The sequence below is a fragment of the Pseudomonas sp. OST1909 genome, assembly GCF_015277575.1.
Taxonomy (GTDB): domain Bacteria; phylum Pseudomonadota; class Gammaproteobacteria; order Pseudomonadales; family Pseudomonadaceae; genus Aquipseudomonas; species Aquipseudomonas synxantha_A.
Genome location: NZ_CP063780.1, coordinates 3,797,644 through 3,912,986 on the forward strand (window position 1 = coordinate 3,797,644; position 115,343 = coordinate 3,912,986).

General features: G+C 60.7%; 100 protein-coding genes (2 of these 100 only partly in view). 49 read left to right on the plus strand and 51 right to left on the minus strand.

Annotated elements, in window-relative coordinates:
* The 13 genes in view from tssM to tssA are tightly spaced (at most 35 nt apart) and all read right to left on the minus strand, a layout consistent with a single transcriptional unit that may run on beyond the window.
* Positions 1–1,036 carry the beginning of a type VI secretion system membrane subunit TssM gene (gene tssM, locus IH404_RS16440; protein ID WP_194438458.1) on the minus strand. It extends 2,333 nt beyond the left edge of the window, so 1,036 of the gene's 3,369 nt are visible here — the first part of the coding sequence; the start codon lies at positions 1,034–1,036; its stop codon lies beyond the left edge, outside the window.
* Between the two features lie 16 nt (positions 1,037–1,052).
* Complete coding sequence (gene icmH, locus IH404_RS16445; protein WP_005788772.1) at positions 1,053–1,913, minus strand: type IVB secretion system protein IcmH/DotU; 861 nt, start codon at positions 1,911–1,913, stop codon at positions 1,053–1,055.
* Positions 1,914–1,918: 5 nt separating this feature from the next.
* Positions 1,919–3,247 (minus strand): type VI secretion system baseplate subunit TssK, encoded by a 1,329-nt coding sequence (tssK, locus tag IH404_RS16450; RefSeq protein WP_005788773.1) that lies wholly within the window; start codon positions 3,245–3,247, stop codon positions 1,919–1,921.
* A gap of 1 nt (position 3,248) precedes the next feature.
* Positions 3,249–3,734 (minus strand): type VI secretion system lipoprotein TssJ, encoded by a 486-nt coding sequence (tssJ, locus tag IH404_RS16455; protein ID WP_005788774.1) that lies wholly within the window; start codon positions 3,732–3,734, stop codon positions 3,249–3,251.
* Between the two features lie 5 nt (positions 3,735–3,739).
* Entirely contained in the window at positions 3,740–4,936 is a 1,197-nt protein-coding gene (gene tagH / locus IH404_RS16460) for a type VI secretion system-associated FHA domain protein TagH (RefSeq protein ID WP_194438459.1), read from the minus strand.
* 11 nt (positions 4,937–4,947) lie between these two features.
* Entirely contained in the window at positions 4,948–5,079 is a 132-nt protein-coding gene (locus IH404_RS16465; protein WP_005788777.1) for a hypothetical protein, read from the minus strand.
* Between the two features lie 35 nt (positions 5,080–5,114).
* Complete coding sequence (locus tag IH404_RS16470) at positions 5,115–6,635, minus strand: sigma-54-dependent Fis family transcriptional regulator (RefSeq protein WP_005788779.1); 1,521 nt, start codon at positions 6,633–6,635, stop codon at positions 5,115–5,117.
* A gap of 8 nt (positions 6,636–6,643) precedes the next feature.
* Positions 6,644–7,657 (minus strand): type VI secretion system baseplate subunit TssG, encoded by a 1,014-nt coding sequence (gene tssG / locus IH404_RS16475; protein WP_194438460.1) that lies wholly within the window; start codon positions 7,655–7,657, stop codon positions 6,644–6,646.
* The gene (tssF, locus tag IH404_RS16480; RefSeq protein WP_194438461.1) at positions 7,621–9,408 is read right to left on the minus strand and encodes a type VI secretion system baseplate subunit TssF; all 1,788 of its coding nucleotides are present in this window, start codon (positions 9,406–9,408) and stop codon (positions 7,621–7,623) included. The genes tssG and tssF overlap by 37 nt, the downstream gene beginning before the upstream one ends.
* The gene (tssE, locus tag IH404_RS16485) at positions 9,398–9,799 is read right to left on the minus strand and encodes a type VI secretion system baseplate subunit TssE (RefSeq protein ID WP_005788783.1); all 402 of its coding nucleotides are present in this window, start codon (positions 9,797–9,799) and stop codon (positions 9,398–9,400) included. Before tssE ends, tssF begins: the two co-directional genes overlap by 11 nt.
* Positions 9,800–9,813: 14 nt before the next feature.
* On the minus strand, positions 9,814–11,292 hold the full coding sequence (gene tssC, locus IH404_RS16490) for a type VI secretion system contractile sheath large subunit (protein WP_005788785.1): 1,479 nt from the start codon (positions 11,290–11,292) through the stop codon (positions 9,814–9,816).
* 27 nt (positions 11,293–11,319) lie between these two features.
* A complete protein-coding gene (tssB, locus tag IH404_RS16495; RefSeq protein ID WP_005788788.1) occupies positions 11,320–11,817 on the minus strand; it encodes a type VI secretion system contractile sheath small subunit in 498 nt (165 codons plus the stop codon).
* Between the two features lie 28 nt (positions 11,818–11,845).
* Positions 11,846–13,399, minus strand: coding sequence for a type VI secretion system protein TssA (gene tssA, locus IH404_RS16500; protein WP_194438462.1), 1,554 nt, complete (start codon positions 13,397–13,399; stop codon positions 11,846–11,848).
* A 482-nt stretch (positions 13,400–13,881) separates the two neighbouring features.
* On the opposite strand from tssA, the gene IH404_RS16505 reads away from it, so the two are divergent.
* Positions 13,882–14,397 carry an Hcp family type VI secretion system effector gene (locus tag IH404_RS16505; protein ID WP_005788794.1) on the plus strand — a complete coding sequence of 172 codons (516 nt, stop codon included), beginning with the start codon at positions 13,882–13,884 and terminating at the stop codon, positions 14,395–14,397.
* Between the two features lie 54 nt (positions 14,398–14,451).
* Here the strand turns inward: IH404_RS16505 and IH404_RS16510 are convergent, their stop codons facing one another.
* On the minus strand, positions 14,452–15,273 hold the full coding sequence (locus IH404_RS16510; RefSeq protein ID WP_005788796.1) for an aldo/keto reductase: 822 nt from the start codon (positions 15,271–15,273) through the stop codon (positions 14,452–14,454).
* Between the two features lie 106 nt (positions 15,274–15,379).
* Here IH404_RS16510 and IH404_RS16515 point away from each other — a divergent pair, with 106 nt between their 5' ends.
* From IH404_RS16515 to IH404_RS16570, 12 genes are all read left to right on the plus strand, one after another.
* Positions 15,380–15,874 (plus strand): DUF1543 domain-containing protein, encoded by a 495-nt coding sequence (locus tag IH404_RS16515; RefSeq protein WP_005788798.1) that lies wholly within the window; start codon positions 15,380–15,382, stop codon positions 15,872–15,874.
* A gap of 107 nt (positions 15,875–15,981) precedes the next feature.
* On the plus strand, positions 15,982–16,263 hold the full coding sequence (locus tag IH404_RS16520) for a peptidylprolyl isomerase (protein WP_005788801.1): 282 nt from the start codon (positions 15,982–15,984) through the stop codon (positions 16,261–16,263).
* A 130-nt stretch (positions 16,264–16,393) separates the two neighbouring features.
* Positions 16,394–18,253, plus strand: a complete 1,860-nt coding sequence (locus tag IH404_RS16525; RefSeq protein ID WP_194438464.1) for an extracellular solute-binding protein — start codon at positions 16,394–16,396, stop codon at positions 18,251–18,253.
* Complete coding sequence (gene yejB, locus IH404_RS16530; RefSeq protein WP_005788805.1) at positions 18,253–19,311, plus strand: microcin C ABC transporter permease YejB; 1,059 nt, start codon at positions 18,253–18,255, stop codon at positions 19,309–19,311. Before IH404_RS16525 ends, yejB begins: the two co-directional genes overlap by 1 nt.
* Positions 19,311–20,333: an ABC transporter permease gene (locus tag IH404_RS16535; protein ID WP_005788807.1), complete on the plus strand. Its 1,023-nt coding sequence runs from the start codon at positions 19,311–19,313 to the stop codon at positions 20,331–20,333. Before yejB ends, IH404_RS16535 begins: the two co-directional genes overlap by 1 nt.
* 10 nt (positions 20,334–20,343) lie before the next feature.
* Positions 20,344–21,915 carry an ABC transporter ATP-binding protein gene (locus IH404_RS16540; protein WP_194438465.1) on the plus strand — a complete coding sequence of 524 codons (1,572 nt, stop codon included), beginning with the start codon at positions 20,344–20,346 and terminating at the stop codon, positions 21,913–21,915.
* Between the two features lie 22 nt (positions 21,916–21,937).
* Positions 21,938–23,329, plus strand: coding sequence for a sigma 54-interacting transcriptional regulator (locus tag IH404_RS16545; RefSeq protein ID WP_194438467.1), 1,392 nt, complete (start codon positions 21,938–21,940; stop codon positions 23,327–23,329).
* 292 nt (positions 23,330–23,621) lie between these two features.
* Positions 23,622–25,013, plus strand: coding sequence for a GntP family permease (locus IH404_RS16550; RefSeq protein WP_005788811.1), 1,392 nt, complete (start codon positions 23,622–23,624; stop codon positions 25,011–25,013).
* Positions 25,014–25,020: 7 nt separating this feature from the next.
* Positions 25,021–25,794, plus strand: coding sequence for a 3-hydroxybutyrate dehydrogenase (locus IH404_RS16555; protein WP_032876062.1), 774 nt, complete (start codon positions 25,021–25,023; stop codon positions 25,792–25,794).
* 60 nt (positions 25,795–25,854) lie between these two features.
* A complete protein-coding gene (locus IH404_RS16560; RefSeq protein WP_194438470.1) occupies positions 25,855–27,810 on the plus strand; it encodes an acetoacetate--CoA ligase in 1,956 nt (651 codons plus the stop codon).
* 141 nt (positions 27,811–27,951) lie between these two features.
* Positions 27,952–30,489 carry a PAS domain-containing protein gene (locus IH404_RS16565; RefSeq protein ID WP_005788817.1) on the plus strand — a complete coding sequence of 846 codons (2,538 nt, stop codon included), beginning with the start codon at positions 27,952–27,954 and terminating at the stop codon, positions 30,487–30,489.
* 43 nt (positions 30,490–30,532) lie between these two features.
* Entirely contained in the window at positions 30,533–30,808 is a 276-nt protein-coding gene (locus IH404_RS16570) for a peptidylprolyl isomerase (protein WP_003174397.1), read from the plus strand.
* A 110-nt stretch (positions 30,809–30,918) separates the two neighbouring features.
* On the opposite strand, the gene IH404_RS16575 is transcribed toward IH404_RS16570, so the two are convergent.
* From IH404_RS16575 to IH404_RS16610, 8 genes are all read right to left on the minus strand, one after another.
* The gene (locus IH404_RS16575; RefSeq protein ID WP_005788821.1) at positions 30,919–31,824 is read right to left on the minus strand and encodes a sugar kinase; all 906 of its coding nucleotides are present in this window, start codon (positions 31,822–31,824) and stop codon (positions 30,919–30,921) included.
* Positions 31,825–31,933: 109 nt separating this feature from the next.
* Positions 31,934–33,142 carry an amino acid deaminase gene (locus IH404_RS16580; protein ID WP_005788824.1) on the minus strand — a complete coding sequence of 403 codons (1,209 nt, stop codon included), beginning with the start codon at positions 33,140–33,142 and terminating at the stop codon, positions 31,934–31,936.
* Positions 33,143–33,151: 9 nt separating this feature from the next.
* Entirely contained in the window at positions 33,152–33,916 is a 765-nt protein-coding gene (locus tag IH404_RS16585) for an IclR family transcriptional regulator (RefSeq protein WP_194438471.1), read from the minus strand.
* Between the two features lie 106 nt (positions 33,917–34,022).
* Positions 34,023–34,412, minus strand: a complete 390-nt coding sequence (locus tag IH404_RS16590; protein ID WP_005788829.1) for a RidA family protein — start codon at positions 34,410–34,412, stop codon at positions 34,023–34,025.
* Positions 34,413–34,427: 15 nt separating this feature from the next.
* On the minus strand, positions 34,428–35,210 hold the full coding sequence (locus IH404_RS16595; protein WP_005788831.1) for an amino acid ABC transporter ATP-binding protein: 783 nt from the start codon (positions 35,208–35,210) through the stop codon (positions 34,428–34,430).
* Complete coding sequence (locus IH404_RS16600; RefSeq protein ID WP_005788834.1) at positions 35,207–35,869, minus strand: amino acid ABC transporter permease; 663 nt, start codon at positions 35,867–35,869, stop codon at positions 35,207–35,209. Before IH404_RS16600 ends, IH404_RS16595 begins: the two co-directional genes overlap by 4 nt.
* A gap of 12 nt (positions 35,870–35,881) precedes the next feature.
* A complete protein-coding gene (locus tag IH404_RS16605; protein ID WP_005788836.1) occupies positions 35,882–36,544 on the minus strand; it encodes an amino acid ABC transporter permease in 663 nt (220 codons plus the stop codon).
* A gap of 52 nt (positions 36,545–36,596) precedes the next feature.
* Positions 36,597–37,445 carry a transporter substrate-binding domain-containing protein gene (locus IH404_RS16610; RefSeq protein ID WP_005788838.1) on the minus strand — a complete coding sequence of 283 codons (849 nt, stop codon included), beginning with the start codon at positions 37,443–37,445 and terminating at the stop codon, positions 36,597–36,599.
* Positions 37,446–37,782: 337 nt separating this feature from the next.
* Here IH404_RS16610 and IH404_RS16615 point away from each other — a divergent pair, with 337 nt between their 5' ends.
* Entirely contained in the window at positions 37,783–38,118 is a 336-nt protein-coding gene (locus IH404_RS16615; protein ID WP_194438473.1) for a protein disulfide isomerase family protein, read from the plus strand.
* On the opposite strand, the gene IH404_RS16620 is transcribed toward IH404_RS16615, so the two are convergent.
* From IH404_RS16620 to rpiB, 3 genes are all read right to left on the minus strand, one after another.
* Positions 38,105–39,667: a TerC family protein gene (locus IH404_RS16620; RefSeq protein ID WP_005788842.1), complete on the minus strand. Its 1,563-nt coding sequence runs from the start codon at positions 39,665–39,667 to the stop codon at positions 38,105–38,107. The genes IH404_RS16615 and IH404_RS16620 overlap by 14 nt on opposite strands.
* A gap of 314 nt (positions 39,668–39,981) precedes the next feature.
* The gene (locus tag IH404_RS16625; protein ID WP_005788844.1) at positions 39,982–40,962 is read right to left on the minus strand and encodes a sugar-binding transcriptional regulator; all 981 of its coding nucleotides are present in this window, start codon (positions 40,960–40,962) and stop codon (positions 39,982–39,984) included.
* Between the two features lie 63 nt (positions 40,963–41,025).
* Positions 41,026–41,487 carry a ribose 5-phosphate isomerase B gene (rpiB, locus tag IH404_RS16630; protein WP_005788845.1) on the minus strand — a complete coding sequence of 154 codons (462 nt, stop codon included), beginning with the start codon at positions 41,485–41,487 and terminating at the stop codon, positions 41,026–41,028.
* Between the two features lie 283 nt (positions 41,488–41,770).
* Between rpiB and IH404_RS16635 the strand changes: the two genes are divergently transcribed.
* The 7 genes from IH404_RS16635 to dhaL all read left to right on the plus strand — a co-directional run bounded on the left by IH404_RS16635 (position 41,771) and on the right by dhaL (position 49,073).
* Complete coding sequence (locus tag IH404_RS16635) at positions 41,771–43,258, plus strand: sugar ABC transporter ATP-binding protein (RefSeq protein ID WP_005788847.1); 1,488 nt, start codon at positions 41,771–41,773, stop codon at positions 43,256–43,258.
* Positions 43,255–44,232 (plus strand): ABC transporter permease, encoded by a 978-nt coding sequence (locus IH404_RS16640; protein ID WP_194438475.1) that lies wholly within the window; start codon positions 43,255–43,257, stop codon positions 44,230–44,232. Before IH404_RS16635 ends, IH404_RS16640 begins: the two co-directional genes overlap by 4 nt.
* 34 nt (positions 44,233–44,266) lie before the next feature.
* Positions 44,267–45,274: a substrate-binding domain-containing protein gene (locus IH404_RS16645; protein ID WP_005788851.1), complete on the plus strand. Its 1,008-nt coding sequence runs from the start codon at positions 44,267–44,269 to the stop codon at positions 45,272–45,274.
* A gap of 153 nt (positions 45,275–45,427) precedes the next feature.
* Positions 45,428–46,183 (plus strand): SDR family oxidoreductase, encoded by a 756-nt coding sequence (locus tag IH404_RS16650; protein ID WP_194438477.1) that lies wholly within the window; start codon positions 45,428–45,430, stop codon positions 46,181–46,183.
* 27 nt (positions 46,184–46,210) lie between these two features.
* Positions 46,211–47,326, plus strand: coding sequence for an alcohol dehydrogenase catalytic domain-containing protein (locus IH404_RS16655; RefSeq protein WP_032803582.1), 1,116 nt, complete (start codon positions 46,211–46,213; stop codon positions 47,324–47,326).
* Positions 47,327–47,421: 95 nt separating this feature from the next.
* Positions 47,422–48,423, plus strand: a complete 1,002-nt coding sequence (locus tag IH404_RS16660) for a dihydroxyacetone kinase subunit DhaK (protein ID WP_194438479.1) — start codon at positions 47,422–47,424, stop codon at positions 48,421–48,423.
* Between the two features lie 2 nt (positions 48,424–48,425).
* A complete protein-coding gene (dhaL, locus tag IH404_RS16665; protein WP_056846223.1) occupies positions 48,426–49,073 on the plus strand; it encodes a dihydroxyacetone kinase subunit DhaL in 648 nt (215 codons plus the stop codon).
* Here the strand turns inward: dhaL and IH404_RS16670 are convergent.
* Positions 49,030–49,926 carry a LysR family transcriptional regulator gene (locus IH404_RS16670; protein WP_194438481.1) on the minus strand — a complete coding sequence of 299 codons (897 nt, stop codon included), beginning with the start codon at positions 49,924–49,926 and terminating at the stop codon, positions 49,030–49,032. The genes dhaL and IH404_RS16670 overlap by 44 nt on opposite strands.
* Positions 49,927–50,076: 150 nt before the next feature.
* On the opposite strand from IH404_RS16670, the gene IH404_RS16675 reads away from it, so the two are divergent.
* Positions 50,077–51,585 (plus strand): MFS transporter, encoded by a 1,509-nt coding sequence (locus IH404_RS16675; RefSeq protein ID WP_194438483.1) that lies wholly within the window; start codon positions 50,077–50,079, stop codon positions 51,583–51,585.
* 462 nt (positions 51,586–52,047) lie between these two features.
* On the opposite strand, the gene sohB is transcribed toward IH404_RS16675, so the two are convergent.
* Positions 52,048–53,073, minus strand: a complete 1,026-nt coding sequence (gene sohB / locus IH404_RS16680; RefSeq protein ID WP_005788864.1) for a protease SohB — start codon at positions 53,071–53,073, stop codon at positions 52,048–52,050.
* Between the two features lie 193 nt (positions 53,074–53,266).
* Between sohB and IH404_RS16685 the strand changes: the two genes are divergently transcribed.
* Together IH404_RS16685 and IH404_RS16690 are read left to right on the plus strand one after the other, a co-directional pair.
* Complete coding sequence (locus IH404_RS16685) at positions 53,267–53,977, plus strand: histidine phosphatase family protein (protein ID WP_194438485.1); 711 nt, start codon at positions 53,267–53,269, stop codon at positions 53,975–53,977.
* A 56-nt stretch (positions 53,978–54,033) separates the two neighbouring features.
* Positions 54,034–54,348, plus strand: a complete 315-nt coding sequence (locus IH404_RS16690) for an SCP2 sterol-binding domain-containing protein (RefSeq protein WP_005788868.1) — start codon at positions 54,034–54,036, stop codon at positions 54,346–54,348.
* 68 nt (positions 54,349–54,416) lie between these two features.
* On the opposite strand, the gene IH404_RS16695 is transcribed toward IH404_RS16690, so the two are convergent.
* Both IH404_RS16695 and IH404_RS16700 read right to left on the minus strand, forming a co-directional pair.
* Complete coding sequence (locus tag IH404_RS16695) at positions 54,417–55,004, minus strand: NUDIX domain-containing protein (protein ID WP_005788870.1); 588 nt, start codon at positions 55,002–55,004, stop codon at positions 54,417–54,419.
* Positions 55,005–55,032: 28 nt separating this feature from the next.
* Entirely contained in the window at positions 55,033–55,896 is an 864-nt protein-coding gene (locus tag IH404_RS16700) for an SDR family oxidoreductase (protein ID WP_194438487.1), read from the minus strand.
* Between the two features lie 152 nt (positions 55,897–56,048).
* Here IH404_RS16700 and IH404_RS16705 point away from each other — a divergent pair, with 152 nt between their 5' ends.
* A complete protein-coding gene (locus IH404_RS16705; RefSeq protein WP_005788874.1) occupies positions 56,049–56,975 on the plus strand; it encodes an alpha/beta hydrolase in 927 nt (308 codons plus the stop codon).
* A gap of 191 nt (positions 56,976–57,166) precedes the next feature.
* On the opposite strand, the gene IH404_RS16710 is transcribed toward IH404_RS16705, so the two are convergent.
* Positions 57,167–58,327, minus strand: coding sequence for an alpha-hydroxy acid oxidase (locus IH404_RS16710; protein WP_005788875.1), 1,161 nt, complete (start codon positions 58,325–58,327; stop codon positions 57,167–57,169).
* A gap of 120 nt (positions 58,328–58,447) precedes the next feature.
* Here IH404_RS16710 and IH404_RS16715 point away from each other — a divergent pair, with 120 nt between their 5' ends.
* Positions 58,448–59,233, plus strand: coding sequence for a DeoR/GlpR family DNA-binding transcription regulator (locus IH404_RS16715; protein WP_194438489.1), 786 nt, complete (start codon positions 58,448–58,450; stop codon positions 59,231–59,233).
* A 54-nt stretch (positions 59,234–59,287) separates the two neighbouring features.
* On the opposite strand, the gene IH404_RS16720 is transcribed toward IH404_RS16715, so the two are convergent.
* Positions 59,288–59,497 carry a hypothetical protein gene (locus IH404_RS16720; RefSeq protein ID WP_005788881.1) on the minus strand — a complete coding sequence of 70 codons (210 nt, stop codon included), beginning with the start codon at positions 59,495–59,497 and terminating at the stop codon, positions 59,288–59,290.
* 196 nt (positions 59,498–59,693) lie between these two features.
* On the opposite strand from IH404_RS16720, the gene IH404_RS16725 reads away from it, so the two are divergent.
* Together IH404_RS16725 and IH404_RS16730 are read left to right on the plus strand one after the other, a co-directional pair.
* Positions 59,694–60,197, plus strand: a complete 504-nt coding sequence (locus tag IH404_RS16725; RefSeq protein ID WP_005788883.1) for a DUF4142 domain-containing protein — start codon at positions 59,694–59,696, stop codon at positions 60,195–60,197.
* Positions 60,198–60,224: 27 nt separating this feature from the next.
* Entirely contained in the window at positions 60,225–60,785 is a 561-nt protein-coding gene (locus IH404_RS16730; RefSeq protein ID WP_005788885.1) for a type 1 glutamine amidotransferase domain-containing protein, read from the plus strand.
* 61 nt (positions 60,786–60,846) lie between these two features.
* Here the strand turns inward: IH404_RS16730 and IH404_RS16735 are convergent, their stop codons facing one another.
* A complete protein-coding gene (locus IH404_RS16735; RefSeq protein WP_005788888.1) occupies positions 60,847–61,053 on the minus strand; it encodes a hypothetical protein in 207 nt (68 codons plus the stop codon).
* Between the two features lie 287 nt (positions 61,054–61,340).
* On the opposite strand from IH404_RS16735, the gene IH404_RS16740 reads away from it, so the two are divergent.
* The 4 genes from IH404_RS16740 (at position 61,341) to IH404_RS16755 (ending at position 73,846) form a co-directional block, all read left to right on the plus strand.
* Positions 61,341–61,817, plus strand: a complete 477-nt coding sequence (locus tag IH404_RS16740; RefSeq protein WP_194438491.1) for a hemerythrin domain-containing protein — start codon at positions 61,341–61,343, stop codon at positions 61,815–61,817.
* A gap of 176 nt (positions 61,818–61,993) precedes the next feature.
* Positions 61,994–64,603, plus strand: a complete 2,610-nt coding sequence (locus IH404_RS16745) for a Tc toxin subunit A (RefSeq protein WP_194438492.1) — start codon at positions 61,994–61,996, stop codon at positions 64,601–64,603.
* Between the two features lie 34 nt (positions 64,604–64,637).
* A complete protein-coding gene (locus tag IH404_RS16750) occupies positions 64,638–69,416 on the plus strand; it encodes a neuraminidase-like domain-containing protein (RefSeq protein WP_194438493.1) in 4,779 nt (1,592 codons plus the stop codon).
* Positions 69,413–73,846 carry a SpvB/TcaC N-terminal domain-containing protein gene (locus tag IH404_RS16755; protein ID WP_194438494.1) on the plus strand — a complete coding sequence of 1,478 codons (4,434 nt, stop codon included), beginning with the start codon at positions 69,413–69,415 and terminating at the stop codon, positions 73,844–73,846. Before IH404_RS16750 ends, IH404_RS16755 begins: the two co-directional genes overlap by 4 nt.
* Positions 73,847–73,911: 65 nt before the next feature.
* Here IH404_RS16755 and IH404_RS16760 read toward each other — a convergent pair whose 3' ends face one another.
* From IH404_RS16760 to IH404_RS16775, 4 genes are all read right to left on the minus strand, one after another.
* Positions 73,912–76,812 (minus strand): RHS repeat-associated core domain-containing protein, encoded by a 2,901-nt coding sequence (locus tag IH404_RS16760; RefSeq protein ID WP_194438495.1) that lies wholly within the window; start codon positions 76,810–76,812, stop codon positions 73,912–73,914.
* Between the two features lie 115 nt (positions 76,813–76,927).
* Positions 76,928–77,479 (minus strand): cytochrome b, encoded by a 552-nt coding sequence (locus tag IH404_RS16765; protein ID WP_005788899.1) that lies wholly within the window; start codon positions 77,477–77,479, stop codon positions 76,928–76,930.
* A gap of 151 nt (positions 77,480–77,630) precedes the next feature.
* Positions 77,631–78,176, minus strand: a complete 546-nt coding sequence (locus IH404_RS16770) for a putative natural product biosynthesis protein (RefSeq protein ID WP_005788901.1) — start codon at positions 78,174–78,176, stop codon at positions 77,631–77,633.
* Positions 78,177–78,238: 62 nt separating this feature from the next.
* Positions 78,239–78,622: a DUF2946 domain-containing protein gene (locus IH404_RS16775; protein ID WP_122732823.1), complete on the minus strand. Its 384-nt coding sequence runs from the start codon at positions 78,620–78,622 to the stop codon at positions 78,239–78,241.
* Between the two features lie 181 nt (positions 78,623–78,803).
* On the opposite strand from IH404_RS16775, the gene IH404_RS16780 reads away from it, so the two are divergent.
* From IH404_RS16780 to IH404_RS16790, 3 genes are all read left to right on the plus strand, one after another.
* A complete protein-coding gene (locus IH404_RS16780) occupies positions 78,804–79,412 on the plus strand; it encodes an SCO family protein (RefSeq protein WP_005788906.1) in 609 nt (202 codons plus the stop codon).
* Entirely contained in the window at positions 79,412–79,909 is a 498-nt protein-coding gene (locus IH404_RS16785) for a copper chaperone PCu(A)C (protein ID WP_194438496.1), read from the plus strand. Before IH404_RS16780 ends, IH404_RS16785 begins: the two co-directional genes overlap by 1 nt.
* 515 nt (positions 79,910–80,424) lie before the next feature.
* Complete coding sequence (locus tag IH404_RS16790; protein WP_005788910.1) at positions 80,425–80,916, plus strand: HIT family protein; 492 nt, start codon at positions 80,425–80,427, stop codon at positions 80,914–80,916.
* Here the strand turns inward: IH404_RS16790 and IH404_RS16795 are convergent.
* The gene (locus IH404_RS16795; protein WP_194438497.1) at positions 80,900–81,382 is read right to left on the minus strand and encodes a GNAT family N-acetyltransferase; all 483 of its coding nucleotides are present in this window, start codon (positions 81,380–81,382) and stop codon (positions 80,900–80,902) included. The two genes, IH404_RS16790 and IH404_RS16795, sit on opposite strands and share 17 nt — an antisense overlap.
* 175 nt (positions 81,383–81,557) lie before the next feature.
* Between IH404_RS16795 and IH404_RS16800 the strand changes: the two genes are divergently transcribed.
* Positions 81,558–81,893, plus strand: a complete 336-nt coding sequence (locus tag IH404_RS16800; RefSeq protein ID WP_032880773.1) for a hypothetical protein — start codon at positions 81,558–81,560, stop codon at positions 81,891–81,893.
* On the opposite strand, the gene IH404_RS16805 is transcribed toward IH404_RS16800, so the two are convergent.
* Positions 81,883–83,496 (minus strand): hybrid sensor histidine kinase/response regulator, encoded by a 1,614-nt coding sequence (locus IH404_RS16805; protein ID WP_005788915.1) that lies wholly within the window; start codon positions 83,494–83,496, stop codon positions 81,883–81,885. The two genes, IH404_RS16800 and IH404_RS16805, sit on opposite strands and share 11 nt — an antisense overlap.
* A gap of 97 nt (positions 83,497–83,593) precedes the next feature.
* Here IH404_RS16805 and IH404_RS16810 point away from each other — a divergent pair, with 97 nt between their 5' ends.
* The 3 genes from IH404_RS16810 (at position 83,594) to IH404_RS16820 (ending at position 85,650) form a co-directional block, all read left to right on the plus strand.
* Positions 83,594–84,202 (plus strand): response regulator transcription factor, encoded by a 609-nt coding sequence (locus IH404_RS16810; protein ID WP_194438499.1) that lies wholly within the window; start codon positions 83,594–83,596, stop codon positions 84,200–84,202.
* Positions 84,203–84,452: 250 nt separating this feature from the next.
* Positions 84,453–84,944, plus strand: coding sequence for a GNAT family N-acetyltransferase (locus IH404_RS16815; RefSeq protein WP_122733775.1), 492 nt, complete (start codon positions 84,453–84,455; stop codon positions 84,942–84,944).
* A 316-nt stretch (positions 84,945–85,260) separates the two neighbouring features.
* Positions 85,261–85,650 carry a hypothetical protein gene (locus IH404_RS16820; protein ID WP_005788920.1) on the plus strand — a complete coding sequence of 130 codons (390 nt, stop codon included), beginning with the start codon at positions 85,261–85,263 and terminating at the stop codon, positions 85,648–85,650.
* Positions 85,651–85,756: 106 nt separating this feature from the next.
* Here IH404_RS16820 and IH404_RS16825 read toward each other — a convergent pair whose 3' ends face one another.
* Positions 85,757–86,950 carry a YgcG family protein gene (locus IH404_RS16825; protein ID WP_194438501.1) on the minus strand — a complete coding sequence of 398 codons (1,194 nt, stop codon included), beginning with the start codon at positions 86,948–86,950 and terminating at the stop codon, positions 85,757–85,759.
* Between the two features lie 132 nt (positions 86,951–87,082).
* Between IH404_RS16825 and IH404_RS16830 the strand changes: the two genes are divergently transcribed.
* Positions 87,083–87,898 carry an alpha/beta hydrolase gene (locus tag IH404_RS16830; protein ID WP_005788924.1) on the plus strand — a complete coding sequence of 272 codons (816 nt, stop codon included), beginning with the start codon at positions 87,083–87,085 and terminating at the stop codon, positions 87,896–87,898.
* Positions 87,888–89,024: a PAS domain-containing sensor histidine kinase gene (locus IH404_RS16835; RefSeq protein ID WP_194438503.1), complete on the plus strand. Its 1,137-nt coding sequence runs from the start codon at positions 87,888–87,890 to the stop codon at positions 89,022–89,024. Before IH404_RS16830 ends, IH404_RS16835 begins: the two co-directional genes overlap by 11 nt.
* Here IH404_RS16835 and dapF read toward each other — a convergent pair.
* Entirely contained in the window at positions 89,021–89,824 is an 804-nt protein-coding gene (gene dapF, locus IH404_RS16840; protein WP_005788928.1) for a diaminopimelate epimerase, read from the minus strand. The two genes, IH404_RS16835 and dapF, sit on opposite strands and share 4 nt — an antisense overlap.
* Before the next feature lie 158 nt (positions 89,825–89,982).
* Between dapF and IH404_RS16845 the strand changes: the two genes are divergently transcribed.
* On the plus strand, positions 89,983–90,489 hold the full coding sequence (locus IH404_RS16845) for an AAA family ATPase (protein ID WP_005788930.1): 507 nt from the start codon (positions 89,983–89,985) through the stop codon (positions 90,487–90,489).
* Between the two features lie 48 nt (positions 90,490–90,537).
* On the opposite strand, the gene IH404_RS16850 is transcribed toward IH404_RS16845, so the two are convergent.
* From IH404_RS16850 to IH404_RS16860, 3 genes are read right to left on the minus strand one after another with little or no spacing between them, the layout of a single operon-like run.
* A complete protein-coding gene (locus tag IH404_RS16850; RefSeq protein WP_032880764.1) occupies positions 90,538–90,954 on the minus strand; it encodes an SRPBCC family protein in 417 nt (138 codons plus the stop codon).
* A gap of 26 nt (positions 90,955–90,980) precedes the next feature.
* Positions 90,981–91,778, minus strand: coding sequence for an SDR family oxidoreductase (locus IH404_RS16855; RefSeq protein WP_194438505.1), 798 nt, complete (start codon positions 91,776–91,778; stop codon positions 90,981–90,983).
* Positions 91,779–91,795: 17 nt separating this feature from the next.
* Positions 91,796–92,800 (minus strand): aldo/keto reductase, encoded by a 1,005-nt coding sequence (locus tag IH404_RS16860; protein ID WP_194438508.1) that lies wholly within the window; start codon positions 92,798–92,800, stop codon positions 91,796–91,798.
* A gap of 107 nt (positions 92,801–92,907) precedes the next feature.
* Here IH404_RS16860 and IH404_RS16865 point away from each other — a divergent pair, with 107 nt between their 5' ends.
* Positions 92,908–93,804, plus strand: coding sequence for a LysR substrate-binding domain-containing protein (locus IH404_RS16865; protein ID WP_005788938.1), 897 nt, complete (start codon positions 92,908–92,910; stop codon positions 93,802–93,804).
* Positions 93,805–93,846: 42 nt separating this feature from the next.
* Here the strand turns inward: IH404_RS16865 and IH404_RS16870 are convergent, their stop codons facing one another.
* The 3 genes from IH404_RS16870 to IH404_RS16880 are packed head-to-tail and all read right to left on the minus strand — an operon-like array spanning position 93,847 to position 97,613.
* Entirely contained in the window at positions 93,847–95,139 is a 1,293-nt protein-coding gene (locus tag IH404_RS16870) for an FAD-binding oxidoreductase (protein WP_194438511.1), read from the minus strand.
* On the minus strand, positions 95,136–96,230 hold the full coding sequence (locus IH404_RS16875) for a polyamine ABC transporter substrate-binding protein (protein ID WP_194438513.1): 1,095 nt from the start codon (positions 96,228–96,230) through the stop codon (positions 95,136–95,138). The genes IH404_RS16870 and IH404_RS16875 overlap by 4 nt, the downstream gene beginning before the upstream one ends.
* A gap of 24 nt (positions 96,231–96,254) precedes the next feature.
* Positions 96,255–97,613 (minus strand): glutamine synthetase family protein, encoded by a 1,359-nt coding sequence (locus IH404_RS16880; RefSeq protein ID WP_194438515.1) that lies wholly within the window; start codon positions 97,611–97,613, stop codon positions 96,255–96,257.
* 138 nt (positions 97,614–97,751) lie between these two features.
* On the opposite strand from IH404_RS16880, the gene IH404_RS16885 reads away from it, so the two are divergent.
* Positions 97,752–98,648, plus strand: coding sequence for a helix-turn-helix domain-containing protein (locus tag IH404_RS16885; protein ID WP_122733767.1), 897 nt, complete (start codon positions 97,752–97,754; stop codon positions 98,646–98,648).
* A gap of 653 nt (positions 98,649–99,301) precedes the next feature.
* A complete protein-coding gene (locus IH404_RS16890; protein WP_194438517.1) occupies positions 99,302–101,464 on the plus strand; it encodes a TonB-dependent siderophore receptor in 2,163 nt (720 codons plus the stop codon).
* On the opposite strand, the gene IH404_RS16895 is transcribed toward IH404_RS16890, so the two are convergent.
* Positions 101,454–102,584, minus strand: coding sequence for an MFS transporter (locus IH404_RS16895; protein ID WP_194438519.1), 1,131 nt, complete (start codon positions 102,582–102,584; stop codon positions 101,454–101,456). The two genes, IH404_RS16890 and IH404_RS16895, sit on opposite strands and share 11 nt — an antisense overlap.
* Positions 102,585–102,682: 98 nt before the next feature.
* On the opposite strand from IH404_RS16895, the gene IH404_RS16900 reads away from it, so the two are divergent.
* Positions 102,683–103,453: a helix-turn-helix transcriptional regulator gene (locus tag IH404_RS16900; protein ID WP_078821164.1), complete on the plus strand. Its 771-nt coding sequence runs from the start codon at positions 102,683–102,685 to the stop codon at positions 103,451–103,453.
* Positions 103,454–103,457: 4 nt separating this feature from the next.
* Here the strand turns inward: IH404_RS16900 and IH404_RS16905 are convergent, their stop codons facing one another.
* The 4 genes from IH404_RS16905 to IH404_RS16920 form a co-directional block, all read right to left on the minus strand.
* Positions 103,458–103,895 carry a carboxymuconolactone decarboxylase family protein gene (locus IH404_RS16905; RefSeq protein WP_005788953.1) on the minus strand — a complete coding sequence of 146 codons (438 nt, stop codon included), beginning with the start codon at positions 103,893–103,895 and terminating at the stop codon, positions 103,458–103,460.
* Between the two features lie 93 nt (positions 103,896–103,988).
* Positions 103,989–105,434 (minus strand): mechanosensitive ion channel family protein, encoded by a 1,446-nt coding sequence (locus IH404_RS16910; protein ID WP_005788956.1) that lies wholly within the window; start codon positions 105,432–105,434, stop codon positions 103,989–103,991.
* 180 nt (positions 105,435–105,614) lie between these two features.
* Entirely contained in the window at positions 105,615–106,481 is an 867-nt protein-coding gene (locus tag IH404_RS16915) for a pirin family protein (protein WP_005788958.1), read from the minus strand.
* Between the two features lie 76 nt (positions 106,482–106,557).
* Positions 106,558–107,763 carry a multidrug effflux MFS transporter gene (locus IH404_RS16920; protein WP_194438521.1) on the minus strand — a complete coding sequence of 402 codons (1,206 nt, stop codon included), beginning with the start codon at positions 107,761–107,763 and terminating at the stop codon, positions 106,558–106,560.
* Between the two features lie 100 nt (positions 107,764–107,863).
* On the opposite strand from IH404_RS16920, the gene IH404_RS16925 reads away from it, so the two are divergent.
* The 3 genes from IH404_RS16925 to IH404_RS16935 all read left to right on the plus strand — a co-directional run.
* Positions 107,864–108,967: an efflux RND transporter periplasmic adaptor subunit gene (locus IH404_RS16925; RefSeq protein ID WP_194438523.1), complete on the plus strand. Its 1,104-nt coding sequence runs from the start codon at positions 107,864–107,866 to the stop codon at positions 108,965–108,967.
* 2 nt (positions 108,968–108,969) lie between these two features.
* Positions 108,970–112,044, plus strand: coding sequence for an efflux RND transporter permease subunit (locus IH404_RS16930; protein ID WP_194438524.1), 3,075 nt, complete (start codon positions 108,970–108,972; stop codon positions 112,042–112,044).
* A 110-nt stretch (positions 112,045–112,154) separates the two neighbouring features.
* On the plus strand, positions 112,155–115,343 hold the 5' portion of the coding sequence (locus IH404_RS16935; protein ID WP_194438526.1) for an RHS repeat-associated core domain-containing protein. Its footprint extends 1,524 nt past the window's final position; 3,189 of the gene's 4,713 nt are visible here — the first part of the coding sequence; its start codon is at positions 112,155–112,157; its stop codon lies beyond the right edge, outside the window.

A 115,343-nucleotide genomic window follows, 5' to 3' on the forward strand; every position in this document is an offset into this window, starting at 1 on the left:
GCTCACCGACGCGTGCCGCCTGCTGGGGAAACTCCAGGATCTGACCACGACGTTCAACGTTGCCCTCCTGGTGCAGTCGCGCAATCAGCTCACCGTTCAAACGCTGCAATAATCCCTCGACGGCCTCGTGAACCTGGGTATTTTCAGGCATGCGGCTGCCGACATCCAGTGGCTGCCCCAGCAGGCTGTCGGCACCTTCCCCATGGGGTGAATCAAAGAACTCAGCGAATCCGGGCAATCGATCCGCCTGGGTCAAGACCAGATAGATCGGCACATCCACATGTAGTGTTTGCTGGATCTCCTGCAAGCGCGCGTGCACACGACGGGCATGGTGATCCAGGTCGTACTCGCTGGTGTTGAGCAACGTGTCTACCGACAGAGCCACTACCACGCCGTTGAGCGGGCGCACCCGGCGGCGCCACCTGAGGAGATTCAGCAGAGTGGCCCAGCCTGCGGCATCCACTGCACTGTCAGGCTGGGTCAGATAGCGCCCCGGGGTGTCGACGAGTACGCCTTCGTCGGCGAAATACCACTCGCAATGAGCACTGCTGCTCGTCGGTCGCCTGTCAGCGTGTTCAGGCGATAACTGCAAGCCGGCTGCCGCCAGCAGCTGCGTCTTGCCACTGCCCGGCTCACCCATCAACAGGTACCAGGGCAACTCATGGCGCCAACGCGCGCTGCGCTCTCCATAACGGCTGGAGGTTTTCAGCAGGTGAACCGCATCCTTTAACCGAGTGCGTACGCAGCGGTATTCGTTCTCCACCCGTGTCGACGGCTGCTGGCGGGGCTGGCGCTCAGACCGTGGACGCCGGGCGGCACGACCACCGCGGGCAAGGGCCATCACCAACCCCCAAAGCAGGAACACGACGCTGATGGTGACCAGGCGAGACGTCGCGCCCTGCCAAACAGGCTGATCATTCACCGCCAACAGCGGCCCCCAAAACCACACCACTGCCGCACACGAAAGCGCCAGCAACATGCTCCAAACCCAAAACCGGCCCAGCACGGCGCCCACACCCTTGAAGAATGCGCTCATTCTTTGCTCCCTGCGTTTACAAGGACGTGCGGATCAAATCCGACGCCGAAAATTGAAGCGGTTGCAGCGCGTTCGCGCGCTCCGTGCTCAGCACCCAGGCAAATCCTGTGTACATTGCCAGCAAGCAAACCAGGGTGAAGATGACCAACCAGGTAACGGGAACAACGCACAACCCCGTACGCCGGCTCGCCCCGTGCATCGCGGGCACGGGTGGCGCCGGCGACGGCTCCCCGCGTACGTGCCGGATCTGGCGATACAAGGCATCGCGAACACCTTCCAGTTGCGACATGCCGCGCTCCATCACTCGGTATTTGCCCTCGAACCCCAGGGATAGGCACAGGTAAAGCAGCTCCAGCATCGGCAGGTGCTTCACCGGGTCGCGTGATAGACGCTCCAGCAGTTGGAAAACTTTTTCGCCGCCGAAAGTTTCGTTATGAAAGCGGCTCAACAGGCTCACCTTCGACCATTCACTCTGTGCCCCCCACGCCGTAGTAACAACCGCCTCATCGATCACACTGCACAACACATAACGCGCCGACATGACTTGGCTGCTTTCAACACCGCCCTGCAAGGCGCGGGTTTCGAATTGAGTCACCGCCAATGACAATCGGTCGTTGAGCGTGCCCAGGTCTTCGCGACCAGAGCAGACCCTGAGCGCCACGATCTCGGACAACACCGCCCAAGCCGCAGCCACCAGCGGGTTGAGCCCGGCCTTGAAGCTCGACGCATCGAGCATACGGCCGGCATAGATCATGCGATCTTCCAGCTGCTCATAGCGTGGCGGCGATGGGAAATCCGTCAATGGCCCCTGTGCAGGCCCATGACCCTCACGGTCGAGCAGGACGGTTCTTTCATCCTGTGTGTACTCACTGTCCATGGCATTCAATTCCTGATGGCCCAAAAGTTGAGTTCAAGCCCGGCGAAGTCACCGCCTACGTGGAACGCGAAACCGCCCGACTGCTGCAATTGCGCGATCTCGGGGGCACTCATATCGAGGATGAAATAGGTCTTGCCGGCATGAAACGGAATCTGCCGCGGCGCCACTGGCAGCGGCTTGACCTTGATACCGGCCAGGTGCAGGTTGACCAACTCACGTATGCGCTCTACCGGCCCGACTTTCAGGTGGGCCGGCAGGCGCTGGCGCAGTTCCTCTGCCTCACACTGCGCGGTGGCTGCCAGGATGAACGTGGCCGTGCCGAGCAATTTCAACTCGCTGACCGGGCAGACCAGAACGCCGTACTGGCGTGGTTGCAATGTCAATTCGATCGCATGTTGCTCAAGCACCACCGACAGGACGGCGCGTACGCGCTCCATCAGCCCACGAAAACTGGCGCCCTGGTCGCTGTGTCGATAATGCACGTCCAGCTGCGCGCGTTTACTGTCACAGGCGAACGTTGATAGCTCGCCGAGCATCGACACCAACAGGCGGAACAGCGCTTCAGGCCGAACCTGGGCCTGGCTCAGGCAGTGCCGCAGCGCGAGTTCGGTACGATTGATCACCTGCAGCATCAGGAAATCACCGAGTTGTGTGCTTGCAGCCGTGCTCTCGCCACGAATGCGCGCCGCGATGGCATCGCCACGGCTGGCAAGCAGACCGACGACTTCGTTAAGGCACGACGCCAAGTAGCCATGCTCCTGCACGAAAATGAAGGTCGGAATGAACGCGTTATCCAGGCTCACGCCCCCTTCACCGCTGACATCCAGTACCTGGGCAACCTTGAGTTTGACGAAGCTCTGATCACCCGTTTGCTCGCCCAATACAAGGCGTAAGTCGGGCCGTGCGCAGCTGATTCGGCAACGCGCATCTACACCCAGGTTGGAGTCTCCCACTTCCACTTCGCATCGCAGGTAACGCGCCAGAACATCGCTCTGTTCAGGCTGGCGAACCTCAAGGTGATTGCCGCTGGCCAGGGGCAGTGCCAGGTAAATGCCCTGCCTTCCCGCATCAGTTGGCACCTGCAACACCAGCGGTTCCATAGCGGTACTCAAATCAAACAAGCTCCCGTCCGGCAAGACGCCACTTGCCTGGTTGACCACCAGCTTGCCCAGCTTTAGGTATTGCTCATTCAACTCCAGGGTAAGGAAGCCCCAGGCATCACTGCCCAACAAGCGCGTCTGGTTGAGTTGCTGTTGGTAATAGCGGTCGTTGTGCTGCAAGTGCTGTGGCCGCAGCAACATGCCTTCTTGCCAGATCACTTTATGAACAGGCATCTCAGCGCACCTCCATCACGGCGAGCGAGTCGACAACGCGTATGCCGTCCTGGTCCAGCACCAGATCGGCACGGTTGCGCTGGTGCAGAGTCACGGGGATCAACTGCCGCCATTGAACGTGCGGCAAGTCTCGGTAAGCCGCCAACACCCCCACAAAACGACTGTCGGGACCGATACGGAGTTTGAGCGCCAAGCGGTCACCTGGACGCAGCTCGACTTCTTCACTGCTTACCCAGTCCTTTGCCAGCAATTGCTGCGCCTTGTCATACAGGCTGAAGAAGTCGGCATGTTCGAAGGCGACGCCATGGCGCAGTTCGATCAACTGCACCACCACGGGAGAGGGGCGACCGTGCAGGTCGGGGTTGACGTGCTCGTTGGCGGTCAACACCACGTCCAGCTTGGTCAGCGTGGAAAAAGGCGATACGGCGCTGCAACCCGCCAGGAAACCAGACAAAAGCAACACCAAAGCGCGGGTGGCTCGATACATGAATATCATCCTGAAAAATCAATGTGCAGGGAGGAGATCAGGCGCACCTGTTCTTCATAGGCCGTGGCAAAATCGCCGTTCAACGGGTGATCGTTCAACGGCCCTTGCGCCACCAAACGCTGGTAGTGACGCTGGTAAGCACGCCAACGCGCCCCATCGGTAAAAAATCTTGGCGGCTTGCCCTGAGACTCAAAGCACCAGGCCAAATGGTTCGGCTCGAAGGCCGTGTACACCTTATTCACGGTGCTGCGACAGGCAGCCTGCAGCGCGACCTGATGTACCTGCAGCTCCCGATGAGCCTGACCAATGGCCCGCAAGGCGGGCATTTGGCCCAAAGCCTCTGTATCCAGCAGTGCGGATAACGCCGCGTTGGTATCACTGAACATTTTCAAGGGGTTCCGGGCTGCGCCCTGACTGTCGAACGACGACCTCCCCCATTCGTGATGCAACTCTTCACGCGTGCGCAGAGCTTGTTGCAGCCCCTGGATCGTCAAGCGAAACAAGCCCGCCACCTTGATCGCCAGCACCTCCCTGGCCGCTGGGTCGAGTGCGTCGAGCCCCACGCCCAAGGCCGCCGCGAACTGTGACCAGAACACTTCATCAGTCGAGGGTGCCATTGCACTAACGTGCACTGCAGCAGCGTCTACCCCGGGTTCTGCCCGGCGCGGGAATGTCACATGCTCCCTATCGGTCCCGTGGCGTTCGGCCCACACCCCTTGCTCATCAACGGCCTCGCTCAATGCTGCCAGGTCATCCGAGATGGCCTGCTGCTGGTGCTCCAGGTCCAGCGCGTGCAGAGGGTCCAGGGACAGGAAGGCATCATCGGGAATCGGTACTGCCGCACTGGCACGCAGCTCGCCGCAAGGTCGTGCGGGTTGCAACAAACGCGCACGTAGCGCCAACGCCCCAAGTTCGAATACATCGCCATCATTGATCAATCGCGCCTGCCCCTTGCGCAGGCGTTCAGCACTGCCTGCCACGCCAATACCGTTGCGGCTGATATCAGTCAGGAAATAGCGGCCCTCACGGTAACCGACTAATCCATGGTGACTGGAGAGCACGCGGCTGGGGTCGGGTATCACCCAGTCACATCCGGGGCCGCGGCCAATCACGCCGCCCACCGCGTCAAATACTTTGTGGGCCGAGGGTTCGGCGCTGGCGCTGTCGACCGCACAGACCTCAAACACAAGCTGCATCGTCATGATCCCTCTATTCATCGGCCACGAGTAATTGCCTGTGGGTCACCCAGAGGACGGTACTCGGTATCATCGAACACGTAGTTGGCGTTACAGCCACCCAGCAAACACAACACAAGCAACACGGCGTGCCATGGACGGTCAGGCATCAGGTTTCTCCCACAGTAAAAATCAAGTGCGCCATTCAGCATTTCTCCCTGGCATCGCCGACGGGGATATTCAAGCGTGCAAGGCGGTAAAGCAGCGTGCGTCGGGCAACCCCTAGCTCCCGCGCGGTACGGGTGCGATTGCCATGGTTCTTGTGCAAGCAATCGAGCAGGAACACTCGCTCTACTCGTTCCATGCGCTGGCGCAGCGTCACATCGTCGCTCGCGGCCGGCGCCGCAGTCGGTGGCAGCGCCAGGTGTTCCGGCAAGATCACGTCGGCGTCACACAACAACACGGCACGCTCAACCATGCATTTAAGCTCGCGTACGTTGCCGGGAAAGGCGTGGCCGGAGAGTTGATCAAGGGCCAGGGTGGACCAACCCACGGGTGACCTCTCCAGCGCCGCGCACGCCTCGTCAGTGAAGTAGCGCGCCAGTTGCAGCAGGTCGCCGTCTCGCTCGCGCAGGGCCGGTAACGTGATCGGGAACTGCACGAGCCGGTAATAGAGGTCTTCGCGAAAGCGCCCCTCGGCGACCATCGCAGCGAGGTCGCGATGAGTCGCCGCAATGATCCGCACGTCGACCTTATGCGCCGCGCTGGCACCCAGCGGCCGGACCTCGCCCTCCTGCAAAACCCGCAGCAATTTGGCTTGCAGTGCCAGCGGCATGTCGCCGATTTCATCCAGCAGCAACGTACCGCCGTGCGCGGTATCAAACAGGCCCGCATGATTGCGCTCGGCCCCCGTGAACGCACCTTTGCGATAACCGAAGAGCTCGCTCTCAAGCAGCCCTTCAGGGAACGCTGCGCAGTTCTGTACCACGAAGGCTTTCTCCCGGCGCGGGCCGGCCGCATGAATGGCCCGAGCTACCACTTCCTTGCCGGTACCGGTCTCGCCGCACAGCAGTACGGTGTACGGGGTATGCAGGACTTTACTGATCAAATGGCACGTCTGCTTCATCGCCGCACTGGAGCCAATCAATCCGTACTCCCTGGCCAACGGCTTGTTGCACCTGAGCCTTGAATCAACGTTGGGCTGCATACTGCGCAGTACCAGCAGCTGGTTCACGGCGAAGCTGCCCAACTGCGCCAGGGAGGTGGCGTAGCCTTGCAACTGGGCCGGCTGTTGCCGAGCGCACAGCAGCACACCGGCGACCCGCTCACCACGATTGAGCAATGGCACGCTCAACAGCGCCCGCCAGGGCTTCACCGGTACGGGCAGGAAATGAACGTCATGGCAACTGCTCTGCACATCTTCCAGGCTCAGGACAGCGCCTTGGCTCAAGGCATGGTTCAACAGGGGTGGAGGGTGCAGATCAGAATCTGCGACCATCGATGCCCCCTCGGACAAATGCTGGGCAATCAGTTCAAGGCGACCGGTCACTTCATTGAACAGGTAAAACTGGCTGAGTTCGCACTGGCTCAGTTGTGCCACACCGGCGACGAGCGCGTCAGGCAGCGCCTGTTCATCACGGTACAACGCCAGGCGTGTAAAGCAGGCGGCCAGCGCATTGGCGTATACCAGTGGGTCGGACAATTCGCCTGGCAGGTCCACATTCATCATGATCATCAACCCCTGTGAAAATTGCCGGCAAGCGTGACCACGCCGTCGGCCTGTTCATGCGCCAGCCAGGTGGTCCAGCCCAGGCGGCAAAGCGTGTTTTCGCCAATGTGCAACGGCCTGACCTCGCCCGGTGCCAACGTCAGGCGCAGGTCGTATTCCAGAGGGTCGCGCAGGGTCAGTCGCACCAGCGCGCACAGCCGCTGGTACGCCTCTGCGATAGGCAGAAAATCATGCAAACGCTGCCAACCCAGCGCCGGAAGATGCACCCTGAACTTACCGCTGCGGTCAGCGATGCGATGCCCCAGGACAAGGTCCTGACCAAGGGCACTATTGGCCCGCCCCAGATGATTGCATTGCAACTGGCTGACCTCGACCGTGCGCTCCACCCATTGCTCGATAAACAACGCGTCGTGCTTGAAGTAGTAACGCAGGACAACCTCGATCAGCGCAGCCGAGTGCACTCGCAAACTCAGCAGGCCCAGATAAGGCAGCAGGCGCTTGCAATCAAGCTGCGAAGCACTGCGAATTGCGCTGTCGCCCAGCCCCATCAAGGCAAACATCTGCTCGGAGAACCTGTCGTCAGCACCTGCCCGGAAACACGCCCGATAACGGTATTTGCGCCAGATCGGCAACATCAAGCGCTGCAGGCGGTGATGGAACAGATCAAGGAAATCTCGAGTCGGGTTGCCGCCCGAACGCTCGGCAAACGCTTGCTCGGCGTAAAACGCAGGTAGCGGCGAGCCAGCACCGAATAACCCCAATACGTTGAGACGCAAGCGAGCGCGCAAGGCCCCGTGCTCGCTGAAAAACTCCACGCGGTCGATATCGTGCGCAGCAAACCCAAAACCGGGGTTGGCCTGGAACTCCAATTGGTCATACAGCGCCTCGTCATCCAGCAGCGGATGGGCCTCGCGCAGTCGTTCGATGACCTGCACAATCGCCTGAAATAGCGTGTACTCACGAATCACACGGCAAAGTTGAGTCAAAACAGCGGTTGCTGCCCCATCCGGGATGGCCATAGGTACACGTCTCCTTGTGTGCTGATGACCCGCAACTCGTGATACGAATTGAGGCTGGCATAGAGTGCAAAGAACTGATTGAGAACAGAGGCGAATACAAACAGATCGCCCTGACCGACAAAGCCCTGGGAATCAACCGTCAGCTCGACCTGCAAGCCTCGAACAGGCAGCCCGCGGTGCAGACGGTCCACCGCCTCATGGCGAATGGAGCGCAAAGCGCTCAACCTTTTCTGACTGACCTTCAACGCCTGTCGATCGTGATAGCCTGGCAAGTCGTAGGTTTGGAGTATCACTTTCAAGGCATTGATATCGGTCAACGACAGATAGTTGACCGACATATTGCTGATGAGCTTCCACAAAAAACCCTGGTCCAGTGGCGGCGCAAAGCTCGCGGTGGGTGTGGTGATGTTGCAAAACCCCAATGACTCCGGGGTCTGTTCCCCGGGCAGGCTGATTTCGCCTGCACGAAGTTGGCGCGGCAGGTTGCAATTGGTACAGGTCAGTTCGACCGACAGGGTTTCCTGGCCCTGTTCGCGGCGGCTGGGGAATCCCATCCAGGTATCAAGCCCGCCATGCTGTACCGATGAACGCTGGCGAATGCTGTAACTGGAGGGTGCCGCCGAAGCCTCGTGAACGCAGTCATGTTCAAACGACTCGAACGGCACATAGGTCTGATAGCCCAACCCGCCGGGGCGCCACCCGGTGACCTGGTCCACGGAAAACACACTGGCATTGCCCGGCGTATATTCCCCAGGTACCAACAGGTACTCATCCTGTTTACCGTCCAGGCGAATGGGGATCGCATCCTGTTTGAACAGGTTGACGATGGGCGTGCAATACAGCTTCACGTTGTCCAGGGTTGGACGCAGGGGATCACGGCCCTGGGTGTGAAGTTCGAAGCGCATCACCATGCCATGCGCCTCCCGGAGCAGCTCGTCAGGCAGCGTGTGCACCACGTTCAGCCCTTCGACGTCGACAAACAGGTATTTCTCGGGAAAAGCGAAGTACTCCTGCAGATGCCGATAACCATCAAAGGTGTTCTGCGGATAAGGAATCAGCGCCTGCTCCGGGGAAAACCCCACTGGCTGGACCTGGCCGGCACTGAGGCGCAGCGTCACAGGTTGCTCGTCGCGGGTCCTCACCGGCATACCCTCATGATCCAGCAGCGACAGGCAGATACTGTCGACATGGCGCAACAGGCTGAGGTACAGGCCCTGACTGATGTAGTGGTCGCCAGCCAAGTGCAGCCTCAGCGAATCAAATGCCAACTCACTGAAGTTACCTTGGGTACTCATGGTCAGTTGCAACTCCAGCCAGGCCCCTTCGCCCTGGCAGCGGTATTCCAGGCCACTGAGTTGCAAGGGCATGATGTCGGTGGCATAGCATGTGCGGAACCGGCAACGCTCACCTTTGATGGGAGCGCTTTCCACGGCGGTGTCCCGGGCCACTCGAACACTGGGGCCGGCACGTTTCAAGGGGTCGAATTGCAGGATGCTGAAGGCCGGTGTTGGCCGCATGTAATGGGGCCATAACAAGTGCATCAACGAATGCGTCAGCTCGGGCAGTTCGTCATCCAGCTTTTGGCGCAGGCGAGCGGTCAGAAATGCAAACCCCTCCAGTAGACGCTCGACATCCGGGTCCTGGCCGGCCTCAGCAAGAAACGGCGCCAGAGCTGGATTACGCTCGGAAAAACGCCGCCCTTGTTGGCGCAGCGCGCTGAGTTCACTTTGAAAGTAGCGGTTAAACGTCATGGACGAAAACCTCTACCCGCCCGGCTTGCGCAAGACGGGCCTGAAACACGACCGGTTGCAGGACGCCGTCGATAACTCGCTCAGCTTCAATTGCAAATGCCAGGACCAGGGACCCACGCACATCGGGCAACAGCCTGACATGCACATTCGCCAGTCGCGGTTCGTAGGCCTGGATAAAACGCTCGATATGCAGCCGCGACTGAGTCAATGATTCATGCAGGCTCAGGCGCATGTCGTTGAGATCAGGCAAACCGTAATCAACCAGTGTCTGGACACTGCCCGCACGTGTGCTGAGCATTTTTCCCAGATGTGCGGCGATGGACGCCACAGGACACCCTCGCGTTGACTCACCGCATTCAAGGCGTTCGAAAAGGCTGTTGTGCTGAACCATGCCCTGGCCTCTGCTCATTCTTTATCGAGCTTGCCAACCAGGGACAAGGTGAAGTCTGCCCCCATGTACTTGAAATGCGGGCGCACCGTCACGTTGACGCGGTACCAGCCGGGCTCGCCCTCGACATCACTGACGACGATGCGCGCGGCACGTAGTGGGCGCCGTCCACGCACTTCGGCGCTGGGGTTTTCCTGGTCCGCCACATATTGGCGAACCCACTTGTTGAGTTCCTGCTCAAGGTCCGTGCGCTCTTTCCAAGCGCCCAACTGTTCGCGTTGCAGAACCTTGAGGTAATGGGCCAGGCGGTTGACCACCATCATGTAGGGCAATTGGGTGCCCAAGCGGTAATTCAGTTCTGCCGCCCTGCCTTCTTCACTGATGCCAAAGGATTTGGGCTTTTGCACGGAGCTGGCGGAAAAGAACGCTGCATTGTCGCTGCCCTTGCGCATGGTCAAGGCGATGAACCCTTCTTGCGCCAGCTCGTATTCGCGCCGATCCGATACCAGCACTTCGGTAGGGATCTTGGTTTCAATCTCGCCCATGCTCTGGAAGTGATGCAGTGGGAGGTCCTCGACGGCCCCGCCGCTTTGCGGCCCGATGATATTCGGGCACCAGCGAAAGCGAGCGAAACTGTCTGTCAGCCGCGTGGCAAAGGCATAGGCGGTATTGCCCCACAGGTAATGCTCGTGGCTGTTAACCACGTTTTCCTGATACGCAAAGGTCTTGACTGGGCACTCAAGGGGATCATACGGGGTGCGCAACAGAAAGCGCGGGACGGTAAGGCCAATGTAACGGGCGTCTTCGCTCTGGCGAAAGCTTTGCCATTTGGCAAACTGCGGCCCTTCGAAGTGATCCCGCAGGTCTTTCAGGTCGGGCAGCCCGGTGAAGCTTTCCAAGCCAAAGAAACTCGGCCCCGCCGCAGCAATAAAGGGGGCGTGAGCCATGCTGGCGACGCTGGAGGCGTATTGCATCAGCTTTACATCGGGCGCACTGGGCGAGAGAAAATAATTGGCAATGATCGCACCCACCGGCTGCCCACCGAACTGACCGTATTCAGCGCTGTAAACATGCTTGTAAAGCCCGGACTGAGTGATTTCCGAGGAATCCTCGAAATCATCCAGCAGGTCTTCGCGCGAGACATTCAACAGCTCGATCTTGATGTTCTCGCGAAAATTGGTGCGGTCGACCAGCAACTGCAACCCCCGCCAGGAAGCTTCCAGTGCCTGGAAGTCGGGATGGTGCAGGATCTCATCCATTTGCTGGCTGAGCTTGGTATCGATTTCGGCGATCATCCGGTCGACCAGGCGTTTCTTTACCGGTTCGTCACGGTTGTGTGGCTTGAGCAGCTCCGCGATAAACGCCGATACGCCGCGCTTGGCGATGCCGTAAGCCTCGTCGTCAGCGCTCAGCAATGTCTGGGCGGTGATGTTGTCGAGGATGCTGCAGGTGTGGATAGTTTGTACCGATTGCAGTTCGTGTTGAATCGTGGTCATGGGGTCAGTGTCCTTTTACTGAAAATGTCAGGCGTCTGGGCTGGGCAGCCCCAGCTCGGCCATGACTTGTGCTCGGGAATCACCATGGGTCAGTGCCTGCTCGATAGCCTTGCGAAAGCTTGGGGTGTTACCCAATGGCCCCTTGAGCGCCACCAGCGCTTCACGCAGTGCCATCAGCTTTTGCAACTCCGGGATCTGCTCGACAAGATTCGCGGGATTGAAGTCTTTCATCGCGTTGATGCGAACCTGGATCGCCAGTTCTTCCACGTCGGCTTGATCCTGGAGGCGATTGGGTACGTTCAGCGTCAGGCTCACTGCCTGCTTGGCCAACACCTCGTCGAGGGTGTGTTTGTCGATACCGATGGGCTTGCGATCTTCCAGCTTGCGCAGGTCCGCACGTTGGGAAAAGTCTCCCAGCACCAGCAGCTTCAACGGCAGTTCGACTTCTTCCTGCGCACCGCCGACGGCGGGTTTGAAGGTGATATTGATACGTTCCTTGGGGGCTACCGAACCGTCTTTGGCCATGGTGCTTTTCCTTTTATTTGATGAGGCACTATTGAAGTACTGCTTCCAGGTCGAAATGACACAACCGGCGATGCAGGGCATCCTTGCCGTCGCGTATGGCTTGGCTTTGAGGTAACAGGTCGTAGCAGCGATACAGGAGCTGAGCGACTTGCAGGGCCAACGCCGGCTCCCAGCCTTCCAGGCCCGTGCGCTGTAATTGAAGATCGAGTTGCTCCAGCTGGATCCTGGCCAGCTCGTGTTTGCCGGCCGCCATGCACAACCTGGCCAGCGCCAGGCGCCAATGAAAACGGCAGCGATCACTGCGCGCACCGTGCAAGCCTTGCTTGATCACGCCCACTGCGGCTTTGAGTCCGTCCTTGCGCAGACAAGGCATTACCGACTCCAACGCCGCCTCCCAGGGCTGGGTCGTCAGGTCGGTCACGACTTCACTGGGCGCAGGCTTGCGCACATGGCGCATCACGTGCAGCGCAATCCACTCGGCTGTCGCAGTGTCGGCAAAGGGGGTGCCGTCGTCGAAGCGGTACTCCGTCAGGTTTGGCAGGCGCTGCAGCAGCAACGCGAAATGTATCTCCAGTTCGGCCATGGCCAGGTCCGCGTGCAAGCCGTCCAGACACTCCCAGGCCATGCGCAAACCATCGAACCAGAACAACGCACCGGCCAGACTGACTTCCAGTTCGAACAACACATCGGCGTAATGGCCTTGGCTCAAGCGCTCCTGATAACGCTTGAGCTTGTCGGCGGCCAATGGGCGCAGCGCGGTTACTCGTTCACTGTTGGCGTCGGGGTAGTTGACGAGCATCAGCCACGCCAAGGTTCGGCCCAGGCGCAAAGCCCGCAGGTCGGTGGCGTTCTGACGCAACCACCAGGCGCATAAAGGCCGGGCCTGTTCCTGTAATGAGCGCAGTAATTTGTGCGCCTCTTTTTCGCTGTTGACCGGTTGCTCGGGGGTGGGCAACTGGACCGCCGCTTGCCTCACGCCGGCGATAGCACCCGCGCGCCCATCAGCTTCTGGCGCCTCTTGCGCCGCATCGGCCAAGCCCTCCGCCAATTGCCGTCGAATCGGCAGCAGCACGGGAGCATCACTCCCCAGATGTTGGGCCCATAGTTGGTCCAGATGTTCGAGGTGTTCCAGCAACGCTTGAAATAAAGGCTGTTGATCATTGAGCGAGATTTTTTTTGCAAACGCTTGCTCAAGGCGCGACACCAACCAGCCAAACGCAGCAACGCGGGTACGCAGTTTGCCAGGGTAGACGTGCACCCAATGGTGCTCGCAGAGCTCACGCAGCACACCGAGGCCGGCCAGCAATCCAGCCAATGAATCACGCTGATACAAGGCCCAGGTCAACCAGCAGGCGACACGCAGATCCTTGGAGTGCTCACGCAGCAGGCATTCGCTGATTTCGCTGACCCGCTGCCAATCCGGCAGCCCATTGCCATGAACCGACTGCGCTTTGCCAAGCTCGTCTTCCAGCGCTTCGAACTCGCTGGAAAAGCGCATATCAATGCCCACGAAATTGCCCGACGAACAGGCTGCTCGTGCAACTTCCAAATAATAGGCATAAAGTTCTTTTGAATGACTCATTTTCGGCCGCACACAACCATCCAAGGCAAAATAGGCAAACTTAACGCCATTAAAGTACGTATCAGAGAGCCGTTAAGTTCCGTTCAAACATATCGAGACACAAGAACCTTAGCCACGCATAAAGCAATGAGCAAGCGACGGACCAAAACTTAAGAAACATCCTACGCGCCGCTATAATCTTGGCCTGCGCAGCTATTTGCGCACACATTCGAGTAACAACAACTCTGTCAGCTCGGCCAGCCGTATACTTCACCGTAAAAACACGTGAGCAACTAAGTGCGCATCGATGCGCAACTTTTACAACTAAAAACAGCCCATCGCCCGGAATAAAATCCAATACGCAGCGCATCAAACAGTGCTCACCCTTATTTCATTGAACTTCACACTTTCAGGCACGCTTCTTGTTATAGGTTATAGGCACTTACCCGTTCAGCCATTTCGCTGTTCGGCAAAACCTACTCAACCCGGCAAGGAAACCAATCATGCCAACACCCGCGTACCTCTCCATCACCGGAGTCAAACAAGGCTTGATCACGGCAGGCACATTTACTCAGGACTCGGTAGGCAACATTTATCAGGAAGGTCATGAGGATCAGATACTGGTCCAGGCGTTTGCCCATCAGGTGATCATTCCTCGCGATCCGCAATCGGGCCAGCCGACAGGTCAGCGCGTGCACAAGCCGCTGATGATCAGCAAGGTTTTCGATAAATCGTCACCGTTGCTGTTCAGCGCCCTGACCAGCGGTGAAGAAGTCTCCTGCCGCCTCGAATGGCTGCGCACCTCGTCCGCCGGAACCCAGGAGCACTACTTCACCATTGAACTGGAGGGTGCGACTATCGTGGACATCCAGTCACGCATGCCCAACTGCCAGGACCCCGACAACGCCCACTTCACCCATCTGGAGGATGTGCACTTCACCTATCGCAAGATCATCTGGACTCACGAAGTGGCCGGAACTTCCGGCTCGGACGACTGGCGCAGCCCAGTGGCCGGCTAACCACGGTTTAAAGCGGGAACGGCTGCCAGGGAAGGCGCCGTTCCTGCTGGCCGGTTACACCATCGCCAATGGGTGCTTACGCTTGGGCGCTGCGAACACACGATCGATAGCGTCCAGGTCATGTTCATCCAACACCAGCTTCGCAGCTGCGGCGTTGAGTCGGATGTGTTCAGGTGTGACCGCCTTGGGGATTGCGATAACACCCTCCTGGCGCAGGACCCACGCCAGCGATACCTGGGCCGGTGTGACCTCATGGCGACGTGCGATCTGCTTGAGGGTCGGGCTCGACAGCAGCTCACCACCCTGGGCGATGGGACAATAAGCCATCAGTGGCAAATGATGCTGTTGCCACCATGGCAACAGGTCGAACTCTATCCCGCGCTCTTCAATGTTGTAGAGCACTTGATTGGTCGCACATGCAGGGGATGCGAGCTCCTGCAGGTCTGCCACATCAAAGTTGGAAACACCCCAGCGGCCGATTTTGCCGGCCTCGCGCAAACGCTCGAACGCTTCGACAGTTTCTTCAAGTGGGTACTGGCCGCGCCAGTGCAACAGATACAAATCAATGTAATCGGTGCCAAGGCGCTGAAGGCTGGCTTCGCAGGCGCGAGGCACGCCCTTTTGGCTGGCGTTATGCGGATAGATCTTGCTGACCAGAAATACCTGGTCGCGCTTGCCACGAATTGCCTCTGCGACCACCTCTTCGGCACCGCCGTCGCCATACATCTCGGCGGTATCGATGAGCGTCAGGCCCTCATCGATACCCAGTTGCAGCGCAGCAACTTCGGCGCGGCGCCGGCTTGGGTCTTCGCCCATGCGCCAGGTCCCCTGGCCGATGACAGGGACGGGAACACCGGCCAGATCAATGGTACGCATGACAACCTCCTGGTGAGTGTGCTGATTAACAATGTGGCATTGAGCGGACAAAAGGGTTCAATCGCAGTATGGTTGCCCTTTCGCCAGTCGCCAGGAATCACCGGTAATGCTGTTTGTCGTCATGCTCGGGGGCAAGCATCCACGGGCCAAAATCGAAGTACACGATGTGGTGTTCGCCGTGGCGGACACGTTGCAGGCCAGCTACCCGCAATTGCGCGACGCCTGGTTTGGCAGCCCCAAGGGTGTGCACATCGACTCATGGATGGCGGTCGACGGCGTCGACGGCTGGAAAGTTGAACTGAGCCATCTGGCGCCCCATGGCGACGTGCCCCGCCTGTACTTCATCAACCTCGGTGGCTATGAAGCCCATAGCTTCGGCGAGGCCCATCACTACCTGCTGGTAGTCGCTCGTAACAAACAGCAGGCCATGAGCCAGGGCAAGCAGCAGATGCTGCGCCACTGGTCCCAGGCCCACACCGACGGCGTGCTGGATATTGACGACTGCCTGCCGATCGACTTGGTGGACGGCCGTTATATCCACCTGGTGCAGGGGCCGCACCAACCGATCGTGCAGCGCAACGACTACATCGTGTTGCCTTGAACCGCCACACGGAAAAAGGCACGACTGAACAGCAGCGGAACTTTGCCAGGAAATAACCGCCTGAATCCGGTACGCTCACCGTTTTTTTACTCTAGGAGTTATTCCCCATGGCCAAAGCCACCGCCCGTCACATCCTCGTTTCCACTGAAGACAAGTGCAACGAGCTCAAGGCCCAAATCGAAGGCGGCGCTGATTTCGCAGAAATCGCCAAAGCCAATTCGTCCTGCCCATCCAGCCGCCAGGGCGGTGACCTGGGTTCGTTCGGCCCAGGCCAAATGGTCAAGGAATTCGACACTGTCGTATTCAGCGCCCCGGTCAATACCGTGCAGGGCCCGGTGAAAACCCAGTTCGGTTATCACCTGCTGGAAGTCACCAGCCGCCAGGATTGATTCAATCGGCGCAGATGCGATAAACAACGGCCCGCCCTTTGGCGGGCCGTTGTGCATGTGATGACTGGCGATGCCCAGGCCGTTAGCGTACAAATCCCTATTCTTCTTAACCCGGCGTTCAAGGCTGATAATGCAATTGGCTTTTTCATCTCTGCTCTGCTCCACCTTGGCCCTGCTGATGGCCAGCACTGCGGCGATCGCAGCCCCGCAAACCTACCTGACGGTTTACGGCGAGCCCGCCAAGTACCCCGCCGGCTTCAGCCACTTCGACTATGCCAACCCCAACGCGCCCAAGGGCGGCAGCCTGCGGCGCTCGGCGCTGGAGGTCGGGCGGTTTGATCATGTGCTGCCGTATATCGACAAAGGTATTGGCGTGTCTCAGGTCGACGGCTGGGTGTATGCGCCCCTGGCGCTGCGCTCGCTGGATGAGCCCTACACCGTTTATGGCCTGGTGGCAGAAAAAATGGAGCGCGCCGACGACGGCCTGTCGCTACGTTTCTACCTCAATCCCAAGGCGCGTTTCGCCGACGGTACCCCGATTACAGCCGAAGACGTGCGCTACAGCTTCGATCTGCTGATGACCCAAGGCAGCCTGCGCTTTCGCACGTTGTTTGCCGACGTCAAGCACGTCGAAGTCGAAGGCGAGCGTCAGGTGCGCTTCGACTTCTCCAGCAACGAAAACCGCACCCTGCCCCTGGATATCGCCACCTTGCCGGTGTTCCCGGAACATTGGTGGAAGACCCGTGACTTTGCCAATGGCGGCGGCTACGAAGCCCCGCTGGGCAGCGGCCCGTACAAGGTCAGCAAGATCGACGCCGGCAGCACCATCACCTTTACCCGCGATCCGGATTGGTGGGGCAGGGATTTGCCGGTCAGCCGTGGCCTGTACAACTTTGATCACCTGAGCCTGGAATACTTCGGCGACACCGAAGTGGCGCGCCAGGTGCTGCGCGGCGGCGCCTACGACTTCAACCGTGAATTCTCCGCCACCGGCTATTCCATCGGCTACAACGGCCCGGCGCTGGACGATGGTCGCCTGCAGCGCGCGCACCTGGCCAAAGAGATGCCGCAACCGGCCCAAGGCTATGTGTTCAACGTGCAGAAGCCGATTTTCAAAGATCGCCGCGTGCGCCAGGCCCTGGCGATGCTGTGGGATTTCGAATGGGCCAACCGGCAAATGATGCGCAACCTGTACATCCGCCAGCAAAGCTACTTTTCCAACAGCCCGCTGGCGGCCAGCCAATTGCCGACCCAGGAAGAACTGGCGATCCTGGAACCGTTGCGCGGGCAAATCCCGGATGAAGTGTTTACCCAGGTATTCAAGGCCCCGGTCACCGACGGCAGCGGCATGATCCGCGATAAACAACTGCAAGCCCTGGCACTGCTTGAGGACGCGGGCTGGAAACCGGTGGGTGACAAACTCGTCAACGCCCAGGGCGAGCCGTTGGAGTTCACCTTCCTCAACGTCCAGAACGGGCTTGAGCGCCTGTTGCTGCCCTACAAGCGCAACCTGGCGCAGATCGGCATCACCCTCAATATCCGCCGCATCGACTCTTCGCAGTACGTGAACCGCCTGATGGCCCGCGACTACGACATGATCGTCACCGGTTTCCCGGTCACCACCTCGCCCGGCATGGAGCTGTACAACTACTTCGGCTCCGCCGCTGCGTTCGATCCGGGCGCCAACAACTACATCGCACTCAAGGATCCGGCCGTCGATACGCTGATCAACGGTTTGGTGAAGGCCGACACCCAGGCACAGATGCTGACCTACGCCCACGCCCTGGACCGTGTGCTGCAATGGAATTACCTGTGGATCCCCAACTATTACCCCCCGGGCACCTCCGCCGCGTGGTGGAACCGTTTCGGCCGCCCGGCGATCGAGGCGAAGAATGACGAAGCCCTGGAAACCTGGTGGGAAGTCAGCCCCACGCCACTGACTAACGAGCAAATGCAGGCCGAGCTGAAAAAACGCGGAGGAGCCCGTTGATGTTTGCCTATATCGTACGGCGCCTGCTGCTGATCATCCCGACGCTGGTGATCATCCTGCTGGTGAACTTCGTGATCGTGCAAGCCGCGCCCGGCGGGCCGGTGGAACAGGCCATTGCCCATCTGCAAGGCATTGGCGGCGGCGGTGTAGCGGGCGCATCCGGCGAAGGCATCAGCGGCTCGCGGGCCAGTCGTGGCCTGGACCCGAAGCTGATCAAGGACATCGAAAAACAATACGGCTTCGATAAGTCCGCACCGGAACGCCTATGGTTGATGCTCAAGAACTACGCCCAGTTGGACTTCGGCAACAGTTTCTTTCGCGGCGCGACGGTGACCGACCTGATCCTGGAAAAGATGCCAGTTACCATTTCCCTTGGCCTGTGGGCGACGCTGATCACCTACCTGGTGTCGATACCCTTGGGGATACGCAAGGCCGTGCGCCATGGCAGCAGCTTTGATATGTGGAGCAGCACGGCCATCGTGATCGGTTACGCGATGCCGGCGTTCCTGTTTGCGATGTTTCTGATTGTGGTATTCGCCGGCGGTACGTCGCTGAACTGGTTCCCGGTGCGCGGGCTGGTGTCGGAAAACTTTGCCGAACTGAGCACCGTGGGCAAGATTGCCGACTATTTCTGGCACCTGGTTTTGCCGGTGACGGCGCTGGTGATCGGCGGGTTTGCCACCTTGACCATCCTCACCAAGAACTCGTTCCTCAATGAGATTACCCGCCAGTACGTGGTGACCGCCCGTGCCAAGGGCCTGAGCGAACGCCGGGTGCTGTACGGCCATGTGTTTCGCAATGCCATGCTGCTGGTGATCTCGGGGATTCCCCAAGCGTTTATCAGCGTATTTTTTGCCGGCTCACTGCTGATCGAAGTGATCTTCTCCCTCGATGGCCTGGGCCGCATGAGCTACGAGGCGGCAGTGTCCCGTGACTACCCGGTGGTATTCGGCTCGCTGTTTATCTTCACCCTGTTCGGCCTTTTGATAAAACTCATCGGTGACCTCTGCTACACCCTGGTGGACCCGCGTATCGACTTTGCTGCGAGGAACGCCTGATGCTTGACCTGTCTCCCGTTGCGCGTCGGCGTTTCGAACGCTTCAAGAAAAACCGGCGTGGCTGGTGGTCGCTGTGGTTGTTTATCGGCCTGTTTATCCTGACTCTGGGCGGCGAGTTGATCGCCAATGACAAACCCTTGGTGCTCAGCTTCAAGAACGAGCTGTATTTCCCGGTGTTCAAGCGCTACACCGAACAGCAGTTCGGCGGCCAGCTGCCGTTCCAGGCGGACTACCGCAGTGACTACGTGCAAAAGCTGATCAAGCAGGACGGCGGCTGGATGCTGTTCCCGCCGATTCCCTTCAGCGACGACACCCCCAATTATGAGCTGACCCGCCCTGCCCCGAGCCCACCGTCGGCGGTGAACTGGCTGGGCACCGATGACCAGTCCCGCGATGTGCTGGCGCGGGTGATCTTCGGCGCAAGAGTGTCGATCCTGTTTGCCCTGGCCTTGACCGCCATCAGCGCCGCCATCGGCATTGCCGCCGGGGCGTTGCAGGGTTACTACGGCGGCTGGGTGGATTTGCTCGGGCAGCGCATTCTGGAGGTGTGGTCCGGCCTGCCGGTGCTGTACCTGCTGATTATCCTGTCGGGGTTCGTCGAGCCGAATTTCTGGTGGTTGCTGGGGATCATGGCGCTGTTTTCCTGGCTGGCGCTGGTGGATGTGGTGCGCGCCGAGTTCCTGCGCGGGCGCAACCTGGAGTACGTCAAGGCCGCGCGCGCCCTGGGCCTGGGTGACGCCAAGATCATTCGCCGGCATATCCTGCCCAATGCCATGACCGCGACGCTCAGCTATCTGCCGTTTATCTTGACCGGGGCGATATCGACCTTGAGCGCCCTGGATTTCCTCGGCTTCGGTATGCCGGCTGGCAGCGCGTCCCTGGGTGAGCTGATTGCCCAGGGCAAACAGAACCTGCAAGCCCCCTGGCTGGGCCTGACCGCGTTTTTCACCTTGGCGCTGATCCTGTCGTTGCTGGTGTTTATCGGCGAGGCGTTGCGTGACGCCTTCGACCCTCGCTCATGAGTAATTGCCTATGAACCTGATCGAAATCCGCGACCTGTGCGTCGCGTTCAGCGGCCAGACCGTGGTACGCAATCTGAGCCTGGATGTGCGCCCCGGCGAGTGCCTGGCGCTGGTGGGTGAGTCGGGCTCGGGCAAGTCAGTGACCGCCCATTCAATCCTGCAACTGCTGCCGCAAGTCGGTACCGAAACCACGGGCTCGATCAAGTATCGTGGCCAGGAGTTGATCGGTGCAGCGCCGTCTACCCTGCAAAAACTGCGCGGTAACCGAATTGCGATGATCTTCCAGGAGCCGATGACGTCCCTGAATCCATTGCACAGCATCGAAAAGCAGATCGGCGAAACCCTGCTGCTGCACAAGGGCCTGGGCGGTAAGCAGGCGCAGGCGCGGATTCTCGAACTGCTGGAGCTGGTGGGTATCCAGAAACCCCAGGAACGGCTCAAGGCCTACCCGCACCAGCTGTCCGGCGGCCAGCGCCAGCGGGTGATGATCGCCATGGCCCTGGCCTGCGAGCCGGAGTTGCTGATTGCCGACGAGCCCACCACCGCGCTGGACGTGACCGTGCAGCGCAAGATCCTGCTGCTGCTCAAGTCTTTGCAGCAACGCCTGGGCATGTCGCTGCTGCTGATCAGCCATGACCTTAACCTGGTGCGCAGTATCGCCCAGCGGGTCTGCGTGATGCGCGCCGGGGAAATTGTCGAGCAGGCTGATTGCCAGACCTTGTTCACGGCCCCACAGCACCCTTACAGCCGCCTGCTGCTGGACGCCGAGCCCACGGGCGATGCGCTGTGCGGTGATGAGCGCGAGACGGTGTTGCAGGTGGATGACCTCAGTGTGAAATTCCCCCTCAGCGGCGGGTTGTTCCGGCGCAAGACCTACCTGCGTGCGGTCGACGGCATCAGCCTCAGCGTGCAGCGCGGCAAGACCCTGGGGATTGTCGGTGAGTCCGGCTCGGGCAAATCGACGTTGGGCCAGGCGATCCTGCGTTTGCTTGACTCCACCGGCAGCATCCGCTTCCAGGGTGAGGCCCTCGACCCGCTCAATCATCAGCAGATGCGCCCGTGGCGCAAGCAGATGCAGGTGGTGTTCCAAGACCCCTATGGCAGCCTCAGCCCGCGCATGTCGGTCGAGCAGATCATCAGCGAAGGCCTGGAAGTGCATGCACCATGCAGCCTGGCCGAGCGCGATGCCCAGGTGATCCAGGTGCTCAAGGACGTGGGCCTCGACCCCGCCAGCCGACATCGCTACCCCCATGAGTTTTCCGGTGGCCAGCGCCAACGCATCGCCATCGCCCGCGCCCTGGTGCTCAAACCGGCGCTGATGCTGCTCGACGAACCCACTTCGGCCCTGGACCGTACGGTGCAGAAACAAGTGGTGGCGTTGCTGCGTGAACTGCAGGACAAATATGGCCTGACTTACCTGTTTATCAGCCATGACCTGGCCGTGGTGCGCGCCATGGCCCATGACATGATCGTGGTCAAGGATGGCAAGGTAGTGGAGCGCGGTGCCAGTCATGATGTGTTTGATTCGCCCCAGCACCCCTATACCAAAGAACTGCTGGCTGCAGCGCACATCCCTTTGTGATGATCAACAGGATTCTGCCTCCATGAGTACCAGCCTCAAGGATTATCAACACGTTCGCGGCCTGGCCATTCAGTCGTTGTTCGAGATCATCGAGCAATCCAGCGAAGGCACGGTCATTGTCGATCGCGACGCGAACATCGTGTGGATGAACGAGCGCTACGCTAGGCGTTTCGGCCTGCACAGCGCCGATGAGGCCATCGGCCAACCCTGTGAGCAGGTGATTTCCAATAGCCTGTTGCGCCAGGTGGTGCGCGATGACCGGCCGATACTGCTGGATATCCAGGACACCCCCAAGGGCCCGCTGGTGGTGATGCGCCTGCCAATCCACGATGATGCCGGAGCGGTGATCGGCGCGATTGGCTTTGCGCTGTTCGACGAGTTGCGCAACCTGTCGCCGCTGATCGAGCGCTACCTGAGCATGCAACAAGAGCTGGCCTCGACGCGCTCGCTGCTGCGCTCGCGGCAAAGCAAATACAACTTCGCGCATTTTATCGGCACCAGCGCCGCCAGCCTGGAGGTCAAGCGCCGGGCGCGGCGCAGTGCGAGCGCCGAGTCGCCGGTGTTGCTGCTCGGCGAAACCGGCACCGGCAAGGAACTGCTCGCCCAGGCCATCCACGGCGCGTCACCGCGGGCGCACAAAGCCTTCGTAAGCATCAACAGCGCGGCCATTCCCCATGACCTGCTCGAAGCCGAGTTCTTTGGCACCGCACCCGGCGCGTTTACCGGCGCCGACCGCAAGGGCCGCCCTGGCAAGTTTCAGATCGCCCAGGGCGGCACGCTATTTCTCGATGAAATCGGCGACATGCCGCTGCCGCTGCAAAGCAAACTGCTGCGGGTGTTGCAGGAAAAAGAATTCGAACCAGTGGGTTCCAACGAGATGCTGCACAGCGATGTGCGGGTGATTGCAGCCACCTCCATGGACCTGGAAGCGGCGATCAAGCGCGGCGAGTTTCGTGCGGATTTGTATTACCGGCTGAATGTGCTGCCGATCCAGGTGCCGCCGTTGCGTGAACGCTTGGAGGACATCCCGGCGTTGAGCGAGGCGATCCTCGAGGAACTGCGCAGCCAGCACGAACTGGAGCATGGGGCGCTGGCGTTGCTCGCACAACATGCATGGCCGGGCAATATCCGTGAACTGCGCAATGTGCTGGAGCGGGCGGCGCTGTTGAGTGATGACCTGGTGTTGAATGCCGTGCAGGTTCGTGCAGCGATTGGTACGTTCAGTCCAGTAGTCCGTGGCCCGGTGGACGCGATCGAGGGTGAAACCTTTGCGGCGGCGCGGGAGCGGTTTGATCGGCAGGTGATTGCGGGGGCGCTCAAAGCCAGTGACGGAAATGTTGTAGAAGCGGCCAAGCGGTTGGGGCTTGGGCGGTCGACGTTGTATAAAAAAATGTTGGCGCTGGGACTAACCTAGTCTCAAAAAAGAGACGACATTCCCAATATCAAGACATTCTTATGTGGGAGCTGGCTTGCCTGCGATAGCGGTCTAACAGTGCCCTACAAGCCAGCTGAACCACCGCTATCGCAGGCAAGCCAGCTCCCACAAGGATCTCCACTCGTCTCAAGATTGAGACTGCCGTCTCGAAAATCACTCTCAATCCACAATAAATCCATACATATCAACAAGTTATAAATCTGGCACACATCTAGCTATAGCCCTCCCACCGCTTCACCCCACAACAATAACAATCCGATGGAGACACACCATGAGTGTGATCATTGCCCTGGCTGCGCTCGCGCTGCTGATGCTGGCTGCGTACCGTGGCTATAGCGTTATCCTGTTCGCCCCCATCGCCGCCCTCGGCGCGGTGCTGCTCACCGACCCATCAGCCGTCGCCCCCGCCTTTACCGGGGTGTTCATGGAAAAGATGGTCGGTTTTATCAAACTGTATTTCCCGGTGTTCCTGCTCGGTGCGGTGTTCGGCAAGCTGATCGAGTTGTCGGGTTTCTCGCGCTCGATCGTGGCGGCTGCGATCCGCTTGCTCGGCACGCGCCAGGCAATGCTGGTGATCGTGCTGGTCTGCGCCCTGCTCACTTACGGCGGCGTATCGCTGTTCGTGGTGGTGTTTGCCGTGTACCCGTTCGCGGCAGAGATGTTTCGCCAGAGCAATATCCCCAAGCGCCTGATCCCGGCGACCATCGCCCTCGGCGCGTTCTCGTTCACCATGGACGCCCTGCCCGGCACGCCGCAGATCCAGAACATCATCCCCAGTACCTTCTTCAACACCACTGCCTGGGCGGCGCCGTGGCTGGGGCTGATCGGCACGATCTTCGTGTTTTGCACCGGTATGCTCTACCTGGCCCGCCAGCGCAACAAGGCCCAGCGGGCCGGGGAAGGTTATGGCACCGAGTTGCGTAACGAGCCGGAAACCGCCGAGAACCTCAGCCTGCCCAATCCCTGGATCGCGCTGTCGCCGTTGATTCTGGTAGGGGTAATGAACCTGCTGTTTACCCACTGGATCCCGCAGTGGTACGGCAAGACCCACAGCCTCAGCCTGCCGGGCATGAGCGCGCCGGTGACCACCGAAATCGCCAAGCTCACCGCGATCTGGGCGGTGCAGGCGGCGTTGCTGGTAGGGATTATCGTGGTACTGGTGTTCGGCTTCTCCGCGATCAAAAGCAAGCTGGCCGAAGGCAGTAAAAGTGCGGTCAGCGGCGCGCTGCTGGCGGCAATGAACACCGCCTCGGAATACGGCTTTGGCGCAGTAATCGCCTCGCTGCCGGGCTTTCTGGTGCTGGCGGACTGGCTCAAGGGCATCCCCAACCCGCTGGTCAACGAAGCAATTACCGTGACCCTGCTGGCGGGCATCACCGGCTCGGCTTCCGGCGGCATGAGCATTGCCCTGGCGGCGATGTCCGAGAGCTTTATTTCCGCCGCTCATGCGGCCAATATCCCCCTTGAAGTGCTGCACCGGGTCGCGGCCATGGCCAGCGGCGGCATGGACACCCTGCCCCACAACGGCGCGGTGATCACGCTGCTGGCGGTCACCGGCTTGACCCACCGCGAAGCCTACAAGGACATTTTCGGCATCACGATTATCAAGACCCTCGCGGTGTTCGTGGTGATCGGTACTTTCTATGCCACCGGCATTGTGTGAGGTTTTCATGACGACTTTGAATGGCAAGACCGCCTTGGTTACCGGCTCCACCAGCGGCATCGGCTTAGGGATAGCACTGAGCCTGGCCAAGGCCGGCGCCAACCTGATTCTCAACGGCTTTGGCGACGCCAGCGCGGTGATCGCCCAGGTGCAGGCGTTTGGCGGCAAGGTCGGGCATCACCCGGCGGATGTCAGCGACCCGGCGCAGATCGCCGACATGCTCGCCTACGCCGAGCGCGAGTTCGGTGGCGTGGATATTCTGGTCAACAATGCCGGCATCCAGCATGTGGCGGCGGTGGAAGACTTCCCGGTGGAGCGCTGGGATTCGATTATCGCGATCAATCTGTCCTCGGTGTTCCACAGTACACGTTTGAGCCTGCCGGGCATGAAGGCCAAGGGCTGGGGGCGTATCGTCAATATCGCCTCGGTGCACGGCCAGGTCGGCTCAGTGGGCAAGGCTGCCTACGTGGCGGCCAAGCATGGCGTGATCGGCCTGACCAAGGTGGTAGGCCTGGAAACCGCCACCAGCAATGTGACCTGCAATGCGATCTGCCCGGGCTGGGTGCTGACGCCGCTGGTGCAGAAGCAGATTGATGATCGCGTGGCCAGTGGGATCGACCCGCAACAGGCGCAGCAGGATTTGCTGGCTGAAAAACAGCCGTCCCTGGAGTTCGTCACGCCTTCGCAACTGGGCGAGCTGGTGCTGTTTTTGTGCAGCGAGGCCGGCGCCCAGGTGCGCGGTGCGGCGTGGAATATCGACGGTGGCTGGCTGGCCCAATAACCCCAGACACATTGGAACTTCACTGTTTGGAAGACCGATACTAGAACAAGAGATTTCGCTATGTCCGACATCCTCTGGCAACCCTCGCCCGAACGCATCGCCAACACACGGATGGACCAGTTCCGCCGCTTCATCAACCAACGCCACGACCTGCACCTCCACGACTACCCCGCCCTGCACCAATGGAGCATCGACCAGCGCCCGGACTTCTGGCGGGCGATTGTCGCGTTCTTCGACGTGCAGTTTCGCAGCCCGCCCAGCGTCACGCTGATCGAAGACATCGAGATGCCCAGCGCCCAATGGTTTCCCGGCGCCACCCTGAACTTTGCCGAGCACCTGTTGCGCCGCCGCGACAATCATCCTGCGGTGGTGGCTGTCAGCGAAGACGGCCAACGTGAACAATTGAGCTATGCGCAACTGGCGGAACACGTTGCCGGCCTGCAAAAAAGCTTGCGGGCGGCCGGGGTTGGCATGGGTGACCGGGTGGCCGCGTGCATGCCTAACACCTGGCAAACCCTGGTGGGTATGCTTGCCACTACCAGCCTCGGCGCGATCTGGTCATGCTCCTCGCCGGATTTCGGCACCCAGGGCGTCATCGATCGATTCGGCCAGATCGAACCCAAGGTGCTGATTACCTGCGCCGGCTACCGCTATGCCGGCAAAAACATCGACCAGAGCGCCAAGCTCAATGAAATCCTCGCGCGCCTGCCCTCCCTGCAACAGCTGATCATCGTGCCCTACGCCCGGCCTCAGGCACAGGTCGACGATTACCTGAGCCAAGCCCGGGTCACGCTGTGGGACGACTTCTATCAGGCCGGCGGCGTGCCCGATTTTGTCGCAGTGCCGTTCGATCATCCGCTGTATATCCTCTATTCCAGCGGCACCACCGGCATCCCCAAATGCATCATCCATGGCACCGGCGGCGTGCTGCTCACGCACCTCAAGGAACACGGCCTGCACGCCGACCTGAGCCGCGAGGACTGCCTGTTCTACTACACCACATGCGGCTGGATGATGTGGAACTGGCTGGTGTCGGTGCTGGCGATTGGCGCCACGGCGGTGCTGTATGACGGCTCACCGTTCCACCCCGGCCCCGAGCGTTTGATCGACTTGATCGATGCGGAAAAAATCAGTGTATTCGGCACCAGCCCGAAATTCCTCGCTACCCTGGAGAAAGCCGGGTTGCAGCCACGCCTGAGCCACGACCTGAGCAGCCTCAGGGGCCTGATTTCCACCGGCTCGCCACTGTCACCCCAGAGCTACGACTATGTGTACCGCGAGATCAAGAACGAGCTGTGCCTGTCGTCGATGTCCGGTGGCACCGATATCGTCTCCTGCTTCGTGATCGGCAACCCGGTGCTGCCGGTGCGGCGTGGCGAGATGCAGTGCAAGAGCCTGGCCATGGCCATCGAGGTGTGGGACGACCAGGGCCGGCCGCTGATCGGGGAAAAAGGTGAACTGGTCTGCACCCGGCACTTTCCGGCCATGCCCATTGGGCTGTGGAACGACCCGCACCAGCACAAGCTGCGCGCCTCCTATTTCAGCCAGTTCCCCGGCGTATGGGCCCAGGGTGACTATGCCGAGCAGCGGGCCAATGGCAGCCTGCTGATTCATGGGCGCTCAGACGCGGTGCTCAACCCTGGCGGCGTACGCATCGGCACCGCCGAGATATACCGCCAAGTGGAAAAAGTCCCACAGGTACTGGAAAGCCTCGCCATCGGCCAACGCTGGCAGGACGATGTGCGTGTGGTGCTGTTTGTGCGCCTCGATGACGGTGTCGAGCTGGATGAGGCGCTGCAACAGCAGATCCGCCAGGTAATCCGTGCCAACACTACGCCGCGCCACGTACCGGCCAAGATCCTCGCTGTCACGGACATCCCGCGCACCATCAGCGGCAAGATCGTGGAGTTGGCGGTGCGCAACGTGGTACATGGGGAGCCGGTAAAGAACACCGATGCCCTCGCCAATCCCGAAGCACTGGAGCAGTTTCGCCGACGCCCTGAACTGGGTTTTTAGATGAAAGGTTTCAGCGCTGAACCGCTGTTTTGAAGAAAAGCCGTCAATGCGTGCTATTTTTCCGGGGTAGTCATCCATTGATGATCCTTGGGACAATGGATGTGGTCATTTTTCAAAGCGTCGTGTTCAGGGCTTTTTTTCATGAATGGAACATCCACCGGTAGCGAAGCCGCTGCATTGATCAAGCGGCTGGACTGGGCGCAAAGCCCCCTCGGTGAGGCCAGCGAGTGGCCGCAGAGCCTGCGTACCGCCGTCGATATCGTCGTGCATTCGCCGATGCCGATGGTGCTGCTGTGGGGCCCGCAACTCATACAACTGTATAACGATGGTTTTGCCCAACTGGTGGGCAACAAGCACCCCGGCGCCCTGGGCCAGCCTGCGCATCAGACCTGGCCGGAGCTGCAAAGCTTCGCTGCGCCGGTGTACGACGCGGTGCTCGGTGGCCAGGTGCGCACCTTCAGCGAGCAGCGTTTTGTCTTGCAACGCGAATGTCGCGACACCGAAATCTGGCTCGACCTGACCTACAGCCCGGTGCGCGACGAAAGCGGCCAGGTGGCAGGCATCCTGGTCACCGCCATCGAAACCAATGAACGGCGCAGCAAAACCCTGGAACTGCAGCAGCGCTCCGAAGCGAGCCTCAAGGCCCAGCACAACACCGAGCAGCGCCTGCAACTGGCACTGGCAGCGACCGATGCCGTGGGCACCTGGGACTGGGACATCGGTGAAGACCACTTTATCGCCGATGCACATTTCGCCTACCTGCACGGTGTCGACCCGAGTGACGCCGGCCTGCTGCCCATCAGCGCCTATCTGCTCGGCGTGCATCCCGAAGACCGTGGCATGGTCACGCGCAGCATCAAGCATTGCATCACGTTCGGCACTGAATACGCCGAGGAGTACCGCCTGCTGCAAGCCGACGGTCAGGTGCGCTGGGTGTTTGCCCGTGGCCGCTGCTACAAGGACCAACAAGGCCGACCCGCACGCTTCCTCGGTGCCGCGCTGGACCTTACCGAGCGCAAGCACACCGAACAGGCGCTGCGCCAGAGCCAGACCGAGCTGCAACTGATCATCAACGCCATGCCGGTGCTGATCGGCTACGTGGACCATGAACAGCGCTTTCGCCTGAACAACAGCGCCTACCTCGACTGGTACGGCAAGACGCCCCAGGAACTGTACGGCAAGACCATCCGCGAAGTGCTCGGTGATGAGGTGTATGCCGGGCGAATCGACAAGATCGAAGCGGCCCTGAACGGCAAGGCGTGCAGCTTCATGACCCTCACGCCCCATCGCGACGGCCGCCCGCGCCACGCGTTGATGAAATACCTGCCGCGCTTCAGCAATGACGGTTCGGTGAATGGCTTCTACATTTTTGTGATCGACGAGACCGAACGCAAACTCACCGAAGAAGCCCTGCGCCATCTCAACGAGAACCTCGAAGAGCGCGTGGCCCAGCGTACCCAGGCGCTGGCCGAGGCCAACCAGCGCCTGCAAAACGAGATGTTCGAGCGTGAACGGGCCGAAGACGCCCTGCGCCATGCGCAGAAGATGGAAGCGGTGGGCCAGCTCACCGGCGGTATCGCCCATGACTTCAACAATATGCTCACCGGCATCATCGGCAGCCTGGACCTGATGCAGCGCTATATTGCCGCCGGGCGCAGCGAGGAGATTGGCCGCTTTGCCGATGCCGCCGTATCCTCGGCCCATCGCGCCGCCGCCCTCACCCACCGCCTGCTGGCGTTTTCGCGGCGCCAGTCGCTGGACCGCCGCCCCACCGACCCCAACCAGCTGGTGGCATCCCTGGAAGATCTGTTCCAGCGCACCAAGGGCGCGCATATCGCGCTCAAGGTGCAACTGGGCAAAGACATCTGGCCGGTAAATACCGATGCCAGCCAACTGGAAAACGCCCTGCTCAACCTGGTGATCAACGCCCGCGACGCCATGCCCGACGGCGGCGAGTTGCTGATCGAAACCGCCAACAGCTACCTGGACGGCACCGACATCACCACCCTGGAGCCGGTCAAGGCCGGCGACTACGTGATGCTCGGCGTGAGCGACAACGGCAGCGGCATGGCGCCGAAAATCCTCGCCAAGGCATTCGACCCGTTCTTCACCACCAAGCCTATCGGCCAAGGCACCGGCCTTGGGCTGTCGATGATTTACGGCTTTGCCCAGCAGTCCGGTGGCCATGTAACGATCCAGAGCGAACCGGGCCAGGGCACCTGCGTGCGCCTGTACCTGCCGCGCCTGTACGGCACCGCACTGGAAAGCGACCTGCCCGTCAGCCTCACCGAAGCCCCGGTGGCCCTGGCCGGTGAAGCCGTGGTGGTGGTCGAGGACGACCCCGCAGTGCGCATGTTGGTGGTCAACGTCCTCGACGAACTGGGCTATACCGCGCACCAGGCGGCCGACGCCCGTGCCGCGCTGCCGCTGCTGGAGTCGGATTTGCGCGTGGATTTGCTGGTGACCGACGTTGGCCTGCCGGGCATGAACGGCCGGCAACTGGCGGAAATCGCGCGCCAGCATCGCCCCGGCCTGCGGGTGTTGTTCATGACCGGCTATGCCGAGAAAGCCGCTGAGCGCCAGGGCTTTTTGGAAGACGGCATGGACATGGTCGCCAAGCCCTTTTCGATCGACCTGCTGGCCACCAAAATCCGCAGCATGATCGGCGTCGAGGCCTGAGTTCAGGCATAATCGCGCGCCGTCGCACACCTGGTAGAAATCAATGAAAGCCCAAGCCCGTCATATCCTGGTGAAAACCAGCGAAGAAGCCGAACAACTCAAGCAGCGCATTGCCAAGGGCGAAGCCTTTGACGTGCTGGCCAAGAAGTACTCCACCTGCCCGTCGGGCAAGCGTGGCGGCGATCTGGGCGAAGTGCGGCCCGGGCAGATGGTAGGCGCGATTGATGCGGTGATCTTCAAGAAGCCGGTGAAGGTGGTGCACGGGCCGATCAAGAGCAAGTTTGGCTATCACCTGGTGCAGGTGTTTTACCGGGATTGAGCACTTGGCTCCAGACCGCTATCGCAGGCAAGCCAGCTCCCACATTTAGCGGTGTACACCCGGTAAAATGTGGGAGCCGGGCTTGCCCGCGATCCGCCGCAAGCGGCCATTCACCTCGGTATCAGCGCCCCCGGCAGCTGAATCACCCGGCTCGCCAATCGATGCCCCGCCAATGCAGCCTCTTGCGGCGAGCCACCTTTGAGCCGCCCGGCCAGATACGCCGCACTGAACGAATCTCCCGCCGCCGTAGTGTCCACCACCTTTTCCACCTTCAACGCCGGCACCGCAAAACGCTCTCCCGCACAGCGAATCAAACACGCATCCGCGCCACGCTTGAGCACCACTTCTGCAATCGATGGATAGGCCGCAAACACCTGCTCGCTGTCCTCATAGCCAAACAGCGCGTGCTCGTCATCCTCGGTCAACAAGGCAATATCCACTTCAGCCAAGACCTTGCGATAAGCCGCACGGGCCGCTTGCACATCGGCCCATAGCCGTGGCCGGTAATTGTTATCGAACACCACCTTGCCACCTCGGCGGCGGGTTTCGACCAGGGTGTCCAGCAAGCGCTCGCGCCCGACCTCGCCCAGCACCGCCAGGGTAATGCCGCTGAAATACACCACGTCATAGTCCGGCAACGCTGCCAGGATCGGCTCGGCCGCAGGCGTGGTGAAGCAGTCACGCACGGCCGCTTCGTTGCGCCAGTAGAGAAACTTGCGCTCGCCATTGGCGTCGGTCTGGATGCAATACAAGCCCGGCAGACGCCCGGGCAGGCGCTGGACCATACCCAGGCCAAGGCCCTCGGTTTGCCACTGCTGGCACATGGCGTCGCTGAAACTGTCATCGCCCAAGGCGGTGACGTAGTCGACACTGGCGCACTCGCCCAGCTCACGGCGCAGGTACACCGCCGTGTTCAGGGTGTCGCCGCCGAAGCTCTGGTGCAGGCTGCCGTCGGCGCGGTGTTGCAGTTCGATCATGCATTCGCCGATAAGGGCGATGCGGGGTTGGGTGGTCATGGCTGCTGTCTCGGTGGGGCTGATGGCCTCATCGGGGGCAAGCCCCCTCCCACAGGGGAATGCATTCCAAATGTGGGAGGGGGCTTGCCCCCGATAGGTGCGGCTCGGTCTAGAAACAGGTACGCAGCGACTCGACCACCTGCAACTGCTCATCCACCAGGCAACCCACCTGCCATTTGTCGAAAGTCAGGCAGGGATGGGACGTGCCAAACGAAATAATGTCGCCAATGCGCAACTCAACCCCCGGCGCTACGGTCATGAACGCATGTTGGTCCATCACCGCCGTGACCTTGCACGCGCTCACATCATCACCGTGCGCCGGGACGATCCCGGCCTTGTAGCGCTTGAGCGGCACCGGCAAGCCGGCGTCATAGGCCACGTCGCGCTTACCCAGGGCAACCACCGCAAACCCCGGCTCCGGCAGCGACTGCACGTGCGCCCAGACCTCCATCGCCGGGCGCAGGCCCTCGTTGAGGTCGCTGCGTCGGTCGAGCACGCAGCATTGCGCGTCTTTGTAGATGCCATGGTCGTGGGCCACGTAGCTGCCTGGGCGCAACACACTGAGGAAACGACCGGCAGCGTTCTGCGCCTCGAACGACTCGGCGATCAGGTCGTACCAGGCCGAGCCCGACGCCGTGATGATCGGTTTGGGCAGGTCGAACAGGCCGCTGTCTTGCAGGTCCACCGCCAGGCGCACCAGGCTGGCAGCGAAGTCACGGATGCCGCTGATGGCGTGCTCACCGTGGATCACCCCTTCGTAGCCTTCGATGCCGGTCAACGCCAATGCCGGTTGGGCCTTGATCGCCCGGGCCAGTTCACGCACTTCTTGTTCGCTGCGACAGCCACACCGGCCGCCGACCACGCCGTACTCGATCATCACGTTCAGACGCAGGCCGCGCGCGGCGAAGAACAGGCCCAGGTCCGCGACGTTGTCCGGGTGATCGACCATGCAATGGAAGTCGAAATCCTGATCGGCCAACAGGTCGGCGATCAGCGCCATGTTCGGCGCCCCCACCAATTGGTTGGCCATCAGCACACGACGCACGCCACCGGCGTAGGCGGCGCGGGTTTGTACGGCGTTGGCCAGGGTGATCCCCCAGGCACCGGCGGTGATCTGGCGCTCGAACAGCGCAGGCATCATGCTGGTCTTGCCGTGGGGCGCCAGCTCGGCGCCGCTGTGGCTGACAAAGTCCTGCATCCAGCGAATATTGTGCTCCAGGGCGTCACGGTGCAGCACCAGCGCCGGCAGGCTGACATCGCGGACCAAATGGGCACCGACGGCGGCGGCACCTTTTTCAACGGCATTGAGGGCAGACATGGAAAACTCCTATTCGTTGATGCGCCGGGCCAGGCTGTTGGCGCTGTCGATCAGCACCCGGCGATAGTCGTGGTAGTGCTTGCTGGCATCGGCTCGCGGGGCAACGATGCACAGGGTCGCAATGCTGATGCCCTGGGCGTCCCGCACCGGGGCGGCGAAGCAATGGGTGAAGGTGTCGGCCACACTGTCGAAGGAAAAGAACCCATCGACGGTGGCCTGGCGGATCTGCGCCAGGAAGGTATCGAGCGGCAGGCGCAGGCCGTCCGGCAGGATGAAATCGTCGGGGTCGATCAGCTCGATGATCTGCTGGTCGCTCAAATGCCCCAGCAACAAACGCCCGGAAGCGGTCCACGGGATCGGCGCGTTTTCACCGATATCCGAAGAAATACGAAAATGCCGCTGGCCTTCGCGCATCAGCGCCACCGTGTACTTGCGCCCGTTGAGCAGGCACATCTGCGCGGTTTCGTGGGTCTGGCTGACGATTTCCTGCAGGGCGTGATCGGCCTCGCGGGTCAGGTCGAAGTGCCGCAGGTGCGCCTGGCCGAGGAAATACAACTGGCGCCCCAGATACACGTGACCGTCCTTGCCCACGGTTTCCAGAATGCGCCGCTCCAGCAGCGACGCGACCAATTCGTAGACCGTGGACTTGGGGCTGCCGATGCCGCTGGCAATGTCATTCGGGCGCAGGGGTTGGCCGACTTCCTTGAGAAAATCGAGGATATCGAACGCACGGTCCAGGCCTTTGGCGCGGCGTTTGATGGTGTCTTCGGTCATGGCAGTGATGGGTCCGGTCAAAGTTCCAGGGTTTGGCAGAGATTCCCTGTGGGAGGGGGCTTGCTCCCTCCCACAGTTGATTTTCTGTGGGCTTTAGAATGTGGATTCAGCCCTTTTTCTTGTAGGCCACGCAGTCGATCTCAACCTTGCAATCAACCATCATATTGGCCTGCACACAAGCCCGCGCCGGGGCGTGCTCGGGGGTGAAGTATTCGCCGAAGACCTTGTTGAAACTCCAGAAGTCCCGTGGATCTTCCAGCCACACGCCCACGCGTACAACATCCTTGAGTTCATAGCCGGCTTCTTCGAGGATCGCCACCACGTTGCGCATGGTCTGCCGGGTTTGCTCGACGATGCCGCCACTGATGATTTCGCCATCCACCGCCGGCACCTGGCCCGACACATACAGCCAGCCATCGGCCTCCACCGCGCGTGCGAACGGGCGTGGCTGGCCGCCACCTGCGGTGCTGCCGGTACCGTAACGAGTAATGCTCATAAAAGTTGCTCCTTGTTAAAAACGAATGTTCTTTAAAAATTCCGCCAGCCGCGGCGACTGCGGCCGCTCGAAGATGTCCTTCGCAGTGCCCTGCTCTTCAATGCAGCCCTGGTTCATGAAGACGATCTGGTCGGAGACTTCATAGGCAAAGCGCATTTCGTGGGTGACCAGCAACATGGTCATGCCCTCCTCCGCCAGCCCCTTGATCACGCTGAGCACTTCGCCTACCAGCTCCGGATCGAGGGCCGATGTGACCTCGTCGAACAGCATCAGACTGGGGTTCATGGCAATGGCGCGGGCAATCGCCACGCGCTGTTGCTGACCACCAGACAATTGGCCGGGAAAGTGGTTGCGCCGCTCCAGCAGGCCGACGCGGTCCAGCCACTTTTCGGCCAGGGCCACGGCTTCATCCTTGCCCATCTTCTTGACCTTGAGCAAGCCAAGGGTGACGTTTTGCAGCGCGGTCAGATGCGGGAACAGATTGAATTGCTGGAACGCCATGCCGGTCATGGCGCGGTGCTGGGCAATCACCCGCTCCGGGTGCCGTACGCGCTTGCCGCTGACCTCGCTGTAGCCAATGGACTCGCCGTCCAGGGTGATCTGCCCGCCCTGGAACTCCTCAAGCAAGTTCACGCAACGCAGCAAGGTGGTCTTGCCCGAGCCGCTGGAGCCGATCAACGTCACCACATTGCCGCGCTGCATCGACAGATCGACACCCTTGAGCACTTCCACCTGGCCGTACTGTTTACGCAGGCCACGAATGTCCAGCAGCGCTGGTTTGGTTTGAGCTTGGTTCATGGCAAGGCCACCCGCTTTTCAATGTAGCGCCCGAATAATTCGATGGCGTAGTTGATGACAAAGAACATGAAACCGGCGAACAGGTAGAACTCCAGGGTCATGAAGGTGCGGGCGATCACCTGCTGGGTGCTGAGCAGCAATTCGGCCACGCCGATCACCGACAGCAAGGTGGAGGCCTTGACGATTTCGGTAGAGGAATTGACCCAGGTCGGCAAAATCTGTCGCAACGCCTGGGGCAACAACACATAGCCCAACGACTGGTAAAACGTCAGGCCAATGGCCTTGCCCGCTTCCAGTTGCCCACGGGGAATGGCTTGCAGTGCACCGCGCACGATTTCCGACACGTGGGAGCCACAGAACAGGGTCAACCCGACCGCACCGGCCTGGAATGCACTGATCTGCCAGCCCAGGGCCGGGAGCATGTAGAAACACGCCAACACCAGCACGAACACCGGGGTGCCTCGAATCAGATCGACGTACAGACGAAACGGCGCGCGCATCCAGAACTTGCCGTAGGTCAGGATCAACCCGGCGACGATACCGATCAGGGTGCCGAAGATAATCGCCAGTGCCGAGACCGACACACTGGCCTGGAAGCCGACCCACAGGGTCTCGCGGGCGATCCACAATTCATGCAGCCAACTGGGGGATTCGTACATGCAAACCCTTCCTTAACGACGGATCGCCAGACGCTGCTCCAGGTAACGGAGCAGCATGGCAATCAGGTAACAGGCAGCCACATAGAGCGCGGTCGTCACCAGCCAGGTTTCAATCACCCGGTAGCTTTCAACGTTGATCTTGCGGGCGTAATAGGTCAGCTCCGGCACCGCGATCGCGGCGGCCAGGGATGTGTCCTTGAACAGCGAGATAAAGTTGTTCGACAGTGCCGGCAACACGTTGCGCAGCATCACCGGCACGGTGATATAGGCACGAATCCGCCATTCGCCAAGGCCGATCGCCAACCCCGCTTCGCGCAAGCCCTTGGGAATATTCAACAACCCGGCGCGGAATACTTCGGTCAGGTAGGCACCGGCGTACAGCGACAAGGTGACGATGAACGAAGGGATTTTGTCCAGGCGAATCCCCAGGGACGGCAAGGCGAAATAGATCAACAAGATCAACACCAGGATCGGCGTATTGCGCACCACCGTCACGTACACCGAGGCCAGGATGCGCAACGCGCGGTGCCGGGACAGCATGGCAAACGCCATCAGCAGGCCGATCACGCAGCCGATGGCAATCGACAGCAAGGCCAACTGCAGGCCCAGGCCGAGCCCCGCCAGCAAGGTGTCGAAGTCACGCCAGACGGCGGCAAAATTCAACTGATAGTTCATGGTCGGCAATACCTGAGTGAGGCGTGCTCAAGCACGCCCCGGCTGTTCCGGATCATTTGAATTCCACGGGAAAACCGATGGCCGGTTCTGGCAGGTCAACGCCGAACCACTGCTTGAAAGAAGCCTTGTAGGTGGGAAACTCCACACCGGTCATGGCTTCATGCAGCGCGGTGTTGACGAAATTCAGCCAATCCTGGTCGCCACGCTTGACCGCACACGCGTAGGTTTGCGGGCTCCAGGCGTAAGTGGGGCTGCGGTAGCGACCGGGGTTCTGCACCATCAGGTATTTGACCGAGGACTGATCGGTGGCAGCCGCATCGGCGCGGCCGGAGTTCACGGCCTGGTACATCAGGTCGACACTGTCGTACTGGTCGACCTTGGCTTTGGGCAGTGCCTGGTGCACCAGTTCTTCGGCGTACACGTTTTGCAGCACGGCCACGGTCACGTCATCGCCTGCGGCTTGAAGGTCTTCGATTTCCTTGTACTTGCTGTTGTTGGGCAACAGCAGGCCGACGCCTTCGCGGTAGTACGGCAAAGTAAAAGCCACCTGCTGCGCACGGCTGGCGGTGACGGTGATGAACTGGCAGCTCATGTCGACCTTGTCCGTCAGCAGGTTGGGAATGCGCGCATCGGATGACTGCACCACAAACTCGACCTTGCTCGGGTCATTGAACAAACCCTTGGCCACCATGCGGCCGATGTCGATATCAAACCCCTGCAATTTGCCATCCGCTCCCTGGAAGTGCCACGGCGCATTGGTACTGCCTGTACCCACGATCAGATGCCCGCGCTTGAGCACATCATCCAGCTTGCTGTCTGCCGCCTGCACCATGCTTGTGAAGGAAGCCGATGCGGCAACAAGAAAAACACACGCTTTGAATACGGATGGTCGGTGATGCATGACAAGCACTCCAGGGATTGTGTATTCCGCTATACCGGAACTTGGTATGTAACAACGGAATAGACAGCAGAAAGTGTGCCACAGACGCCAGAGGAAACCTATGGCGGCAAGAAATGCTTTATGGATCAGCGTGATAGTGATTGAAGCGGCATACAGCATTGCGCCGTCACCGTATGGCTGTGCTACGCAACGCCCCACGACGGTGTTACTGCGCACCGATCTGAACACTTGAATCAAGCAGGTACCAAGCGCGCGAAGAGGGACCTGTGAAGGTTGACAGTAGACCGGAACGATTTTCCAACTTAGCTTAGGCCAAGGAGTGACAAGGAGACGCCCGATGAGCTACGTCAATGCAGTGATCGCAAATAAGGCGGAATTTGACCGCGAACTCAATACGAGGCAACCCGTATTCGTTGTATTCATCTCCCATGATTGCGCGGCATGCACTGACGCAATGCCACGCTTCATGCGGATAAGCCAGCGGTACAAGCACCAGATCAAGATCATGATCCTCGATTGCACCGAAACACCAAGCCATCCAAGCGTGGACCGAATTCCAATGCTGCTGATCTACCAGGACCAACAGCTTCAGGAAACCGTTCCCGGACTCGGCGAGCAAGCGCTTGAACACGCGTTCAAGCGATTCGCTCGCCTCCAGATCAAGGAGCCGTAAGCGGCGACAAACAAACCTGCGTCACCCTCCGCTCTTCCACCGCGGCCACAGTCAGGCGCCACCCCTCGTATTCAAGACTATCGCCCACAACCGGCAAGCGATCCAACAGACTCATCACCAGACCGGCCAGGGTCTGGTAATCCTCCGTCGCCACGGCCTTGAAGCCGGTGCGTCGGCTCACCTGATTAAGATTCAAGGCACCATTGGCACGAAAGCCCGCGCCCTCCTCGACAATGTCCGGGCCTTCGATTTCACTGGCATCGGGCAATTCACCGGCGATGGATTCCAGAATATCGGTCATGCTCAACACGCCCATGAAGTCCCCGAATTCGTTGATCACAAAGGCGATGTGGGTGGACTCCTGGCGCATCTGCTCCAGGGCATTGAGGATCGAAAAGCTCTCCAGCAGGTTGATCGCCCGGCGCGCCAGGTGCTCCAGGTTCGGCTCGTTACCGGCCAGGTACTCCTTGAGCAGTTCCTTCTTGTGCACAAAGCCCAAGGGTTCATCCACCGCACCGTTGCGGATCAGCGGCAAACGCGAGTAGGACGAATGCATCAGCTTCAGGCGGATCGTGTCGGGATCGTCCGCCAGGTCGATGCAGTCAACCTTGGCCCGTGGTGTCATCAGGGTACGAATCGGCCGTTCGGCCAGTTGCAGCACCCCGCTGATCATCACCCGCTCACGTCGATCAAACAGCGGGCCCTGCGCAGTATCCGGCTCGCCCAGCAAGTCAGCGACCTCTTCACCCACCTCTTCCACCGCCAGGCTACGACCACCCAGCAGACGCATCACCGCATGGGCGGTACGCTCACGCACCGGCAGCACACCTTGTGCTGATTTCTTGCGACGCGAGCGGGCAATCTGGTTGAACACCTCGATCAGAATCGAGAAACCAATGGCCGCGTACAGGTAGCCCTTGGGAATATGGAAGCCCAAGCCTTCGGCGGTCAGGGCGAAACCGATCATCATCAAGAAGCCCAGGCACAGCATGATGACCGTAGGGTGGGCGTTGACGAAACGGGTCAGCGGCTTGCTCGCCACGATCATCAAACCGATGGACACGATCACCGCGATCATCATCACCGCCAGCTCATCGACCATGCCCACTGCGGTAATCACCGCGTCGAGGGAGAACACTGCGTCGAGCACCACGATCTGCGCCACGATCGGCCAGAACATCGCATAAGCCACATTGCCCTTGTGCTGGGCCACGTGGCCTTCCAGGCGTTCGTGCAGCTCCATGGTGGCCTTGAACAACAGGAACACACCACCGAACAGCATGATCAGGTCACGGCCGGAAAAGCTCTTGTCGAACACCTCGAACAACGGCTGGGTGAGGGTCACCAACCAGGAAATACTCGCCAACAGGCCCAGACGCATCAGCAACGCCAGGGACAAACCGATCAAGCGTGCACGGTCGCGCTGCTCCGGCGGCAACTTGTCTGCCAGGATCGCGATAAACACCAGGTTGTCGATACCCAGCACCAGTTCCAGCACAATCAAGGTCGCCAGGCCCAGCCAGGCCGTTGGATCCGCTAACCATTCCATTTATAGAGTCTCTGTATTCAAAGTTTTCAGAATGCCGGACACGGCAATGCGCGGTCAGTGGACCGGGACAAGGTTAGCAGTCGGAATACGGGGTGCTTCAGGGGGAACAGCGACAGTAAGTGTCTTGGAGAAAGACGACTGGGAGGCTCCGAGAGGGTGTTCATGCAAGTCCTGAAATAACAAAAGGACTTGAATCCTACAGCCCAAACACACAACTCCCACAGAGCAAAACTATTACAAAACCTGTCTTCCAGCCGATGCAAAACCAATGTGGGAGGGGACTTGCTCCATCCCACACTTGGATCTCCAATAAATCAAGACTTTCGGGTGGCATCATCCAGCGCCAGAATGGTGTGGGCATTGGTGACGGTCGTCGCCAGCGTATTGATCACCCCCGACCGCAACGCCCCCAGCGTCGCCGCGGCTTTGGTGTTTTCACTGGCAATCGCCACCACATCCGGGATGCGGAACAGCTCCTGCACCGTCAACCCGATCACTCGGCCTTGAATGGCGTTGACCGCCGGCTGGCCGTGAATATCGATAAAGTCATAGCCCATCATGTCGCCCACCGTGCCGGACAACCGCGCCTGGGCGATTTCCTGGGGCGAGAACCAGCCCATGCGCACCATGTTGCTGTTTTCGCTCATATCACCAATGCCGATCAGGGCAATGTCGGCACGCCGGGCGCGGTCGAGGGTGGAGCGTACCGTGTCGTTATTGATCAACACACCACGCAGTTCCGGGTTGGCCACCAGGGCCGGGGCGTACAGGCTTTCGCTCTCGCCGCCAAAGCGCAGGGCCAGGCGCCGGCAGATATGGTCGGGGTTCATGTACTCGCCGGCCTTGAGCGAACCACCGATAGCACATACGAACGTGCAGTTGCGCGTCACCGGCAGGAACACGTTATCGGCCACCGCGCCGACGTTACGGCCCATGCCCACGGCGACGATCATGCCATCGCCCAAGGTTTTGTTCAGGTAGTTGGCGACCAGGCTGGCGACTGCCGAGCGCTGGGTGTCGGGGTCGCTGTGGTCAACGGCGATCAAGGCGCGGTCGAGCTTGAAGCGCTCCACCAACGCGCGCTCCAGTTCGTTGTTCATCGCCGGGTGCTGCAACACGCGCACCTCGACAATGCCTTCATCTCGCGCACGCTTGAGCAGGCGGCTGACTTTGGCCCGCGACAGGTCAAAGCGCTTGGCAATGGCTTCCTGAGTGACGTTCTCAAGGTAATAGAGCATCGCCACTTCGGTCATTTGATCGATATCGCTGGCCATGCGCTGGGTACTGTCACTCATGGGGACGGGCTTCCGTTTCGGCGTCAAAGGCGCATTCTCCCGACTCTTGCCCCGTGCCGTCCACTACTGATGCCCATCGCGCTCGATTGCGTTGATGCGCTCGACCTTGGCCCCGGAACGCGCCGCCTCGAACTCCGAGGCCAGGAACGCCGTGACAATGCTCTTGGCCAGTTCGGCGCCGATCACCCGCGCACCGATGGACAGAATCTGCGCATCGTTGCTCTTGCGCGCCCGCTCCGCCGAATAGGTGTCATGGGCCTGAGCCGCACGGATACCCAACACCTTGTTGGCCGAGATGGCCATGCCGATGCCGGTGCCGCACACCAGCACGCCGAGGCGCTGCTGCCCGGCGCTGATGGCGTTGGCCACGGCCAGCGCGATGTCCGGGTAGAGCACCGGCGCAGTGGAATGGGTGCCGAAGTCAGTGACCGGGTAACCCAGCGCCTCGATATGGCGCTTCAACAGCTCTTTAAGCTCAAAACCCGCTTCATCGCATCCGATAGCCACCGGAAAAGGTGTGTTCATGGCGTCTGGCTCCGCTGCCCTGACCTAGATTAAGACTGATCAGATGATCACTCAGTGAAATTTTGCTCAGTCATTTCGCGATCATTATGCCCTTCATGTCAAGCGAGATTTAACTGACCTTGCAGTCAAAGCGGGATAAACAGCCGATATAGTCTCTACAGATGAGAATCAACGCTTTTTAATGAAAGAGATTGACTGATCAGAATTTCATTTGATACACATATGATCACAGCGAAACATGACTGTGCGACCTAATAAGAATTCACAGCACGAGGACACGCCGATGGCCAAGCCATTACTGCTCCAGGCTGAACACGTCGCCAAGGCTTACGCCGGGGTACCTGCCCTGCGTGACGGGCGCCTCTCTCTGCGCGCCGGCAGCGTCCACGCCCTGTGCGGTGGCAATGGCGCCGGCAAGTCGACCTTCCTGAGCATCCTGATGGGCATCACCCAGCGTGACGCCGGCACCATTGTGCTCAACGGTGCACCGGCGCAGTTCAACCGCCCCAGTGAAGCCTTGGCGGCCGGGATCGCGATGATCACCCAAGAGCTGGAACCCATCCCCTACATGACCGTCGCCGAAAACATCTGGCTGGGCCGCGAGCCGCGCCGCGCCGGTTGCATTGTCGACAGCAAGGCCCTGAACCGCCGCACCCGCGAGCTGCTGGAAAGCCTGGAGTTCGACGTCGACGCCACCAGCCCCATGCATCGCTTGAGCGTGGCGCAGATTCAACTGGTGGAAATCGCCAAGGCGTTCAGCCATGACTGCCAGGTGATGATCATGGACGAGCCCACCTCGGCCATCGGCGAGCGCGAGGCAGAAACCCTGTTCAAGGCCATTCGCCGCCTCACTGCACGGGGTGCCGGTATCGTGTATGTGTCCCATCGCTTGAGCGAACTGGCGCAAATCGCCGACGACTACAGCATCTTCCGCGATGGCGCATTCGTGGAAAGCGGGCGCATGGCCGATATCGACCGCGACCACCTGGTACGCGGCATTGTTGGCCAGGAACTGACGCGCATCGACCACAAGGTCGGCCGTGAATGCGCCACCGACACCTGCCTGCAAGTCGACAACCTGAGCCGCAACGGCGAGTTCCACGACATCAGCCTGCAATTGCGCCGTGGCGAAATTCTTGGCATCTACGGGCTGATGGGCTCCGGGCGCAGTGAGTTTCTCAACTGCATCTACGGCCTGACCGTAGCCGATTCCGGCAGTGTCACCCTGCAAGGCAAGCCCATGCCCATCGGGCTGCCCAAGGCCACCATCAACGCCGGTATGTCGCTGGTCACCGAAGACCGCAAGGACAGTGGCCTGGTGCTGACCGGCAGCATCCTCTCCAACATCGCGCTGTCGGCCTACAAGCGCTTGTCGAGTTGGTCGCTGATCAATGCGCGCAAGGAAGCCCAACTGGCCGAAGATATGGTCAAGCGCCTGCAGATCAAGACCAGCTCTCTGGACCTACCGGTGGCGTCCATGAGCGGCGGCAACCAACAAAAAGTCGTGCTCGCCAAATGCCTGTCCACCGAGCCGGTGTGCCTGCTTTGCGACGAACCCACCCGCGGCATCGATGAAGGCGCCAAGCAGGAGATCTACCACCTGCTCGACCAGTTCGTACGGGCCGGCGGCGCCGCCATCGTGGTGTCGTCCGAAGCTCCGGAACTGCTGCACTTGAGTGATCGCATTGCCGTATTCAAGGGCGGCCGGCTGGTGACCATCAGCACCGACACCGCCCTTTCCCAGGAAGCCTTGTTGAGTCTTGCCTCATGAATGCCAAAACCCTTGCCGCCCCTGTCACCACCGCGCCACGCAACCGCTTGCGCCTGTCTCTGGACCGCTTCGGCCTGCCGCTGGTGTTTATCCTGCTGTGCGTGGTGATGGCGTTCTCCAGCGAATACTTCATGACCTGGCGCAACTGGATGGACATGCTGCGCCAGACCTCCATCAACGGCATCCTCGCCGTGGGCATGACTTACGTGATCCTGACCAAGGGCATCGACTTGTCGGTAGGTTCGATCCTGGCCTTTGCCGGATTGTGCAGCGCGATGGTCGCCACCCAGGGCTATGGCCTGTTGGCGGCGGTCAGCGCCGGGATGTTTGCCGGGGCGATGCTTGGCGTGGTCAACGGTTTTATGGTCGCCAACCTGTCGATCCCGCCGTTCGTGGCCACCCTGGGTATGCTCAGCATCGCCCGCGGCATGACCTTTATCCTCAACGACGGCAGCCCGATCACCGACCTGCCCGACGCCTACCTGGCGCTGGGTATCGGCAAGATCGGCCCGGTGGGCGTGCCGATCATTATCTTTGCCGTGGTCGCGCTGATCTTCTGGATGGTGCTGCGCTACACCACCTACGGCCGCTATGTATACGCGGTGGGCGGCAATGAAAAAAGCGCGCGCACCTCCGGCATCGGCGTGCGCAAGGTGATGTTCTCGGTGTACGTGGTTTCGGGCCTGCTCGCCGGATTGGCCGGCGTGGTGTTGTCGGCACGTACCACCTCTGCCCTGCCCCAGGCCGGGGTTTCCTATGAACTGGATGCGATTGCCGCGGTGGTGATCGGCGGCACCAGCCTGTCGGGCGGTACCGGCAGCATTGTCGGCACCTTGTTCGGGGCGCTGCTGATCGGCGTGATCAACAACGGCCTGAACCTGCTCGGCGTGTCCTCCTATTACCAGCAGGTCGCCAAGGGCCTGATCATCGTGTTCGCAGTACTGATCGACGTGTGGCGCAAGAAAAAACGCTAGAGAACGACCCACAACAATAACCGGAGTTCTACTCATGAAACTTGGTACCACTTTGGCCGCTGCGGCGACCCTCACCCTGCTTGCCAGCAGCATCGCCCTGGCGGCCGATGGCAAGACCTACAAGATCGGCGCAGCCGTCTACGGCCTCAAGGGCCAGTTCATGCAGAACTGGGTGCGTGAGCTCAAGGAACATCCGGCCGTCAAGGATGGCACCGTGCAGCTGACCGTATTCGACGGCAACTACGACGCCCTGACCCAGAACAACCAGATCGAAAATATGGTGACCCAACGCTACGACGCGATTCTGTTCGTGCCCATTGATACCAAGGCCGGTGTCGGCACGGTCAAGGCGGCCATGAGCAACGACGTGGTGGTCATCGCCTCCAATACGAAAGTAGCCGATGCCAGCGTGCCGTATGTGGGGAACGACGACGTCGAAGGCGGCCGCCTGCAGGCCCAGGCCATGGTCGACAAGCTCAACGGCAAGGGCAACGTGGTGATCATCCAGGGCCCGATTGGCCAGTCGGCGCAGATCGACCGGGAAAAAGGCGAGCTGGAGGTGTTGGGCAAACACCCTGACATCAAGATCATCGAGAAGAAAACCGCCAACTGGGACCGCGCCCAGGCCATGACCCTCACCGAAGACTGGCTCAACGCCCACCCCAAGGGCATCAACGGCGTGATCGCCCAGAACGACGACATGGCCCTCGGCGCCGTGCAGGCCCTGAAGTCTCACGGACTGACCTCCAAAGAGGTGCCCGTGACCTCCATCGACGGTATGCCGGATGCGATCCAGGCGGCGAAAAAAGACGAAGTCACCACATTCCTCCAGGACGCCCAGGCCCAATCCCAAGGCGCACTGGACGTGGCCCTGCGCGCCCTGGCCGGTGAGGACTACAAGCCGCAATCGGTGATCTGGGAGCGCTACGCCAAGGACGTGAAATGGGGTGACGGCACGGCCAGGAACTACATCCTGCCGTGGGTGCCAGTGACCAATGCCAATGCGGATGCGCTGTACCAGCAAGTCAGCGGCGGCAAGTAGTCAGTGGCTTGAAACACAGTCAACTGTGGGAGCTGGCTTGCCTGCGATGCAGGCGCCTGGGTGCATCAGGTAGACCGGGTCGATGCAATCGCAGGCAAGCCAGCTCCCACATTGGACCGCGTTCTACCTTTTGATCTGTAACAGGAGTTATTCATGTCTGGTTTCTGGAACCAAGCCTTCGACCTCAGTGGCCGTTGTGCAGTGATCACCGGCGGTGCCGCCGGGATCGGCCTGGCCTGTGCCACTCTGCTGGTGGAACGTGGTGCGCGGGTGGCGCTGCTCGACCGCGACCCGGCGGTGGTCGAAGTGGCCGCCCGCCTGGGTACCGGGCACCTGGGCATTGCCGTCGACCTCGGGAAGATCGACCAGATCCAACCGACTGTCGACAACGTCTTCGCTCACTTCCAACGCCTGGATTACCTGATCAACAGCGCAGGCGTGGTACTGCTGGACAAGGCTATCGACGTCAGCGAAAGCGCCTGGGACACCACCCTGGACATCAACCTCAAGGCCAGTTTTTTCATGGCCCAGGCTTGCGCCAAACACATGCTCGCCCAGGGCAGTGGGCGCATCGTCAACCTCGCCTCCCAGGCCGCCGTGATTGGCCTGGACCGCCACGTCGCCTACTGCGCCAGCAAGGCGGCGATTGTCGGCATGACCAAGGTATTGGCCATGGAATGGGCGCCGCAGATCAACGTCAACGCCATCTCCCCCACCATCGTCGAAACCGCCCTGGGCAAGAAAGCCTGGGCCGGCGACGTGGGTGAGCGGGCCAAATTGCAGATCCCGGCGGGGCGTTTTGCCCAGCCGGAAGAAATCGCCGGTCTGGCGCTATACCTGCTCAGCGATGCCGCGCAGATGATCACCGGCGCCAACATGGTGATCGACGGCGGCTACAGCATTCAGTAATTCATCTTTATGTCGTGAGGTCTTGTCATGTCCACCGTCACCGAACGCACACCCGAACAACTTGCCCCGAGCATCCCCAAAACCATGCAGGCCGTGGTCTGCCATGGGCCGGAAGACTACCGCCTGGAAACCGTCGACGTGCCCACCCCCGGCCCCGACGAGATCCTGACCAAGGTCGAGCTGTGCGGCATTTGCATGGGCGATATCAAGACCTATCGCGGCGCGCCGTCGTTCTGGGGCGACGCCGAGCAACCGCGCTACGTGAAGCCGCCGATGATTCCCGGGCATGAGTTCGTGTGCCGTGTGGTCGCCCTTGGCCCAGGCGCCGAAAAGCGCGGCGTGGCGGTCGGCGACCGGGTGATTTCCGAACAGATCGTGCCGTGCTGGGGTTGCCGCTTCTGCAACCACGGCCAGTACTGGATGTGCCAGAAGCATGACCTGTATGGCTTCCAGAACAATGTGCAGGGCGCCATGGCCCAGTACATGATTTTCACCAAGGAAGGCATCATCCACAAAGTGCCGGAATCCATCGCCCCCGATGAAGCGATCCTGATCGAGCCATTGGCCTGCTCGCTGCACGCCGCAGAGCGCGCCGACGTCGACCATGACGACATTGTGGTGGTCGCAGGCGCCGGCACTTTGGGCCTGGGCATCATCGGCGCGGTGCGGTTGCGCAACCCGAAAAAGCTTATCGTGCTGGACATGAAACCCGAGCGCGCCGCCCTCGCCCTGCGCATGGGCGCCGACGAAGTCTGGAACCCGGCCGAGGTCGATGTGCTGGCCAAAATCCGCGAGATCACCGACGGCTACGGCTGCGACATCTACATCGAAGCCACCGGGCACCACAAGGCCGTCAACCAGGGGCTGGCGATGCTGCGCAAGTTGGGGCGCTTCGTCGAGTTCAGCGTGTTCAATGACGAGGCCACGGTCGATTGGTCGATCATTGGCGATCGCAAGGAGCTGGACATCCTCGGCTCGCACCTGGGGCCCTATATGTACCCGAGAGCCATCGACTTTATCGGTAACCGCAAAATCGACATGCGCGATGTGGTGACCCACAAGTTTGCCCTGGCGGATTTCAAGGAGGCATTTGCGGTGATGGAGCGCGGCGATAAATCGCTCAAGGTGGTGCTCGAACCCTGATTCCAGCAGCAACACACAAACTGTGGGAGCTGGCTTGCCTGCTCCCACAATGGAGGGGTGTCACCCCTTAGAACAAGAACACAGGAACCCGCGTTATGAATCGAGTCATCAACGATCCCGACCAAGTGGTCGAAGACATGCTGCGCGGCATCCTGGTCGCGCACCCCGAACTGCGCCAGTACGAAACCAACCCGCGGGTCATCGTCAAGGCCCAGCCCTCCGGTCAGGGCCGGGTCGGCATCGTCACCGGCGGCGGCTCGGGGCATGAACCGGCGTTCCTCGGCTATGTCGGGCCGGGCCTGGTGGATGCCGTAGCCGTCGGTGAGATTTTTTCCTCGCCCACCGCCAAGAGCTTTTTCGACGCCTTCCGTGCCGCCGACCATGGCGCAGGCGTGGCGTGCCTGTATGGCAACTACGCAGGCGACAATATGAACGTCAAGCTGGCGATGAAGATGGCCGCCAGCAAAGACATGCGCATCCGCACCGTGGTGGCCAACGACGACGTGGCTTCGGCGCCCAAGGCCGATATCGCCAAGCGTCGCGGAGTGGCCGGGGAAATCTTCATGTGGAAGATCGGCGGTGCCGCCGCCGCCCAGCATTACGACCTCGACGGGGTGATTCGCGTCGCGCAGAAGACCGTCGACCAGTGCCGCTCGATCGGTATCGGCCTCACGCCCTGCACCATCGCCGCCGTGGGCAAGCCGAACTTCCAGATCCCTGACGGCCAGATGGAACTGGGCATCGGTCATCATGGCGAGCCGGGCATCGAAGTCATCCCGATTGAACCGGCCGCCGCCATGGCCGAGCGGATGCTTGCGCCGATCCTGGCCGACCGCGATTTCAGCCAGGACGACAGTGTGGTGGTGCTGGTCTCGGGCCTTGGCGCCACGCCAGTGATGGAGCTGTACATTTTCTACGCCGAGGTGGAAAAACAACTCAAGGCCAAGGGCTTGAAGATCCACCGTTGCTACGTCGGCAACTACTTCACCTCCCTGGAAATGATGGGCGTGACCCTGACCCTGCTCGGCCTCGACGCCGAGCTGAAAACCCTGATCGACCAACCCTGCCGTTCCATCGGCATGACCCAGGCGGAGTAAACATGAGCCAGCACTTTTCCACCCGTGACGGCAGCGCCATCGTCGCCGATCTGGTCAGCGTCATCGTGGCCAATCGCGAATACCTCAGCGAAGTCGACGGCGCCATTGGCGACGGCGACCACGGCATCAACATGGCCAAGGGCTTCGCCCACTGCGGTCGCACTATCGAAGGCCGCCAACTGAGCCTGGCCCAAGCCCTGGATGAACTGACCCTGAGCCTGATGGAAGGCATCGGCGGCTCCATGGGCCCGCTGTATGGCAGCCTGTTTATTGGCATGGCCGACGAAGTGCGCAATTGTGAAGACATCGACGCCGCGACCTTCGCCCAGCTGTTGCGCGGCGGCTTGACTTCACTGCAGGACATCACCGAGGCGGGCGTGGGCGACAAGTGCCTGATGGATACCCTTATTCCTGCAGTAGAGGCGTTTGAACAGGCACATGCATCCGGGGCGTCTTTCAACGATGCGCTGGAGGCGATGAAAACCGCCGCCTCCCAGGGGCGCGATTCGACCAAGGACCTGGTGGCCAAGATCGGCCGCGCCAGTCGCCTGGGCGAGCGCTCTCTCGGGGTGCTGGACGCCGGGGCGGTGTCGTGTTGCCTGATTCTTACGCGCCTGGCCGACTCGGTGCAGCCGCGACTGACTGCTTGACCTGCTGGATATACCGCGCCACCGCCGGCGCTTTTTCAAAACGCCGGTAAATCAACGACAACCACGACGACGCCTCATTGCCCTGGATACTGCGATACACCACGCCCGGCAGGCTCACATGCCCGACCATCGATGCTGGCACTACCGCAACCCCCTGCCCCAACGACACCAGGGCCACCACAGCCACCAACCCGCCCGGCTGCGCGCCGAGGCGCGGTGCGTAGCCGCCCTGGGCGGCGACATGCAAGGTGCCGCTGATTTGTTCCGGCAAGATAAACGTCTCGTTTTCCAGGTACTCGCAGGTGATTGCCTTAAGCCCCAGCAGCCAGGAATCATGGGCCAGCGCCAGCACAAAGCCTTCGCTGTCCAGGCGCACCGCCTCCACGCCGTCCGGCAGAGTCATCGGCGAACGGATATAACCGATATCGCAGCGCCCATCTGCCACCGCGCCCGGTAGCGCAGCCATAGCCCATTCGCGCAGGTTCACGTTCACATCGGCAAACGCCTGGCTGAACCCCCGTACCTGGCGCTGCAACAGCCCGCAGTACAGCGCCGAGGCCACGTAGCCCAACTCAATATGCCCGATCTCGCCACGCCCGGCGCGCTGGGCATTGCGCTGGGCGAACTCGAATTGGCGCACGGCGGCTTCGGCCTCGCTCAGCAGCGCGGCACCCGCTTCGGTGAGGCTGACTTCGCGCTGCCGGCGGATAAACAAGCGCGTGCCCAGGCTGGTTTCCATGTCCTGGATTTGCCGGCTCAGGGTCGGCGGCGCAATACCCAATTGCTCGGCGGCGCGGGTGAAATTGCGCTGCCGGGCCACGGCCAGGAAGTAACGAAAATGGCGGATTTCCACGGCAGTATTAGCTCAAAGGTAATGAAGTACTTCCTGGTGCCTAACAAAAATGTGATTCGCCAGGGATAAGCTCGCAGTACCTGAACACTAGAGAGCCATTGCGATGCAAGTCAACCGAGATTTCCGTATTGCCTACCAGGTAATTTGCTTGTGAACCGGGTCAGTCCACGCCTGACGCTGGTGACCGCCTCCGCTGTCTGCTCGTTGATCGTGCTGGACACCAACATCGTTGCCGTCACGCTGCCGAGCATCGCCCGCGACCTGGGCGCCAACTTTGCCGATATCGAGTGGGTCGTCAGCGCTTATATGCTGGCGTTCGCCGCCTTGTTGTTGCCGGCCGGGAGTATCGCCGACCGCTTTGGCCGCAAGAAAACCCTGGTCTGGGGCCTGGGTATTTTCATCCTCGCCTCCCTGGGCTGCGGCGCAGCACCCACCGCGCTGTGGCTGGACATCGCACGGGCCGTGAAGGGGGTGGGTGCGGCGCTGCTGCTGACCTCGGCACTGGCGTCTATCGGGCATACCTTCCACGATGAAATAGAACGCGCCAAGGCCTGGGCGTTCTGGGGCGCGTGCATGGGCGTGGCGATGACCGCCGCGCCGACCCTGGGCGGCTTGATTACCGAGTACCTGGGCTGGCGCTGGATTTTCTATCTCAACCTGCCGGTGGGGCTGGTACTGATGGCCTTGGTGCTGCGGGCGATTCCCGAGTCCCGCGACACCCGTTCGGCGCGCCTGGATCCCTGGGGCAGCCTGGCGTTCAGTGGCAGCTTGCTGTGCCTGATATGGGGGCTGATCGAGGCCAATCGCATCGGTTGGGATAGCCCGCTGACCTACGCTCGCCTGCTCGGCGGTGGGCTGCTGATGGGTGTGTTTGTGCTGGTCGAGCACCTGCAGCAGCGACCGATGGTAGACTTGCAGCGGTTTCGGCACCCGCGCTTTATCGGCGCCTTGCTCGGCATGTTTGCCTACGCCGGTTGCGCCCAGGTGATGATGACGTTGCTGCCGTTCTACCTGCAGAACGGCCTGGGTTTCTCCGCGATTGCCTCGGGCCTGGGCATGTTGCCGTTTGCCTTGACCATGCTGATCTGCCCGCGCGTCGGTGTACGCCTGGCGGCACGCTTCACACCGGCGACCATGATGGCGAGTGGCTTGACCCTGGTGGGCTGCGGCAATCTGTTGAGCGCGTGGGCCGTGCAGGCTGGCGGGTATCTGCCCTTTGCCCTGGCGATCGCCGTCACCGGTGCAGGCGCGGGGTTACTCAATGGCGACACGCAGAAAAACATCATGGCTTGCGTGCCGCGAGATCGCGCAGGCATGGCCTCGGGCATGAGCACCACCATGCGTTTCAGCGCAATCATGTTGGCCATCGGCGTGTATGGCGCATTGCTGAGCAGCCACAGCGAGCAGTTGCTGAGCGCGAGTATCGACCCGCAGTGGCAGGCGCAGGTGACGGGTATTGCTTCGCGGGTGGTAGCCGGTGATATGCCCGCGGCGCTGGATCTGGTGCCCGAAGCAGCGCGGGTGACGGTGCAACCGCTGGCGCGGCAGGCGTTCGTGGGTGGGTTCAGCGAAGTGTTGTGGGTGGCGGGTTTATTGGGGTTGCTGGGCGCGCTGGTGGTGGGGAGCCTGATGCGCAAGCCGATACCCACACACAGCTGAATGTTGGAAAGGCTTGCCCCCGATGAGCATCGGTATCTACACAACTTTGTAGCAGCTAAATGTAACCACGATGCGCAGCGAGCCGCCCTTGATCTTGATCTGCTTTTGATCTCAGGCGCCCCGTCAAACCACGCTGGCCGGAATTCGACAGGGATTTGGGGGGTAAACCGGCAGGGATGCCGGTTTAGCCGCCCCGCGCCATGGATGGCGCGTGGCGGCGGCCCCCCAAATCCATGGCGGATTACGGGCACACCGAGCCTAAGCGAGGTGCCGAGTGGTGGGGCAAGAGCGTTTGGTTACTTTGCGCTTTTCAAAGTGACCCGCTGTAAAAGCGGAACCAATAGTGGCCGTTGCCCAAATAACGGATATGTACCCGGTCTGATCCAACATCCTGGTCGGCTGTCAGGCCGCCATCGGGGGCAAGCCCCCTCCCACAGGAGACCGCCTACAACCTGAGGATGGTTACCAGAACCGCTGCTGGGTCAAACGGCTCCACCAGGTCAGCAATACCCGGTCTACCGAACCGCTGGCCGCCAGGCCCACGCGCTCCTGCAGGCTTTTACGCTCGGCATAGTGCAGGTGGAACACTTCGGCGGTCTTGGCCTTGGTGGCCAGGTATTCATCGCTGGTTTGCAGCTCGTCGACCAACTGTTTGTCGAGGGCGGCCACACCCAACCACACTTCACCGGTCGCTACATCATCAATCGCCAATTGCGGGCGGTACCGCGAGACAAAGTTCTTGAACAACTGGTGGGTGATGTCCAGGTCTTCCTGGAACTTCTCCCGGCCCTTCTCGGTATTTTCGCCAAACACCGTGAGGGTGCGTTTGTATTCGCCGGCAGTCAGCACTTCGAAGTCGATATCGTGCTTTTTCAGCAGGCGATTGACGTTGGGCAACTGCGCGACCACGCCGATGGAGCCGAGGATGGCGAAGGGCGCGCTGATAATCTTCTCACCGATGCACGCCATCATGTAGCCGCCGCTGGCCGCCACTTTGTCGATGCACACAGTCAACGGCACGCCGGCCTGGCGAATACGCGCCAGTTGCGACGACGCCAGGCCATAGCTGTGCACCATGCCGCCGCCGCTTTCCAGGCGCAGCACCACTTCATCCTTGGGGGTAGCCAGGCTCAGCAGCGCGGTGATTTCATGGCGCAGGCTTTCGGTGGCCGACGCCTTGATGTCGCCATTGAAATCCAGCACGAACACCCGTGCCTTGGCCTGGGGCTTCTTCTTGTCTTTCTTCTTTTCGGCTTTGCTCTCGGACTTGCGCAGCGCCTTGAGCTGGTCTTTGTCGAGCAGGCTCGACTCCAGGCGCTCGCGCAGGCCCTTGTAGAAATCATTCAGCTTGCTGACCTGCAGTTGGCCGGCGGACTTGCGACGACCCTTGCTGCGCAGCGCTGCGAAGCTGATCAATACCACCAGAATAGCGACCACCAGGGTGACGGTCTTCGCCAGAAAGCTCGCGTATTCGGCCAGAAAATCCATATGTCTCCTTAAAAAATGCACTGCGCCAGGCGCGGATGGCCCCAGCATACCGACGCCACCGCGTTGGAGCCAGTGCTCAAACCGCCAGCAGGCGGGCTCCAACGGGCTTTTAAAACAAGCGTATGTTTTTTCATTGACAGCTCGCAGGCATCCTCATAACCTCGCCAGACTTTCAACGTACCGGGAAACGGACGTGGGCAGCATCTATCTGATTCGACATGGCCAGGCCTCCTTCGGTGCAGACGACTATGACGTCCTGTCGCCCGTCGGCGTGGAACAGGCGCAAGTGCTCGGTCGCCATCTGGCAGACTTGGGCCTGGTGTTCGACCGCTGTATCGCCGGCGACCTGCGTCGCCAGCAGCACACCGCCACCGCCACATTCGATCAATACAAAGCCCTTGGCCTGCTGGTTCCGGCACTGGAAACCGACAGCGCCTTCAACGAGTTCGACGGCGAAGCGATTATCCGTGGTCTGTTGCCCGACTTGCTCAGCAGCGAACCCGACGCCGTGCACGTCCTGCGCAATGGCGCGCAGAACCGCAGTGAATTCCAGCGCATCTTCGCCCTGCTCATCGAGCGCTGGCTGGCCGGCACCTATGACCCACCGGGGCTGGAAAGCTGGCTGGGGTTTGTCGAGCGGGTCCAGGGTGGCTTGCAGCGCATCCTTGAGGCCGCCGACAACGCCGACAAAATCGCCGTGTTTACCTCCGGCGGCACCATCACCGCCCTGCTCCACCTGATTACCCGAATGCCTGCCGCCCAGGCGTTCGAACTGAACTGGCAAATTGTTAACACCTCGCTCAACCAGCTGAAATTCCGCGGTCGCGAGGTGGCACTGGCTTCCTTCAACAGTCATACCCACTTGCAACTGTTGAAGGCGCCGCAGCTCATCACTTTCCGATGAACTGCGGCCAACCGTGACCCCAAGGTCACTGGACTCACCATAAAAGGATCGAAACCATGACTGACGTAGCCAAAGCTGTAGAAGCAATGAAAGCCAAATTCAACCCAAGCGCTGCCGAAGGCTTGGACCTGGTGTTCGGTTTCCGTATCGACGACACCAAGAACTTTTCGCTGGTGGTCAAGGACAAGACCTGCGAACTCCAGGAAGGTGAAAACCCTGACGCCCAGGTCACCCTGGTGATGGACAGCGAGACCCTGGAAGGCATCGTCGACGGCTCCACCGACGGCATGCAGGCGTTCATGGGCGGCAAGCTGCGCACCGAAGGCGACATGATGCTGGCGATGAAGTTGAGCGAGCTGTTCCCTTCCTGATTCGGTAACCCGGGTCAAACAATCCCGTCTTTACAGGCGGGATTTTTTTGCCTGCACGCCTGGTCCCATCACCAGCCGTCTCTCAGTATCCGCAACTCCAAATGCTGCAATAACATAATCGTTTTTCCATCCACAATATCCCCACTCTGCACCATCGCCAGCGCCTGCTCGAAGCCCAGCTCCAACACCTCGATATCCTCGCCCTCTTCTTCCAGGCCACCGCCCGCCCCCACTCGATCACCTGGCTGATACTCGCCGATAAAAAAATGAATCCGTTCAGTCACCGATCCCGGGCTCATAAACGCTGCATAGATTTTCTCCACATGCCCCACGCGGTAGCCGGTCTCTTCTTCGGCTTCCAGGCGTATACGCTCTTCGGGGCTGGCGTTGTCGAGCAAGCCGGCCGCTGCTTCAATCAGGTAGCCGGAGTAATCGTTGACGAACGTCGGCATACGGAACTGGCGAATCAGCAGCACCGTGCGGCGCTCGCGGTTGTATAAAAGGATCGTTGCGCCGTTGCCCCGGTCGTAGACCTCACGCGTCTGGGCTTGCCAGCTACCGTCGCGACGGCGCAGGTCGAAGCTGTATTTCTTCAACAGGTACCAGTTGTCCGAAAGGGTTTCTTCGCCAGTGATGCGCACGGGGCTATTGTTCATGGTCAAGCCTTGGTAGAGGGAGACAGATTCAGGTGACGGCCTGGGTAGGCGGCTGTTTGATGCGCGACCATGCGGCAGCGACTTCTTCAGCACTGCCCGCTTTTATGCGGGCGAGATTGCGCGGGTAATCCACGCCGGGATTTTCGCTGAAACGCGTCGCGGTGAATTGGCCGTTGCTGGCGCGCAATATGTAGCCGGTGTCCGTGCACTGCGTCGAAGCAAGGAACAAGACCCCCGGCGTCACCCACTCCGGCTTGAGTTCGTCCGGCTCGTCGGTCACGCCCCACATGCGTGTCTTGGCCACCGGCGAGATCGCGTTGACGCGGATTCCGGCCTCGGCGCCTTCATGACTCAGCGCGTTCATGATGCCCAACTGTGCCATCTTGCCGGCGCTGTAAGCCACTAGCCCGGTTTGCTCGTATTGCGCATACATGGCGCGGTCGGAAGTGGTGAGGATGATGCGCGGCGCGCTGGAGCGCAGCAGGTACGGCCAGGCGTGCTTGCACAGCCACAGCGGCGCGTAGAGGTTGATGTCCATGGCGCGCTGAAGGAAGCTGGCGTCCAGTTCTGCGATGGGCTGGTAACCCACCCAACCGGCGTTGTGAATCAGGATGTCGAGTCGGCCAAACGTTTCGAGGGCAAACGCGATCAGTTGCCGGCACCCCTCGTCCGTGGACAAGTCACCGCCATGGCCCACCACCGTCAGCCCTTCGTCACCCAGGGTGTCGGCGGCCTGTTGCACCACCGACGCATCGGTGCCTGCACCCATCTTGTCGGCGCCAATATCGCTGATGACCACACGGGCGCCGGCCAGGGCCAACCCTCGTGCATAACTGAGCCCCAAGCCGCGTGCGCCGCCGGTGACGATTGCGGTTTTGCCGATGAAATCCATGTACTGACCCTCCTGTTGGCCGTCTACCCTAACAATCGGCACCCGTGTTGTTCAATGCTGTAACACTTTCATCTGTCACGACCGTCGTATTAATACCTGCGCTCGCGGAGCTTCTGGTAAAACCCGTGCTTCGCCTTTGTCCTGGAGCCTTCATGCCATCCCGTTTTATCGCCCGCCTGGGCCTGCGCTGGCTGCCCCTGCTGTGCATGGCCGTGTTGATCATAGGCCTTCCAGTCGGCTGCGCCGTGCTGCAACACAAGGAACGCGAACTGGTGTTTCGCATCGAACCGGGGACCGCCGGCTGGTACACCGGCCTGCCCAAGGCCGTGCAGGAGTTCGAACTCAAGCCCGCCAGTTTCAAGTCGGGGCAGAACATTCATGGCTGGTGGTACCCGGCCGCGAACAAAGACGCACCGGCCATCCTTTACCTGCACGGGGTGCGCTGGAATCTGACGGGCCAGCTGTTTCGCATCGAGCAATTGCACGCCCTGGGCTTCTCGGTGCTGGCCATCGACTATCGCGGCTTTGGCCAGAGCCAGGGCGACCTGCCATCGGAGACCTCGGTAAACGAAGACGCACGCATCGCCTGGGAACGCTTCCAGACCCTGCAGCCGGACCCGGGCAAGCGTCTGATCTACGGGCATTCACTGGGAGGTGCGGTCGCCGTCGATCTCGCCGCCGAGCTGGGCAAGCAGGTGCCACTGCCAGTACGCGGGCTGGTGATCGAGTCCACGTTCACCTCCCTGGCGGATGTGGCCACGGCCGTTGCCAATACCTCGTTGCCGGTACGTTGGCTGCTGTCGCAGAAGTTCGATTCCATCGACAAGATTGCCGACATCCACATGCCCTTGCTGGTGGTGCACGGCCTCGATGACCGCTACGTTCCACCGCGCTTCAGCCAGCAATTATTTGAAGCCGCCCAGCAACCCAAGCAATTGTTATTGGTGCCCGGTGCCAGCCATAACAACAGCATGAGCCTGGCCGGTCGCAACTATGGCAAGGCGCTGGAAAACCTGATGCGCACGCAGATGCCCGCCCGGGTAGTGACACACTCCACAGGTCGCGACAACGCGTCATAAATACACTTTTCGACACTGGGTTCGCGCTTGGCTGTCAAGCGCAAACCCTGCCCATACTGGCCCGAAACACAAGTTGATCAAATAATGATCTTCACGCAAATCGCCAACGCAGCCGGGCGTTCGCAAAGTTATCCACAGAGATACCCACGGTTTTCGTGGACAACTCTTTTTATATTTTTACGTTTTTTTGCTCAGGCAGCACTTTCAGGAAAGGTGCCAGGCAGCAAAATTTCGCGGTTCACATCGCGTATATCGTTATAGCCACACAGCGCCATCGACACGTCCAACTCACGGGCGATGATATCGAGCGCCTTGGTCACGCCCGCCTCACCCATCGCCCCCAGGCCATACAAGTGCGGGCGACCGATCATGGTGCCCCTGGCGCCCAGCGCCATGGCCTTGAGCACGTCCTGGCCGGAACGAATACCGCCGTCGAGCCACACTTCAATACGGTTGCCTACGGCCTCAACAATGGCCGGCAACTGGCTGATACTCGACGGCGCGCCATCGAGTTGCCGACCACCGTGGTTGCTCACCACCAACGCATCCGCGCCGGAGTCGGCCGCCAGCCGCGCGTCCTCCACATCAAGGATGCCCTTGATGATCAACTTGCCGCCCCAGCACCGCTTGATCCACTCCACATCGTCCCAGCTCAGGCGCGGGTCAAATTGCTGGGCAGTCCAGGACGACAGCGAACTCATGTCGGCCACGCCCTTCACATGCCCGACGATATTGCCGAAGCCACGCCGCTGGGTGCCGAGCATACCCATGACCCAGCGCGGTTTGGTCATCATGTTGAGGATATTGGGCAGGGTCAGTTTGGGCGGCGCCGACAAGCCGTTGATCAAGTCCTTGTGGCGTTGCCCCAGGATCTGCAAGTCCAGCGTCAGCACCAGCGCATCCACCCCGGCAGCCTTGGCGCGCTCGATCAGTTGCTCGATAAACCCACGGTCGCGCATCACATAAAGCTGGAACCAGAATGGCTGGCCGACATGCTCGGCAATGTCTTCCAGCGAGCAAATACTCATGGTCGACAAGGTGTAGCGCAGGCCGAACGCCGCAGCGGCTCGGGCGGTCAGGATCTCGCCATCGGCATGTTGCATACCTGCCAGGCCGGTAGGTGCCAGGGCCACGGGCATGGCCATGTTCTGGCCAATCATGCTGGCGCGGATCGAACGCTCATCGATATTGCGCGCCACACGCTGGCGGAACTTGATGCGCGCAAAATCGCTTTCATTGGCGCGGTAGGTGCTCTCAGTCCAGGAGCCGGAATCGGCGTAGTCGTAGAACATCCGGGGCACACGTTTTTGCGCCAGCTTGCGTAAGTCTTCGATAGTTGTGATCAACGACATCGGGTCACCTCTCCCTGAACTGAACACAGAGAGTAACCGGCCATCGCCCACGCAACCAGCCGTTGCGTTTCTCGAAGCTGATGAGTAATCTCGCATAAACCCGCAATAAAGCGCATAAACATGCACGACGCCCATCAAGCTATTGATCTGCCTTCCCTGCGTAAACAAAAGATCCTGTTGTTGCTCGAACGCGACGGCAAGGTCACGGCTTCCGAGCTGGTCGAGCATTTCGCCGTGTCCCAGGACACCATCCGCCGCGACCTCGGCGAACTCGCCGCCGCCGGTTTATTGCAGCGCGTACACGGCGGCGCCCTGCCTCGGCCCAAAGACACCGGCAAGGATTTTTTCACTCGTGTCGGCGAAACCACCGAAGCCAAACGCGACCTCGCGCGCCTGGCGGCCGAGCGAGTTGAAGACGGCCAGATCGTACTGTTCGACTCCGGCTCCACTACCCTGCAGATCGCTCAGTCACTGCCGCACGACATTCACCTGACGGTGGTCACCCCATCACCGATGATCGCCATCGCCCTGGCAGACCATCGGCATGTAACGGTGATCCTGGCCGGTGGCCAACTCAATCCCGCCACCCTCTCGACCGGCGGCCATGAAGCGCTGCGCCTGATCCAGAGCATCAAGGCCGACCTGCTGTTTACCGGCGTCTGCGCGCTGCACCCGCAGGTGGGCATTACCTCGCTGCATTTTGCCGAAGTGGCGATCAAGCAAGCCTTGATCGACAGCGCGTCCCAAGTGGTTGCAGTGACAACCTCAGACAAACTCGGTGCAGTGGAACCGTTTGTGGTGGCACCGTGCAGCCGTATTCATACGCTGATTACCGAATGGGATGCGCCGGGGGTCGAGGTGTATGAGCAATTGGGGTTGGAGGTGCAGCGGGTGATGGTTCAGTGACGCCGCAACGACTGATGAATGCGGCGCTCTGCGCGCTGATGGAGCGAGCCATGCTCAATGTCCCTTGTCGAGCTTCTCGTTGATCGCATCCGTCTGGCGTTGAATGTCCTTGATCGAGGTGGGTGTCAGCACTTTGTCGATGGTTTCGGTCTTCGGGTTCGCACGCTCCAACGTCTGCCCTTTCATACCTTCAGCCTTACCCTTCTGCGCGTCTTCAGAGCTGACGGGGTCGGGGGTTTTATCGGCGTTCTTGTGTTCGTTCACAGTGCAATCTCCTGGCAATAACGGCCGTCCAAACAGTGGCGGCCTTGTGCAGCAGAACACGCTGAATTTGAATTGGTTCAAGGAAATTTCCACGCCTGACCGTTGGGCAAACACGCGCAAAAAAAATTAAACCTTTTGCTCGCCTCCCCGCTCAACACTTGGGTACGGCATCACGCCATTTCTGAGGAGAGACACCATGACAACTCGACTGATGAAACAAATGGGCCTGACGTTCGCACTGGTTGCCGGCTCGATTTCTACCGCTATGGCGGCCACGTCCAACGACTTTGTCGACAACGCCGCCGAGGGCGGTATTACCGAGGTGGAAGCCGGCAAGCTGGCGCTGGAAAAAAGCAGTTCGGCAGACGTAAAAACCTTTGCGCAACATATGGTGACCGACCATACCAAAGCCAATGACGAGCTGATTGCATTGGCAAAAAAACTCGATATCGAGGTTCCGGATGACGCCGCCCTGACCGACAAGGCGAAGAAAGCGATTCTGGAAATGCGCGACGAATCGTTCGACAAGGCCTATGCCAACAACCAGGTGGCCGCCCATGAAAAAACCGTCGAACTGTTCAAGAAAGAAGCGGCCTCTTCGGACAATGCCGAGCTGAAGGCGTTCGCCACCAAGACGCTGCCTACCCTTGAAGCTCACTTGAAAATGGCCAAGGAACTGCAAAGCAAATACGCCAAATAATCAACCTGACACCGGAGGCATCTGAGTATGAGTTCGCAACTCACGGGTAAGAAAATCCTCGTCATCACGTCCAACACCGGGATCGAGCGCGACGAGCTGCTCAAACCCCTGGAAACCCTGCGTGGCTATGGCGCGACGGTGACGCACGCCTCCAGCAAGGGCGGCGCCACCCAGACCTTTGTCGGCGATACCGAAAAGGACGGGACAGTTGAGTCCGATGTGCAATTGTCTGATGTGGTCGGCAGCAACTTCGATGCATTGGTCATCCCGGGCGGGACGGTGAATGCCGACATTTTGCGTCAGGATGCTGCGGCGCTGCGCTTGATCAACGAGTTCGCTCAGGCCGGCAAGACCATCGCAGCGATCTGCCACGGCCCGTGGGCGCTGATCGACGCCGGCGTGGTCAAGGGCAAAACCCTGACCTCGTATAAAAGCGTGCGCATCGACCTGGAAAACGCTGGCGCTGCGGGCGTGGTGGATGCCGAGGTCAAGGAATGCAAAGCCAATGGCTGGACCTTGATCACCTCGCGCACGCCGGACGACTTGCCGGCGTTCAATGAAGCGATTGCCAGAGCTGTGGCCGGCTGATCATGGCTAACGAATGACAACAGGCGCCCATGGGGCGCCTGTTTTTATATGGCTCACCGACTCAGCTCTTGCGATGCTCGGCCATCTCGCGCTTGGGGCCGAACATCGCCCATGCGATCAACCCCAACAGCGGCACGAAAACCAGTACCACCACCCACAGTCCCTTGGTCTCCCAGCCACCGGTACTGCGCAAGACGATATTGATCGCCCACAGTTCCAAGAGCAGCAGAATCACTGCCAATATGATCCAGATATATTCTATTTGCATGATTCACCTCCTGAAGTCTAAAGGTTAGGTCAAGCAGATCGCTCAAGGGTTCCATTAGAATTTCAAGCAACGCTCACACGAGCCCGGCACGTGACCGGCAGAAGTGCGTTGTGCAATCTCGAAAGGGCCAGACCATGCAAGCTGCACGACGAACCCGCCCCTATAAATATCTATCCATTTGATTTAAATAGTTATTTAGCCCCGATGAAAGTTGGTACGGCTGATGCAATTCCCTCACTACGAGGCGTGCGTTTCGACATGCCCGACAACTACCCGTGAGGTTGCACATGAATGCCATCGACCTGCTCAAAGCCGACCATGAACGCGTCAGGACCCTGCTCACCCAACTAAGCGAGTCCACCGAGCGCGGGGTTAAAAAGCGCACCGAGTTGCTAGCCAAGCTCGAGATGGAAATCACCCTGCACACCAAGCTCGAAGAAGAAATCCTTTATCCCGCTTTTAGGAAAGCCGGTGGCAAGGAACAAGACATCATGTACCACGAGGCCAAGGAAGAGCACCGCACTGTCGACTCGCTGGTGCTGCCCGACCTGAAGCAGACCGAGCCCTCCTCCACCGAATTTTCAGGCCGTGTGAAAGTGGTCAAGGAACTGCTTGAGCACCACATCGAAGAGGAAGAATCGGAGATGTTTCCCCAGGCGAAAAAACTGCTGGGCAAGGCAATACTTGAAGAGCTGGGGGCCGAAATGGAGGCGATGAAAGCGGCCTGCAAAAAGGCCTCGACCAACAAACCCCTCGCGGCCTGATAGACCCGCAATGAAAGCTCAAGCGACGGCCCCACGGGGTCTGTCGCGCTATCGAGCTTCACCGGTGATTTCTCCTCGCCTACTCGGCGACCCGGCCGACCGAGCCGGCCTGGACGCCCATGCTAGCGTGCCATTGCCCATGGCATTGGCACTGGGCTTTCAGGAGATTCACCAAAATGGACACGCATTCACCCACCTACACCAGGCTCTTCAAGGAAGACTGGGAGCTGCTTTGCTCGGCTTCCTCCATGGCTGCCGTCGATTCACCGGCAGCCTATCTAAAGGCGCTGTATTTATTTGCCCAGGCGCTTGAGGAAAGCGGAAAAGGCCAAGCCGGCAAAGTCACCCTGGACCAGCGGCGACCTGAGCTCAAGGCATTGCCCATCAACGAACACAGCCTGACGGCTGTGATCCCCCAATTGTCGATCATTAATGAAACCCTCACTCATCAGATCGACACATACCTTAGAAAGACCACCGGTGAAAACCGTGGACGCTCGCTGGATACGGTACTTGGTCTTCAACGCTTTCCGTTCGCACTGCCGTTTGAACGAGCCCATCGGCAATGCTGGCTCAGCTTGTCCGCAGGCAAGCCGCAACTGGGTGAACTCAGCTATCGCATCAGTCTGAAGCTGCCCATTACCCAACGCGCTCAGAACGCCTACGGCGTCGTCAGGCACGCGGCCTATGAAGCACAGCGATTGCTGTGCGGCTTGAGCCCTGCACAGCAAAACTTGTTGACGGAACCGTTTCTGGAAAACTCGGAGAATGTGCACGCCACTGAATTTTTCGCGCAGCACTATGGCCTCCAGGAGGAGTCGCTCAAGAAAACGCCCCATTGGCTGCACCAAACCGCTCTGACTCACGACCAGACCCAGGCATTACTGGCATGTGGCAGGTACCTGCCGGTGCTCTCGGGCAATGTATCTGCCGCCGCACTGCCAAGGCCGACTGCCGAGCTGCAGATACATGAACGGGCAGCCTACGTGAACGGCCCAATAACCAGGAATGCCGAGACGCAGCAACCGCTGTCGATAGAGCCCGAAAAACTGCAAAACACCTCATGGAACCGCTACCAGCGCCTGCACCGAATGATTCGCCTGCAACGCTGGACGCAACTGCCGTTTGAGGATCTGGACGCGCTGTTGATCAGCGTTGTGCGACGTGAGCAGAATGCTGATCCGCATCAGCCCTGCAACGACAATACCTTGCGGGCGCTGGGTGTCTACCGCTACCTGGAGCGGCGTCATGGCCTGCCACTTGAAGAGTTTGCGGCGATGCTGGATGCGCTTCCTGTGCGGGCGTCAGGCAATCGCCTGTCGCTGTATGACCAGGTGTTCAACCACGCTTCAATGCCCGGCGAGACACTGCGGGTGGATGTGCCAAATCTGGCGCTGCATGAAGCGTTGCCGGACGACCTGCGACATCGGCTGTGTGCCGGTCTGAACCTTGGGGACACCCCCGACGCCTTGCATTGGCTGATCGGACAGGCGCGTCAATACCTACCTTCGCCTTGCCCGACGCTGACGTTCTATAGCGCCCTGTACCGCCAGGCTCGGATCGCACGGTTGTTCGGGCTGTCGGTGCTTGACAGTCATCACGTGGCGGCACTGCTCGGCGGTACGGATTACACAGCCCAACTGGTCAACCCCTCACTACGCAGTTCCGGCGTCAACGCACCGCCAGACATGCTCGATGTGCTGATGCAAATGGATTGGCTGGTCGGTTGGCTCAAGGACACGCGCCAATCGGTTGATCAGCTTCGCCGCCGTTTAGTCCTGGAGGCGGGCGCACAGCCGGCCCAGATCCAGGCGTATCTCACCCAGCTTGATGACCTGGTGCAATTGACCCGACAGGGACTGCTGGTGCAAGAAGACATCGCTGACCTTACGCTGCCCCAGCCCGAACCAGACACCAGCGCCGCGCCCATTCCCTGGCATGCCCTCATCGTCCAGGGCCTGCTGTACAGCTACCCCCAGCTCAAGCCGCCAGCCCCCAGCGAACTGCCCAAGGCACTTGTGCAACTCATTGAAGCTCGAACCCTGAGCCTGGACCCGACCCGCAACGCTACCCTGCACGCCGATGCCAAACACGCAGTGACCAAGAAGCTGGGCGAGTTCTATCGGCAGCTGCAGCCCTTGAAGGAAAAAATCGATGCGCTGTTCAGCGCCCCATCGCATTTGCCTGGCGATCCGGCACTGTACCTGCAATCGCGCAAGCTCACCGCCCGACAGATTGCCCGTGCGGCCACCGCCCAATCGCCCCTTGACCTGGTCAAACATCTGCTGCTGTTGTTGCCGGACGCAGAAGTGTTATTGGAGCTGGGGGTGAGCCGCCAGACCCTGCACACCTTTTTGCTCCACCCGCACTGGTTGAGCCAGGAGCAGACGCAAGGCTCGCTGCTCAAGCTGACACTGAACACGCTGTACCTGCTGCAGCGCTTTGCCCACTGCCTCGACACCTATGGGCTTGCCCAACACAGCGTGCTCGATTACCTGCAACGCGCCAATACACCCTCTGCGGCAGACGTCGACACCTCGGCCAGCCCACGACTGGCCGCCCTGCTCAAGTGGGACGCCGGCGAGATCGAGCATCTGGTCGACCATCTCCCGAACAAACAGGTAAAGACCCTGGCCGACCTGGACTGGATCCTGCGTTGCCACCAAACCGTCAGACTCACCGGGCTCTGTGCCAAAACCCTGCTCAAGGCGACCGATCTGCACGCCACATTGATGAATGAGGACTGGAAACACGTCGGTTCGGCATTGATCACTACCGCCCCATAACACCGCTTTGTTGCGACCGGATCAAGGAACGACCATGTCTGCCCCCATCACCCAACACCTCAACGAACAGCTGCGCGACGCGATGCTGGCGTTCTACATGAACACCGTACTGCCCGAAGATCCCACCGTGCAGACACTGCAACTGGCCGACACCTTCAAGCACGTCGACGATATCTACGCCTATTGGTTGCTCGACCCCCAGGTCAGCCACGCGGTGCCCACCACCCGCATCGCCAGTGCGATTGCCAGCCTTCAGCAGTACATCAACGCCATCTACCTGGGCCTGGAACGCGGCTACGAAGAAACAGGCATGAGCCATGCCCAGCAGACCGAATGGCGAGACACCTTGCTGACCTACTCGCTGTGGCGCGCCAACCAGCAACTTTGCCACTACCCGGCCAGTTACCTGAGCCCCACCCTGCGCCACGACAAGAGCGACAGTTTCAGGCAACTGGAAGACGAGTTGAACCAGTTCCGTACCGAGCCGGCATCGCTCTTGAAGGCTGTTCACGGTTACCTCAATCGCTTCGAAGAACTCGCCAATATCAGAACCCTCAATGGCTATATCGATGGCGACAGGGACAGCTTCGCCAGCAGCGCCTATTACTTCATTGGCAAATCCAGCTCTGAAAACACCTATTACTGGCGCACGCTGGCTATGCCTGAGCGCCCAGCCGAGGGCACCGCTCCCAAGCCAGCGGTCTGGTCGGGATGGAAAAAAATCCATCTGTCCATCGACGACAATGTTCCCGAACAGACGATCCGCCCAGTGGTCTTCAATGGCCGTCTTTTCCTGGTGTGGGCCCAATGTATCAATCCGATGTCCTCCACCAAAGACATCACCCCGTTTGGACGCGGCGACGTTGAATCCGACAAGGAATACCAGCAACGCCTGGATACCCGGATACAGAGTACCTACCTGCAGTTCCGGCTGTACTTCTCGTTCAAAAAGCTCGATGACAGCTGGAGCACGCCGCAATTGTGCATCCAGGAATACAACATCGCCAAAGAGCTCGACGAGTTGAGTTCAGAGGACTTGATGAGTGCCACCCATACGATTGCCGTTGTCGACGCGAACCCCCTCACACCGTCGCTGTTTCTGGGCCTCCTCGCCCAGCCGAACACTCCAGCACCCGCGCAGAACAACGCAACCCATCGAAATTTTTACCAAGCCATTCGTGTGGACGAACACTTCAACACCCATTGGCTTGAGAGCATCGGCAGCACCCGCAAGACGCGCCTTTGGCTCGATGAATCTCATCTGGAACTGGCGGGGCGCTACCTGGCCATGTTTACACACCACAACCATGCCAGGTTTCAATTCAGGGCCACGAAAACCGCGCAGGTAAACGTGGAAGCTTTAACCCTTGACGCGCCTCATGGCGCTGTCAACGGCTGGAATTATGAAGGCCATCAGAACAAGATCCGTGCGCTGACGAGCGCCGATATCAAGTTCAATACCACGACCTCGATACTGGAGGTGACGACCAGGCTCGCAGAAGGTTTCGAGCCGCATCACACCCTGATCTTCAACTACGACAACGACCTGGTCACGTTTACCCTGACCTTGAGTACAAACGGCGTGCCCCAGGCAAATGAAACGCTGAAGTTGAGCGCCACCTCACAGATCCATCTCAAGAGCGCCGTGCTCATTGAACTGTCCTCCGTGCAAATAGGGCTGAGCCTCAAATGCCAGAAAACCGGAGTCGAGCAGGCTGACTTTATTCGCAATGAAAGTAATCAACCGTTCAGTCTTGCCCTGCCCCCGAAAGAAAATGCCAGCCCCCCCACAGATTCCGTCACCCTGGACCTGGACGGAACATACATTTCACGCGAAGCCTTCGAGTATTTTTCCGACGCACCGGATTCTGCTTACCTGGTTTCGCTGACATTCCATGAAGATCACGGCTCGCCACCGGACCATAAGCACGACTTATTCCACGGCACTGTCACGCTCAACCAAAAACAACGTCTGTACAGACCTGTACTGATGTATATGAAACAAGCCAATGCTGCTTTGCCGGAAACCCTGAACAGGAACAATACCGTGCTGGTCGGGCAGGCCGAACACTCGCGCCGCAACCTGCGCGATGCCTTCACGGAACTGTCCATAAAGCATTTTTTTGACGTGCCGATCGAGTTCGCGCCGCAGACGATGAGGCCTTATGGCGAGGAAACCGGCAATCCTCCCCCGGCCTCATTGACCCTTATCCACGGCGTGTTGATACTGGAAAGCGATGTGCGCTATCCCTCGCCCACCATTCTGGGCTATGCGCTGAAAACTGCCACATTCAGGCTCGGCACCCATAGCAATCCTCCTGTCATCCCGCTGGCCCCGCGCATTCGTCGTCTAACATCGGCGCCTTATGGCACGGCGGAGTTCATCGATTTCGACGGCAGCGCCATCGATTTCGACAGCAGCGCCATCGATTTCGACAGCAGCGCCATCGATTTCGACGGCAGCGCCATCGAGTACGGCGTTACGCCTAAGCACAAACGCGCGCCCATTCGTACCAACACCTGCGTTGCGAGCCTGCTGACAAAAACTGCAGGAGCCGACGTACATCACCTGTTCTCCTTGCCAACGGACGCCTGGCGTGAGCCACCGCTGGCGGGCGAAAAGAATTACAGCCTGCTGGACTTCCAGGGTGCCCATGGTGCGTATTACTGGGAGCTGTTTCTTTACCTGCCCTGGTTGTTGGCGCACCGTTTGAACCTGGAACAGCAATATGCCGACGCCGAAGTCTGGATACGGTTTCTTTTCGATCCTGCTCATCAGTCTGCCCATTGGCGTCAGCCGATGCTGTTGGCCGACACTGCGCCACCACCCAGCCAGACCTTGCTCTGTGCTCATCGACTGGCCAAAAGCAGCCCCGTGCATTTTCGCCAGGCGCTGTACCTGTTGTATGTCGATATTCTGCTTAATCGCGGTGACGCGGCCTACCGGCAAATGAGCCGCGACAGCCTGGCCGAGGCCAAGCTGTGGTACATCCGCACCAAAGGATTGCTGGGGCCGCGCCCACCGCTCAACGCTGTTGATCCCTGGGTGACCACGACCCTGGACAAACTGCAAAGTCCCTCGGCACTTGGCAGGACGCCGGTGCCTGCCGGCACAGCACGGTTGTGCCGATCCCTGAGCCCGGACCTGCTGATGCGCTGGGACAAGGTCGAGGCGCGCCTGTACAACCTTCGCCATCACCTTGACCTGACCGGCAAGCCCATGAGCCTGCCGCTCTACGCCGCCACGCTGACACCCCAGGCGTTGCTGGCCGCCTACCAACAAGGCACCGACGGCGCCAGCGTGCAGACAACCCTGCGCACTGCGCACGCCGGGCACTATCGCTTCCAGGTGGTGCTGGGGCACGCTTTGCAGGCCGTGGATAACCTGATCCAGTTGGGAGCGACCTTGCTGTCACTGTGGGAGCGCAAGGAGCAGGCCCACTTTGTAGAATCCCAGCAACAACAGGCCTGGGAACTGGCCAGGTTAGCCGTCGAGCAACAAGCCCAGGCCGTGCAGGTCGACACCATAAACAGGCATGCCCTGCTGGCCGGGCGTCGCATCGTCGAGGCCCGGGTGGCCTTCATAGAGCAGCAACTCAAGGTCGGCATCAGCCCGGCAGAAGCCCAGGCCACCCAAGCGTATCAGGACAGCGCACACTGGGAAACGGCAGCCGCGGTTGCTCAAGCCGGCGCGGGCCTGGCGATGCTGATACCGAATATTTTCGGCACCTCCAATGGCGGCGTGCGTTACGAAGGTGCCTTTCACGCGCTGCAAGCCATGTCCCAAGGCATGGCCAACGAACAGCGCGCCAACGCCGCCCACCTCGACCGCTCCGACCTGTTCGCCCGCCGCGCCGCCGAATGGGGTAATGCCCTGGAGCAGGCGCGCCTGGAACTGGCCCAGGTCGATGCACAACTGCTGGCTTACACCGAACAAGAGCAACATACCCGCCTGCAATTGCGCCTGGCCCAAACCGCGTTCACCCAGGCGCGAACCTTGTATGACCTACTGGGTAAACGCTTTACCAACGCCCAGCTCTATCAATGGCTCAACGGCCAGCTTGCGACGTTCTACTACCAGGCGTATGACGCCACCCTGTCCCTGTGCCTGGCCGCCGAGGCGTGCTGGCAAGAGGAACGCGCGGAGTGGAACAAACACTTCATTCAAACCGGGCTCTGGGTTCGCCAATACCGTGGCCTCAGCGCCGGCGAAGCCCTTAAACAGAATTTGCTGAGCATGAGCAGTGCCTACACCACCCAGAACGAACGCTTGCTGGAGATCACCAAAACCGTGTCGTTGGGTCTGCTTCACGACCAAGACGCTTCGGCCACAGGCGATAAACCCTGGGCAACGCTTAAAGCCGAACTCCTGACTAACGGTACGCTGAGCTTTGAACTGACCCGCAAGCTGTTCGACGACGATTACCCTGGCCACTACCTGCGGCGGATCAAAAGCGTCAGTGTCTCCCTGCCTGCCACCCTGGGGCCCTACGAAGACATCAAGGCCATCCTGACCCAAACCGGCAATACCACGCATCTTGCGCCCACGTCTGATAAACCCGAGGTTGCAGCAAAGAAAGACTGGCGCGCCAGGCAGGAAATCGCCCTGTCCAACGGGCTCAACGACAGCGGCCTGTTCACCTTGAACTTCGACGGTGACGAACGTTATCTGCCGTTCGAATACACCGGCGCCATTTCCACCTGGCAACTGAGCTTCCCCAATCATAAGCGGCAAGAGGCCCTGCTCAAATCCTTGACCGATATCATCGTGCACCTGCGTTACACCGCCAGGAACAGCGGAGGCCTGCGATGAGCATGCAGTCATCCGATTTTTTGCAGCCGGCAATCCCTGCCCTGCCCAAGGGCGGCGGTGCCATCCAGGGCCCTGGCGTCAGTTGGGGGCCTGTCGGCTCACGGGGCGAGGCGTGCCTGGACGTGCCTTTGCCGATTTCGCCCGGACGCGGTTTCGCCCCTGCGTTGAGCCTCGGGTATCGCAGCTCGCAAGGCAATGGCCCGTTCGGACTCGGCTGGACACTGTCGGCGGGCGCGATCAGCCGTGATACACGCAAGGGTATCCCGGCCTACGGCGAAGATGACAGTTTCGTCAGCCCCCAAGGTGTCGAGCTGATCCCGGAGCGTGACGCCCATGGCGAGATTCACGCCACCGCTTGCGACCAGTACAACGGCCTGCCCCTGGGTGAAGCGCATCGGGTAGTGCGCTATATGCCAATCGTCGAGGGCAGGTTCGATCGGATCGAACATTGGTCATCCTCAAGTGATACTGCCGGGTTCTGGCTGGTGCAGGGTGCGGATGGCTGCGTACATCTGTTCGGCAAAACCCTGATCGCTCGCTGCGCAGACCCGGAGGACAGCCGCCATGTGGCCCAATGGCTGTTGCAGGAAAGCCTCAATCCCCTGGGAGAGCAGATTTATTACCACTACAAGCCAGAAGACCAGCGCGCTCCAACCACCAGGGATTACCGTGCGCAGCGTTACCTGGCCAGGGTGTGCTACGGCAACCTGCGACACCGCGAACACTTGGCGCTTTGGAATACCGATGTGCTCGCCGAGAAACAATGGCACTTCGAGCTGCTGCTCGACTATGGCGAACGCCACACCGAGCTGAGCCAGGTGCCGACCTACGCCGAGCAACAGCCGTGGCTCTCGCGCAGCGACCCGTTCTGCAATTACGCCTACGGTTTTGAACTCGGCACCCAGCGGCTTTGCCGGCAAGTCCTGATGTTTCATTACTTTCCGGATGAGCCGAGCATGGGCGCCAACCCGGTGCTGACCCGGCGACTGCTGCTGGAACACACCGACCGTCACGCCGCAGGCAGTTGCCTGAATGCCTTGCACAACCAGGCTTATGACGCTCAGGGAACGGCCAGCGCCTGGCCGCCCCTGGAGCTGGCCTACAGCGCCTTCAAGCCGGCACTGGAACCCGCCCGCTACCAGCCGTTCGACGGCATGGCGGGTGTCAACGATGGGCAACACTATCAACTGGTGGACCTGTGCAACGACGGTCTGCCGGGCATCCTGCACCGTACCGACAAAAGTTGGTATTACCGCGAACCGCTCAGGGCTGCGCGTGTGTCCGGCCTCGATGCGGTGACCTATGGGCCATGGCAGGCACTGCCACGCATTCCCGTCGCCGACACTGCCCAGGCCACTCGTCAGGCCCTGGCAGACCTCAATGGCGACGGACACCTCGAATGGGTGGTGGCCCAACCGGGCATGAGCGGTTTTTTCACCCTCGATACGCAGCGACAATGGTCAAGTTTTACGCCATTCGCGGCGATACCCCAGGAGTTTTTCCATCCCCACGGGCAATTCGCTGACCTGATGGGCAGCGGCCGCCTGGACCTTGCGTTGATCGGCAATCACAGCGTGCGTTTGTATGCCCATCACCAGGGCGAGGGGTATGGCGCCGGCCTCCAAGTGCCCTACGAGCACGCCGACGAGGGTCTGCCCACGCTCAGCCATACATCGACCGAGCTGGTCGCCTTCTGCGACCCGTTAGGCAGCGGTCAACAGCACTTGGTGCGTATTCGCCATAATGAAATCAGATGCTGGCCAAACCTGGGCGGCGGACGCTTCGGCAAGGGATTCGTGTTTGCGGCATTGCCGTTCGACTACGCCAGCTTCGACGCCGCCAATATCCGCCTGGCTGACCTCGACGGTTCAGGCGCGGTGGACCTGATTTACCTGCAGCCTGAACAACTGCTGATTCTCATGAACCGCGCCGGCAGCGGGCTGATGCCGCCTGTGACGTTGCCCTGGCCAGACGGCGTGCTCCACGACGCGACGTGTCAGGTCAGTTTCGCCGACCTTCAAGGCCTGGGCTGTTCCAGCCTGATCCTGAGCGTACCGCACATCAAACCCCGGCATTGGCGCTTCGACTTTGTCCGTCGAAAACCTTATTTGTTGACGGCCACCCTCAACAACATGGGAGCGGCCACCCTACTGAGTTATCGCAGCAGTGCCCAGGAATGGCTCGACGAAAAACACCAGCGGCCATCCTCGGGGAAAGCCTCAGTCAGCAGCCTGCCCTTCCCCGTGCCGGTGGTTCGGCTTCAGCGGCAAACAGACCAGGTCAGCGGCAATCGGCTGACCCAGTATTTTCGCTACCGTGAAGCCTGTCACGACAGCGTTGAGCGCCGGTTCATCGGCTTCGGCCTGGTGCTGGAAACCGATATGCCGCCGTCCGCCAATACCGCATCGGGAGTACTGACCAAACGCTGGTTCAATACACTTGAGCTTTCGCGAGAGGGGTTTTATGCAGGGGATCGACATGCGCCTGTGGTGGGGCCGACCCTGCTGGGCCAGTTGGAGACCGGGCGCACTCTGGACACCCTGATTGCCAACCCGCAGGCATCGACCTGGCATCAAGTGCGGCGTGCGCTGGCCGGTAGCCTGTTGCGCGAGGAGGTCTACGCCGCCGCCGATAAACCGCCGAACGGCGTGCCCTACTCGGTGCAGCAACAACGTTATCTGGTACGCCTTATAAGCCCGTCGCGAAAGGCTGGCGAACCGGCGACACTGCTGCCTTTGCTGCTGGAGTCGATCACCTGTCACTACGAGCGCCAGCAGGATGATCCGCGCTGTCGGCACCTGTTGAATCTGCGCTGGGACACCTACGCCAGCCTTGTGCACAGCGTGGTGGTCGATTATGCCCGCCGCAAGAGCGCCACTGACGCCGCGCCGTCCGGCCAACCCCATGAGCAGCAGTGGTGGCGCGCAGCGCACGACCCGGCACAACAGGCTTACTACCTCAACGAAACCCTCGCCCGCTTCATTCACCTGGACGCACCGCAACGCTGGCGCCTGCAACTGCCTTACCAGCAGCGCAGCAACGTACTGACGCTACCCAGGCAAGCATGGCCGCACGGGCAGATCGGCTATGAACAATTCGTCGCCGAGGACGCGTCCAACCCCTTGAGGCCGGGTGACCAGCGCCAACTCGGCGGGCTGTCGGTGCAGCACTATTGCCTGGCGGAGCACACCACGCCGTTACCGCCCGGAACCGCGAGTTTCCAGGCTTTGCCCGCTTACGTCGAAGTCGCCGAACTCGATGCGCCGGCATTGAGCGTCTATCAAGACCCACAGATCACCGCCACCTTGACCGAACAGCATTATCGCCCGATGTCCGCGTTTCTCTCGGCGATTGCAGGGCAGGACGATGCAATGACACTTTGGTCGGTCGGCCGCGGCTACACTCGTTACGCGCAACCTGATGGGTTCTATCGGCCTCGTCGCCACCAGGCCAGCATGAGCCACGCCGCGACGCAGACCGAATACGACGCCTACTGGCTACACGTGATCAAAGTTCAGTCAGCGGACGGCTGCTCGACCCAGGCCGACTACGACTACCGGATCGGCCTGCCGGTGACAGTCACCGACGCACAGCGCACCCGGCAGTACGCGCAATACGATGCCCGCGGACATCTGATTGCCACTGGCCTTGCGGGTGAGGAACAGGGCAAGCCTGTCGGCTATGACAACTGGCAATCCGTCACCCGCGCCCTCGACAGCGGCCCGACGCAGGCGCTGGCCGATCCTGCCACGGCCCTTCACAATGCCCAGAGCGCCTGCTTTTATGACGTGTTCAGTTGGATGGGCCGCATCCCGGCTGCCAGTGTGCAGGCGCACTGGGTGAGCAGCGGTTACCTGCTACCCAGCGGGCACATTCGAGCCTCAGCGCTGGCGCGCATCAACCACCTGCCCAGCCGGCAGCCCCATCATCAAACGCTTTTAAGCCTGATCAAGACTGCCCGTCGAGTGCCGGTGCACGCCGTGGTGCTGCATGACGACCACTGGCAGGGAACGCCAGGTGAGGCCGATCGGCAGATCCACGTCGCCCTCGCCTTCAGTGATGGTTTTGGTCGCGTGCGGCAAACCCAGGAGCAGGCACAATCAGGCCCCGCGTTTGCGGTCGACCCCGCCGGAACGTTAAGCGAGGGTGCCGATCAAGTCGAAGCCACTCGCCGCTGGCGCATCAGTGGGCGCGTCGAATACGACAACCGGGGGGGCGTGGCGCGGACCTGGCGGCCTTACTTCGCCGACCGTTCCGGGTACATCGACGATAAGGCGTTCAATGCCTCGCGCCCCAGCGAACGACACGTTCACGACGCACTTGGACGCCCGGTACTTACCCTCAACGCCAATGGCGACACGCGTCGCCAAACGTATTGTGTCTGGTACAGCATCAGCGAAGACGAAAACGACACTCACGCCCCTGACTGACGATTGCCACCCAAAGAGCCGGGCCTTCAAGGGCCCGCGCTCCAGGGCCTGATGTACTGCTTGCCTCAGCGACGATGAATATCTCTCACACCGACTGCCCGATAGTTAGGCCCGCTCACATGCGCAATCAATAACCGGTAGGCGCCGCGACCCCGATGCCCGCGATACAACGGCAAATCGAAACTGCGGGTGTTACGCACTCCACGAACGGAGTGCCCTGAAGAAAAGGCCACTCGCCCCTCGATAAGATCGTTCAGGACGCCCCTGACGATGTCACCTTGCGCTCCTCGCAACTCATTCATGATGTCTTCGACATCGATGACCGGGTTCTGTGGACCCGGCGCAGGAGCAACTGCCGCAGGTTCGGGCGCTGAAACGGCGCCCGCTTCGCCATAACCTCGTCGCCCCGCACTTGCAGCCTTTGTCAGCGGGTGGACTTCGGTAGCTGTCAGCCCGGCTGCCGGCAATGGGCCAACCCTTTCATGTTGCGGAGGGCGCACCGTCATCGCTTCAAATCCCAGTCTTTTTAACTCCCGATCCGGGTTTTTGTGTGATTTGGCAGCTTTCAAAGCCGCGTGCTTGCGATGACCGGGTCCGGTGTAGGCGTAAATGCCACCGTAATCGTCAGGTATCAATCCGTAGGCGTAGCTCCCACTGTCGGATTTGTTCACTCGGAACTGATGAAGAAAATCCGCAAACGCAGTGATCTCCTCCTCGGTGGGGTTGGCCCCTTGCAATATATCCCGGGCATTTTCCATGGCCATTTCTCGATAAACTGCACTGCGCTCGTTTTCCCAGCTCCTGTCAACTCTTGCCTGCTGGCGAGCCCACAACGTTGCGCCCACAACTGCCATCATGAATCCCGCGACAGCTATCTGCGCGGCTTGGCTTGCGTCCAAGCTCATGGATGACCCAGCCAACACCGCCATGATAATGATGATGACCACTTCAACCAGGGGATTGCGCTGCAAGCCATTGTCATCCACATAGCCGACAGGGTTGTTCCCTACCATGGCGTACAGGTTCAACCCATCCACATCCCCCGCCGGGTCTGCACTTATCCACCGCATCAACCAGGGTGCGTAATACCTGAACCCGTAGTAATACAAGCCGCTGGCGTCGCGCTCCTTGCCCGAGTAACGCCGGGTTTTATAGCTTGCTTCAAGCGCATTCTTCGCGGCCCACCAGGCGGTCGCGCCGAACGGGTAATAACTTTCCTGGCTGAGCAAGGCCGCTTTTTCGTCAAGCTCCAGAGTACTGCTGCCCAGGTGATCGCAGAGGCTGAAGCGCAGTTGCTCGTCCACCATGCCCTCGGGGCGCCCCTGCTGCCATTGCAACCCTCTGACCGCAGTGCGCCCGGCCTGAGCAAGCAGCACATTGCGCCATTCACCCGAGGTGCCCTGGCGATGCAGCTCCAGGCCCGGTAGATACAGCACTTCATGGGTATGGGTCTGTGAGCCGGTGTGTGCCACTCGGCGTTTGCTGACCCGCTGGCCGGCGCCGTCGTACACATAGACCTCATCGTCATGTTCGCCGCTGTCACGCAGCACTTGCGCAACACGAACCAATTGGTTGCGCACATTCCAGGTCAGCGCCTGCCCACGCGCCAGTTCCTTGAGATTGCCGGCCTGATCAAAGCGATTGCCCAGGCCGGGCGCCGTCGCCCCCTCCCGCTCGATCACGCTGTGGTTACTGTGTTCACCTGCGTGCATGTGCTGGGTAAAGCCGCTGCCGGAGGAAGGAACATGGCGCATCTGCGTCAGGTTGCCGGCCGGGTCGTAGGCGTAGTGTCGGGTGTAGTTGCGCCAGAGATTGTCGTCCGTGGCCCCGAACACGACCCTGCCCGGCAGCGCGGATGTGCCGGCGCTACGGGAGTTTTCCCGGCCAGTGGCCTTGATCAATCGTGACAGGCTGTCGTACTCGAACGTACTGACCGCCGCCACCTGAACGTTAGTCGCCCACCGCGTCGGCTGCGCCGCGTCGTGGATGCGCAGCACGTTGCCGACCCGGTCGTAGCGGTATGAAAGGTCTTGCAGGAGCCTGCCCGGCGTGTTTTTGAGGTGGGCGCTCAAGCGCATCAAACGGCCATCGGTATCGGCGTACTCGGCCACGCTGACGACACCATTGCCCGTGCGTTCGACCAACACCTGCGCCGAGGCGTTGAAGGTGCGCTGATCCACCAAGGTCTTGCGCGCTCCGCTCTTGAAGACTATTTCGCGGTGGGTCAACAAGCCGTCTACGCCGTAACGCGATTGCTGACGATTGCCGAGGGCATCGACCTGTTCCAGCACCTGGCCCAGCGCGCCGTACCGCCAGGTGGTCGTGAATGCCTCAGCCTGCAAGTGTGCGTCGCGTTCACTCTCCGCCAGCGGCCAGTCGGACGCAGTGTATTGTGCGCGCAAACGCCGGGTTTGCACCGTGACGCTGCCCTGTACGTTGTAATGATCGAAGAACAGCGTACCGGCTGGATCATCGTGGCGGATCAAGCGGCCACAGCGATTACGTGCCGCCTCCCGAGACGTCATGCCGGCGTAGGTCATGCGCTCCACGCAGCGCTCTGCCGCTTCGTCTGCAGCACGCTCAAACACCGCCACGGGGCGTAGCAACTGATCGTATTCAAACCGCTGCCGGGCGCCACGGCTGTCCCATTGCTGCACGACCTGACCAGCGCTGCCAGGCAGCATGACCTGGCTACCGGCATCCACGCTATCGGTACTCAGGGCTAGCCCGGTGAGGCTATGGCGATTGGACAGATTGGGCGGCACAGCGTCGTCAAGGCCGTGCAGGTCAGACAGCCTGGGGTCCCATTGTTGCTGCAGGAAGCCCCGGGCGCCGAATACCTGGCGCGTGACATACTCCAGAGGTTGCTGTTGTAGCGTGTTGCGGTGGTAAGCCACGCTACGCACGGTTAACCCTCGCGGGTCGAAAACCGTCAGTGACGGGGTGTTTTGGTGCAAGGAAGACATAAGCGGATAAACCTGAAAACCAATGGTTCACAAAGCCTAGTCATCCGCTCCAGGGTCGCATGGCAGCGCACCACGCTGTGACGCGTGCGGGTCTTCCGAATCTCTCGTCAGCGCTTCAAGCCCTACGACCAAACATGCGTCGCAATACCTGAGGCTCGCCTCGCAGCGAATGCACAAGCACCGCGCCGATATGCCCGACAATCAATACCAGCATCGTCCACCCCAGTTCGCTGTGGAAGTCGCGGCCCAGATCAATCATCCACTGCACCTTTTCGCCTTCCAGGCCCTCCATGATCGTCAGGCCAAACGCCGAAAATTCGCGACCGGAGCCGTACTGGCGCAGCAGCCCGATCACGGGGATCAGCAACATCAGCGCATAGAGCGCGCCATGCCCGATCGATGACCAGCGGTTCACGCTTGGGGGGCGATGGTGCCGGTGCAACAGATTCCAGCTGGCCCGCAGTATCAGCAGCACCAGCAATAACAACCCTGTGGGCTTGTGATAGGGCCACAGCAGTTTGTCCACCGTAGAGTCGGAAGCCAGGTAGTGGGCCACCGCCGTGCAATAGATCCAGGTGAAAACCAGGGCCATCAACCCGTGCAGTGCCCGACTGACAACATCGTAGTGATCACTGGGCAAAGGGGTTGTCTCGAACATCTTCTTCATCGCAGCCTCTTGTGTTTTTGGCGTCGAACGTGAACATCGCACTCTTGCGGGTAAAAAAATACCGCTCCCATCAGCAGTATGAAAAAACAGTTTCATCCTACAAAAAGTTCGCGTTTCTTAGGTCGCCTCCCGTCATAGTTCGACCAGCACTTCAAGGCACCGGTTGCCAACCGCTGAAGCCAGCCTGGCGGGTCAACGGGCACCAGGCAAAATCCCCTGCCGGGGCAGGCAACACCTGGCGTTCGATATCAGCCAGCGGCCTGCCCTTCCAATCAACAATCCGTGCGTCTTGCCAGGCCAGAACCACGCCCTGGGCCTGGCTTTGATCGGTCGTCACCCAGCACGCCGCCGCGGCAGCCATGAAGGTTTCTATCGGCTCGTTATCTATTTGCGCACGGTACATCGAGCCCAGCAGCCAGCGGCAGACGTTCAGATGGTAGGTCCAATCCAACGGCGGCCGATGGCGATAGGCCCAGGTCATAAAGCTGCGAAACAGGTTCAGCCCCTCCGGCGGGTCAAGCTTGAGCAATGCCGGGCAGATATCGAACAAGGTGTGCCAATGGGGCAACAGGCGTGCATCCAGGTGCACAAAGCAACGGGCATTACTCGGGTAGTCGGGCAGCGCGGGCTCCGCGCACAGGCGACGGGACGCCTTGCTGACCAGGCGGCTGGCGCCTGCAGGCAATAGTTGATTCATGGATCGCACCCATAATCGTGACGGCAGAATGCCCCCTGGTCTCAGGAGGCCCAAGGCATACGTCAGAATGCGGGGGAAGCGCGGGGGTTGGCCGAGGGCCAGGAATAACGCGGCGGCGCCTTGTTGCGCCGCTCATGGCCCGGGCGCGGGTTTTGCCCGAGGCCAAGCAGCCAGGCCAGGCCGATCAGGAATACGATAGCGACGGTAATGGCGTTGCAGACCGGGCAGGCAAAGTAGTTCGAGATGTTGCTGGAACTCGGGTCAGCCAACCCTTTGTCGGAAATTGGCAGTTGGCCACCTTCTACCGAACAGAACAGCCCACCGATGCCGTTGAGCTGCTGGCCCATCATCTGACCGTGCCCCAAACCGCAGGCGAACAGGTTCATCAGCACGCAGAAGTACAGGGCCCAGGCGATCAGCGAACGGTCAGAGTGATGCAGTTTCATGGCGGCGACTCTACCACCGAAGCCGCAAAAGGATGAAGTGCGGTGCGCCCCTGTGGCAGAACGTCGCAGATTACGCGCAGTGGCCAGGGTTGATAGACTCTGCACCCTTCTCGTTACTCCTTTTCCAAGCCTGGTGAGGCAGCTCCATTGCTTCGCAGGCGTTTCACAGGATGCATAGTTGATGAGTACGTTATTCACCCGCCGCAAAGTGCTGACCGGCATGGGCCTGTTGGGCCTGGGCAGCCTGCTGGGCGGCTGTGACTACACCCCCAAGCTGAACTTCAAGTACGGCAAGGACCTCAGTGACAAGATCATGGGCCGCACCTTCAAGCTCAAGAACACCGACGGCGAAACCGTCACCCTGAGCTCGTACCGCGGCTTGATGCCCGTAGTGTTCTTCGGCTTCACCCAATGCCCGGCCGTCTGCCCGACAGCCCTGGCACGCGCCGCCCAGGCCAAGAAGCTGATGGGCCGCGACGGCAAGATCATGCAGGTGGTGTTCATCACCCTGGACCCGGAACGAGACACCCCCGAGATTCTCGACAAGTACGTCAAGGCTTTCGACCCCAGCTTCGAAGCCCTCTACGGCACCCCGGAAGAAATCGCCGTGGCCGCCAAGGAGTTCGGGATCTTTTATGAAAAGATCCCCGCCGGCGACACCTACACCCTGTCCCACACCGCCACCAGCTTCGTGTTCGACACCCGTGGCAACCTGCGCCTTGGCTTGCAGGCATCCCTTACCGCTCAAGAGTGCGCAGAAGACCTGCTCACCGTCATGGAGGTCTGCTAATGACTACCGCTCAATACCTCAAACGCTTTGCCTTCGGCCTTACCCTGCTCGGCCTCGCCGCCCACGCCAGCGCCCAGGTGCAAGTGACCGACGCCTGGGTGCGCGCCTCCGTACCGGGCCAGCCGTCCAGCGGTGCCTTCATGACCCTCACCGCCGACAGCGACAGCGAACTGCTCAGCGTGGCCTCGCCGGTGGCCAAGGATGTGCAGATCCATGAAATGAGCATGAAGGACGACGTGATGCGCATGGGCCCGGTGAAGTCGCTGGCGCTGCCGGCGGGTAAAGCCGTCAAGCTCGACCCCGACGGCTATCACGTCATGCTGATGGGCCTGACCGGCCAGATCAAGGAAGGCGACCAGGTGCCGCTGACCCTTGTGGTGCAGGATGCCAAGGGTGAAAAACAGACCGTTGAGGTGACGGCCAATGCCCGGGGCCTGGACGGCATGGATCACAGCCAGATGGACCATAGCAAGATGGACCATAGCAAGATGCATTGATTGCCCTGTGGGAGGGGGCTTGCTCCCGATGGCGGCCTCCGGGCCGACCAGGATGCTGGATCAGACCGAGTACATATCCATTGCTGCGGTAACGGCCACTTATGGTTCCGCTCTTACAGCGGGTCACTTTTGAAAAGCGCAAAAGTAACCAAAACGCTCTTGCCCCACCACTCGGCACCTCGCTCAGGCTCGGTGTGCCCGTAATCCGACAGGGATTTGGGGGGCCGCCGCCACGCGCCATCCATGGCGCGGGGCGGCTAAACCGGCATCCCTGCCGGTTTACCCCCCAAATCCCTGTCGAATTCCGGCCAGCGTGGTTTAACGGGGCGCCTAAGATCAAAAGCAGAGCAAGATCAAGAGCGGCTCGCTTCGCATCGTGGTTACGGTCGGCTGCGACGAAGTTGTGTAGATATCGATACTTATCGGAGCAAGCTCCCTCGCCATGGATTTGGGGCCACACCCTATCCGAGCAATACTTGGTATCCTGCCGCCCCAACCCATACGGACGCGTGCGTATGCAGATCGCCCCCGCTTTCATCCTGCATCAGACCGAGCATTGGCTGCTCAACCACCACCAGGCGTCAAAACTACCGGGATATCTGATGCTCGGCGCCAAGACATCGGTTGACTCGTTGGCCGACATGCCCGACGACGCACTGGCCGAACTGGGGGGCTTGCTCGCAAAAGTCCAACGCGTCATGCAAGCGAAACTGCAACCCAAATGGTTGTACATCAGCCGCTACGGCCATATGCCGGGGTTTCCCCTGCACTTTCACTTTATCCCGGTATACGACTGGGTTGAACAAGCGTTCTGGCACGACGAACGTTATCGCAGCCTGCAGGGGTTCGGCTCACAAGCTCTCACCAAAAGCCTGACCGATGGGGCCGAGCTAACCCTGTTTGTATGGCGCGAATTCGGCGAAAGCCTCACCCCACCACCGATTCGGGGCCCCGGCGTTGCTCAGGTCATTGAGCGATTGCGCGCAGCATTCAAAACGCCGGCATGACCCGCAGCCGCTTCACCATCGGCACACACGCCAGCACCAACCCCGAGGGTGAGCGATACACCGCCTGCTCATCCCCCACATAACCACATGAGCGGTAGAAACTCACCGCATTCAAGGTGGCGTCCAGCACTACCTGTTCAATCTCCATCTGCCGTGCAATACCCTCCACATGGGCAAGCATCGCCTTGCCATAGCCGCGCCCAGTGAACGCAGATCGTACGAACAATGCACCTACTTCATGGTGATCAGGATCGAGCATACCGGTAGCCACAACTTCACCGTCCACCCAGCCCAGGTAGAACGGCTTTTCCATCAGCACGCTGTAGCCATCACTTGCGCAACCTCGGGTCCAGAGCGCCATTTGCTCCGCGCTGTAGGCGCCAATGCACTGACCGCGAATGGCGTCACGGCGAATCTCGAACGCTCTGTCGGCGTCGTCTGGCGTAGCTCGTTTTATCTCCAACACTGCCTGTTCCTTCCATGACTTCAAATTGCCATTAGCCCATTTGTGCTAATCGACCCTGCCCGCCTGCGACGCTATATTCCTCGGCACTTCCAACGCTTCCTCAACACCGCGCATTCATTGCGTGCGGGTTTGTTGCGCGCTGGAAAAACCAAAACAATCCCAAGGAAGACGCACCATGAAACTCCACTCCCCTGTTACTCGCCTTGCCCTGCTGGGCGCCTTGATCATCGGCGTCGCCGGTTGCAGCAATATCAAGCCCACTGAAGATCACCTCAAGAAGCTGTCGGAAACCAACCTGGGCGAGCCGGTAAAACGTATTTCCAATGTGCGCAGCGATTCCATGACCACTTACTATGTAGCCAACACTGCGTCCGGCGAATACAACTGCTCCGTACCAAGCGGGGCCAGCGGCGGTGCATTTGCAATCGCCAGTTTTGGCCTGATGAAACCTGCCGCCTACTGCCAGCCAAAAGGCGCGCGTGGCAACGGGTTGACACCGTTCATGCAGTAACTTTTTCCTGGCTGAGGTCACGCAACCTGCCGCGCAGTTCCGCAGGGCGCACCGGTTTGGACAAGATGGCGATCTGACGGTCGTGCAACGCGGCCTGGATTCTCTCCACGTCGTGACCGGTGAGGATCAACGCCGGCACCGCCCAACCGCGTTGCTGGCGTAGCTGGTCGATGCATTCGATGCCAGTGGCGTGATTACCCAGGTCGTAGTCGGCGACGATGATATCGCAGTCGCTGACCAGCCCCTTCCCACTCGACTCAGCCTGCACCTGGCACCCCCATCGCTCCAGCAGCGCCTGGGTGGCAAGCAGCACGTTGTGATCATCCTCCACCAGGCACACTTTCAGACCGGTGAGCAAGCCGGCCTGGCGCACATCGTCGCGCAGCGCCGGTTGACGCGGCGCGTTGGCCAGGGCCAGGCCGTGCAGGCTCACCGAGGTGCCCTGGCCCAACCGCGAACGCAGGCTCACCTGCATCCCCATCAATTGCCCCAGGCGCTTGACGATGGACAGCCCGAGGCCCACGCCTTCGACATCCTTGTCACGCAGTTGGCGCACGCGATAGAACTCTTCGAAGACCTTTGACAGATGCTCCCGTGCAATCCCTCGCCCCTGATCATGCACCTCTATGACCAAGCCGTTTTCGCGACTACGCACGCCGATCAGCACTGGCCGCTGCGCGCCGTATTTGAAGCAATTGGAGAGCAGGTTTTGCACCATGGTTGCCAACATGCCCGGATCCACCAGCGCCCAATGAGCGCAGGGGCGCAAGCGCAACTCCACGCCGGCCCAGCGTGCGGCCTCGGCGTTCTGGCGCACCAGGTCGGCAAGAAAGTCGCCCAGGTGGATCACCTGGTATTTGGGCAGCAGGCGACCATTGTCGAGGGTGTAGAGGTCGAGGATCGAACGGAACAGTTGCGACACGTTGAGCAGCGAGCGATCGATATTGTCCACCAGCCGCCGCTCGTCATCCCCCAACCGTGCTTCGCGCAGGCAGGCGGTGAACAGGCCAATAGAGTGGATCGGCTGGCGCAGGTCATGGCTGGCTTGGGCGAGAAAGCGGGATTTTTCCAGGTTGGCGGCAATGGCTTGTTCCGAAGCCTTGCGCGTGCGCTCCAGAAGGATATGGGCGTACACCGGGATCACCGTGCTGGTGATCATCAGCATCAACACCATGAACGGTTGCGCCTGCCACAGCGGCGTAAGCTGGTACACGATCAGCAGCGCCAGCAACGCCAGCCCCGTGGCAATCGCCAGGTAGCGCGACCCGTAGCGCATCCCGTTGCCCAGGTTCACCCAGACCATCACCGCGTACAGCGGCAACGCTGCTTCACCGCCGACCACCAGGCCGAACGACGTGCCGGTGTAGTCGTGGATCATGCCGAAGATGCGCCGCGCCGGGTAATGCCCGGGCCAGCGTGCGATCACCTGGCGCAACACGATGGACGCCAGCAGGAACCCGAAGATATACAGGATCACCGGCAGGTAGGTGTCCAGCGACTGCCCGGGCAAAAAACCCAGTACGCTGATATACACAATGGCGATGGTGGCCACCACGATGCGCAGGTTAGCCTGATCGAGTTCGGAGTTGGTCTCGGGACTCATAGTCATATCCTTGACATATCATCTTTGGAAAAGGGCCCTTGGCCCGCTGGTAAAGTAGCATGCCTCGACACCACCTTGCCCCAGGAAGGAGCTCGCCATGACCGGCCGGATCATCATCGCCGACGACCACCCGATGTTTCGCGAAGGCATGGCACGCACCGTGCGGCGCCTGCTGCCAGACGCCCAGGTGCAAGAGGCCGGCGACCTGGCCACAGTGAATGCGCTGCTGTGCGAGGCGAGCGAAGTCGACACCCTGATCCTCGACCTGCGCTTCCCCGGCCTGACTTGCATCAGCCAACTGGCCGAACTGCGCCAGCAACTGCGGCGCACAACGTTGATCGTGGTGTCGATGGTCGACGACCCGGCGCTGATCGAACAGGTGATGGCCCTGGGTGCCGACGGTTTTATCGGCAAGAACATCGCCCCCGACGACATTGGCCAGGCGTTGCTGGCGATCCGCAACGGCGAAGTGCTGGTCAAGTTCGCGCCTTCGGGCCTGCTGCCGCTGGACACCCACACCCACACCCTCACCACCCGCCAGCAGGAAGTGCTGCGCCTGATAGCCCAGGGCAAGACCAACAAGGAAATCGCCAAAGCCCTGGATATTTCGCCGTTTACCGTGCGCATTCATGTGTCGTCATTATTGCGCAGTTTGAATGTGCCGTCGCGGGCGGCGGCGGCAGTAAAGTATTCCGGGGAATTCTAGGTCGTCCGAATGTGGGAGGGGGCTTGCTCCCGATGGCAGTGGGTCAGTCCAAGATGCGTTTACTGACACTCCCTCATCGGGAGCAAGCCCCCTCCCACATTGGACTGAGTCGCATCAGTCAGGCCTGCGCTCTGCATCCGATATTTCAGTCGAACCTCACACCTTCCCCTCCAAGCAAATGGCCTTGCTGTGCCATAAGCTCGACGTTTCTTTATGATGTTGCCTTTCGCTCAACGCCCTGGAACCCCCCATGCCCACCCTCACCCTGCGTACCGCTCTGCCCACCGACGCCCAACGCTGCTTTGAAATCGAAACCAGCGCATACGAAGGCGACGAAGCCGCCACCCTGGAGAAAATCGCCACGCGCATCGCCCAGTATCCCCAGGGCTTTTTGATCCTGGAGGCGGATGGCGAAATCGCAGGTTTCATCAATTCCGGCTGTGCCCACAATGTGGTGATGTCGGATGAGGCATTCAAGGAGTTGGTAGGCCATGTGGCCGAGGCGCCGAATGTGGTGATCATGTCGGTGGTGGTCGACCCGGCACATCAAGGCAAAGGCTATGCGAAAAAACTGATGACCGCGTTCGTGCAGCGCATGGCAGCAATGGGCAAGCAGACAATTCACCTGATGTGCAAGCACCAGCACGTGCCGTTGTACACCCGCATGGGCTACACCTATGTGCGGCCTTCGCCGTCGGATCACGGTGGGATGGCGTGGCATGAAATGGTGAGAACTGTCTAAGAAAGGTCATTACATAACTGTTTCCAATCATGAAACAAGCGCACACCACTGAGCCGTCAAATGTATTTCTACAAATGAAAACCTGAGTACCAACGACGCTTTCTTACATTCAGCCTGACTCTGCTGCCCCTTTGGCGGATTGCACCGATAGCCACTCTCACTATTTGGAAACCCGCGACCGCAGCGGTTTCACTCGGTTACATTCACCCGAAATGGGCCGCATTGAGCGACTGCCCATGGCGCTGTAGCCTGCGAAACGCCGAGCCGGGACGCCGTCCTGGCGGGTCAATATCCCAGCTATCAGAGAGGTGCAATCGTGTCTTCAATCAATGGTTACAGCCCATCTATCCCTGCATACCAACCCGTTGACAACAGCAGGATCGACAACGACAAAGCCAGATACAACCCCAAGGAAGAAAACCAGATTGGGGACGATGCAGAAGTGTCCGATGGCAAGGGCGGCTGGAAGAACATCGGCGATGAATACAGGGCCCACGCCAACCGTAGTCGGCTGGATCAAAACTTCCTGCCTTCGGACGAAAAGGCCGTCGACAATTCTCAGGTCAACACTGCCCGCAGCCGGTTAGATCGCAACTTCCTGCCGTCGGACGAAAAAACCGTTGAGAACGCTAAAGGCAACGCCAACCGTGACCCCATTGATTTCGAAATCAAATCCGATGGCAAGGGCAGTTGGGTCAAGGCGTAACACTGCAATCGGCTGTTTGCTGTCCAAACCGTTGTGCCCCCCCATGGCATTGCCAAACACCCGCTTGCCATGGGGGGGGTCGAAAGTGTAGGTATCGGCTAACGCGTCACCAACTGCCGGAAGCCCCACCGCCACCACTGGAACCACCGCCACCGGAGGAACTGCCACTGGAGCTGGACCTGCTGGAACTCGAACTGGAGCCGCTACCCGATCCCGTCCCTTCGCCGACCTTGCCGAAGATGATCAGCGCGACAAACGATGCGATGGGAAACGCCAACAGCCAGCCGTCGCGGCCGCCGTCAATCACCCACCCTGCCACCACGTACACGACTACCGCCGCCAGCAGTCGCACACTAAAACCTGCACGGCTGGTGCGCCAGGTCTGCCTCATGATCAGCAGTAGCACCAGGTACAACCCCAGCACCACCAAAACGCCCAGTGGCCACAGCAGCCAATGGATGAAACTGACGTCCACATACTGGTTTGCCACCACCAACCCGAGGATATAAGCCAGCAGCCCGATTACGCAGTAAAACAGCGTACGCACCTGCCACAGCGCGCCGAATATCGCGCCGCCTATCAACAGCGTCAGCGGCATGACAAACAGGAACATCGGCCACTCCCGACCGCCCGCCAGCAGCGTCAGCAACAGCGTGGCCGCCACGGTGACGATCAACGCCCGGCGCCAATGCAGCTTGTCGGCAGCGATCGCCACGCCGCCCAAGCCGCCCAGGATAAACGCCACCAGCAACGCGATAAATTGAGGATTGATCCCGGCGCCCGCCAATGGCGGTAAGTCACCGCCGTCCACCAGTACGGTCAGGGCGTCCACGCCCTGTTGCACACCGCCGGCAAAATCACCCTGACGAAACGCCGGGGTGATCTGTTCTTCAATAATGCGATGAGCCAGCAGGTCGGTGACGATGCCTTCCAGGCCGTAGCCCACTTCAATGCGCACTGCGCGGTCAGCCTTGGCCACTACCAGCAGGATGCCATCGTTGACGTCCTTGCGCCCCAGCTGCCAGGCGCGAAACAGTTGGTTGGCATAGTCTTCGATAGCGGCGCCGCCCGTGGTCGGCACCAGCAACACCGCGACTTGCGCGCCTTTGCGCGCTTCAAGGTCGCCAAGCTGGCTTTTAAGGCGCTGGGTGGTGGTTGCGTCGAGGGTGTTGGTGAGGTCAATCACCCGCTGGTCGAGGGCGACCCCGATCGGTGAAGTGTCCGCCTGGGCTATGCTCACCACGCCGAGGAGCACCAGGGCCAGCAAACCCGAGACCTTTTGACACCAATTCCCTATCATGTTTTGTTACCTGAGGTTTCTTCCTTAAGCTGCCGACTTTACCTTATCGACGTATAACGCGTGACCCCAGGTGCGCGACTATCTAAACTGCGGCCTTACCCCGCATAGCAAATTGCCAGCTACGAGAACGCCATGGACCTGCGCTACCGCAACAATGTGAATGTGATGGGCGACGGTCCTTCGACGCTGGTGTTTTCCCACGGCTTTGGCTGCAATCAAGCGATGTGGAACCAGTTGGCACCGCACTTTAGCCAGCGCTTTCGCGTGGTTCTCTACGACCTGGTCGGTGCGGGCCGGTCGGACCTCAGCGCGTTCGACAAAGCCAAATACCAGGCCCTGGACGGCTATGCCCGCGACCTCAACGAGATTATCGACGCCTACGCCCAAGGCCCGGTGATCCTGGTGGGCCACTCCGTCAGCGCGATGATCGGCACCCTCGCCGACCGTTTTGTCCCCGGGCGTATTGCGGCGCACGTGATGATCGGCCCATCGCCGCGCTATATCGACACTGACGATTATGTTGGCGGCTTCAAGCGCGAGGATATCGACGACCTGCTCGACACCCTCGACAGCAACTACCTGGGCTGGTCGAGCGCGATGGCCCCGGTGATCATGGGCGCGCCGGACCAACCGGCACTGGGTGAGGCGTTGACCGAGAGCTTTTGCCGCACCGAGCCGGACATTGCCAAGCAATTTGCCCGGGTGACCTTCCTTTCGGATAACCGCCAGGATGTAGAGGGCCTGCCCACTGCGGTGTTGATCCTGCAATCGACTGACGACCTGATCGCCCCCGTAGCCGTGGGTGAATACCTGCACCGCGTGCTGCCCAACAGCACTTATTGCCTGGTGGACAATGTCGGCCATTGCCCGCATATGAGTGCACCCCAGGCGTGCGCAGCGGCAATGGACCGGTTCCTGGCCCCCTGGGCGCCTGCCGATGCCTGCTGAGTCGCTATTCGACAGCGCCGCCTGCGCCCTGGCCGTGACCCAGGAGGACGGCACGATCCTGCACGTCAACCCGCGCCTGAGTGACTGGCTCGGGTTCAGCGCGGCCGAACTGCAGGGGCGCCGCTTCCAGGACCTGTTGACCATGGGCGGGCGGATTTTCTACCAGACCCACCTGGCACCAATGCTGCGCATGCGCGGCAGCGTCACCGAAGTGAAGCTCGACATTCGCCACAGCGCCGGGCACAAAGTGACCGTATTGCTCAACGCCAACCAGCGCCGGCAGGCCGACGGCGTGGTGCATGACTTGGCGCTGTTCGGCACCACCGACCGCGACAAGTACGAGCGCGAGCTGCTCAATGCACGCAAGTTGGCCGAAGCGCTGCTCCAGGAAAAAACCGCCACCGAGGTCGCCCTGCAACAGGCCCAGGCCGAACTCAGCGCGGCCTATGCGGTTGCCCATCGCCGGGCGTTGTTTGCCGAACAGATGGTGGCGATTGTCAGTCATGACTTGAAAAACCCCCTTACCGCCATCCGCATGGCTTCGGACTTTCTGCAGCGCGGCGAGCGCACGGCCAAGGAGCGCCAACTGCTGGGGCATATCGGCCAGTCGGCCGAACGCGCCCATCGCATGATCGCCGACCTGCTGGACTTCACCCAGGCGCGGGTCGGCCAAGGCATCACCATCAAGGCGGTGCCGCTGGATCTGCACGGCGTTATTCAACAGGCGGTGGATGAATTGCGGGTGGCCTTTCCCAGAGCCACGCTGGTGCATCAGGCCGAAGGCAACGGCCAGGCGTGCCTGGATGCCGACCGAGTGCAGCAGATGATCGGCAACCTGGTTGCCAACAGCGTGGCCTATGGCGACCTGCTGCAACCGATCACCATCACCTCGCGCCTGGGCGACAACGCCTGTGCGGTCGCAGTGCACAACCATGGCCTGGCGATTCCCGAAACTCTGCTGGCCGGGTTGTTCGAGCCCATGACCCGTGGCACCGACCAGGGCAGCGATGTGCGCAGCGTCGGCCTGGGCCTGTATATCGTGCGCGAACTGGCCAAGGTGCATGGTGGCGATGTGGCGGTGACGTCCTGCGCCACGGCCGGTACTACGTTTACCGTGACGTTCTAGGCCAGGTATGCGGCGCCCTGCATGATCGGCTCGACACGGCCGGTCAAGATGACTCCGCCCTGCCCGTCCCACTGCACCGTGACCGTGCCGCCGTCGCATTCGACCTCCACGCTGTCATCGAGCAGCCCGCGCCGAATTCCATTGACCACCGCGCCGCAGCAGCACGAACCGGAGCCCAACGGCACCGCGCCGCCCCGCTCCCAGATGCGCAGGCGGATACGGCCACGGCTCAACACCTGCACAAAATGCACATTGGTCTTGGCCGGGAACAGCGGGTGGGCTTCAAGCGCCGGGCCCACCGCCGCGACATCGATGGCAGCGATGTCTTGCACAAAAAATGTGCAATGCGGATTGCCCATGCTGCAGGCCGCCGGGTTACCGTCCATCGGCAGCACGCGGGTGTCCATCGCCTCGGCCAGCGGCACCGCCGCCCAGTCCAGCGACGGCGCTCCCATGTCCACCGACACCCGCTGCCCGTCGACGCGTGTGCACGTCAGCAAACCGCGGTCGGTGCGTAATACGACGGTGTCGATGCCGGTCTCGTGCATCAGGCGGTCGGCCACCCCGCGAGTCGCGCTGCCGCAGGTTGGCAGGCGCGTGCCGTCGGGGTTCCAGAACTGGACATGTGCGGCGGCGTCTCCACAGTCGAGCATCACCGCCAACTGATTGAAACCGATACCCGAGCGGCGGTTGCCCAGGCGGGCGGCGACCTGTGCAGTGATGGGGTTGTCCTGGCCACGGCGGTCGATGATGATGAAGTCGTCGCCATGGGCGTGCATCTTCACGAATGGCAGGGTCATGGGGCGCAGGTCCTGTTGTCGAAGTGAAGCAGTTCTAATAACACTGTAGGAGCGAGCTTGCTCGCGAAAATAGTGAAGACCACACGTTTTACCTGGAAGTACGCGTTATCGTTGACGTTTTTCGCGAGCAAGCTCGCTCCTACCAAGGGTTGATGACCATGCTTTTTGTATTCAGCGGTCTGCCCGGCAGCGGCAAGACCACCGTTGCCAGGGAACTGGCGCGACAGACCGGCGCGGTTTACCTGCGTATTGATGTGATCGAACAGGCGCTGCGCGATGCCGCCGTATTGGCGGGGGATGTGGGCGCCAGCGGCTACAGCGTGGCCAATGCATTGGCGCTGAGCAATTTGCGCTTGGGGCATCGGGTCATCGCCGATTGCGTGAACCCGGTCAGGGACAGCCGCCAAGCCTGGCAAGCCGTGGCGACGGCAGCGCAGGTTGAACTGATCAATATCCAGGTGGTGTGTGCTGATCAGCACGAGCATCGGCGCCGTGTGGAAAGCCGCGTGGGCGATGTTCCCGGGCTGGCGCCGCCGACCTGGCAGTCGGTGCTGGTGCATGAGTATGAATGCTGGGATGAGCCGCCGTTCAGGCTCGATACAGCGCAGAGGACGCCCGCTGAGTCAGTTGCAGCGATCCTCGCCCATTTTCCCCACAACGCCTGATCCGTGGCGAGGGAGCTTGCTCCCTCGTCACAGGTAAAGCAGGGATTTTCAGTTGGGGAAGTTGCCGCGCAACGCCTCCAAGCCACCGCTGTAGACGCCGGCAAATAACTCCTCCACCGCCGCATCCGTGGTGCCCGCTGCCGGAGTGAACACGCCGGACCAGGTGACTTTGGCCGACGACTCGGTCAAGGCTTCAACCTGCACGGTCGCCAGATACGCACTCACCGGAAACGGCGATTCTTCAATCGTGTAGCTATAAATGCGCGCCACGTTGTCAAAGGTCTGCAAACGCTCGACGATCTGGCCGCCGTCAGCGGTGGTCAGGTGACGCACACGGCCACCTTCGCTCGGCTCGCTCTTGGCGATAAAGGGCAGCCAGTCGGGCAGGCTGTTGAAGCCGCCAATCAGTTGCCAGACCTGGTCGGCGGATGCCGGGATTTCAATTACTGAAGACGCTGTTGCCACAATAAATACTCCAATCAGGGGAAAAATCAGATCGCCATGCTGTCGACAACGCCACCGTCTACGCGCAAAGCGGCACCGGTAGTGGCAGACGACAGCGGTGAAGCAATGTACGCCACCAGGTTCGCCACTTCATCCACATTGGCTGCACGCTGGATGATCGAGGTGGGCCGCGCATTACGCACAAACACATCGGCTTCTTCCCGCGCACTACGCCCGGACTGGGCCGTGGCGTCCTTGAGCATCTGTTCCAGGCCGTCGGTAAAGGTCGGCCCCGGCAAAATCGCATTCACCGTCACCCCGGTGCCTGCCAGGCGCTTGGCCAGGCCGTGGGAGACCGCCAGGTTGGCGCTTTTGGTCACGCCGTAGTTGATCATGTCGGCCGGCGTCGCCACCCCGGATTCCGACGACACAAAGATCACCCGCCCCCAGCCCTGCTCGACCATGCCCGGCACATAGTGCCGTGCCAGGCGCACGCCGCTAATCACATTGACCTCATAGAAGCGCGTCCACTCACTGTCTGGCGCCTCAAAGAAATCCACATCGTTGAAGATGCCGAGGTTGTTGACCAGGATATCGGCGCGAGGTTCGGCGGCGAACAGTATCTCGGCGCCCTCCAGGGTGCCAAGGTCGGCCACCAGCCCACGCAGGTCAGCGCCGGGCACCCCTTGGCGAATGCTGGCCAAAGCGTCGTCGACCTTGCCCGCGTCCCGCCCGATCACTACCACCGTTGCGCCGGATTGCGCCAGGGCCTGGCTGATGCCCAGGCCGATACCGGCGGTGCTGCCGCTGACGATGGCCACTTTGCCGCTCACATCAATTTTCATGGTTAGCTTCCTTAAAATTAGAGAGGCAGAGGCGCGCGGTCCGATATCAATCGGGCCTCGCGTAGCGCTTGCCAGAAGGCTGCTGGAATCTGTTCTGACAACGCCGCAACGTCTTCAGCAATGCGACCCGGACGACTGGCACCGGGAATCACCGCCGCCACGGCCGGGTGTGCCAGGGAAAACTGCAGCGCCGCGGCTTTCACACTCACGCCAAATGCCTGGGCAATCGCCTTGATCTGCTCGACCTTGCTGATGATCGCAGGCTTGGCGGGCTGGTATTCAAAGTGTGCGCCGCCGGCGAGGATGCCAGAGCTGTACGGGCCGCCGACCACAATTTCAACCTGCTGGGCCAGGGCGGCGTCCATCAGGCGTTGCAGTGCGCGCTCGTGGTCCAGCAGCGTATAGCGGCCGGCGAGGAGGAACCCGTCGGGCTGCGCCTCAGTCAGGTCCAAGGTCAGTTCACACGGCTCGACGCGATTGACGCCCAGGCCCCAGGCCTTGATCACACCCTCCTCGCGCAAGCGGGTCAGCACTTTGAAGGCCCCGGTGCGGGCCTGGTTGAAGTAATCCAGCCACTGGTCGCCGTAAAAATCCTGGGCGATATCGTGAATCCACACGATGTCGAGGCGATCGGTTTGCAGGCGCTTGAGGCTGTCTTCAATGGAGCGCAGGGTGGCATCGGCGCTGTAGTCATTGAGGATTTTATTCGGGCGGCCGTGTTCGAACACGCCGCTTTTTTCGCCAAGGTCGCGGGCGCCGGTTTCGACTTCATCCAGAATCACCCGGCCGACCTTGGTGCTGAGCACGTAGTCATCACGGTTGTAGTTGGACAGGGCTTGGCCCAAGCGGATTTCCGACAGGCCCGAGCCGTAGAACGGCGCGGTGTCGAAGTAACGGACGCCGTGGTTCCAGGCGGCTTCGACGGTGGCCTGGGCTTCGTCTTCAGGGATGGCGCGGAACATGTTCCCCAAGGGTGCGGTGCCAAAGCCCAGTACACCGGGGAGTTTGTCTTTCAAGCTCATGGTGAGATCCTCAATCGGTTGGTTGTGACCGTTGAGCAGATGCTAGATTGCGTTAGTCAGACCGTCCAAGACATACTGCGACCAACTTGAGTCCTTACAGGTCTTACATGATCGATCTACGCCAACTGCGCTACTTCGAAGTGGTCGCCGAAGAAGAACACGTCGGCCGCGCCGCCGAGCGCTTGCACATCTCCCAATCGCCCCTGAGCCGGCAAATAGCCCAGCTCGAAGAGCGCCTGGGCCTGACCCTATTCGAACGCAGCCAGCAGCGCATCCGCCTGACCCGCGACGGCCAGACCTTCCTGGCTGAAACCAAGGCGCTGCTGACCCATGCCAACCGTCTGGAATCGCTGGGCAAGCGCTTGGGCCGGGGGGAAGAAGGCGGCCTGTGCATCGGCTATATCGAAAATGCCATGCACGCAGGCCTTCTACCCAACGCCCTGCGCATACTGCGCGACGATCGGCCCACCGTGCACATCAAGCTGTATAACCTGCCCTCCCTCGAACAGTTGGAGGGCCTGCGCCAACGCAGTCTGGACATCGCCCTGGTAAGCGAGCCCCCCGCCGACGACGATCCAGATCTGAGCGCCTTGCAGGTGCTCGACGACCCGATGCTGCTGGCCCTGCCCGAACAACATCCGCTGGCCCGGCAACGCGAACTGCTGCCCGAACACCTGGCCGACCAACAATGGATCGGCGTGCAGCGCAAAGCCGGCGCCAACCCCGCCGATGATTTCGTCGCCGCCTGCATTCGTGCCGGTTTCACCCCACAGATTCCCATGGAAGCCGGCGAACCCTTTACCGCACTGGGCCTGGTGGCGTCAGGGCTCGGGGTAGCGATGGTGCAGAAGGGCCTGAACCGCAACGCCCCGCCCGGCGTGGTGTTGCGCGAGTTGCCGTGGCTGACCTACACCACACCGCTGTGGGCGGCCTGGCACCGCGTCAATTTGCGCCCGCTGGTGGAGACGTTTCGCAAGGTGCTGACTGAACCTGAGGCCAGTTAACAAGGCGCCACAGTACAGCGATTGCCTGCGCCCTTTGTGTGATCAAAGCACCTCGCGCAACCGATACCACAACATCCCCAACGCCAGCAGCGGCGAGCGTAGCGCCTTGCCGCCCGGGAAGGTCATGTGCGGCACCTGGCTGAAAATATCCAGGCCGCGACTTGCACCCGCGTGAATCGCTTCGGCCAACAGCCGTGCGCACCAGTGGGTCACGTTGAGGCCATGGCCAGAATAGCCCTGGGCATAGAACACATTGGGGTATTGCTTGAGCCGTCCGACCTGGGGAAAGCGGTTGGCGGTGATGCCAATCTTGCCGCCCCACTGGAACTCGATGGCGGTGTCGGCCAGTTGCGGGAACACCTTGAGCATTTTCGGGCGCATGTAGGCGGCGATGTCCTGGGGATCGCGCCCCGAGTAATGGCAGGCACCGCCAAACAGCAGGCGCCGGTCGGCGGACAGCCGGTAGTAATCCAGCCCGACTTTCTGGTCGCACAGCGCCAGATTCTGCGGAATCAATTGCTCGGCCACCGTTTTCGGCAACGGCTCGGTGGCGATGATGTAGCTGCCCGCCGGCAGCACCTTGCCGCCCAGGCGAGGCTCCAGGTCTTCAAGGTGCGCATTGCACGCCAGCACCAGATGGGCGGCACGCACACTGCCGCCGGCGCAACGCACCTGCACAGTGTGGCCATGGATCAGTTCCAGCACCTGGGTCTGTTCAAAGATCCGCACCCCGAGGGCCTCGGCCACCTGCGCCTCGCCGAGCACCAGGTTGAGCGGGTGCAGATGCCCCGAGCCCATGTCGACCAGGCCACCGGCGTACACCGTCGAGCCCACCACCTGGGCCATGTCCTGCGCGCCCACCAACCGGGTTTCAGGGGCATAGCCCATGGCCGCCAACTGCGCCTGTTCATTCTTGAACGCGGCGAATTGCGCCGGGGTATTGGCCAGTTCACAAAAACCCCAGCGCAAGTCGCAATCGATACCATGCTCGCCGATGCGCTCGCCCACCAACGCCACCGAGTCGATACCGGCTCGCGCCAGATAGCGCACGCCCTCCTCGCCCACGTATTTGGCAAACCCCGAGACATCATGACCGATACCCCGAATCAACTGCCCACCGTTGCGCCCGCTGGCACCCCAGCCAATGCGGCGGGCCTCCAGCACAATCACCGTGAGCCCGCGCTGGGCCAGTTCGATGGCCGTGTTGACCCCGGTGAACCCGCCGCCGATCACACACACATCAACGCTCAGATCAGCGTCGAGTGCAGGCCGCTGCGCCATGGTGTTGGCTGTCGCGCGGTAATAGGACTGCGCATGTTCGCTGGACTGAATCATCGGTTGGACTTCACTTTGCTCCAGGCGCGGGTCATCACGCGCATGGTCGCCGGCGTAGGCGTGGTGGAAATGTAGAGTTTGTCGAGGACGTCCTGGGGCGGGTAAACCTCAGGGTTGTTGACCAGTTCCGGGGCCATGAACGGCTTGGCCGCCGGGTTGGCGTTGGCGTAGCCCACCGAGGCGCTGACCTTGGCGATCACTTCGGGTTCGAGCAGGTAGTTGATGAACGCATGGGCCTCTTTGGGGTTGGTGGCGTCGGCAGGAATTGCCAGCAGGTCGAACCACAGGTTGGAGCCTTCCTTGGGAATCGAGTACGCGATGTTCACCCCGTTTTTGGCTTCCATGGCGCGGTTGGCGGCCTGGAACACATCGCCGGAATAACCGAAGGCCACGCAGATATTGCCGTTGGCCAGGTCCGAGATGTACTTGGAGGAATGGAAATAAGTGATGTACGGCCGCAGCGTCAGCAGCTTGGCTTCGGCCTGCTTGTAGTCCTCGGCGTTCTCGCTGCGTGGGTCCCTGCCCATGTAGTTGAGCATCGCCGGAAACAGCTCATCCGGCGAATCAAGGAAGGCCACACCGCATTCATGGAGCTTCTTGAGATTGTCCGGCTCGAACAGCACCGCCCATGAATCAATGCGCTCGATACCCAGCACCTGCTTGACCTTGTCGACGTTGTAACCGATGCCATTGGTGCCCCACAGGTACGGCACCGAGTGCGCGTTATCCGGGTCGTTCTGCTCCAGCAGCTTGAGCAACCGGGGATCGAGGTTCTTGAAGTTCGGCAGTTGCGCACGGTCCAGCGTGAGGAACGCGCCGGCCTTCACTTGCCGCGCCAGGAAGTGGTTGGACGGCACCACCACGTCATAGCCGGTGCGCCCGGCGAGCAACTTGCCTTCCAGGGTTTCGTTGGAGTCGAACACGTCGTAGACCACCTTGATCCCGGTGTTGGCCTGGAAATCCGCCAAGGTGGTTTCACCGATGTAGTCGGTCCAGTTGTAGACGCTCACCGTCGACGCTGCCTGGGCGCTGAACGCCACCGGTAGTACAAGTGCAAGTGCCAACGGCAGAAGCTTGTTCACAAGACGCATATCGTCACCCTTTTTATCGTTGTTTTAGACACTCAACAGCAGGAATTCACGTTCCCAGGAACTGATCACCCGCTTGAAATTCTCATGCTCGGCGCGCTTGACCGCGACGTAGCCGCGCACGAATTTTTCGCCCAGGTATTGCTTGACCGTGTCGCAGTCTTCCATGCGTGCCAGGGCATCCTCGAGGGTGAACGGCAGGCGCAGGTTGCGGCGCTCATAGGCACGGCCTTCCACCGGCGCACTGGGCTCGATCTGCTCGATCATGCCCAGGTAGCCACACAACAAGCTGGCGGCGATCGCCAGGTAGGGATTGGCATCGGCACCCGGCAAGCGGTTTTCCACGCGCATCGCCTCGGGGCTGGAAGTCGGCACGCGCAGGCCGACGGTGCGGTTTTCTTCACCCCATTCGACGTTGACCGGCGCCGAGGTGTCCGGCAAAAAGCGCCTGAACGAGTTCACGTTGGGTGCAAACATCGGCAGCAGCTTGGGGATGTACTTCTGCAGGCCGCCGATGTGATGCAGGAATAGCGGGCTCATATTGCCGTCGGCATCGACGAACACCGGTTTGCCGGTGGCAATTTCCACCACGCTCTGGTGCAGGTGCATGGCGCTGCCGGGTTCGTCGGCCACCGGTTTGGCCATAAAGGTCGCGGCGACATTGTGCTTGAGCGCGGCCTCGCGCAGGGTGCGCTTGAACACAGTGATCTGATCGGCCAGGTCCAGGGCGTCGCCGTGACGGAAGTTGATCTCCATCTGCGCCGGGCCGTCTTCGTGGATCAGCGTGTCGAGGTCCAGGCCCTGGGCTTCGCACCAGTCGTAGACGTCTTCGAACAACGGGTCGAATTCGTTGGCGGCGTCGATGGAAAACGACTGGCGCCCGGTTTCGGCACGCCCCGAACGACCGACGGGGGTTTTCAACGGCAGGTCCGGGTCTTCGCAACGCTGGGTCAGGTAGAACTCCATTTCCGGCGCGACAATCGGCTGCCAGCCCTGGTCGGTGTACAGCTGCAGGACTTTTTTCAGCACATTGCGCGGCGACAGTTCAATCGGGTTGCCCTGTTTGTCGAAGGTGTCGTGGATCACGATGGCGGTGGGCTCGATGGCCCAGGGCACCACGTAGGTGGCGTTGGCCACCGGGCGGCAGATCATGTCGATATCGGCCGGGTCCAGCAGGTCGTAGTAGATGTCGTCGTCGACAAAGTCCCCGGTTACCGTTTGCAGCAGCACACTTTCCGGCAGGCGCATGCCTCGCTCATGCAGGAACTTGTTGGTGGGTGCAATCTTGCCGCGTGCGATGCCAGTCAAGTCACTGATCACGCATTCGACTTCGGTAATCTTGTGTTCTTTCAGCCAGGTGGAGAGCTGATCGAAGGGGGCGTTCATAAGGACCTCGTCTTGGGTGGGATGCGGCGCCGGCTTGTACAGTCGACACATTGAGGTCTATCTTGGGCCGGCCTTGAAACGGCATCTATCCACTTTGCACGCAGTACAACGCACCAATAGAGTGCGCACGGATCCCCCATGACACAGGCAACCGCTTTGCGCGTACAGGCCTTCGCTACCGGCGATGTGACCGCCCAATGCAGTGCGACACCCGGTTGGGTGCAGCATTACCAGCAAATGTCCCCCGGGCATTTTGCCGGGCGCGTGCGCTACCTCGACCTGCAAGGCGTGCAGGTGTACGAAGAATGTATGAACACCCGCGTGGAACAGCACTTCAACGCGCCGCCAGGCTCGCTGTCGTTCTGCTTCGATGGCAGCGACAACGCGCTGTACCTGCTTAACGGCGAAAGCCGCAATACCTGGATCACCCCGCAGAACTACCGCGAGGTAGCGGTGGTGTTCGGCCCGCAGTTCGTGCAGCGCCATGGGCTGGACATGGCCAGACTGGAAGGGTTGTTCATGGCGCCACTGGCCTGTCAGCAAAACGCGCTGTTCACTCGCTGGCTCAGCGGAACCCTTACGCGCCTGTCGGCACTGACCGACCCCATCAGCCGTGATGCCCTGACCCAGCAGTTGCTCGACGATTGCCTGTTTATCCTCGACAACGCCTGCGTGTGCCTGGACGGCAGCTCCTTGCAAAAACGCAATGAAGAACGCCGGTTGATGGCACGTATCGGTGAATGGGCGGCGGATGCACCGGATGAAACTGCCAACCTGTTGGAGCTGGCGCAGATTGCGGGTGTGCCGTTGCGCCAATTGCAACAAGGGTTCAAGACCTACACCGGGATGAGCCCGGCGCAGTGGTTGCGGTTGCGTCGGTTGAATGGGGCGCGGCGGGAGCTATTGAGTGGCGCGGATACCACCGTGGCCGAGGTGGCGATGAATTGGTCGTTCTGGCATCTGGGGCGGTTTTCCAATAGCTATCGACAGCTGTTCAAAGAGCTTCCCAGCGAAACCCTGAGGCGCTTTGGTTGAAACGCTATCCCCTGTGGGAGCTGGCTTGCCTGCGATAGCAACCTGTCAGTCGCTGATTGACTGCCTGAACCCCCGCTATTGCAGCTTAGGTATCTACACAACTTTGGGGCGACGCTGGACCTGTGGCGAGGGAGCTTGCTCCCGTGACGGCCTGCCAGCCGACACAGTTATACCGAGTACATATCCATTCCTGCGGTAACGGCCACTTAGGGTTCCGCCCTGACGGCGGCTCACTTTGCAAAAGCGGCAAAGTAAGCAAAACGCTCTTGCCCCACCACTCGGCACCTCGCCTAGGCTCGGTGTGCCCGTAATCCGACAGGGATTTGGGGGGCCGCCGCCACGCGCCATCCATGGCGCGGGGCGGCTAAACCGGCATCCCTGCCGGTTTACCCCCCAAATCCCTGTCGAATTCCGGCCAGCGTGGTTTAACGGGGCGCCTGAGATCAAAAGCAGATCAAGATCAAGAGCGGCTCGCTTCGCATCGTGGTTTCGATCGGCAGCTACAAAGTGGTGTAGATACCTATGGCTATCGCAGGCAAGCCAGCTCTCACATTTGATACGTGGTGTGGCAGAGCCCCTGCTGCATAACTTGTAAAATCCCGCCGTTATGCCTAGCTTATGCGCCCCCCCGCCCTGCGTTTAAGGCCCTGCCCATGGTTCTGCGTTTTCGACCCGTCGTCACTTCACGTTTTGCCCTTGGCCTGCTGCTCAGTGGCGGCATCGGCAGCAGCCTGGCCGCCGAGATCCAATTGCCGGCGGTGAAGGTCCAGGGCCTGGATGAGTCCGGTTACCGCAATGAAACCGCTTCGGTGGGCGGTTTTGACGAAGCACCATTGCTCGACACTCCGGCCTCGATCACGGTGATCAACGCAGCCTTGATCAAGAACCAGCAGGCACGCTTGCTCAGTGAAGTACTGCGCAACGATGCCTCGGTGGGCGACAGTTACGCGCCCATCGGCTATTACGAAAACTTCGTGGTGCGCGGCTTCTCGCTGAATGCGGCCAGCAGCTACAAGATCAATGGGCGCACCATCACCGGCGAGCAGAACGTCGCTCTGGAAAACAAGCAGCAGGTGGAAGTGCTCAAGGGCCTGGCCGGTTTGCAGAGCGGCATTTCCGAGCCCAGTGGCGTGATCAACTACGTGACCAAGCGGCCGGAAGATGTGCGTTCGGTAACAGTGTCTACCGATGATCGCGGCAGCGGTTATATCGCCACCGATGTCGGCGGCTGGTTTGGCAGCGAGCAGCAGTTCGGCCTGCGTGCCAACGTCGCCCATGAAGACCTCAATTCCTATGTGGAACACGCCAATGGCCAGCGTGATTTCGTATCCCTGGCCTTTGACTGGAACATCAGCCCCGACGCCGTGCTGCAACTGGATGCCGAGTACCAGAACAAGCAACAACGTTCGGTACCGGGGTATCAACTGTTGGGCGGTACGCAGGTGCCCCATGACGCCTCGCCGAAAAAGCTGCTGGGGCACCAGACCGGCGGCAAGCAGGTGGGGATTGATTCGCTGAACCTCAACGGCAAGTTCGAGTACCGTTTCAGCGACCAGTGGAAAGGTAATATCAGTGCGGCGCACAGCAAGGTGGTGATTGACGATTACAGCTCGTTTGCGTGGGGCTGCTACGGGTCGGCCAGTTGCAGTTCAACAAGCGTACCGAACTACTTCAGCCCCGAAGGCAATTACGACGTCTACGATTACCGCAGCCCTGACGACACTCGCCGCGACGATGAAATCCAGGCGGCCATGACCGGCCTGTTCGACACCGGCAGCATAGGCCACGAACTGACGTTTGGCACCAGCGCCTTTCGCCGGGTGATCGACAAACGCAAGTCGGTCAACGAATTTATCGGCACCGCCAATATCGACGAACGAGTTCCGAGTTTTCCCCCTACCGACAAACCGCTGAACGACAGCCACCGCAACCTCGACAGCCGCCAATACGGCCTGTTCGTCACTGACCGCATTCGATTCAACGAGCAATGGCAAACCATCCTCGGTGGCCGTGAAGTACGCCTGGATGAAAAAGCCTTTGACGGCGTCACCGGCAACCAGACACGCCACACCCAACAATACGTGTTCCTGCCCCAGGCCTCGCTGATCTACAAACCAGTGGACAACGTTTCGCTGTACACCAGCTACAGCAAGGGCCTGTCACTGGGCGGCACGGCGCCGTGGTTCGCAAAAAACCAGGATGAAACACTCGCCCCCACCGTCTCGCGCCAGATCGAAGCCGGGGTTAAATACGACTGGCGCCGCATCAGTTTTGCCGCCGCCGTGTTCCAGACGCGCCAGGCTTACCAATACGCCAAGCCCGAAGGTGACGGTTTCACCTACCTGCAGCAAGGCGAGCAGAAGAACACCGGCCTGGAACTGTCCGCCAACGGCTGGGCCACCGACCGCCTGCAAATCGCAACCAGCGTGGCAGCGATTCGAGCGCGGGTCAGCGGCAGCGGCACGCCGGACTATGAAGGCCACCAGGCGATCAACGTACCCAAGCTGCGCGCCAGCCTGTACGCCGACTATGCCTTGCCGTGGGTCAATGGCCTGGCGGTACTGGGCGGCGTGCAATACAGCGCCAAGAAATACGCCAATCGCACCGGTAATGTACAGGTAGGCGATTACGCGGTGGTCAATGTCGGCAGCCGTTACACCACCAAGGTCGATGGGTACGAGACGGTGTTTCGCCTGAGCGTCGACAACCTGTTCGACAAGCGCTACTGGCGCGACGCAGGCGAGTACATGGGCGATGACTACCTGTTCCAGGGCGCACCGCTGACGGCGCGCTTGAGTGCATCGGTCAACTTCTGAAGACCCGCGGCGTTGCCAGCCACAACGCCGCCAAACTGCATACCAACAGGCTCCAGCCAAGGTCCTGGGTCCATGCCACCAGGGTCAGCCCGCCACCAATCACCAGGTAATACAGCAAGCCAAACAAGGCGGCGGCAGTGCCGAGGCGATCGCGGTAGTCGACTAACGCGCCGCCGAGCACGTTGGGTATCGCCATGCCGAATGCCAGCACCACCAGCAACATCGGCCATACCAATAACCAGCTGTGTTGCAGGGCCAGTACCAGCAGGCTCCCCACCACCGCCACTGCAGCAGCGACAAACACCAACTGATCGCTGTCCATACCACGCTTGAGCAAGGCTTTGTTCAGCCACGCTCCCAGGCCGGACCCCAACGCCAGCAGCACGCCGCTGTAGCCGAACTCGGCAGTGGAGCGCCCCAGTTGCGCGAAGATAAACGGCCCCACGCTGTAATAGCTGAACAGCGCAATATTGAAGGCTGCCACCAATCCGACCGAGCGCCAGATTCCGGCATCCTTGAGCATCAATCCGAGTGTCTGGCCAAGGGCGGCCGTGGGCAACGATGCCGGGCGTGTTTCCGGCAGGGCCCACAGGCACCAGGCCCACAACCCCAGCGCGAGCACCAGCAACGTGCCAAGCACGCCGCGATAGCCAAAGCACTCCACCAGGCTTGCACCGCTGAATAACCCGATGGCGGGGCTGGCCGCCAGCGCAATGCCCATCAGCGAAAACACCTGGGCCAGTCCAGCGCCGTGGAACCGGTCACGCAACACGGTCTGGGTGACCACCGACCCCACTGCCGCACCGAAAGCAGCACACGCCTGGGCCAGCAACAAACCGCTGAATGTGGTCACATTCAAGGCCAGCGCCGAGGCGCTTGCATAAACCCCAAGCCCGATCAGCATCACGGGCCGTCGCCCCCAACGATCGCTCAAGCGCCCCCATACCACTACACCAAAAGCGAAGGCCAGGAAGTACACCGACAGTGTCTGCCCCGCCCGCTCAGGCTCGACCGCGAACACCCGGCCGATATCGCCCAGGGCCGGGCTGTACAGGGTCTGGGCCAATTGCGGGAACATCAGCAAGGCCATCGTCAGCATCAGCAAATTTCCAGACTTCATCACCAGGTCCATCCATAAAAACAATGGACGAATTCTAGGGCGCGCCAACTGGGGTATTATCCAGACTTCGACATTTTATCCATGAAATCGGACAACCCATGGCTTGGCTCGAAGCGACTGCGTCTTTCAATCCCGACGCGTTTGCCGCTCCCGTGATCGGCATCGCTGCGGTGCTGGGCAATCACGACTCCGGCATGCATCGCCACCAGCGCGGGCAGTTGCTGTTCACCCAGCAAGGTTGCACGCGCATCACGCTGGACACCCAGCTGTGCCTGCTGCCGCCCACCCGCGCTGCCTGGATACCTTGCGGCCTGCCTCATCGCGCGGTGATGCAGCACGCAGTCGATTACCGGTCTGTATACGTGAGCGCGGCCCTGGCCGGGCAGTTACCCGCGCAGGTGCGAGTGATCCAAGTGAGTACCTTGCTGCGGGCCGTACTGGAACCGATGGCTATGGCACCCTTCGAGACCGATTGGCACACCGGCCGCTATGCCCACTTGCTTGGGCTGTGCCTGGACGAAATCCGCCATGCGGTCGAGCAGCCCCTGCTCCTGCCGTTGCCGCAAGACAAGCGCCTGGCACCCTTGCTGGCCCAACTCGACCGCTTGCCACCGACATTGCAGGAACTGGAGCAGCACATTGGCGCCAGCACCAAGACCATTGGCCGGATTTTCCTCAAGGAAACCGGCCTGGGGTATCAGCAGTGGCGCCAACAGTGGCGACTGATGCGGGTGATCGAACTGCTCGCCACCGGGCGCAGCCTGGGCTACTGCGCCTTTGAACTGGGCTTTGCCAGCGACAGTGCGTTGATCGCCTTTTTCAAAGGCATGACCGGCAGCACCCCGCGTGGTTATTTCAAAGCCAACTGATGCCTTACTTGGGCATCTTGCGAAACCCCACCGCCAGGCGATTCCAGCTGTTGATGGTGGCGATGGCCACGCTCAGGTCGACTTGTTCCTGTGGGCTGAATTCGGCGGCCAGGGCGTTGAAGTCTTCATCCGGGGCGTGGGTGTGGCTGAGCAGGGTCAGGCTTTCGGCCCAGGCCAGGGCGGCGCGTTCACGTGGGGTGAAAAATGGCGTTTCGCGCCAGGCCGACAGGGTGTACAGGCGCCGCTCGGTCTCGCCGCCTTTGCGCGCATCGGCGGTGTGCATGTCGAGGCAGAACGCGCAGCCGTTGATTTGCGAGACGCGCAGGCGCACCAGTTCCAGCAGTGGCAATTCGATGGAGAGTTTGCCCACCGCCGCTTCCAGGGCGAGCATGGCTTTCATCGCGTCGGGGGAGGCGGTGTAGAAATCGGTACGGGTTTGCATGATGAGACTCCAGAACGTTGGGACAGGTGCGCAGAGTAATCAGCGCAGCGTTCTGGAGAAATAGCCAATCCGGGCGAAGAACAGGTGACCAATCTACAGGCCACGGCTCCTCAACCACTGGATGAAGCCCTTCTTGACCGGCACCACGGGTACGTCTTCGGTCAGGGCCTGGGCGGCATGGCGACGGAAATCCAGCAGCGCTTTCATGGCTTCGCCGATATCATGCCGGGCGTCCAGGCACGGCTTGAGGTATTCATTTTCGATGCGGTACAGCGTGCAGTAGGTCTTGGCCGAAAAATCCGCCAGTGCCGCCTGGTCGGAAAGGATGCCGGACTCACCGATCACCTCCCCCGGCCCCATGCGCCCGGCCTCGAACTTGTGCCCGTCCTTGATCAACAGCACCGAAACCACGCCAGACTCGATGATGAACAGGTGATCGCTGACCTCCCCTGCCGCCAGGATCATCTCACCAGCGCGGTAGGTGTGCAGGGTCATGTTCTGGCTGAAGGTGTCTTTTTCTTCCTGACGCAAGGTGGAGAAGATCGACGAGCGCTCAAGCAGAGCGCGGGCGCCGGACACGGATGGCGGGGTGCTGCCTTCGGTGGAGGACAACAGCCCCACACCTGCCGCCTGCAAATGCCGATAGGCCAGGTCGTAAAGCTGGTTGCGTGTTTCACGCTTGAGGCCCATGGCCGGCACAAACCCACTGATTTCATATTCCACGCCGCCGCTGGTGGAGGCCTTGAACGCTACGCTTGGGGCGGGCTTGGCCAGCAGCGGCCGGCAGCCCTGCATGGCACGCTCCAGGGCCTCGATCACGGTTTGCGGGCGAGCGTGGGGGCTGACCTGCAGGCTGACCGCCAGGCCGAACATGTCTGCCGGGCGCGAAAAGTTGATGATCTTGGCTTTGGCCGCCAGGGAATTGGGGATCACCGCCAGGCTGCCCTGGGACGTTTGCAGGCGCGTGGCGCGCCAGTCGATGTCGGTGACGCGGCCTTCAGTACCGTCGATGGAGATCCAGTCATCGATCTGGTAAGGCTTGGTGGTATTGAGGACGATCCCGGAAAACACATCGCTCAAGGTGCTTTGCAGCGCGAGGCCGACGATGATCGCCACGGCGCCGGAGGTGGCCAGCACGCCTTTGACCGGCAGGTCGAGCACGTAGGCCATGGCGGCGATGATCGCAATCAGGAAAATCACTGCGCCCAGCAGGTCCTGCAATAAACGCCCGGTATGGCCGACCCGCTGCATCATCACCGCGCCGAGCAACACCGTAAGGGTGCGCGCCGCGAACAGCCACCAACCGATCTGCAACGCCGTGGCGGCGAGGTGCAAGGTAGTGTCGTCGGCATAGGGCGCCGCTTGCATGGGGTTCATGCCGTCGTTGAACAACACGGCACTGAATACCGCAAAGATCACCAGCCGCGCCGCCAGTTTCCAATTGGCCAGGCTGGGGGAAATAAGGCGCCACACGGCAATGTCGATAAGGATCAACGCCAGGGCGCACAACATCGGGTGATCAGCGATAAATGAGGGCATCCAGGCGACTCCAGGGCGAATGCCGAGAAGATCGCATGAAATAAGAACCCTGGGAACAAAATGTAGGAGCGAGCTTGCTCGCGAAAAGCCACAACGATAACGCGTTCTGTCTGATTGAACGCAGTATGTTGAAGTTCTTCGCGAGCAAGCTCGCTCCTACAGGTTTTTTGCGGTGAACCGTCAGGCGTGCATCTGCCCGAACTTGCCCGACTGGAAGTCGGCGAACGCCTGGTGAATCTCCTGCTCGGTGTTCATCACGAACGGACCGTGGCCAACGATGGGCTCGTCGATGGGTTCGCCGCTGAGCAGCAACACCTTGGCGTCGTCATTGGACTCCAGGGTGATCTGATCACCGTCACGCTCGAACAACGCCAGTTGCCCTTGGCGCGCGACTTCTTTGCCGTTGACCAGCACAGTGCCGCTGAGGATCACCAAGGCCGTGTTGCGCCCGGCGTGCAGGTCCAGCGTGACCGCTTTACCGGCGTTGAGGCGCAAGTCCCACACGTCAATCGGCGTAAAGGTGCGGGCCGGGCCCTGAGTACCGGCGAATTCACCGGCGATCAGGCGCAATTGCCCCGCGTCGTCAGCCAATGGCAGCACCGGGATATCGCCATCCACGATGGTCTGGTAACCGGCATCCGCCATTTTGTCCTTGGCCGGCAGGTTGACCCACAGTTGCACCATTTCCAGCGCCCCGCCCCTACGGGCGAAAGCCTGGGAGTGAAATTCCTCGTGGAGAATGCCCTTGGCTGCAGTCATCCATTGCACATCGCCCGGGCCGATTTTGCCGCCGGCACCGGTGGAATCGCGGTGCTCGACTTCGCCGTCGTAGACGATGGTCACGGTTTCAAAACCGCGATGCGGGTGTTGGCCGACGCCGCGACGCTGTTCAGTCGGGGTGAATTCAGCCGGGCCTGCGTGATCCAGCAACAGGAATGGGCTGATGTGCTTGCCCATGGTGTCGTAGGAAAACAGCGTGCGTACCGGGAAACCATCGCCGACCCAGTGGGCGCGGGGGCTGGTGTAGATACCAATTAGCTTTTTCATGATGTACCTCCAAAGTGAGTACACCATAAATCGCCTCACCCTTGAGCACTAGCCGGCAAAACTGGCCCTGATCGTTCTATATATAGGACAGTGTTTTAATCTGACGTTGGCGCAGCAGCTGAAAGGCAACCAGCGCCGACAATGCAAACCCGGCCTGGATAATGATCATCGGCGTGGCACTACCATCGCGCAGCTGGCTCAGCAGCAACCCGCTGCATGTGGCGCCGAACATCTGCGCAAAACCCATCAACCCGGCGGCCAAACCCGCACGGTGCGCATTGGGCATCACAGCCCCGGTAACGGAACCGGGCAGCACCAGGCCGCCGCCAAGCGTAACCAGGGCGATGGGAATATCCAGTCCCACTACCGAGAGCCCGAACAACCCGTAGATCGCCAGGGCTGCAACCCCGCCAACCGCCACCATCGTCACACCCATCGCCACAATGCGCTGCGGCCCCAGGCGTTGAATGTTACGGCGGGTATAGGTGGAGCCGACGATCAGCATCGACACGATCAGCCCGAAGTTGAGACCGTACTCCAGGCTGCTGAAACCCAGCAGATTGATAAACACCGCCGATGAACCGGCGATCACCGCAAACATCGCGCCGTAGGTACACGCCAGAGCCACCGCGTAAGCACGATACTGGCGACCCTTGAGCAAATCCAGATACTGCCCGCCGAGGGTGCGCCAGTGGGCGGCCCCAGGGTCGAGGTGATGGTTGCTCTCGCGAAAGAACAGCAGCGCCAGCAGTAACACCAGGCTGCCGATCACCAGCGCGAGGGCGATGGGTGCCTGCCAGCCGAGCATTTTGATCAGCAAGCCCCCGGCTATGGGCGCAACGACGATGGCATACAACATGCCGATCATGGTCAGTGCCAGCGCCGGGCCCGCCTCGGCTTTCCACACATCGCGCACGGCGGTGCGCGCCAGTACCAACGCGGCGCACGCGCCAAGGCCTTGCAGCACACGGGCGGCGATAAATTGCTGGATGTCGGTGACCAGCAGCATCGACAGCGTCGCCACAACGTACAGTGCCAGGCCTGCGATCAAGACCGGCCGCCGGCCGATGCGGTCCGACAGCGGCCCGAACAGCAGCTGCCCCAGGCCAAACGCAGCAACGAACGCCGACAGCGCCATCAGTGCCGAGCCTTGCGGCGCCAGCAGCGCCCGCTCGATGGCACCCAGACCCGGGATGATCAGTTGTGTCGAGACTTCACCCAATGCAGTGAGGGCAACCAGCAAGAACAACAGGCTGCGTGACGGTGCCGGGGCGTTTGTCATGGGGAATATCCGGGGGCTGGATTAATTTATATTTCGACCATAATATGAGTGAAAAATTATGTCCATAATTTTTTGCCCTATGGTCACCCTGGAGTTCGTCATGCCCCCTCTCCCCCTGCGTCTTCTCACGCCCCTGGTCCTGTTGATGTTCCTCAATGGCTGCAACAGCAAGGCCGATACCGCCCAGGTGCGAGTGCCGCGCCCGGTACTCGCCGCCAAAGTCGAAGCAGCCGGCACCCAGCAAAGCGCCTATACCGGTGTGGTGGCGGCACGCACTGAAAGCAACCTGGGCTTTCGGGTCAGCGGCAAGGTGATCGAACGCAAGGTCGACCCCGGCCAGCACGTCTCCCGTGGCGACACCCTGTTGGTGCTGGACATCGGCGACTTCGAACTGGCGCTGCGCTCGGCAAAAAACCGCGTCAACGCCGCCCAGGCCCAACTGCGCCAGCGCCGCGATGACGAAAACCGTTACCAGCGCCTGGCCAGTACCGGCGCGGTGTCGCGGCAGATCTTCGATCAGTCGGCCACTAATCTGCGCGTCGCCCAGGCCGAACTGGCCGCGGCGCAATCGGATGCCAGCCAGATCGAAAACCGCCGCACTTATTCAGTACTCAAGGCCGATGGCGACGGCATCATCACCGACGTGCTGGCCGATCGCGGCCAGGTGGTAGCCGAAGGGCAAATCGTGGCGCGCCTGGCCCATGACGGCGCCCGCGAAGCCATCGTCAACCTGCCGGAGAACCAGCGTGACCTGGCTGCGCAAAAAGCCCTGGCGTTTCCCTTTGGCGCAGCGGACCAGGCGGTGACCGCCACCCTGCGCGAACTGTCCGCCAGCGCCGACCCCGTCACCCGCACCTATCGCGCACGTTATGTGCTGCATGGCCCGGTCGAACGTTTCGCCCTCGGTTCCACCATCACCGTGCGCCTGCAAGGCAACGGCCAGCCCCTGCAAACCCGCGTGCCCATTGGCGCCTTGCAGGATGCGGGGCAAGGCACGGGCGTATGGGTGATTGGCGACGATTTCAAGCTCAGCTTCGCCCCGGTGAAGGTCGCCAGCCTCGGCCAGGAGGACGCCTTGCTCGACAGCGGCGTAATACCCGGCCAAACCATCGTCGCCCTCGGCGCTCACCTGTTGCACAGCGGCGATACGGTGCGTTTGCTGCCCTCCCAGGCGCTGGCCCTCAACCGTAAGCAGGATCAATGAGTATGCGCGGGATCAACCTCTCCGAACTGGCCGTCAAACAACGCGCTGTCACCCTGTTTTTGCTGATTGCGATCCTCGTCGCCGGGGTCTTCGCGTTCGGCAAGCTGGGCCGCGCCGAAGACCCCTCGTTCACCGTCAAGGTCATGACCATCACCGCCGCCTGGCCCGGCGCCACCGCCCAGGAGATGCAGGAGCAAGTGGCCGACCGCCTGGAAAAACGCCTGCAGGAACTGGACTACTACGACCGCGTCGAGACCATCGCCCAGCCGGGTTTCGTGTCGATGCGCATGACCTTCCTCGAATCCACACGCCCGAGCGAGATCCAGGCGCTGTTCTACCAGACACGCAAAAAGCTCAGCGACGAAGCCGCGCAACTGCCCAAGGGCGTGATCGGGCCGTTTTTCAACGATGAATATTCCGATGTGTATTTCGCCTTGTATGCCCTGGAGGCAGAACACCTGCCCCACCGCCAACAAGTACAAATGGCCGAGGAACTGCGCCAGGGCTTGCTCAACCTGCCGGGGGTAAAGAAGGTCAATATCCTTGGCGAGCAGGCCCAGCGCGTGTTTGTGGAGTTTTCCTATGAGCGCCTGGCAACTCTGGGCATCAAGCCCGAACAAATCTTCGCCGCCCTCGCCGCGCAAAACGCCGTGGCGCCCTCAGGCTTCGTCGAAACCGCCGGCGCCCGTGCCTACATTCGCATCGACGGCGCCTTCGACAGCCTCGCGCTGATCGAAAACGTACCGCTGCAAGTCAATGGCCGTGTGCTGCGCATCGCCGATGTCGCCACCGTGAGCCGCGGATATGAAGACCCGCCCAGCTACCGCATCCGTCACCAGGGCGACCCCGCGCTGATGCTGGGCGTGATCATGGAAAAACACTGGAACGGCCTGGAACTGGACAAGAGCCTGCTGGCCCAGGAAGCCAGGATCCAGGCCGACCTGCCCTTGGGCGTGAACTTCGCCAAAGTCTCCGACCAGGCGAAAAACATCAGCCTGGCGGTCAACGAGTTCATGCTCAAGTTCTTCGTCGCCCTGGCCGTGGTGATGCTGATCAGCCTGCTGGCCCTGGGCTTTCGCGTGGGGCTGGTGGTGGCGGCAGCCGTGCCGCTGACGCTCTCGATCGTGTTCGTGATCATGCTGGTCACCGGCCGTGAATTCGACCGCGTGACCCTCGGCGCACTGATCATCTCCCTGGGCCTGTTGGTGGACGACGCGATCATTGCCATCGAGATGATGGTGGTCAAACTCGAAGAAGGCTTTGATCGGATCCACGCGGCCACCTACGCCTGGAGTTCCACGGCGGCGCCGATGCTGACCGGGACCCTGGTCACCATCATCGGTTTTCTCCCGGTAGGGTTTGCGCGCTCCGGGGCGGGCGAGTACGCCGGGAATATTTTCTGGATCGTAGGTTTCGCGCTGATTTCATCCTGGCTGGTGGCCGTGGTGTTTACGCCTTACCTGGGCGTGAAGTTGTTGCCGCACATCAAGCCAGTCCCCGGCGGGCATGATGCGATTTATGCCGGGCGCTACTACCAGAAACTGCGCAGCCTGGTGGAGGCCTGCGTGCGCGGGCGCTGGCTGGTAACCGGGCTGGTGGTGGCCGCGTTCGTGCTGTGCGGCCTGGGTATGGCGGTGGTGAAGAAACAGTTCTTCCCCGACTCCGACCGCTCGGAGCTGATTCTTGAAGTGTATATGCCACCCGGCAGCGCATTTAAAAGCACCGAAGCGGTGGCAGCGCAGGTGGAGAAAGCCCTGTTGCAAGAGCCGCAGACCAGCATGGTGGACACCTATGTGGGCGGCGGTGCACCGCGGTTTTTCCTGTCGTTGAACCCTGAAATGCCCGACCCGGCGTTCGCCAAGCTGATCGTGCAAACCCCCGACTCCCACGCCCGTGACGCGCTGAAACTGCGTATGCGCGAGCGCATTGCGGCAGGCGAATTTCCATCGGCGCGGGTTCGGGTCACACAGCTCGTCTTCGGCCCGCCGGTGCCGTTCCCGGTGGTGTTTCGCGTCTCCGGGCCAGACCTGAATGTGCTGCGCGGGCTGTCTGAAGACGTGCGCCAGGTCGTGGCCGGCAACAAGCTGACCAGAGACACCTTCCTCGAATGGGGCGAGCGTGCCAGCGCTTATCGCCTGGTGCTGGACCAGGATCGCCTGCGCTTGCTGGGTTTTACCCCCGACGAGGTCAAGTCCCAGCTGAACGCCCTGCTCAGCGGCAACCCGATCACCGAAGTCCGCGAAGGCAACCGCACCGTCTCAGTGGTGGCCCGCGCCCAGGGCAGCCAACGCGAAGACCTTGCCAACCTCAATAACATGACGCTGACCAACAGCGCCGGTACGTCGGTGCCGCTGGGCCAGGTCGGGCATTTCAAGGCGGTGATGGAAGAACCTATCCTCAAGCGCCGTGACCGCGCCACCACCGTGGAAGTGCGCGCCGACATCATCGACGGCGTGCAACCGCCCGATGTGGAAATGGCCGTGTACAAAGACCTGCAACCGCTGATCGCCAAGCTGCCCAGTGGTTACAAAATCGACATCGGCGGCCCGGTAGAGGAAAGCGCCAAGGCCAACGTGGCCCTGGCGGCGCTGTTCCCGATCATGATCCTGCTGACCCTCACGGTGATCATGTTCCAGGTGCGCTCGTTCGGCGTGATGTTCATGGTGTTCGCTACCGCGCCTCTGGGCCTGATCGGTGCAGTGCCGACCTTGTTGCTGTTCAACCAGCCATTCGGTTTCAACGCGATTCTCGGGCTGATCGGCATCGGCGGCATCCTGATGCGCAACACACTGATCTTTACCGACCAGATCCGCCAGAACCAGGATCACGGCATGGCGATTCGCGAGGCCATCATCGAAGCCACAGTGCGCCGTGCGCGCCCGGTAATCCTCACCGCACTGGCAGCGGCGCTGGCGTTTATTCCGCTGACGCTGTCAGTGTTCTGGTCGTCGCTGGCCTATGTGCTGATTGGCGGCGTGTTGGTGGGCACGGTGTTGACGCTGTTGTTCCTGCCGGCGCTGTGCAGCCTGGTGCTGCGCGACAAGGTTGCTGAAACTTCCCACGCAAGCGCCGGATAAGCTCTACTCCCCCGCCCTGAAAACCTCTGCAAAGTCCCTCGCCTGATCAAACAGTGCGAGGGATTGCAGATGGTTGTTTTCGTTAGAGCCCTGGTTGACAGGGCTGGCTCTTGATTCCGGTGATCGCTGGCTTTGTGCTGGCCCCCATGGATCCCAAGGCGCCGGATGTCACTCGCGTTTTAGCAGATTTTCGTACCTGCCTGAACACGTTCGACGCGTGGGCCGACAGCCTGTTGAGTGGTTCGGCACTTGCCATGGAGCAGGTGTTCAAGGTTGGGGAAGACGTCGCACTGGTCGCGCCGGCCTCTTCCGACAAACCCAGCCGCACCGTCGCTCAATGCAAAGCCCAGGGTGGGTTGACCCTGGTGCATCTGTTTGAAAGTACCCGGTTTGTACCCATCGGCAACACCCAGGTGCAACTGCAAGCTCTGGCTCGGGATGGCAGCCCGGTCGGCGCGCCGCTTCATCGGACCATCGGCCCCAGCGGAATCCTCGAAGTCAACGACTGTACCCGCGACCAGCAATACCAAATCACCTTTTACCCCAATGTCTCCAAGGATCACGTCAAGGCGCTGTATGCCTCCTACACGTCAGTGATTGCCGGGTTGGAAGCTGATCTGCGCAAGCAGTGGGACGAGCATTTCCAGCTTCAATGGGCCGACTTTGTCAAAGCGCCAGCCTATCAACGCAGTGGAATGCAGGGCATGGCCTTTGCTACCGGGCTCGGCAAGGCGCTCTACAACCTGTGGGACAACATCACCGAGCTGTATGACCTGCTCGCGAACTTCAAATCCAACAGCGAAAAGTTGCTGAAGTACCTCTCCCAGGCCGAGCTGGATGCGCTGCTCGCGCTGGGCAAAGACACGCTGGCCAAGGGATTGCTGGTGCTCAGTGATGAGCCGCTGCTGTTTATCTACGTGGCAGCGGTGGTGGCCTGGATACGGATGCTGCCGCCGCCGCAGATGTATGAGTTGCTGGGTGAAATCACCGGCGAAGTCTTGATCAACCTGCTGCTGATCTGGGCCACGCGGGGTATTGGCGTACAGCTGCGGCTGGGTGCGCAGATGCTCAGTCGCGTCAAGTCCGGGCAAGCGCGGGCGTTGTTGGAGTTGCTGGCCAGGCAGGTGGCGGGGCCGCGGCTGGACACGCATGTTGAGGCCGCCAAGCCTGTGTTGCTGAGCAGTTCGGCGACACCGGTCAAGGCCGTGCCGGTGGTTCCATTGAAGGCGGGCGACACGCTGGTTTCGAACCCGGTGCCGATGGTTCGCAACAAGACTCGGCAGACGGTATTGGTCCGGCAGGAACACGTTGATGATGCCCCCGCCGTGGCGTCGAATCCCAAGGGAGATGCGGCGGCGCCAGCGGACAAGACGGTCACCAACGGCTGCCCGGTGTCGATGGTCACCGGGGAAGAATTACTCACCCTCACCGACGGCGCGCTGGATGGGGTTTTGCCGTTTGAGTGGACCCGGCTGTATCGCACCAGTGCGGTGGAAGTCGATTGTGGGTTGGGGTTTAGCTGGAGCCATGCGCTGGCGCACAGGCTTTGTGTGTCGGGCGATTCGGTGGTGTGGATCGACCATGAAAATCGCTCGACCACCCTGCCCTTGCCTACAGCGGCTCGACCCGCGATCACCAATAGTCTTGCCGAAGCGGCGATCTACTTGGGCTCGACGCCTGATGAACTGGTGCTGGCCCAGGCGTCGCGGTTCTATCACTTTCGCGACGGTGTACTGACTGCGATCAGCGATGCGTATGACAACCGTCTACGCATTTGTCGTGATCGCTCGGGGCGAATTGAGCGGCTGGATAACGGTGCTGGTCGCTCGCTGCTGCTGCGTTATGAGCTGGATCACATCGTGGCGGTGGACTATCAGGTGCATCGCGCCACAGGGCGTGAACCTTACGTCTGGGAAACCGAGCAGAACGTTGTTTCCTACGCCTATGACGAAGCTGGACGACTGGTTTGCGCGACCAATGCCGTCGGTGAAAGCGAGCGTTATCGGTACGACGATCAGCACGTCATTCTTGAGCGGCAGCTGGCCGGTGGGGCGAGTTTCTTTTGGGAGTGGGAAGGCTCCGGCAAGGCGGCGCGCTGCGTCCGGCACTGGGCGAGCTTTTCGCAGATGGACACGCGCTATGCCTGGGGGGATGACGGCCGTGTCACCGTGCATAACGCCGATGGCAGCCAGGAAGTCTATGTCCACGACGACCGGGCGCGGTTGGTGCAGCGGATCGATCCGGACGGCGCCGAGCATTTCAAATCCTATGACGACAAAGGCCGGCTGACCGTCGAGCAGGACCCGCTGGGCGCGGTGACGGCTTATCAGTACGACGAAGCTGGGCGCTTGGTGGCGTTGTTTCCGGGGGATGATGAGCCGACCTCCTACGAACATGACAACGGCTTCGTACGGGTTGTAAGGCGCGGCGAGGCTGTCTGGAAATACGAGCGTAATGAGCAAGGCGATGTCACCCACAAAACTGATCCAGATGGTAATTCGACTGACTACAGCTACAACAAATACGGGCAACTGACCGGAGTTTGGTACCCGGATCACAGTTGCCATCGGCTGGTGTGGAATGAGCGGGGCCAGTTGCTGGAAGAGCAATTGCCCAATGGCGGGATCAAGCGTTATCGCTATGACGATTTAGGGCGCCAGATTGCCCGTGAGGATGAACACGGCGCGCAGACAGTCTATGAATGGGACAGCGTCGGTAGGTTGATTCGCCTCGTCTTGCCAGGCGGCACCACACGAGAATTCAGCTACAACCCCTACGGAAAAATCATCGCCGAGCGCGATGAACTGGGCCACGTCACCCGCTACGAATACGCCGATGGGTTGCACCTGATCAGCCGCCGTATCAACGCCGACGGCACCCAGGTCAAATACCGCTACGACAACGTTCGCTTACTGCTGACCGAAATCGAAAACGAAGTGGGCGAAACCTACCAACTCGACTACCACCCCAACGGCCTGATCCAGCAGGAAACCGGCTTCGACGGCCAACGCACCGCCTACGTCTACGACCTCAACGGTAACCTGCTGGAAAAGACCGAACACGGCGACGACGGCAGTCAGCTCATCACCCGCTACGAGCGCGACCACGCCGGTCGCCTCGTACGAAAAACCCTGCCTGATGCCAGCGTTGTCGACTATGCCTACGACCGCCAAGGCAATCTCCTCAGCGTCGAAGACGGCCACTGGGCGTTGGCCTACGAATACGACCGCCAAAACCGCCTGACCGCCGAACACCAAGGCTGGGGCACCTTGCGCTACGGCTACGACGCCTGCGGCCAA

What these genes read in the sequence shown, in the direction of transcription:
- tagH (WP_194438459.1), bottom strand. Translation starts at nt 4,936, where the DNA reads ATGACGATGCAGCTTGTGTTTGAGGTCTGTGCGGTCGACAGCGCCAGC.
- tssE (WP_005788783.1), bottom strand. Translation starts at nt 9,799, where the DNA reads ATGGTTCAGCACAACAGCCTTTTCGAACGCCTTGAATGCGGTGAGTCA.
- IH404_RS16880 (WP_194438515.1), bottom strand. Translation starts at nt 97,613, where the DNA reads ATGAACGCCCCCTTCGATCAGCTCTCCACCTGGCTGAAAGAACACAAG.
- IH404_RS16550 (WP_005788811.1), top strand. Translation starts at nt 23,622, where the DNA reads ATGAGTGTGATCATTGCCCTGGCTGCGCTCGCGCTGCTGATGCTGGCT.
- IH404_RS16515 (WP_005788798.1), top strand. Translation starts at nt 15,380, where the DNA reads ATGCTGTTTGTCGTCATGCTCGGGGGCAAGCATCCACGGGCCAAAATC.
- IH404_RS16565 (WP_005788817.1), top strand. Translation starts at nt 27,952, where the DNA reads ATGAATGGAACATCCACCGGTAGCGAAGCCGCTGCATTGATCAAGCGG.
- IH404_RS16920 (WP_194438521.1), bottom strand. Translation starts at nt 107,763, where the DNA reads ATGACAAACGCCCCGGCACCGTCACGCAGCCTGTTGTTCTTGCTGGTT.
- tssF (WP_194438461.1), bottom strand. Translation starts at nt 9,408, where the DNA reads ATGACGTTTAACCGCTACTTTCAAAGTGAACTCAGCGCGCTGCGCCAA.
- IH404_RS16595 (WP_005788831.1), bottom strand. Translation starts at nt 35,210, where the DNA reads ATGAACCAAGCTCAAACCAAACCAGCGCTGCTGGACATTCGTGGCCTG.
- dapF (WP_005788928.1), bottom strand. Translation starts at nt 89,824, where the DNA reads ATGACCCTGCCATTCGTGAAGATGCACGCCCATGGCGACGACTTCATC.
- IH404_RS16735 (WP_005788888.1), bottom strand. Translation starts at nt 61,053, where the DNA reads ATGCAAATAGAATATATCTGGATCATATTGGCAGTGATTCTGCTGCTC.
- IH404_RS16590 (WP_005788829.1), bottom strand. Translation starts at nt 34,412, where the DNA reads ATGAGCATTACTCGTTACGGTACCGGCAGCACCGCAGGTGGCGGCCAG.
- IH404_RS16910 (WP_005788956.1), bottom strand. Translation starts at nt 105,434, where the DNA reads ATGCCCTCATTTATCGCTGATCACCCGATGTTGTGCGCCCTGGCGTTG.
- IH404_RS16900 (WP_078821164.1), top strand. Translation starts at nt 102,683, where the DNA reads ATGGCTTGGCTCGAAGCGACTGCGTCTTTCAATCCCGACGCGTTTGCC.
- IH404_RS16640 (WP_194438475.1), top strand. Translation starts at nt 43,255, where the DNA reads ATGAATGCCAAAACCCTTGCCGCCCCTGTCACCACCGCGCCACGCAAC.
- IH404_RS16865 (WP_005788938.1), top strand. Translation starts at nt 92,908, where the DNA reads ATGATCGATCTACGCCAACTGCGCTACTTCGAAGTGGTCGCCGAAGAA.
- tssB (WP_005788788.1), bottom strand. Translation starts at nt 11,817, where the DNA reads ATGGCCAAAGACGGTTCGGTAGCCCCCAAGGAACGTATCAATATCACC.
- IH404_RS16805 (WP_005788915.1), bottom strand. Translation starts at nt 83,496, where the DNA reads ATGAGTCCCGAGACCAACTCCGAACTCGATCAGGCTAACCTGCGCATC.
- IH404_RS16930 (WP_194438524.1), top strand. Translation starts at nt 108,970, where the DNA reads ATGCGCGGGATCAACCTCTCCGAACTGGCCGTCAAACAACGCGCTGTC.
- IH404_RS16800 (WP_032880773.1), top strand. Translation starts at nt 81,558, where the DNA reads ATGAAACTCCACTCCCCTGTTACTCGCCTTGCCCTGCTGGGCGCCTTG.
- IH404_RS16815 (WP_122733775.1), top strand. Translation starts at nt 84,453, where the DNA reads ATGCCCACCCTCACCCTGCGTACCGCTCTGCCCACCGACGCCCAACGC.
- IH404_RS16765 (WP_005788899.1), bottom strand. Translation starts at nt 77,479, where the DNA reads ATGAAGAAGATGTTCGAGACAACCCCTTTGCCCAGTGATCACTACGAT.
- icmH (WP_005788772.1), bottom strand. Translation starts at nt 1,913, where the DNA reads ATGGACAGTGAGTACACACAGGATGAAAGAACCGTCCTGCTCGACCGT.
- IH404_RS16775 (WP_122732823.1), bottom strand. Translation starts at nt 78,622, where the DNA reads ATGAAACTGCATCACTCTGACCGTTCGCTGATCGCCTGGGCCCTGTAC.
- IH404_RS16770 (WP_005788901.1), bottom strand. Translation starts at nt 78,176, where the DNA reads ATGAATCAACTATTGCCTGCAGGCGCCAGCCGCCTGGTCAGCAAGGCG.
- IH404_RS16915 (WP_005788958.1), bottom strand. Translation starts at nt 106,481, where the DNA reads ATGAAAAAGCTAATTGGTATCTACACCAGCCCCCGCGCCCACTGGGTC.
- IH404_RS16895 (WP_194438519.1), bottom strand. Translation starts at nt 102,584, where the DNA reads ATGAAGTCTGGAAATTTGCTGATGCTGACGATGGCCTTGCTGATGTTC.
- IH404_RS16905 (WP_005788953.1), bottom strand. Translation starts at nt 103,895, where the DNA reads ATGCAAACCCGTACCGATTTCTACACCGCCTCCCCCGACGCGATGAAA.
- IH404_RS16875 (WP_194438513.1), bottom strand. Translation starts at nt 96,230, where the DNA reads ATGCGTCTTGTGAACAAGCTTCTGCCGTTGGCACTTGCACTTGTACTA.
- IH404_RS16740 (WP_194438491.1), top strand. Translation starts at nt 61,341, where the DNA reads ATGAATGCCATCGACCTGCTCAAAGCCGACCATGAACGCGTCAGGACC.
- IH404_RS16705 (WP_005788874.1), top strand. Translation starts at nt 56,049, where the DNA reads ATGCCATCCCGTTTTATCGCCCGCCTGGGCCTGCGCTGGCTGCCCCTG.
- IH404_RS16725 (WP_005788883.1), top strand. Translation starts at nt 59,694, where the DNA reads ATGACAACTCGACTGATGAAACAAATGGGCCTGACGTTCGCACTGGTT.
- IH404_RS16520 (WP_005788801.1), top strand. Translation starts at nt 15,982, where the DNA reads ATGGCCAAAGCCACCGCCCGTCACATCCTCGTTTCCACTGAAGACAAG.
- IH404_RS16845 (WP_005788930.1), top strand. Translation starts at nt 89,983, where the DNA reads ATGCTTTTTGTATTCAGCGGTCTGCCCGGCAGCGGCAAGACCACCGTT.
- IH404_RS16470 (WP_005788779.1), bottom strand. Translation starts at nt 6,635, where the DNA reads ATGAATGTGGACCTGCCAGGCGAATTGTCCGACCCACTGGTATACGCC.
- tssJ (WP_005788774.1), bottom strand. Translation starts at nt 3,734, where the DNA reads ATGTATCGAGCCACCCGCGCTTTGGTGTTGCTTTTGTCTGGTTTCCTG.
- IH404_RS16870 (WP_194438511.1), bottom strand. Translation starts at nt 95,139, where the DNA reads ATGATTCAGTCCAGCGAACATGCGCAGTCCTATTACCGCGCGACAGCC.
- IH404_RS16650 (WP_194438477.1), top strand. Translation starts at nt 45,428, where the DNA reads ATGTCTGGTTTCTGGAACCAAGCCTTCGACCTCAGTGGCCGTTGTGCA.
- IH404_RS16575 (WP_005788821.1), bottom strand. Translation starts at nt 31,824, where the DNA reads ATGACCACCCAACCCCGCATCGCCCTTATCGGCGAATGCATGATCGAA.
- IH404_RS16700 (WP_194438487.1), bottom strand. Translation starts at nt 55,896, where the DNA reads ATGGATTTCATCGGCAAAACCGCAATCGTCACCGGCGGCGCACGCGGC.
- IH404_RS16755 (WP_194438494.1), top strand. Translation starts at nt 69,413, where the DNA reads ATGAGCATGCAGTCATCCGATTTTTTGCAGCCGGCAATCCCTGCCCTG.
- rpiB (WP_005788845.1), bottom strand. Translation starts at nt 41,487, where the DNA reads ATGAACACACCTTTTCCGGTGGCTATCGGATGCGATGAAGCGGGTTTT.
- IH404_RS16600 (WP_005788834.1), bottom strand. Translation starts at nt 35,869, where the DNA reads ATGTACGAATCCCCCAGTTGGCTGCATGAATTGTGGATCGCCCGCGAG.
- IH404_RS16925 (WP_194438523.1), top strand. Translation starts at nt 107,864, where the DNA reads ATGCCCCCTCTCCCCCTGCGTCTTCTCACGCCCCTGGTCCTGTTGATG.
- IH404_RS16785 (WP_194438496.1), top strand. Translation starts at nt 79,412, where the DNA reads ATGACTACCGCTCAATACCTCAAACGCTTTGCCTTCGGCCTTACCCTG.
- IH404_RS16730 (WP_005788885.1), top strand. Translation starts at nt 60,225, where the DNA reads ATGAGTTCGCAACTCACGGGTAAGAAAATCCTCGTCATCACGTCCAAC.
- IH404_RS16825 (WP_194438501.1), bottom strand. Translation starts at nt 86,950, where the DNA reads ATGATAGGGAATTGGTGTCAAAAGGTCTCGGGTTTGCTGGCCCTGGTG.
- IH404_RS16635 (WP_005788847.1), top strand. Translation starts at nt 41,771, where the DNA reads ATGGCCAAGCCATTACTGCTCCAGGCTGAACACGTCGCCAAGGCTTAC.
- IH404_RS16525 (WP_194438464.1), top strand. Translation starts at nt 16,394, where the DNA reads ATGCAATTGGCTTTTTCATCTCTGCTCTGCTCCACCTTGGCCCTGCTG.
- IH404_RS16715 (WP_194438489.1), top strand. Translation starts at nt 58,448, where the DNA reads ATGCACGACGCCCATCAAGCTATTGATCTGCCTTCCCTGCGTAAACAA.
- IH404_RS16580 (WP_005788824.1), bottom strand. Translation starts at nt 33,142, where the DNA reads ATGTCTGCCCTCAATGCCGTTGAAAAAGGTGCCGCCGCCGTCGGTGCC.
- IH404_RS16615 (WP_194438473.1), top strand. Translation starts at nt 37,783, where the DNA reads ATGAGCTACGTCAATGCAGTGATCGCAAATAAGGCGGAATTTGACCGC.
- IH404_RS16780 (WP_005788906.1), top strand. Translation starts at nt 78,804, where the DNA reads ATGAGTACGTTATTCACCCGCCGCAAAGTGCTGACCGGCATGGGCCTG.
- sohB (WP_005788864.1), bottom strand. Translation starts at nt 53,073, where the DNA reads ATGGATTTTCTGGCCGAATACGCGAGCTTTCTGGCGAAGACCGTCACC.
- IH404_RS16505 (WP_005788794.1), top strand. Translation starts at nt 13,882, where the DNA reads ATGCCAACACCCGCGTACCTCTCCATCACCGGAGTCAAACAAGGCTTG.
- IH404_RS16655 (WP_032803582.1), top strand. Translation starts at nt 46,211, where the DNA reads ATGTCCACCGTCACCGAACGCACACCCGAACAACTTGCCCCGAGCATC.
- IH404_RS16695 (WP_005788870.1), bottom strand. Translation starts at nt 55,004, where the DNA reads ATGAACAATAGCCCCGTGCGCATCACTGGCGAAGAAACCCTTTCGGAC.
- IH404_RS16885 (WP_122733767.1), top strand. Translation starts at nt 97,752, where the DNA reads ATGACACAGGCAACCGCTTTGCGCGTACAGGCCTTCGCTACCGGCGAT.
- IH404_RS16560 (WP_194438470.1), top strand. Translation starts at nt 25,855, where the DNA reads ATGTCCGACATCCTCTGGCAACCCTCGCCCGAACGCATCGCCAACACA.
- tssG (WP_194438460.1), bottom strand. Translation starts at nt 7,657, where the DNA reads ATGGCCATCCCGGATGGGGCAGCAACCGCTGTTTTGACTCAACTTTGC.
- IH404_RS16610 (WP_005788838.1), bottom strand. Translation starts at nt 37,445, where the DNA reads ATGCATCACCGACCATCCGTATTCAAAGCGTGTGTTTTTCTTGTTGCC.
- IH404_RS16790 (WP_005788910.1), top strand. Translation starts at nt 80,425, where the DNA reads ATGCAGATCGCCCCCGCTTTCATCCTGCATCAGACCGAGCATTGGCTG.
- IH404_RS16570 (WP_003174397.1), top strand. Translation starts at nt 30,533, where the DNA reads ATGAAAGCCCAAGCCCGTCATATCCTGGTGAAAACCAGCGAAGAAGCC.
- IH404_RS16535 (WP_005788807.1), top strand. Translation starts at nt 19,311, where the DNA reads ATGCTTGACCTGTCTCCCGTTGCGCGTCGGCGTTTCGAACGCTTCAAG.
- IH404_RS16620 (WP_005788842.1), bottom strand. Translation starts at nt 39,667, where the DNA reads ATGGAATGGTTAGCGGATCCAACGGCCTGGCTGGGCCTGGCGACCTTG.
- IH404_RS16690 (WP_005788868.1), top strand. Translation starts at nt 54,034, where the DNA reads ATGACTGACGTAGCCAAAGCTGTAGAAGCAATGAAAGCCAAATTCAAC.
- IH404_RS16835 (WP_194438503.1), top strand. Translation starts at nt 87,888, where the DNA reads ATGCCTGCTGAGTCGCTATTCGACAGCGCCGCCTGCGCCCTGGCCGTG.
- tssK (WP_005788773.1), bottom strand. Translation starts at nt 3,247, where the DNA reads ATGCCTGTTCATAAAGTGATCTGGCAAGAAGGCATGTTGCTGCGGCCA.
- IH404_RS16605 (WP_005788836.1), bottom strand. Translation starts at nt 36,544, where the DNA reads ATGAACTATCAGTTGAATTTTGCCGCCGTCTGGCGTGACTTCGACACC.
- IH404_RS16890 (WP_194438517.1), top strand. Translation starts at nt 99,302, where the DNA reads ATGGTTCTGCGTTTTCGACCCGTCGTCACTTCACGTTTTGCCCTTGGC.
- IH404_RS16810 (WP_194438499.1), top strand. Translation starts at nt 83,594, where the DNA reads ATGACCGGCCGGATCATCATCGCCGACGACCACCCGATGTTTCGCGAA.
- tssA (WP_194438462.1), bottom strand. Translation starts at nt 13,399, where the DNA reads ATGAGTCATTCAAAAGAACTTTATGCCTATTATTTGGAAGTTGCACGA.
- IH404_RS16545 (WP_194438467.1), top strand. Translation starts at nt 21,938, where the DNA reads ATGAGTACCAGCCTCAAGGATTATCAACACGTTCGCGGCCTGGCCATT.
- IH404_RS16585 (WP_194438471.1), bottom strand. Translation starts at nt 33,916, where the DNA reads ATGACCGAAGACACCATCAAACGCCGCGCCAAAGGCCTGGACCGTGCG.
- IH404_RS16745 (WP_194438492.1), top strand. Translation starts at nt 61,994, where the DNA reads ATGGACACGCATTCACCCACCTACACCAGGCTCTTCAAGGAAGACTGG.
- IH404_RS16510 (WP_005788796.1), bottom strand. Translation starts at nt 15,273, where the DNA reads ATGCGTACCATTGATCTGGCCGGTGTTCCCGTCCCTGTCATCGGCCAG.
- yejB (WP_005788805.1), top strand. Translation starts at nt 18,253, where the DNA reads ATGTTTGCCTATATCGTACGGCGCCTGCTGCTGATCATCCCGACGCTG.
- IH404_RS16540 (WP_194438465.1), top strand. Translation starts at nt 20,344, where the DNA reads ATGAACCTGATCGAAATCCGCGACCTGTGCGTCGCGTTCAGCGGCCAG.
- IH404_RS16855 (WP_194438505.1), bottom strand. Translation starts at nt 91,778, where the DNA reads ATGAAAATTGATGTGAGCGGCAAAGTGGCCATCGTCAGCGGCAGCACC.
- IH404_RS16625 (WP_005788844.1), bottom strand. Translation starts at nt 40,962, where the DNA reads ATGAGTGACAGTACCCAGCGCATGGCCAGCGATATCGATCAAATGACC.
- IH404_RS16645 (WP_005788851.1), top strand. Translation starts at nt 44,267, where the DNA reads ATGAAACTTGGTACCACTTTGGCCGCTGCGGCGACCCTCACCCTGCTT.
- IH404_RS16830 (WP_005788924.1), top strand. Translation starts at nt 87,083, where the DNA reads ATGGACCTGCGCTACCGCAACAATGTGAATGTGATGGGCGACGGTCCT.
- IH404_RS16555 (WP_032876062.1), top strand. Translation starts at nt 25,021, where the DNA reads ATGACGACTTTGAATGGCAAGACCGCCTTGGTTACCGGCTCCACCAGC.
- IH404_RS16760 (WP_194438495.1), bottom strand. Translation starts at nt 76,812, where the DNA reads ATGTCTTCCTTGCACCAAAACACCCCGTCACTGACGGTTTTCGACCCG.
- IH404_RS16860 (WP_194438508.1), bottom strand. Translation starts at nt 92,800, where the DNA reads ATGAGCTTGAAAGACAAACTCCCCGGTGTACTGGGCTTTGGCACCGCA.
- IH404_RS16750 (WP_194438493.1), top strand. Translation starts at nt 64,638, where the DNA reads ATGTCTGCCCCCATCACCCAACACCTCAACGAACAGCTGCGCGACGCG.
- IH404_RS16660 (WP_194438479.1), top strand. Translation starts at nt 47,422, where the DNA reads ATGAATCGAGTCATCAACGATCCCGACCAAGTGGTCGAAGACATGCTG.
- tssC (WP_005788785.1), bottom strand. Translation starts at nt 11,292, where the DNA reads ATGACCACGATTCAACACGAACTGCAATCGGTACAAACTATCCACACC.
- IH404_RS16710 (WP_005788875.1), bottom strand. Translation starts at nt 58,327, where the DNA reads ATGTCGTTGATCACAACTATCGAAGACTTACGCAAGCTGGCGCAAAAA.
- dhaL (WP_056846223.1), top strand. Translation starts at nt 48,426, where the DNA reads ATGAGCCAGCACTTTTCCACCCGTGACGGCAGCGCCATCGTCGCCGAT.
- IH404_RS16465 (WP_005788777.1), bottom strand. Translation starts at nt 5,079, where the DNA reads ATGCCTGACCGTCCATGGCACGCCGTGTTGCTTGTGTTGTGTTTGCTG.